This is a genomic window from Paenibacillus sp. FSL R7-0272, assembly GCF_037969905.1.
Classification (GTDB): Bacteria; Bacillota; Bacilli; order Paenibacillales; family Paenibacillaceae; genus Paenibacillus; species Paenibacillus polysaccharolyticus.
Window position 1 is genome coordinate 3977088 of the sequence record NZ_CP150221.1, and the last position, 115343, is coordinate 4092430.

At 45.9% G+C, this 115343-nt stretch carries 119 protein-coding genes, 1 pseudogene, 1 riboswitch and 1 other annotated feature (2 of these 122 cut by a window edge); of the genes and pseudogenes, 11 read left to right on the forward strand and 109 right to left on the reverse strand.

The window, feature by feature from the left end; translation table 11 throughout:
- The 13 genes from trpE to mtrB form a co-directional block, all read right to left on the reverse strand.
- A protein-coding gene (gene trpE, locus MKY23_RS17580; protein ID WP_090917209.1) for an anthranilate synthase component I crosses the window boundary here: on the reverse strand, nucleotides 1-258 show its 5' portion. It extends 1311 nt beyond the left edge of the window; 258 of the gene's 1569 nt are visible here — the first part of the coding sequence; it begins with the start codon at nucleotides 256-258; its stop codon lies off the left edge, out of view.
- A 518-nt stretch (nucleotides 259-776) separates the two neighbouring features.
- Nucleotides 777-1145, reverse strand: a complete 369-nt coding sequence (aroH, locus tag MKY23_RS17585) for a chorismate mutase (RefSeq protein ID WP_090917210.1) — start codon at nucleotides 1143-1145, stop codon at nucleotides 777-779.
- Between the two features lie 4 nt (nucleotides 1146-1149).
- Nucleotides 1150-2244, reverse strand: a complete 1095-nt coding sequence (gene aroB, locus MKY23_RS17590) for a 3-dehydroquinate synthase (protein ID WP_154983671.1) — start codon at nucleotides 2242-2244, stop codon at nucleotides 1150-1152.
- Nucleotide 2245: 1 nt separating this feature from the next.
- Nucleotides 2246-3415, reverse strand: coding sequence for a chorismate synthase (gene aroC / locus MKY23_RS17595; RefSeq protein ID WP_154957579.1), 1170 nt, complete (start codon nucleotides 3413-3415; stop codon nucleotides 2246-2248).
- A gap of 168 nt (nucleotides 3416-3583) precedes the next feature.
- Complete coding sequence (locus MKY23_RS17600) at nucleotides 3584-4375, reverse strand: protein-glutamate O-methyltransferase CheR (protein WP_154983672.1); 792 nt, start codon at nucleotides 4373-4375, stop codon at nucleotides 3584-3586.
- Between the two features lie 24 nt (nucleotides 4376-4399).
- Nucleotides 4400-4843 (reverse strand): nucleoside-diphosphate kinase, encoded by a 444-nt coding sequence (ndk, locus tag MKY23_RS17605; RefSeq protein ID WP_154983673.1) that lies wholly within the window; start codon nucleotides 4841-4843, stop codon nucleotides 4400-4402.
- A gap of 136 nt (nucleotides 4844-4979) precedes the next feature.
- A complete protein-coding gene (locus tag MKY23_RS17610) occupies nucleotides 4980-5954 on the reverse strand; it encodes a polyprenyl synthetase family protein (RefSeq protein ID WP_090917219.1) in 975 nt (324 codons plus the stop codon).
- A 351-nt stretch (nucleotides 5955-6305) separates the two neighbouring features.
- The gene (locus tag MKY23_RS17615) at nucleotides 6306-6926 is read right to left on the reverse strand and encodes a flavin prenyltransferase UbiX (RefSeq protein ID WP_090917221.1); all 621 of its coding nucleotides are present in this window, start codon (nucleotides 6924-6926) and stop codon (nucleotides 6306-6308) included.
- Nucleotides 6926-7792: a UbiA-like polyprenyltransferase gene (locus tag MKY23_RS17620; RefSeq protein WP_339831166.1), complete on the reverse strand. Its 867-nt coding sequence runs from the start codon at nucleotides 7790-7792 to the stop codon at nucleotides 6926-6928. The genes MKY23_RS17615 and MKY23_RS17620 overlap by 1 nt, the downstream gene beginning before the upstream one ends.
- Complete coding sequence (locus tag MKY23_RS17625; RefSeq protein WP_090917226.1) at nucleotides 7785-8513, reverse strand: demethylmenaquinone methyltransferase; 729 nt, start codon at nucleotides 8511-8513, stop codon at nucleotides 7785-7787. The genes MKY23_RS17620 and MKY23_RS17625 overlap by 8 nt, the downstream gene beginning before the upstream one ends.
- Before the next feature lie 15 nt (nucleotides 8514-8528).
- The gene (locus MKY23_RS17630; protein WP_339831170.1) at nucleotides 8529-9392 is read right to left on the reverse strand and encodes a heptaprenyl diphosphate synthase component 1; all 864 of its coding nucleotides are present in this window, start codon (nucleotides 9390-9392) and stop codon (nucleotides 8529-8531) included.
- 107 nt (nucleotides 9393-9499) lie between these two features.
- Entirely contained in the window at nucleotides 9500-10045 is a 546-nt protein-coding gene (locus MKY23_RS17635; RefSeq protein ID WP_339831172.1) for a hypothetical protein, read from the reverse strand.
- Between the two features lie 142 nt (nucleotides 10046-10187).
- A complete protein-coding gene (mtrB, locus tag MKY23_RS17640; RefSeq protein WP_090917232.1) occupies nucleotides 10188-10409 on the reverse strand; it encodes a trp RNA-binding attenuation protein MtrB in 222 nt (73 codons plus the stop codon).
- Nucleotides 10410-10553: 144 nt separating this feature from the next.
- Between mtrB and MKY23_RS17645 the strand changes: the two genes are divergently transcribed.
- Entirely contained in the window at nucleotides 10554-10706 is a 153-nt protein-coding gene (locus MKY23_RS17645; RefSeq protein WP_167375654.1) for a hypothetical protein, read from the forward strand.
- 92 nt (nucleotides 10707-10798) lie between these two features.
- On the opposite strand, the gene MKY23_RS17650 is transcribed toward MKY23_RS17645, so the two are convergent.
- The 22 genes from MKY23_RS17650 to MKY23_RS17755 form a co-directional block, all read right to left on the reverse strand.
- Nucleotides 10799-11071: an HU family DNA-binding protein gene (locus tag MKY23_RS17650; protein WP_090917341.1), complete on the reverse strand. Its 273-nt coding sequence runs from the start codon at nucleotides 11069-11071 to the stop codon at nucleotides 10799-10801.
- Between the two features lie 216 nt (nucleotides 11072-11287).
- Complete coding sequence (locus tag MKY23_RS17655; RefSeq protein WP_123066011.1) at nucleotides 11288-12274, reverse strand: ABC transporter permease; 987 nt, start codon at nucleotides 12272-12274, stop codon at nucleotides 11288-11290.
- Nucleotides 12271-13788, reverse strand: coding sequence for a sugar ABC transporter ATP-binding protein (locus MKY23_RS17660; RefSeq protein WP_339831176.1), 1518 nt, complete (start codon nucleotides 13786-13788; stop codon nucleotides 12271-12273). Before MKY23_RS17660 ends, MKY23_RS17655 begins: the two co-directional genes overlap by 4 nt.
- A gap of 78 nt (nucleotides 13789-13866) precedes the next feature.
- On the reverse strand, nucleotides 13867-14964 hold the full coding sequence (locus MKY23_RS17665; protein ID WP_154890625.1) for a sugar ABC transporter substrate-binding protein: 1098 nt from the start codon (nucleotides 14962-14964) through the stop codon (nucleotides 13867-13869).
- A 219-nt stretch (nucleotides 14965-15183) separates the two neighbouring features.
- On the reverse strand, nucleotides 15184-16662 hold the full coding sequence (gene spoIVA / locus MKY23_RS17670) for a stage IV sporulation protein A (protein WP_339831178.1): 1479 nt from the start codon (nucleotides 16660-16662) through the stop codon (nucleotides 15184-15186).
- Between the two features lie 470 nt (nucleotides 16663-17132).
- Complete coding sequence (locus MKY23_RS17675; RefSeq protein WP_339831180.1) at nucleotides 17133-17942, reverse strand: hypothetical protein; 810 nt, start codon at nucleotides 17940-17942, stop codon at nucleotides 17133-17135.
- Nucleotides 17943-18000: 58 nt separating this feature from the next.
- Nucleotides 18001-18354, reverse strand: coding sequence for a 2Fe-2S iron-sulfur cluster-binding protein (locus MKY23_RS17680; protein ID WP_339839523.1), 354 nt, complete (start codon nucleotides 18352-18354; stop codon nucleotides 18001-18003).
- Nucleotides 18354-18989: a hypothetical protein gene (locus MKY23_RS17685; RefSeq protein WP_339831182.1), complete on the reverse strand. Its 636-nt coding sequence runs from the start codon at nucleotides 18987-18989 to the stop codon at nucleotides 18354-18356. The genes MKY23_RS17680 and MKY23_RS17685 overlap by 1 nt, the downstream gene beginning before the upstream one ends.
- A gap of 85 nt (nucleotides 18990-19074) precedes the next feature.
- On the reverse strand, nucleotides 19075-19254 hold the full coding sequence (locus tag MKY23_RS17690) for a DUF2768 family protein (protein ID WP_090917248.1): 180 nt from the start codon (nucleotides 19252-19254) through the stop codon (nucleotides 19075-19077).
- A 170-nt stretch (nucleotides 19255-19424) separates the two neighbouring features.
- Nucleotides 19425-19700: a stage VI sporulation protein F gene (locus tag MKY23_RS17695; RefSeq protein ID WP_090917250.1), complete on the reverse strand. Its 276-nt coding sequence runs from the start codon at nucleotides 19698-19700 to the stop codon at nucleotides 19425-19427.
- A 114-nt stretch (nucleotides 19701-19814) separates the two neighbouring features.
- Complete coding sequence (locus MKY23_RS17700; protein WP_090917252.1) at nucleotides 19815-20855, reverse strand: NAD(P)H-dependent glycerol-3-phosphate dehydrogenase; 1041 nt, start codon at nucleotides 20853-20855, stop codon at nucleotides 19815-19817.
- Entirely contained in the window at nucleotides 20848-21471 is a 624-nt protein-coding gene (gene plsY, locus MKY23_RS17705) for a glycerol-3-phosphate 1-O-acyltransferase PlsY (RefSeq protein WP_090917254.1), read from the reverse strand. Before plsY ends, MKY23_RS17700 begins: the two co-directional genes overlap by 8 nt.
- A gap of 11 nt (nucleotides 21472-21482) precedes the next feature.
- Nucleotides 21483-22805, reverse strand: a complete 1323-nt coding sequence (gene der, locus MKY23_RS17710) for a ribosome biogenesis GTPase Der (RefSeq protein WP_090917256.1) — start codon at nucleotides 22803-22805, stop codon at nucleotides 21483-21485.
- Between the two features lie 194 nt (nucleotides 22806-22999).
- A complete protein-coding gene (gene rpsA / locus MKY23_RS17715) occupies nucleotides 23000-24214 on the reverse strand; it encodes a 30S ribosomal protein S1 (protein ID WP_090917258.1) in 1215 nt (404 codons plus the stop codon).
- A 136-nt stretch (nucleotides 24215-24350) separates the two neighbouring features.
- Nucleotides 24351-24938 carry a lysophospholipid acyltransferase family protein gene (locus MKY23_RS17720; RefSeq protein WP_145331754.1) on the reverse strand — a complete coding sequence of 196 codons (588 nt, stop codon included), beginning with the start codon at nucleotides 24936-24938 and terminating at the stop codon, nucleotides 24351-24353.
- Nucleotides 24935-25639: a (d)CMP kinase gene (gene cmk, locus MKY23_RS17725; protein ID WP_090917262.1), complete on the reverse strand. Its 705-nt coding sequence runs from the start codon at nucleotides 25637-25639 to the stop codon at nucleotides 24935-24937. The genes MKY23_RS17720 and cmk overlap by 4 nt, the downstream gene beginning before the upstream one ends.
- A gap of 103 nt (nucleotides 25640-25742) precedes the next feature.
- On the reverse strand, nucleotides 25743-25922 hold the full coding sequence (locus MKY23_RS17730; protein WP_339831188.1) for a hypothetical protein: 180 nt from the start codon (nucleotides 25920-25922) through the stop codon (nucleotides 25743-25745).
- A gap of 108 nt (nucleotides 25923-26030) precedes the next feature.
- On the reverse strand, nucleotides 26031-26684 hold the full coding sequence (locus tag MKY23_RS17735) for a flagellar brake domain-containing protein (RefSeq protein ID WP_339831192.1): 654 nt from the start codon (nucleotides 26682-26684) through the stop codon (nucleotides 26031-26033).
- Between the two features lie 149 nt (nucleotides 26685-26833).
- Nucleotides 26834-28180, reverse strand: coding sequence for a germination protein YpeB (gene ypeB / locus MKY23_RS17740; RefSeq protein WP_090917268.1), 1347 nt, complete (start codon nucleotides 28178-28180; stop codon nucleotides 26834-26836).
- 618 nt (nucleotides 28181-28798) lie between these two features.
- The gene (gene prsW, locus MKY23_RS17745; protein WP_090917272.1) at nucleotides 28799-29485 is read right to left on the reverse strand and encodes a glutamic-type intramembrane protease PrsW; all 687 of its coding nucleotides are present in this window, start codon (nucleotides 29483-29485) and stop codon (nucleotides 28799-28801) included.
- A gap of 42 nt (nucleotides 29486-29527) precedes the next feature.
- Nucleotides 29528-30142, reverse strand: coding sequence for a genetic competence negative regulator (locus MKY23_RS17750; RefSeq protein ID WP_090917274.1), 615 nt, complete (start codon nucleotides 30140-30142; stop codon nucleotides 29528-29530).
- A 188-nt stretch (nucleotides 30143-30330) separates the two neighbouring features.
- Nucleotides 30331-30681, reverse strand: a complete 351-nt coding sequence (locus MKY23_RS17755; RefSeq protein ID WP_090917276.1) for a hypothetical protein — start codon at nucleotides 30679-30681, stop codon at nucleotides 30331-30333.
- A gap of 93 nt (nucleotides 30682-30774) precedes the next feature.
- Between MKY23_RS17755 and MKY23_RS17760 the strand changes: the two genes are divergently transcribed.
- A complete protein-coding gene (locus MKY23_RS17760; protein ID WP_339831197.1) occupies nucleotides 30775-31686 on the forward strand; it encodes a polysaccharide deacetylase family protein in 912 nt (303 codons plus the stop codon).
- A gap of 68 nt (nucleotides 31687-31754) precedes the next feature.
- Here the strand turns inward: MKY23_RS17760 and MKY23_RS17765 are convergent, their stop codons facing one another.
- Genes MKY23_RS17765 through MKY23_RS17775 form a run of 3 tightly spaced genes read right to left on the reverse strand, consistent with a single transcriptional unit; the run spans nucleotide 31755 to nucleotide 33615 of the window.
- The gene (locus tag MKY23_RS17765; RefSeq protein ID WP_154957594.1) at nucleotides 31755-32516 is read right to left on the reverse strand and encodes a metallophosphoesterase; all 762 of its coding nucleotides are present in this window, start codon (nucleotides 32514-32516) and stop codon (nucleotides 31755-31757) included.
- A gap of 56 nt (nucleotides 32517-32572) precedes the next feature.
- Complete coding sequence (locus MKY23_RS17770) at nucleotides 32573-33025, reverse strand: hypothetical protein (protein ID WP_154957595.1); 453 nt, start codon at nucleotides 33023-33025, stop codon at nucleotides 32573-32575.
- Nucleotides 33022-33615 carry a type II CAAX endopeptidase family protein gene (locus tag MKY23_RS17775; protein ID WP_090917285.1) on the reverse strand — a complete coding sequence of 198 codons (594 nt, stop codon included), beginning with the start codon at nucleotides 33613-33615 and terminating at the stop codon, nucleotides 33022-33024. The genes MKY23_RS17770 and MKY23_RS17775 overlap by 4 nt, the downstream gene beginning before the upstream one ends.
- A gap of 329 nt (nucleotides 33616-33944) precedes the next feature.
- Nucleotides 33945-34175: a binding site (T-box leader), on the forward strand.
- A 203-nt stretch (nucleotides 34176-34378) separates the two neighbouring features.
- Between MKY23_RS17775 and serA the strand changes: the two genes are divergently transcribed.
- Complete coding sequence (gene serA / locus MKY23_RS17780; RefSeq protein ID WP_090917287.1) at nucleotides 34379-35974, forward strand: phosphoglycerate dehydrogenase; 1596 nt, start codon at nucleotides 34379-34381, stop codon at nucleotides 35972-35974.
- A gap of 77 nt (nucleotides 35975-36051) precedes the next feature.
- On the opposite strand, the gene MKY23_RS17785 is transcribed toward serA, so the two are convergent.
- From MKY23_RS17785 to MKY23_RS17910, 26 genes are all read right to left on the reverse strand, one after another.
- A complete protein-coding gene (locus MKY23_RS17785; protein ID WP_339831200.1) occupies nucleotides 36052-40779 on the reverse strand; it encodes a collagen-like repeat preface domain-containing protein in 4728 nt (1575 codons plus the stop codon).
- A gap of 194 nt (nucleotides 40780-40973) precedes the next feature.
- On the reverse strand, nucleotides 40974-42371 hold the full coding sequence (locus MKY23_RS17790) for an ATP-binding protein (RefSeq protein WP_253493306.1): 1398 nt from the start codon (nucleotides 42369-42371) through the stop codon (nucleotides 40974-40976).
- A gap of 55 nt (nucleotides 42372-42426) precedes the next feature.
- Entirely contained in the window at nucleotides 42427-43143 is a 717-nt protein-coding gene (locus tag MKY23_RS17795; protein ID WP_110894386.1) for a response regulator transcription factor, read from the reverse strand.
- A gap of 138 nt (nucleotides 43144-43281) precedes the next feature.
- Nucleotides 43282-44544 (reverse strand): cytochrome c biogenesis protein CcsA, encoded by a 1263-nt coding sequence (gene ccsA, locus MKY23_RS17800; protein ID WP_339831205.1) that lies wholly within the window; start codon nucleotides 44542-44544, stop codon nucleotides 43282-43284.
- Complete coding sequence (locus MKY23_RS17805; RefSeq protein WP_154957598.1) at nucleotides 44541-46214, reverse strand: cytochrome c biogenesis protein ResB; 1674 nt, start codon at nucleotides 46212-46214, stop codon at nucleotides 44541-44543. Before MKY23_RS17805 ends, ccsA begins: the two co-directional genes overlap by 4 nt.
- A gap of 14 nt (nucleotides 46215-46228) precedes the next feature.
- Entirely contained in the window at nucleotides 46229-46756 is a 528-nt protein-coding gene (locus MKY23_RS17810) for a redoxin family protein (protein ID WP_145413182.1), read from the reverse strand.
- Between the two features lie 134 nt (nucleotides 46757-46890).
- Nucleotides 46891-47640 carry a pseudouridine synthase gene (locus tag MKY23_RS17815; RefSeq protein ID WP_154957599.1) on the reverse strand — a complete coding sequence of 250 codons (750 nt, stop codon included), beginning with the start codon at nucleotides 47638-47640 and terminating at the stop codon, nucleotides 46891-46893.
- A 222-nt stretch (nucleotides 47641-47862) separates the two neighbouring features.
- A complete protein-coding gene (locus MKY23_RS17820) occupies nucleotides 47863-48681 on the reverse strand; it encodes a serine protease (RefSeq protein WP_339831211.1) in 819 nt (272 codons plus the stop codon).
- Nucleotides 48682-48744: 63 nt separating this feature from the next.
- A complete protein-coding gene (locus MKY23_RS17825; protein ID WP_090922318.1) occupies nucleotides 48745-49278 on the reverse strand; it encodes a spore maturation protein in 534 nt (177 codons plus the stop codon).
- A gap of 6 nt (nucleotides 49279-49284) precedes the next feature.
- Entirely contained in the window at nucleotides 49285-49911 is a 627-nt protein-coding gene (locus MKY23_RS17830; RefSeq protein WP_090922320.1) for a nucleoside recognition domain-containing protein, read from the reverse strand.
- 61 nt (nucleotides 49912-49972) lie between these two features.
- Nucleotides 49973-51160 carry a D-alanyl-D-alanine carboxypeptidase family protein gene (locus MKY23_RS17835; protein WP_339831215.1) on the reverse strand — a complete coding sequence of 396 codons (1188 nt, stop codon included), beginning with the start codon at nucleotides 51158-51160 and terminating at the stop codon, nucleotides 49973-49975.
- A gap of 138 nt (nucleotides 51161-51298) precedes the next feature.
- On the reverse strand, nucleotides 51299-51772 hold the full coding sequence (ytfJ, locus tag MKY23_RS17840) for a GerW family sporulation protein (protein WP_090922394.1): 474 nt from the start codon (nucleotides 51770-51772) through the stop codon (nucleotides 51299-51301).
- Between the two features lie 231 nt (nucleotides 51773-52003).
- On the reverse strand, nucleotides 52004-52741 hold the full coding sequence (locus MKY23_RS17845; protein WP_336120266.1) for a DUF2953 domain-containing protein: 738 nt from the start codon (nucleotides 52739-52741) through the stop codon (nucleotides 52004-52006).
- Between the two features lie 232 nt (nucleotides 52742-52973).
- Entirely contained in the window at nucleotides 52974-53666 is a 693-nt protein-coding gene (scpB, locus tag MKY23_RS17850; RefSeq protein WP_253493286.1) for an SMC-Scp complex subunit ScpB, read from the reverse strand.
- Nucleotides 53635-54435 carry a segregation/condensation protein A gene (locus MKY23_RS17855; RefSeq protein ID WP_090922401.1) on the reverse strand — a complete coding sequence of 267 codons (801 nt, stop codon included), beginning with the start codon at nucleotides 54433-54435 and terminating at the stop codon, nucleotides 53635-53637. The genes scpB and MKY23_RS17855 overlap by 32 nt, the downstream gene beginning before the upstream one ends.
- Before the next feature lie 103 nt (nucleotides 54436-54538).
- Nucleotides 54539-55006, reverse strand: coding sequence for a 6,7-dimethyl-8-ribityllumazine synthase (gene ribE, locus MKY23_RS17860; protein WP_090922403.1), 468 nt, complete (start codon nucleotides 55004-55006; stop codon nucleotides 54539-54541).
- Between the two features lie 102 nt (nucleotides 55007-55108).
- Entirely contained in the window at nucleotides 55109-56350 is a 1242-nt protein-coding gene (locus MKY23_RS17865) for a bifunctional 3,4-dihydroxy-2-butanone-4-phosphate synthase/GTP cyclohydrolase II (RefSeq protein WP_154888507.1), read from the reverse strand.
- 52 nt (nucleotides 56351-56402) lie between these two features.
- The gene (gene ribE, locus MKY23_RS17870) at nucleotides 56403-57071 is read right to left on the reverse strand and encodes a riboflavin synthase (RefSeq protein ID WP_090922407.1); all 669 of its coding nucleotides are present in this window, start codon (nucleotides 57069-57071) and stop codon (nucleotides 56403-56405) included.
- A 12-nt stretch (nucleotides 57072-57083) separates the two neighbouring features.
- On the reverse strand, nucleotides 57084-58187 hold the full coding sequence (gene ribD / locus MKY23_RS17875) for a bifunctional diaminohydroxyphosphoribosylaminopyrimidine deaminase/5-amino-6-(5-phosphoribosylamino)uracil reductase RibD (RefSeq protein ID WP_154983690.1): 1104 nt from the start codon (nucleotides 58185-58187) through the stop codon (nucleotides 57084-57086).
- Nucleotides 58188-58531: 344 nt separating this feature from the next.
- Nucleotides 58532-58695, reverse strand: a riboswitch (FMN riboswitch).
- A 153-nt stretch (nucleotides 58696-58848) separates the two neighbouring features.
- Nucleotides 58849-60174, reverse strand: a complete 1326-nt coding sequence (locus MKY23_RS17880) for a hypothetical protein (RefSeq protein ID WP_154983691.1) — start codon at nucleotides 60172-60174, stop codon at nucleotides 58849-58851.
- A 282-nt stretch (nucleotides 60175-60456) separates the two neighbouring features.
- Nucleotides 60457-60888 (reverse strand): peptidylprolyl isomerase, encoded by a 432-nt coding sequence (locus MKY23_RS17885; RefSeq protein WP_090922413.1) that lies wholly within the window; start codon nucleotides 60886-60888, stop codon nucleotides 60457-60459.
- Between the two features lie 247 nt (nucleotides 60889-61135).
- Nucleotides 61136-62467: a diaminopimelate decarboxylase gene (lysA, locus tag MKY23_RS17890; RefSeq protein WP_336120267.1), complete on the reverse strand. Its 1332-nt coding sequence runs from the start codon at nucleotides 62465-62467 to the stop codon at nucleotides 61136-61138.
- Nucleotides 62468-62570: 103 nt separating this feature from the next.
- Nucleotides 62571-64181 (reverse strand): spore germination protein, encoded by a 1611-nt coding sequence (locus MKY23_RS17895; RefSeq protein ID WP_339839528.1) that lies wholly within the window; start codon nucleotides 64179-64181, stop codon nucleotides 62571-62573.
- 91 nt (nucleotides 64182-64272) lie between these two features.
- Nucleotides 64273-64695 (reverse strand): stage V sporulation protein AB, encoded by a 423-nt coding sequence (locus tag MKY23_RS17900; protein ID WP_111269610.1) that lies wholly within the window; start codon nucleotides 64693-64695, stop codon nucleotides 64273-64275.
- Nucleotides 64682-65338, reverse strand: a complete 657-nt coding sequence (locus tag MKY23_RS17905; protein WP_090922421.1) for a stage V sporulation protein AA — start codon at nucleotides 65336-65338, stop codon at nucleotides 64682-64684. The genes MKY23_RS17900 and MKY23_RS17905 overlap by 14 nt, the downstream gene beginning before the upstream one ends.
- Nucleotides 65339-65998: 660 nt before the next feature.
- Nucleotides 65999-66919 carry an AraC family transcriptional regulator gene (locus tag MKY23_RS17910; RefSeq protein WP_339839531.1) on the reverse strand — a complete coding sequence of 307 codons (921 nt, stop codon included), beginning with the start codon at nucleotides 66917-66919 and terminating at the stop codon, nucleotides 65999-66001.
- A 117-nt stretch (nucleotides 66920-67036) separates the two neighbouring features.
- Here MKY23_RS17910 and MKY23_RS17915 point away from each other — a divergent pair, with 117 nt between their 5' ends.
- Nucleotides 67037-67951, forward strand: a complete 915-nt coding sequence (locus tag MKY23_RS17915; protein WP_339839534.1) for a DMT family transporter — start codon at nucleotides 67037-67039, stop codon at nucleotides 67949-67951.
- Nucleotides 67952-68071: 120 nt separating this feature from the next.
- Here the strand turns inward: MKY23_RS17915 and sigF are convergent, their stop codons facing one another.
- From sigF to MKY23_RS17935, 4 genes are all read right to left on the reverse strand, one after another.
- Nucleotides 68072-68827 carry an RNA polymerase sporulation sigma factor SigF gene (gene sigF / locus MKY23_RS17920; protein ID WP_090922432.1) on the reverse strand — a complete coding sequence of 252 codons (756 nt, stop codon included), beginning with the start codon at nucleotides 68825-68827 and terminating at the stop codon, nucleotides 68072-68074.
- Nucleotides 68828-68841: 14 nt separating this feature from the next.
- On the reverse strand, nucleotides 68842-69297 hold the full coding sequence (spoIIAB, locus tag MKY23_RS17925) for an anti-sigma F factor (RefSeq protein WP_090922434.1): 456 nt from the start codon (nucleotides 69295-69297) through the stop codon (nucleotides 68842-68844).
- The gene (gene spoIIAA, locus MKY23_RS17930) at nucleotides 69294-69647 is read right to left on the reverse strand and encodes an anti-sigma F factor antagonist (RefSeq protein WP_090922436.1); all 354 of its coding nucleotides are present in this window, start codon (nucleotides 69645-69647) and stop codon (nucleotides 69294-69296) included. Before spoIIAA ends, spoIIAB begins: the two co-directional genes overlap by 4 nt.
- Before the next feature lie 143 nt (nucleotides 69648-69790).
- Nucleotides 69791-70966 (reverse strand): D-alanyl-D-alanine carboxypeptidase family protein, encoded by a 1176-nt coding sequence (locus MKY23_RS17935; protein WP_339831227.1) that lies wholly within the window; start codon nucleotides 70964-70966, stop codon nucleotides 69791-69793.
- A gap of 473 nt (nucleotides 70967-71439) precedes the next feature.
- Between MKY23_RS17935 and MKY23_RS17940 the strand changes: the two genes are divergently transcribed.
- The gene (locus MKY23_RS17940) at nucleotides 71440-71991 is read left to right on the forward strand and encodes a glutathione peroxidase (protein WP_339831229.1); all 552 of its coding nucleotides are present in this window, start codon (nucleotides 71440-71442) and stop codon (nucleotides 71989-71991) included.
- A 132-nt stretch (nucleotides 71992-72123) separates the two neighbouring features.
- Here MKY23_RS17940 and MKY23_RS17945 read toward each other — a convergent pair whose 3' ends face one another.
- The 7 genes from MKY23_RS17945 to MKY23_RS17975 form a co-directional block, all read right to left on the reverse strand.
- Nucleotides 72124-72948: a purine-nucleoside phosphorylase gene (locus MKY23_RS17945; protein WP_090922442.1), complete on the reverse strand. Its 825-nt coding sequence runs from the start codon at nucleotides 72946-72948 to the stop codon at nucleotides 72124-72126.
- A 184-nt stretch (nucleotides 72949-73132) separates the two neighbouring features.
- Entirely contained in the window at nucleotides 73133-74023 is an 891-nt protein-coding gene (locus MKY23_RS17950) for a tyrosine recombinase (protein ID WP_154888486.1), read from the reverse strand.
- Between the two features lie 92 nt (nucleotides 74024-74115).
- Nucleotides 74116-74358, reverse strand: coding sequence for a DUF4227 family protein (locus MKY23_RS17955; protein ID WP_090922446.1), 243 nt, complete (start codon nucleotides 74356-74358; stop codon nucleotides 74116-74118).
- Between the two features lie 161 nt (nucleotides 74359-74519).
- Complete coding sequence (locus MKY23_RS17960) at nucleotides 74520-74987, reverse strand: Fur family transcriptional regulator (RefSeq protein ID WP_090922447.1); 468 nt, start codon at nucleotides 74985-74987, stop codon at nucleotides 74520-74522.
- 107 nt (nucleotides 74988-75094) lie between these two features.
- Entirely contained in the window at nucleotides 75095-75724 is a 630-nt protein-coding gene (spoIIM, locus tag MKY23_RS17965; protein ID WP_339831234.1) for a stage II sporulation protein M, read from the reverse strand.
- Nucleotides 75725-75884: 160 nt separating this feature from the next.
- Nucleotides 75885-77111 (reverse strand): endonuclease Q family protein, encoded by a 1227-nt coding sequence (locus tag MKY23_RS17970; protein WP_339831237.1) that lies wholly within the window; start codon nucleotides 77109-77111, stop codon nucleotides 75885-75887.
- A gap of 2 nt (nucleotides 77112-77113) precedes the next feature.
- Nucleotides 77114-77707 (reverse strand): NUDIX hydrolase, encoded by a 594-nt coding sequence (locus MKY23_RS17975; RefSeq protein ID WP_090922453.1) that lies wholly within the window; start codon nucleotides 77705-77707, stop codon nucleotides 77114-77116.
- Between the two features lie 324 nt (nucleotides 77708-78031).
- Here MKY23_RS17975 and mciZ point away from each other — a divergent pair, with 324 nt between their 5' ends.
- Complete coding sequence (gene mciZ, locus MKY23_RS17980; protein WP_090922454.1) at nucleotides 78032-78169, forward strand: Z-ring formation inhibitor MciZ; 138 nt, start codon at nucleotides 78032-78034, stop codon at nucleotides 78167-78169.
- A gap of 119 nt (nucleotides 78170-78288) precedes the next feature.
- Here mciZ and MKY23_RS17985 read toward each other — a convergent pair whose 3' ends face one another.
- Nucleotides 78289-79428 (reverse strand): M20/M25/M40 family metallo-hydrolase, encoded by a 1140-nt coding sequence (locus MKY23_RS17985; RefSeq protein WP_090922456.1) that lies wholly within the window; start codon nucleotides 79426-79428, stop codon nucleotides 78289-78291.
- A gap of 81 nt (nucleotides 79429-79509) precedes the next feature.
- Here MKY23_RS17985 and prli42 point away from each other — a divergent pair, with 81 nt between their 5' ends.
- The gene (gene prli42 / locus MKY23_RS17990) at nucleotides 79510-79611 is read left to right on the forward strand and encodes a stressosome-associated protein Prli42 (protein ID WP_090922458.1); all 102 of its coding nucleotides are present in this window, start codon (nucleotides 79510-79512) and stop codon (nucleotides 79609-79611) included.
- 33 nt (nucleotides 79612-79644) lie between these two features.
- Here prli42 and lipB read toward each other — a convergent pair whose 3' ends face one another.
- The 5 genes from lipB to lpdA all read right to left on the reverse strand — a co-directional run bounded on the left by lipB (nucleotide 79645) and on the right by lpdA (nucleotide 85565).
- Nucleotides 79645-80352: a lipoyl(octanoyl) transferase LipB gene (gene lipB, locus MKY23_RS17995; RefSeq protein WP_336120272.1), complete on the reverse strand. Its 708-nt coding sequence runs from the start codon at nucleotides 80350-80352 to the stop codon at nucleotides 79645-79647.
- A gap of 115 nt (nucleotides 80353-80467) precedes the next feature.
- A complete protein-coding gene (locus tag MKY23_RS18000; RefSeq protein WP_339831241.1) occupies nucleotides 80468-81943 on the reverse strand; it encodes a dihydrolipoamide acetyltransferase family protein in 1476 nt (491 codons plus the stop codon).
- Nucleotides 81944-81980: 37 nt separating this feature from the next.
- Nucleotides 81981-82967 (reverse strand): alpha-ketoacid dehydrogenase subunit beta, encoded by a 987-nt coding sequence (locus MKY23_RS18005; RefSeq protein WP_090922464.1) that lies wholly within the window; start codon nucleotides 82965-82967, stop codon nucleotides 81981-81983.
- A gap of 2 nt (nucleotides 82968-82969) precedes the next feature.
- Nucleotides 82970-83998 (reverse strand): thiamine pyrophosphate-dependent dehydrogenase E1 component subunit alpha, encoded by a 1029-nt coding sequence (locus tag MKY23_RS18010; protein ID WP_090922468.1) that lies wholly within the window; start codon nucleotides 83996-83998, stop codon nucleotides 82970-82972.
- A gap of 142 nt (nucleotides 83999-84140) precedes the next feature.
- Nucleotides 84141-85565 carry a dihydrolipoyl dehydrogenase gene (gene lpdA / locus MKY23_RS18015; RefSeq protein ID WP_339831243.1) on the reverse strand — a complete coding sequence of 475 codons (1425 nt, stop codon included), beginning with the start codon at nucleotides 85563-85565 and terminating at the stop codon, nucleotides 84141-84143.
- A gap of 460 nt (nucleotides 85566-86025) precedes the next feature.
- On the opposite strand from lpdA, the gene MKY23_RS18020 reads away from it, so the two are divergent.
- The gene (locus MKY23_RS18020; protein WP_339831245.1) at nucleotides 86026-86343 is read left to right on the forward strand and encodes a DUF2627 domain-containing protein; all 318 of its coding nucleotides are present in this window, start codon (nucleotides 86026-86028) and stop codon (nucleotides 86341-86343) included.
- A gap of 41 nt (nucleotides 86344-86384) precedes the next feature.
- Here the strand turns inward: MKY23_RS18020 and MKY23_RS18025 are convergent, their stop codons facing one another.
- Nucleotides 86385-86597, reverse strand: a complete 213-nt coding sequence (locus MKY23_RS18025) for a hypothetical protein (protein WP_154888469.1) — start codon at nucleotides 86595-86597, stop codon at nucleotides 86385-86387.
- A 176-nt stretch (nucleotides 86598-86773) separates the two neighbouring features.
- Between MKY23_RS18025 and MKY23_RS18030 the strand changes: the two genes are divergently transcribed.
- Complete coding sequence (locus MKY23_RS18030; protein WP_090922476.1) at nucleotides 86774-87373, forward strand: thymidine kinase; 600 nt, start codon at nucleotides 86774-86776, stop codon at nucleotides 87371-87373.
- A gap of 105 nt (nucleotides 87374-87478) precedes the next feature.
- On the opposite strand, the gene MKY23_RS18035 is transcribed toward MKY23_RS18030, so the two are convergent.
- From MKY23_RS18035 to MKY23_RS18050, 4 genes are all read right to left on the reverse strand, one after another.
- Nucleotides 87479-87955 carry a hypothetical protein gene (locus MKY23_RS18035; RefSeq protein ID WP_090922478.1) on the reverse strand — a complete coding sequence of 159 codons (477 nt, stop codon included), beginning with the start codon at nucleotides 87953-87955 and terminating at the stop codon, nucleotides 87479-87481.
- A gap of 538 nt (nucleotides 87956-88493) precedes the next feature.
- Entirely contained in the window at nucleotides 88494-89147 is a 654-nt protein-coding gene (locus MKY23_RS18040; protein ID WP_339831250.1) for a hypothetical protein, read from the reverse strand.
- Nucleotides 89148-89414: 267 nt separating this feature from the next.
- Entirely contained in the window at nucleotides 89415-90449 is a 1035-nt protein-coding gene (locus MKY23_RS18045) for an NAD(P)/FAD-dependent oxidoreductase (protein ID WP_339831252.1), read from the reverse strand.
- 152 nt (nucleotides 90450-90601) lie between these two features.
- Nucleotides 90602-92575 (reverse strand): AraC family transcriptional regulator, encoded by a 1974-nt coding sequence (locus MKY23_RS18050; RefSeq protein ID WP_339831255.1) that lies wholly within the window; start codon nucleotides 92573-92575, stop codon nucleotides 90602-90604.
- Nucleotides 92576-92782: 207 nt separating this feature from the next.
- On the opposite strand from MKY23_RS18050, the gene MKY23_RS18055 reads away from it, so the two are divergent.
- On the forward strand, nucleotides 92783-93601 hold the full coding sequence (locus MKY23_RS18055) for a hypothetical protein (RefSeq protein WP_339831257.1): 819 nt from the start codon (nucleotides 92783-92785) through the stop codon (nucleotides 93599-93601).
- Between the two features lie 322 nt (nucleotides 93602-93923).
- Here the strand turns inward: MKY23_RS18055 and MKY23_RS18060 are convergent, their stop codons facing one another.
- Both MKY23_RS18060 and MKY23_RS18065 read right to left on the reverse strand, forming a co-directional pair.
- The gene (locus tag MKY23_RS18060) at nucleotides 93924-94886 is read right to left on the reverse strand and encodes a GGDEF domain-containing protein (protein WP_339831259.1); all 963 of its coding nucleotides are present in this window, start codon (nucleotides 94884-94886) and stop codon (nucleotides 93924-93926) included.
- Nucleotides 94887-95154: 268 nt separating this feature from the next.
- Nucleotides 95155-95269 (reverse strand): annotated as a pseudogene (locus tag MKY23_RS18065) (sporulation initiation factor Spo0A C-terminal domain-containing protein); the annotation flags it as partial.
- A gap of 188 nt (nucleotides 95270-95457) precedes the next feature.
- On the opposite strand from MKY23_RS18065, the gene MKY23_RS18070 reads away from it, so the two are divergent.
- Nucleotides 95458-96210 carry a hypothetical protein gene (locus MKY23_RS18070; RefSeq protein WP_339831262.1) on the forward strand — a complete coding sequence of 251 codons (753 nt, stop codon included), beginning with the start codon at nucleotides 95458-95460 and terminating at the stop codon, nucleotides 96208-96210.
- A gap of 420 nt (nucleotides 96211-96630) precedes the next feature.
- Here MKY23_RS18070 and spo0A read toward each other — a convergent pair whose 3' ends face one another.
- The 21 genes from spo0A to spoIIIAE all read right to left on the reverse strand — a co-directional run.
- On the reverse strand, nucleotides 96631-97446 hold the full coding sequence (gene spo0A, locus MKY23_RS18075; protein WP_090922491.1) for a sporulation transcription factor Spo0A: 816 nt from the start codon (nucleotides 97444-97446) through the stop codon (nucleotides 96631-96633).
- Between the two features lie 204 nt (nucleotides 97447-97650).
- A complete protein-coding gene (spoIVB, locus tag MKY23_RS18080) occupies nucleotides 97651-98979 on the reverse strand; it encodes a SpoIVB peptidase (RefSeq protein WP_090922493.1) in 1329 nt (442 codons plus the stop codon).
- A gap of 120 nt (nucleotides 98980-99099) precedes the next feature.
- Nucleotides 99100-100818 (reverse strand): DNA repair protein RecN, encoded by a 1719-nt coding sequence (recN, locus tag MKY23_RS18085; protein ID WP_090922495.1) that lies wholly within the window; start codon nucleotides 100816-100818, stop codon nucleotides 99100-99102.
- A gap of 23 nt (nucleotides 100819-100841) precedes the next feature.
- Complete coding sequence (gene argR / locus MKY23_RS18090; protein WP_221788527.1) at nucleotides 100842-101291, reverse strand: transcriptional regulator ArgR; 450 nt, start codon at nucleotides 101289-101291, stop codon at nucleotides 100842-100844.
- A 90-nt stretch (nucleotides 101292-101381) separates the two neighbouring features.
- Complete coding sequence (locus MKY23_RS18095) at nucleotides 101382-101867, reverse strand: hypothetical protein (RefSeq protein WP_154983699.1); 486 nt, start codon at nucleotides 101865-101867, stop codon at nucleotides 101382-101384.
- Nucleotides 101868-101952: 85 nt separating this feature from the next.
- On the reverse strand, nucleotides 101953-102798 hold the full coding sequence (locus tag MKY23_RS18100) for a TlyA family RNA methyltransferase (protein WP_154957657.1): 846 nt from the start codon (nucleotides 102796-102798) through the stop codon (nucleotides 101953-101955).
- 31 nt (nucleotides 102799-102829) lie between these two features.
- Complete coding sequence (gene dxs, locus MKY23_RS18105; protein WP_154888452.1) at nucleotides 102830-104737, reverse strand: 1-deoxy-D-xylulose-5-phosphate synthase; 1908 nt, start codon at nucleotides 104735-104737, stop codon at nucleotides 102830-102832.
- Nucleotides 104738-105027: 290 nt separating this feature from the next.
- A complete protein-coding gene (locus tag MKY23_RS18110) occupies nucleotides 105028-105933 on the reverse strand; it encodes a polyprenyl synthetase family protein (protein WP_090922505.1) in 906 nt (301 codons plus the stop codon).
- Nucleotides 105926-106183, reverse strand: coding sequence for an exodeoxyribonuclease VII small subunit (gene xseB, locus MKY23_RS18115; RefSeq protein WP_090922507.1), 258 nt, complete (start codon nucleotides 106181-106183; stop codon nucleotides 105926-105928). The genes MKY23_RS18110 and xseB overlap by 8 nt, the downstream gene beginning before the upstream one ends.
- Nucleotides 106173-107537, reverse strand: a complete 1365-nt coding sequence (xseA, locus tag MKY23_RS18120; RefSeq protein ID WP_339831267.1) for an exodeoxyribonuclease VII large subunit — start codon at nucleotides 107535-107537, stop codon at nucleotides 106173-106175. Before xseA ends, xseB begins: the two co-directional genes overlap by 11 nt.
- 10 nt (nucleotides 107538-107547) lie before the next feature.
- Nucleotides 107548-108405 carry a bifunctional methylenetetrahydrofolate dehydrogenase/methenyltetrahydrofolate cyclohydrolase FolD gene (gene folD / locus MKY23_RS18125; RefSeq protein WP_090922511.1) on the reverse strand — a complete coding sequence of 286 codons (858 nt, stop codon included), beginning with the start codon at nucleotides 108403-108405 and terminating at the stop codon, nucleotides 107548-107550.
- 100 nt (nucleotides 108406-108505) lie between these two features.
- A complete protein-coding gene (gene nusB, locus MKY23_RS18130; protein ID WP_154888448.1) occupies nucleotides 108506-108958 on the reverse strand; it encodes a transcription antitermination factor NusB in 453 nt (150 codons plus the stop codon).
- Nucleotides 108959-109163: 205 nt separating this feature from the next.
- Nucleotides 109164-109397 (reverse strand): DUF2273 domain-containing protein, encoded by a 234-nt coding sequence (locus tag MKY23_RS18135; RefSeq protein ID WP_090922515.1) that lies wholly within the window; start codon nucleotides 109395-109397, stop codon nucleotides 109164-109166.
- Nucleotides 109398-109411: 14 nt separating this feature from the next.
- The gene (amaP, locus tag MKY23_RS18140) at nucleotides 109412-109951 is read right to left on the reverse strand and encodes an alkaline shock response membrane anchor protein AmaP (RefSeq protein ID WP_090922517.1); all 540 of its coding nucleotides are present in this window, start codon (nucleotides 109949-109951) and stop codon (nucleotides 109412-109414) included.
- 146 nt (nucleotides 109952-110097) lie between these two features.
- Nucleotides 110098-110508 (reverse strand): Asp23/Gls24 family envelope stress response protein, encoded by a 411-nt coding sequence (locus MKY23_RS18145; protein WP_090922519.1) that lies wholly within the window; start codon nucleotides 110506-110508, stop codon nucleotides 110098-110100.
- Nucleotides 110509-110725: 217 nt separating this feature from the next.
- Entirely contained in the window at nucleotides 110726-112069 is a 1344-nt protein-coding gene (gene accC, locus MKY23_RS18150) for an acetyl-CoA carboxylase biotin carboxylase subunit (RefSeq protein ID WP_090922521.1), read from the reverse strand.
- Between the two features lie 53 nt (nucleotides 112070-112122).
- Nucleotides 112123-112593, reverse strand: coding sequence for an acetyl-CoA carboxylase biotin carboxyl carrier protein (accB, locus tag MKY23_RS18155; RefSeq protein WP_090922713.1), 471 nt, complete (start codon nucleotides 112591-112593; stop codon nucleotides 112123-112125).
- Between the two features lie 139 nt (nucleotides 112594-112732).
- Entirely contained in the window at nucleotides 112733-113563 is an 831-nt protein-coding gene (locus tag MKY23_RS18160; RefSeq protein WP_154888443.1) for a SpoIIIAH-like family protein, read from the reverse strand.
- Nucleotides 113564-113631: 68 nt separating this feature from the next.
- Nucleotides 113632-114270 carry a stage III sporulation protein AG gene (spoIIIAG, locus tag MKY23_RS18165; protein WP_336120278.1) on the reverse strand — a complete coding sequence of 213 codons (639 nt, stop codon included), beginning with the start codon at nucleotides 114268-114270 and terminating at the stop codon, nucleotides 113632-113634.
- Nucleotides 114271-114285: 15 nt separating this feature from the next.
- A complete protein-coding gene (spoIIIAF, locus tag MKY23_RS18170) occupies nucleotides 114286-115137 on the reverse strand; it encodes a stage III sporulation protein AF (protein WP_154888441.1) in 852 nt (283 codons plus the stop codon).
- Nucleotides 115138-115169: 32 nt separating this feature from the next.
- On the reverse strand, nucleotides 115170-115343 hold the 3' end of the coding sequence (spoIIIAE, locus tag MKY23_RS18175; protein WP_221788516.1) for a stage III sporulation protein AE. The gene runs 1017 nt beyond the window's last position; 174 of the gene's 1191 nt are visible here — the last part of the coding sequence; the start codon falls outside the window, past its right edge; the stop codon is at nucleotides 115170-115172.

Consider the following 115343-nt stretch of genomic DNA (forward strand, 5'->3'; position numbering starts at 1 on the left):
AGTCTTTCCTGCCTCTTCGACCACAATTCGGCCTTTCTTCCCTGAAATCATCAAAAACGGATCCGTACCGATGAAGGAATATCTAGCCCATTGAATGCCACCCTCTACACTTTCAAGCAAAAACGCACGGTCATTGTCCGCATAACGGCGGAAGATACGAATCGGCGTCTCCATATCAGCCAAAATTCGTTTAACAACCGGAATCAGATTATATTCATTTGACATTTTCAATACTTGATTAACGTTTGGCGTTATCATCAGATCACGTCCTTTCAGATTTAGGTAGAAGAAAGTTATGACGACAAAAAACCTCTACCATCAGGTAGAGGTTTGGTTATAAGCTGTATTCAAGCATGTTGCTCCATAAATAACAAGTCCCTATACTTTTGCGAAGGGCGAGTGACAGGCAACTGATCCATGTTCATCCATGTTTCAGATATTATAAGATAACATATACTTCGTAACATTTCGTTTGCATCATCTTCATCTCTTGAGAAATCAATTCAATTCCTCGATGATAGATAATGTAAAATGTTCGTTAGATATATGGGAATAAACGATGTCCTCTGACACGCCTACTCTCTTCCTGTACTTCTCCCTTAGCAAGACGTACCGTGTATGCGTTGACCGATTTCGATTGCATCGGCTACCAAACACTGGACTCTGCTATATACTAGGCTCAACTCAGCTGCTCTCAGCTCAATCTAAACTCTACTCAACTGTTTCTCACTATACATCATATTCACCGGTTTGACAACCATGGTCATTCAAGAAACTTAACGACCTGCCAGATCGGGACGTAACGCTTGTGCACCGTTCAAGTACACGTGATGAATTTCATTTTGTGCTTTGGTTGTGTTCACATGTACCATAAAACGAATACACTTCGCCAAAGCGCCTTTTACAGGCACCTCTAGCGCACACATCAAAGGCACAAGCTCCCATCCATCTAACTGACGAATCACTTTTGCTGGAAAAGCCGCATCCAGATCTCCGGTCATCGTAATCCATACGCTACAAATATCTTCCGGTACAATCTTGTTTCGGTCAACAATTTCCTGAAGCAACACTGCTGTTTCTTTCAAAATCTCTTCTTCACTGTTCTGGGTGACCGTAGTCGCCCCGCGAATTCCCCGTGTAATCATGCTGTTATTCTCCCTTCCTAAGCAGTTCAATGACTTCACGAACAACCGTAACCGGTACATCCTTCACGATTCTGGCAGATCCAATCCGATCAGGAACGATAAAGACCATATGGCCCTCGCGGAATTTCTTATCATGCATCATCGCTTCCATCAAAGCATCCGTACTTAGATGTGCAGCTAGTGTCACGGGAAGACGAAGAGAACGCAACATACGAACAGTATCCTCATACAGCCCTGCTGGCGCTCCGAGTTTCTCACCCAGTAGTGCCGATCCAGCCATACCGATAGAAATGGCTTCTCCGTGCAGAAATTCACCGTATCCAGCAATCGCTTCAATCGCATGTCCAATCGTATGACCTAGATTCAGGAGTGCACGTTCTCCATTCTCACGTTCATCATTGGAAACAATCTCGGCTTTGATGCTGCATCCACGTTCCAGACCATATCCGAGTGTATCCGGGTCAAGCGTAAGCAGCGCTTCGGCGTTTTCTTCGCACCAATGGGCAAAAGCTTCATCACGGATCAGTCCGTGCTTCAGCATCTCGGATAAACCGGCCGATACATCTCTTGGCGGCAACGATTGAAGTGTGTCAACATCATACAGTACAAGCTCCGGTTGATGGAAAGCACCAATCATATTTTTCGCAAGAGGATGATTGACCGCCACCTTACCGCCAACGCTACTGTCATGAGCCAGAATGGTTGTTGGGATCTGCACAAACTTAACCCCGCGCATATATGTAGCTGCGACAAAACCAGCCAGATCGCCCACAACGCCTCCCCCTAGAGCAAGAATCGCCGAACTGCGGTCCAGTTTGCCTTCAATCGCTACCGTCATCATATCCTGATATACCGCAAGTGATTTCGAAGTCTCACCAGACGGCACGACTGCGGATACGACGGAATAACCCGCCGCACGCAACGTTTGCTCTAATCCATGCAAGTATATCGGGGCTACATGATCATCTGTAATGATCAGAAGTGGACTTTTTTTAGTCAATCCATATTGTTCGAAATATTGCGGAGCTTGAGCCAGCAGGCCGCTGCCAATCAATATAGGATATGAGCGCTCTTCAAGCTGTACTGTCAACTGACGCATATTAGTAATTCTCCAATTGTGCTTGGTAGCTGGCAACGTTTGCCCGAATCTCCTCCATGGAATCCCCGCCGAACTTCTCCAGGAATGCCTTGGCAATTTCCCAAGCAACGACATGTTCCATAACAACGCTAGCTGCCGGAACCGCACAAGCATCGGAACGTTCAACCTGAGCCGAAAAAGCTTCTTTCGTATCGATATCTACGCTTTGCAACGGCTTGTACAACGTTGGGATAGGTTTCATTACTCCACGTACCACAACCGGCATACCGTTAGTCATACCGCCTTCAAACCCGCCCAGACGATTCGTTGCACGGTGGTAACCACGATCCTCCGTATACAGAATCTCATCATGTACCTGAGAGCCGCGAATCGTACCCGCTTCGAAGCCGATACCGATCTCCACACCTTTGAACGCATTGATCGACATTACACCTTGAGCAATACGAGCATCCAATTTGCGATCATATTGTACATAGCTTCCCAGACCGACAGGAACGCCTTCAACGATACATTCCACGATTCCACCGATGGAATCTCCTTCTTGCTTGATCTGATCGATATAGGCTTCCATTTTCTTCTCAGTCTCCGCATCTGTCACACGAACTGAAGATGCTTCTGTCACGGCGATCAGTTCATCAATCGGAAGCTCCTGGTATGGTGCTTCAATCTCCCCGATACGAATAACCCTTCCAGCCACTTTAATACCGAATTCAGCCAGAAACTGTCGTGCAATCGCACCACATGCTACACGTACAGTTGTCTCACGCGCACTGGAGCGTTCCAGAACGTTACGCAAGTCTTTGAGATTGTACTTCAACCCACCGTTAAGGTCGGCATGCCCAGGGCGTGGGCGATGAACACGGCGTTTTTCCTCATCAGTACCTTCAATCGGCTCAATGTTCATAATATTCTGCCAATGCTTCCAGTCATTATTTTGAACAACGAGCGCTACTGGAGCACCAGTCGTATATCCGTGACGAATTCCGCCAACAAAATTAGCTTGGTCTTTCTCAATCTGCATCCGGCGTCCGCGGCCATACCCTTTCTGGCGGCGATGAAGCTGGAAGTTCAATTCTTCAAAATCAATATTCAAATTACTTGGCAGTCCTTCAATAATTGCGGTCAATTGGGGTCCGTGCGTTTCCCCTGCGGTTAAATAACGTAAACTCATAATACGTTCCCCCTTTAAACTGTTAAACTTCACATTGCTAAAATCCCATAATTTCTTTGCTTATTATAGTATAGCTGACCAGCTTTGACAAGAAAGCCTCTTTTTCTTATGCAAACAACCGCCTGAGCACATCTTCATGCACCTCAGGCGGTTGATCTATACACTGATTTATTTTTTCCGATAGAAAAACGTCTCTGCCGTCTCCAGCCCGTATTGTCCTGGGGAGAAAATCTGCTCTGTGCTGCCTACGAACAACATCCCACCTGAACGCAGACTGGCTGCGAATTTGTGATACAGCAGGTTTTTCGCTTCCTCTGTAAAATAAATCATGACATTCCGGCATACGATCAGATCGTATCCATCATCAAAACGGTCAACCAGCAAATTCTGCTTCTTGAAGTTGATCGAGCTTTTTAATTTCTCATCAATACGATACATCATACCGTCTTGCTTGAAATATCGACTCGCCGTTTCTGGAGGCACGTCTTTCAGCGAACGTTCCATATAACGGCCTTCCTTAGCCTTAGCGAGTGCACCTTCATCCAGGTCACTTGCCGTAATGGAACTTTCTTTCAAGATGCCTAGCGTATCCAAAATCATGGCAATCGTGTATGGCTCCTCACCAGTCGAACAAGCAGCGCTCCATACCTTGACCTTGCGTTTGGAACCCACCAGCTCAGGCAGAATCTCATCACGCAACACTTCCCAGCGATTCGGGTTGCGCCAAAATTCCGATACGTTAATGGTCATGCGATCCAGAAACTCGTAAAATAACGACTTCTCCTTCTGCATCGCATCAAAAAAGAGTGAAAATGTATTAAACCCGTTTTTGTTACGTAGTGTGGTCAGCCTTCTTTTCATCTGGCCTTCCTTGTACTGAGCAAGATCAATGCCTGTGCTCTCTTTAATTTTACGAATGAATCCGGCATAATCCGGGTCTAGTTGTTCTTGCTCCAGCATCGTACATCACCCTTTGGCTAATAATTACAACCAGCCTGCGATGCTCTTCTCATAGGTTACCAGCTCGTCCGGGCTAAAGAAATTGGCAGCTTCACGAGTAGCACTTTCCGGCGAATCTGCTCCGTGAATGAGATTATGCGGTGTATGGCTAGCGAAATCTCCGCGGATTGTCCCTGGAGCCGCTTCCTTCACATTCGTTTTACCAATGACAATACGTGCAAGTGTCACAATATCGTCGCCCTCCCATACCATGGCAAATACAGGGCCAGAAGTGATAAAACGAACCAGATCATCAAAGAACGGCTTGCCCTCATGTTCAGCATAATGGCGCTTCGCCTGTTCTTCCGACATCTGCACCAGTTTTCCTGCTACCAGCTTAAATCCCTTGTCTTCCAGACGGCTGATAATACGGCCGATCAAACCACGCTGCACACCATCCGGTTTCACCATCAAAAAGGTACGATCCATTACCAGTTCACTCCTCACTCACGGTTCAAAGTTAATCACTATGTAAACGCAATCCCTTTGATTGTAACATACAAGTCCAAATCCTCCCAATGAGGATTTTCACATCCGTGTAGAGCATTAAACAACACAAGCAAGCTTAATGTGTACGTTTAACGACAAAGTGAGCAATGTCTCGCAGATTTTTAGTGGTCTTGATATTAGGCAGCTGATCGAGAGCATCGAGCGCTTTCTTCATATATCGGTCAGCAAGGGCTTCTGCTTTAGCAATTCCTTGACTTTGGCGAATCATTCCAATTGCATCCGATGCACTTGCACGTCCTTCTTCATGATGCACACGCGAAATTTCCTTGAGCAACGGCTCACGTAACTGTTCTTCTTCCAGAGCATACAGCACAGGTAACGTGATGTTCCCTTGTTTCATATCACTTCCTGGAGGTTTGCCAAGTTGTTTCTCCGTACCCACCAAGTCCAGAACATCATCCTGAATCTGAAAAGCCATACCCACATTATATCCATAGGTATACAACAAAGATGAAATGTGCTCAGGTGCACGAGTAGCGAGTGCTCCAAGCTGGCAGCTCACTGCAATCAGAAGTGCAGTTTTGCGACGAATACGTAGCAGATAGTTACGCACACTCTGACCTGTATTAAAAAAGTCCCGAATCTGTTCCATCTCACCAATGGACATCTGTACCATGGCTTTGGCAAGGATGCGGTGAATAGCCGGATCAGAAAGTCCTGCCGTCATCTCTAGCGCTTTGCCATAGATATAGTCTCCTGTATACATCGCAATCCGATTGTCCCATTTAGACTTGACGGTGGGTTTGCCCCGGCGAGTCTCCGCATTATCGATGACATCATCATGAACGAGGGAAGCAGAATGAATAAGTTCCAGTGGAACGGCTACGAGCTTCAAACGCTCGATATCGTATGTACCAAATTTGCCACCTAAAAGCACAAAAACAGGCCGCAGTCGTTTTCCACCTGCCTTAAGCAGATGAAGCGAAGTTTCACTCAGTAACTTTTGTTCGCCTTTTACGCTACGATACAACTCTTTTTCAACGTAATCCATGTCCTTTTTTAACAATCCGAAAATGTCCAATAGTTTCATTCGTTCACCCGTGTCAGCGTATTGTCAATCCAAAAATCCATGCTTACCTTCCCTTCCAGCAAGCCCGAGCCTACAGGCAAAAACGTCGCCCCAGGCTCGCCGTTCCTGCTTGTGATCTTCTACAGCGTCCATCATGATGACTATTCGAATGCCAGCACCGACATTCGGGATTTAAACGCTGCGACCAAATCTGAATCAACCAAAAGTACAGAAGTTGCCGGAGCATGGGTCAAGACTGTGGACACATTTATCTGGCCATCAGCACTCACCGATACCCCGGGAGTCAGGGGATCATGTCCATGTGTCGCACTTTTCTGATCCGGTTATTCAGAAAAGCGCGACCCGGCTACATTATCCCCGTTCATCCGGTTCTCCCCATCTAGTAAACAGTTGATGCGGGATGCGCAAGCTATCCAGCACTTTACCTACTAAAAATAAAATTAAATCCTCCATGCTCTGAGGTTTGTAATAAAAGGCAGGCATCGCCGGGATCATTCGCACACCAAGACGTGAAAGCTTCAGCATGTTTTCCAGGTGAATAGCATGCAAAGGCGTCTCACGAGGCACAAGAATTAACGTCCTGCCTTCTTTCATCATAACATCTGCAGCGCGTGACATCAGATTGTCTGAAGATCCGTTTGCAATCGATGAAAGAGTGCCCATGGAGCAAGGCATGATAATCATGCCTTCCGCCAGATAAGAACCGCTGGCAATCGAAGCCCCAATATCACTAACGGGATGATAGATTAACGATCCACCGCGATGACCAAATTTTTCTTGGAGCAGGCTCTCCCGGTTCGTCACATCCCAGTCCATTTCTTCCTTTAGTACACGCCAGCCAGCATTGGAAACAACCAAATGAACGGCATATCCAAGGTCAAGCAACGTTTCAATCAATCGGATACCATATATGCTGCCACTCGCTCCGGTGATTCCGACGACAAGTCGTTTATTCTCCGGTTGCTGCATCATTATTTCACCGCCAGATCAATGAATGTAAACGTAAATACGACTAGGCTGAGTACACTATTCATCGTAAAGAATGCCGTTTGTACACGGCTCATATCATTAGGTGACACAATATAGTGCTCATAAAGCAGGATACCATACGTAATCAGCATACCTGCGCCATACCACCAGCTCAGATCGGTCATTAGTAACAGGGCAAGAAAACCAATCGCCGTAATGACATGAAAGAACTTGGCAATCTGCAATGATTTCACAAGTCCGAAGCGGGACGGAATGGAATGCAGACCTTCTCCCTGATCAAAATCCAGATCCTGACATGCATAAATAATGTCAAAACCGGCAGTCCAGAATACAATCGTAACGTACAGAACAATCGCTGTCCAATCCATAGTACCTGTCACAGCCACCCATCCTCCCAAAGGAGCAAGGCCAATGGTCATCCCCAGTACGACGTGACAAAGCCATGTGAACCGTTTGGTGTACGAATATAGCACTAACATGAAGACTGCAATCGGCAACAACTGCATGGATAATACATTAAGATTGGATGATGCCCAGAATAATAAAATAAACGAGATGATGATAAAAATAATAACCTCGCCATTCTTCAGCAAGCCTGCTGGAATAGCTCTCATCGCCGTACGTGGGTTTTTTGCGTCAATCGCCTGATCAATAATCCGGTTCAAACCGAATGCGGCACTCCGTGCACCAACCATGGCAAGTAATACCCACATAATCTGCATCCAGCTCGGGAACGTATTGTTAACAACCATCGATCCCAGGATAGCGCCCATAAAAGCAAAAGGTAAAGCAAAAAGCGTATGTTCAATCTTGATCATTTCTAAAAAGATGCGAATTTTCCTAAACATTCTGATTCTCCTTGGTTCCAATATGCAGTGCCGCGATGCCTCCGGTTAGAGGGTAGGCCTGCACCTGTTGCAATCCAGTTTCAACAAAAATGTCTGCCAGTTCCTTTCTACCCGGGAAAAGCGCCAGAGAGTCCGGCAGCCATTTATACTGCTCATAACGTTTGGCAAACAGTTTCGCCATATTGGGCAGCATGTGCTCAAAATAAAAATAATAAATGCCTTTAAACGGCTGCCACGTCGGTTTGGACAATTCCAGACAAACCACCATACCGCCGGGTTTTACAACACGTTTCATTTCAGACAAAACCTGTCTTAGATCAGGCACGTTACGTAAACCGAATCCAATCGTAACATAATCGAACGTATTGTCTTCAAAGGGCAAAGACATGGCGTTCCCTTGAACGAGCGTAATCTGTTTTGAACGGTTCACCGCATCAATTTTCGTCTGGCCCACTTCCAGCATGTTGCTACTGAAATCCAGCCCGTGCATGTGCCCCGTTTCACTTGCCTGTGCCATAGCGAGCGTCCAGTCGCATGTGCCGCAACACAAATCCAGTCCCGTATCTCCCTTGGACATATTCATCTTCTTCATCGTGAATTTACGCCAAGCTTTATGCCTGCGGAAACTCAGAATATCATTCATGACGTCATACTTGCCGGCTATACTCTGAAAAACCGAATGGACAAATTCTTCTTTCGGTTTGGTCTCTCCGCTACCCATTCGTCTGTCTCCCCCTCAATCTTCCCTTACTGCCGCATGTGAAGGCTGCACATAGGACAGGTAAGGCTCAAGAATTGCCTCGAACTCATGCATATCTTGAAGACCTTCCTCATCTTGCAGCAAAAGCTGAATGCGGTGTGTGCACTCGCGAAGCTTGTCCAGCAACACCTCGCTTATGCTGTGTTTAAGCACCATAGAGCTCCACATACGTGGTTCGAGCTCCATTTGAGTCAAATGACCGCGTTCCTCGTCATTGCCGTTCTCGTACACATACCAGAACGCATAGCTATGAAGCATACGCTTCTCGTCACGCATCCGATCCATCTCTTCTATGATGGTTTCGCAAGTGCTGAACTCCATCAGCAAGCTGTTCCATAACGGCTTATCCTCAACAGGAATCATGTCTGTAAATGAAAGAAACAGCTGCATTCTCAGCTGTACCGTTTCACGCAAATATTCATCAGCCGAAACGAGAAGTTTTTTCATCCGTTCATACAGCGTCATCTTACGTGCGTTTACTTCGGAAACAGCACCGCTAAGCTTACCGATCATTTCTATTTTGCCTGCATGAGCAAGCAACTGATAGAAACGGCTACTCAGATAATCTCCAGCGAGAACATTTAATTGGCGTGAACGCATCTCTTGTTCTCCCCGATCACCGGAGATCGTATCGATTCGATCATGCGTATCCATAGCCAACTGAACAAGCGAGGTCGCAAGAGCGTAAAGTTCCTGATGACCCTTTTCGTCTGTTCGGCCCACAAATACCTGTAACAGACGCGCCCGGCTATCCGGAAATGACGGGATTTCCGTATGTTGTCGAATCATGTCGTAATCCGTATATTTCTTTGCAAGTTGGGGTACACGATATGAATTCATTCTCATCCTCCGAGGCTTTGCTTTGTCAAACCATTTCTGCACTACAATCTTATATATTATAGCATATGTTTATTCGGCACGCACTGAATCCTGCTATTTGATTACCCCTAACTGGTCATTTCGAACTGCTTCTTCCACAGTTCCGTCTGCATCAGATTGAACCAGTCTTTTAAATCCTCCGAAAATGCCGCGCTTTTCCACGTGCGAAGCATGTCAATGGCATACATAGGCCATTCTCCTCGCCTGATATCTGCCGCAAGTAGCAGATGACGTCTATGCACCCATTCATCCTCGGCCATGACGCGAAGGAGCACCTGCTCCACGTTGTCTACACTGCGAAAACTCAGATCCACGACTGCCGCCATATTTTCATAAATTTCAGTATAACTCGTATTCGTTCCTTTGACTTTGAGGTCAAGTGTCAAAATAGACTGTTTCCACTCCACTCTAGCAATCGGCGTAGACATATGAAGTGAACTCAGTACATCAACCAGATTATCATTGGTCAACTGGATCGTTTGATGAGAAGCGGTTACAGGCTCTGCGCGGTCCCCGCCCCATGTACGTGTATGTAAGCTTTGAAAAACCACGAGCACGATGACTGCCGCAATCGTTGACAGCATGGACGCAGTCACAATCATTCCCGGTTTCATAAGCGCCTCCCTGCCTTTACCTGTTAGTGTAGTCTGTCCGGTAAAGGCTCATACCTCATTGTACAATCAAAAAAAGCAGGCTATGCCTGCAATTTTCATCTCATACAACCTTTTTAATGTACCTAGTCAAACTCTTTCAAGACTATTCCGATTCAATCTCTCCATGCTTCGTAATCAGCGTAGCTTTTCCCCGGATTTTAATGGCTGAAGTATGTGTTGTAAATTGGGCAATCATCACTTCGCCTTTGTCCAGCTTCTCCGTGTGGTGAAATCGTGTGTCCTGCCCCCGGGTCAAGCCAATCACCTGTACACCGTTTTCTTCTGCTTTAATTACGATAAAGTCATTGCCCGTAGAGTGATCCATCCCGCACGTCCCCTTTTCTGATTTCATAGCGTTAATGATGATCAAGATTGTTTCATTTGTCAACAAGCCCTGGAGGGAATATACCGCAAGAAACCATAATTCCCGGGTCATACTATAACGATCAGCCAGGAAAGGAGAGTTTGCATGAAGTACACCCCCGCTGTGCTCAAGGATGAGCATGTACACCAGTTACAGGAGATTGAGCATCATCTGTCTGCCGTTACGGGCAAAGATCTGATTCTAATCGCTTACAGTGAGCAACCGGAACTTTCGGAAAAAAGTAAAGAGGTTGAGTAACAGATTACGAAAATTTCCTGTTTACAGGCAAAAGAAAAGGCCGTGAACAAGTCACGGTCTTTTTTCGTTGACATATGGAATATGTAGAAATCTTATTTAATTCCGTCTTTGAGCGCTTTACCTGGTTTGAACGCAGGAATTTTGCTCGCAGGAATTTCGATTTCTTCACCTGTTTGCGGGTTGCGTCCTTTACGTGCAGAGCGCTCGCGAACTTCGAAGTTCCCAAAACCAACCAATTGTACTTTGTCTCCGTTTTGAAGAGCCTCAGAGATCGCTTCGAATACGGCATCAACCGCTTTCGTTACATCCTTTTTGGACAATTCAGTAGCCTCGGATACGTGTGTAATCAAGTCTGATTTGTTCATTTGTTTTTCACCTCCTGAATCAATGTCCTGAATGTTATACTGTGTTTCCGTTTTATAAGGAAATATACGTTCATTCACAAAAAAACGTTGACCATTTTGAGCGATGAACATTCATCTCCGCCTGCGGCCCACAGTCATTTCTGGTAAAAGCCGCCTGAAACCTCGCGTGTTTCTGACGCCGAACAAATTTTATACTAATACAGACAGCACACAATTTCAAGTGCGGCTACGGTTTAAAACGTAAAATGTAACTGCCAGAGCCAGCACAAGCACTCCGCCTTTGACAATATCATGTGTAAAATACTGGACATTCATCATCGTCAATCCATTGACCAGGACACCAATCAGAACGGAACCGATAAAGGTTCCGATTACATTCGGCTTCCCGGCGCCAAAAACAGAAAAACCAACAAATACAGCAGCTACGGATTCCATTAACAATGGAGATCCGGCATCAATCTGTCCCGATCCCACTTTGGACGCATAGATGATTCCTCCAATAGCCGCGAAGATTCCAGCTGCCACATAAGCAAGTGTTCGAACCTTTTTCACCTTGATCCCAGAGAGCCTTGCCGCCTCCTCATTTCCGCCTGTGATATACATTTGCCTACCATATTTGGTGTATGTCAAAAAGATATGAACACCGATTACAGCAATAAGCAGCAGGATAACAGAAATCGGCATCCCCAGCCATTTCCCTTGCCCAATCAACAGAAACGTCGGGTCCATCTCTCCAGCAGCCTTACTTCCATCCGGGAACTGCATATGGTTGTAAATTGTATATCCCTGCGCATAGGTTTTGTGGATACCTCCGATAATGTACATTGTCGCAAGCGTTGCAAGCAGATCCGGAATACGCAGTTTTACAATCAACAGCGCGTTCAGCAGACCAATGACAGCCCCGATAACGAGAGGTACGATAATAACGACAGCAAGAGGCTGTTGATACCAGATCATTAATGACGCAGTAACAACGGTTGTCAGCGAGACGGTCGCTCCCACAGAGAGATCAAATCCATCTACAATGAGAGATAATGTTACACCAATCGCCACAAAGGTTACGATCGAGATCGAACCCAAAATATCCGTCAAATTGCTATACGTGAAGAAATAGGGCAGTTTTATGCCGAAAAAAGCAATAACGCCTATAATGACTATAATCGCCCCATAACGGAACGCAAAATCGAGTGATTTATCCTTCATGCTTCCACCTCTTGTCCACCGCTTGCATAGTAAAGCAGCTGTTCTTGGTTCGTCTCGCCACGCTGGAACTCTTTTACGATAACCCCTTCACACATGACCGCAATACGGTCTCCGATCCCCATTCCTTCATCCAATTCACAAGTGAAATAGATCACCGCTTTACCAGCCAACGCCAACTCATTGATAATGCGGAAAATGTCACTTTTCGCCCCGATATCCACACCTTTTGTTGGTTCGTCAAAAATAAATACATCTGCATCCGTACGCAACCATTTTCCTATGGCTACCTTTTGCTGATTACCACCACTTAAATACTTCACTTCTTGTTTCACGGAAGAAGTCTTGATGCCGAGTTGTTCCACTAGTGAATCTGCATGATGACGCTCACGTTTGCGGTTAACAAAGCCCAGTCGACTAAGCTTGGAAAGCAAGGGCAGGCTCAGATTACGTTCCACGTTCTCCTGAATAAGAATGCCTTGTTTACGTCGTTCCTCCGGAACAGATACAATGCCTAGAGCCGCTGCATCCGCAGGTTGAGACAGACGGATGTTCCGTCCGAGTAACCTTATCTCGCCTGCCTGCAATCGATCAGCACCAATCAGCATACGAGAGCATTCCGTTTTTCCAGCACCCACGAGCCCAACCACAGCCAGCACTTCTCCGCGGCGAACCTCAAGGTCCACCCCTTTCACCTTCAACCCCCGCCGAAGACCTCGGGCTTGCAGCAGCAGCTCTCCCACAGGTGCTTCGGTCTTGGGAAACTCTTCTTCGAATGGTTTACCTAACATTTGCGTAACCAGATCATTGATCGTCAGTCCATTTGTTTCACCGGTAAACACATGACGCCCGTCCCTCATCACAGTAACCCGGTCACAGTGACTCGTTACTTCGGCAAGACGATGGGTAATGAAGATGCAGGCTACCCCGCGTTCCTTCAGCAGATGTACAATGCGAAAGAAGGCATCAGTCTCCTCTTGACTCAGAGGTGCAGTTGGCTCGTCGAAAATAATAACCTTGGCATCCTGAATCAGGATACGCGCAAGCAAAATCATCTGTTTCTCGGCCAGGGTCAGCTCGGCCACTTTACGGTGAATCGATATATGATCTGCCCCGAGCTGTTTCAATGCTTCCTTGGCACGTTGTTGCAACGTTCTTGGACTTTTCCACCATCCTCCAGCCGATGATGCCAACTGATCTAGCATAATATTCTCGAAAGCCGTCAGCTGCGGCACAAGTGCAGCATCCACTTCCTGATATACACAGTGAATTCCGCTTGCCTTGGCTTCTCTCGGAGAATGGAGGCCCAGTTTATAGCCATTTAGACGGATCGTTCCCTCATCCAGTTGGTACGCGCCTGACAGTATTTTCATCAACGTACTTTTGCCGGCCCCGTTCGCTCCAAGGAGGGCATGGATCTCTCCACCTTTTACAGAAAAATGTACGTCCCTCAGCGCAGGTATGCCTGAAAAATGCTTATGGATATGCTCCATATCCAGTGATATCGGGTCCTTCATGATGTTGCCTCCAATCAGCTGTATTGCCTGTTATCGCCTGAAAAAAAAGCACGCCTCGCGGCGTGCTTCTAACGCTGCTTACTTCGCAGTGATCCCGTACTCGCTCATCCAGTCCTTAATCCCTTGAGTACTGCCTCCCCAGCCTTTTACGTACTCAGACAGCTCAGATGTGGAGATTTGTTTATCAGGCAAAGCCTCGCGTTGTACGTACACCGGATTAAGAACAACCGCATCTTCAGTTTGGTCCCCATGCAACTTCTGGTATGCATATCGAACTTGTACACGTCCAATGTCTGTTGGGTCTACAGCCGCGGAAGCAACCCAAGGATTTTTAGGGTCCTGAATCATTTGCAGATCTTCATCACTCATGTCAATTCCATACACCTTAATCTCATCACGCCCTGCTTGCTGAATGGCACGCGCCGCACCTTTTGCAAACTCGTCCCACGCGGCCCAAACCGCTGTAATTTCACCTTTTGGATATTGTTTCAGGATGGCCTCCATTTTGGCTTGCGTGTCCAGCGCCGGGTTCTGAGCAGAACCAAATGTCGCAATTTCTTTGATCTCCGGATTGGCTTTCAAGAATGCTCCGTAAGCAATCTGGCGACGTTCCATTGGAGCAAAACCGGCCACCCAGACTTTCACGATGTTACCTTTACCATTGATATCCTTTTTCATCTGTTCCAGTGTTAGTTCAGCCATCTTCTGGTCATCTTGTGACAACACCGTAGCGCCCGGCACACTGATCGCTGCATCAAATACAACGACTGGAATCTTTTGCTCAACCGCTTTTTTCACCCCTGGTTCCAGGAGCGAGTCACCGTGATCTGTCAAAATGACATCAAATTTCTGGTTGATTGCACTGTCAAGCAACGATACCATTTTGGCTTTATCGTTATCTGCAACAAAGGTGGTGAGTTCACCGCCGAATTTGGCGATTTCCTCTTTCACTCCTTGTACATACTGCTGTGAAAATGTCCCTGTATTAAATTCCATAATTAGCGCAACCCGTTTACCGCTTAAAGGTCCTGTAACGGCTTCCGTCTTCGGTGTTTCACCTGCTGATCCTGATGCAGAAGAGGCCGCTGGTTCTTTTTTAATTCCGCAAGCTGACAACGCCAGTACCAATACGAGTAAAACGCTTAACCCAACCCATTTGAAATTTCTTTTCTTCATCTCGTTCTCCCCCTGTTTCGCTCGCTGTGACTTCAATCACAATAGTTGTTTATTAATATAACGACTAATCCCCAGTATGTAAATAGGTTTTAGTGATTTAAAGCTGAAACTTACTACATTTTTCAAAAATAAATTATTTTCACATCCATTTCATCCATATTAAAGAAATAAATCCAAAGAAAAAGACCATGAGATCAAGCCTCACGGTCTTTTGAACAATTAAAGTATGATGGCGATCAATCCGCCTGATCCTTCGTTAATGATTCTACCCAGTGTCTCTTGCAGTTTATATCTTGCATTATCCGGCATCATCGCGATTTTACCCTGAATGCCTTCACGCACAATGGAGTGTAAAGAGCGACCAAACATATCTGAATCCCATACCTTGATCGGATCGTTCTCGAAATCCTGCATCAGATATCTCACCAGTTCCTCGCTCTGTTTCTCCGTACCGATAATCGGTGCGAACTCCGACTCCACATCGACCCGAATCATATGGATGGACGGTGCCGTCGCTTTCAGGCGAACGCCGAATTTCGTGCCCTGACGAATCAGTTCCGGTTCATCCAGCGCCATCTCGGCAAGTGAAGGAGCAGCAATACCATAACCTGTTGTTTTGACCATTTCGAGCGCCTCTGCGAAGCGGTCATATTCTCTCTTCGCATGGGAGAACTCCTGCATCAGTTGCAACAGATGATCCTTGCCCCTGATTTCAATCCCCACAACTTCCACGAGAATCTGGTCATATAACTCATCCGGCGCGTAGAGATCTATCTCTGCTACACCTTGCCCCATATTCATACCACTAAGACCCGCACGGTCGATAAATTCATATTCCATGAATTGTGACACGACCCGATCCACGTCGCGCAACCTGCGAATATCTTTTACCGTATCCCGTACCGAATTCTCATAGTTTTTACGAAGCCAGTGTGTGTCATTCAGCACCATAACCCAGCTCGGGAGGTTCACATTCACTTCATGCACAGGGAACTCATATAATACTTCACGGAGTACACCAGTGACATCATCTTCCGTCATCGTCGCAGCACTTAGCGTCATGACCGGAATATCGTACTTGGCAGCCAGCTCGCTCCGAAGTTGCAACGCTTCTTCACTACGAGGCCGGGTGGAGTTGATGACCAGAACGAACGGTTTACCCACTTCTTTCAACTCTGCAATCACTCGTTCTTCTGATTCCACATAAGAACTGCGAGCGATTTCGGCAATGGTTCCGTCTGTTGTGACCACCACACCAAGCGTGGAGTGCTCCTGTATGACTTTTCGGGTACCAATCTCGGCTGCTTCCTGGAATGGAATCGGCTCCTCGAACCAAGGTGTGGAGATCATACGCGGACCATTTTCATCCTCGTATCCCTTTGCGCCTTCCACGGCGTAACCCACACAATCCACCAAACGTACATTGACATCCAGTCCTTCAGCCACTTTGATCTGAACTGCATTATTCGGTACAAATTTGGGCTCGGTTGTCATGATCGTTTTACCTGCTGCACTTTGTGGAAGTTCATCCACTGCACGGGCGCGATCAGCCTCACTTGCGATGTTCGGCAATACGATCGTTTCCATGAATCGTTTAATAAATGTTGATTTCCCCGTCCGGACTGCGCCGACAACCCCGAGATAAATATCCCCTCCGGTCCGCTCAGCTATGTCCTTAAAAATGTCCACTTTCTCCAATGAAATCCCCTCCTTAAATTACTCCGAAGGAAAAATGCTAAAGAGCATCCGCTTCGTTTTTTCAATCAGAAGACTGAAATCCCTGCAACGGTAGAGCCGCCTTTGTGAGTGCCCGGAAGTCGTCCGCCGCCGAACGTTGCATTCTGATGAAACCGGCGAGAGCGGCGTTAACTCGTACATGCAATTGGACTAGTATCATCTTATGTACCTGTATGCGGCAATATGACGTGTTTTTTTGTTTTTTTATCTCATGATGGTGACATGAAGAGCATCCTCCGATCCCGGACTGCGCGTCTTTATTTCAATCTACTTTATGAGAACCCCTCTCTGTTTATGACACCTCTCACATCTTGAACCCTATTCTTTTCACAAAAAAAAGAGACACACCACGGAACGCGGCATATCTCTTTCGGGATTCTGTAGAGCCTTGAAATTGTACTTTTATTTAATAGTATATGTCTGTTCTTCACTTACTTACTTTGGTTTTGAACGATCTGTGCGACAGGTGTATTATTCTCCAGCGTATATGGAACAGATTTTACAGGTACGAAATAGGAGTGTGTAAGCAAATGATTACGTAAATCCGGGTCATCAGAGACAGCATGCTCATCATCGGATGAACCATCTGTTTTTTCCAATGCCTGCATAATATCAAAAGCATAATCCACATACACTGTACCCTGTTCATCCATCATAAAAGGCAGTTCCTGACCCGAATACACACTTTTTAGCGTAATTGAAGGAGATCCTGCCTGTGCCGCTAAGTTCATATTCACCGCATGGAAGCCGGTATATAACTTTTCACCCGCAGGCAGTTGTTGATTATGTACAGATTTGTACTGATCCACCATGCGTTGCACATCATTTACTTTCTGCACCGTCTGGAGATCCATCACTTTCACTGTCGGTTTCACTTCCTCATTTTGTATCAAAAAGTAAGCGCTCCCACCATTCTCAAAGGCCGTCCCAGGTATATCATCAAGATAACCCAGCTGCTTCAATTTAGACAGGTCTACTCTAAACTTTTCATACTTCGGCGTATCCGCGTCCGCGTTCAGAATTGGCAGTATGCCCTCGTCCTTTTGAAACGCTTCAATCGCACTCTGAATACGGTTTACACTTTCGCGATAAGCTGTTTTGGGATCAGAATTACTCTGAGAAGGATACAAGCAACCACTCATTGTCAGCATGAGCAGAAGAAGTAAAGACAGACACTTCATCTGCTGTAACAAACCCAAAGGATGTCTTCCTTCCGCAGTTTTATTCTTCTTTTTATTCATTCGCACCCTCCTTAAACATTCAAAACATGACTTAACATTCGATTTTCACTTCTTGTTATTATGCGAACCAGTCATCATCTTGCTGCTGACGCTCAAGCTGTTTCCTTATGGCGGCTTTCAGCGGATCTTCCGGAACCTGCACGGTCAGTTGTCCGCATACTTTCGCCTGACACGAGAGTCTTGTTCCATCGTCAAGCATTAGTCCGAGCTTCCGTCTCTCCGCATCCGTAGGTGGAAGCAGTGCATGCCGCTCCTCGGGCGCCACGTTAACTTTGCACATCAGACATGCCGCTCTGCCATCGCACCGGGTTGATATTCGAACACCAGCCCGACGCGCAGCTTGTAAAAGGGTTGTGCCGGGCTGAACTTTGATGGATTTGTTCATCGGTAAAAATGTAATCATCTCTTGCATCATCGTTCCTCCCCAGCTTGATCCGACCAAGAAAACCCGACCAGTTCTTCCACTTCTGATCTGAAACGAGATTCCCATATGTTATGTTGACTTAACGCAATCATCGCAGGTCGATGAACCTTAGGCTCTAGACGAATTCGCGCTGCGATGGGGACATAACGATCTTCACGTCCGCGAAGCAGATTAAAAAGCAATTCATGCGCAAGCGGCATTAGTCGCAACCGGTATGCGTCCACCTGAGTCTCGGAAGCATAAAGAGCTAGTACATGTTCGATCTGGATACGATACCAACTTTCGCGCGCCCATACTTCAAAACCGCCTACCAGTTCCAGTGAGCATGCGCCCACCTGGTAATGACTCAGCAGGGAAGCATAAGGCCCCGTTTTGTCTATTGCAGGCTCATCAAGCTTGTTCCCGGGAGCACAGATATGCAGCTTTTTGGCATCAGCAATATCAGCATACACATCTATATCTCGAGGTGCTTGTTGCAACTCGACTCCTTGAAGCAGTAAACCGCAACTACCACCTAGTAACCAGGTATAAGGCTGACGATCCCATGCTTTTGCCGTATCCAGTAAAGCCTGGTGTAATTCCGGATATCGCGCAGTCCAATTCCCCGTTTCATGCGGTACCATAGCTACACACTCCTCCCATCCGTCTTTTCATTGTGTCCGTTCTTATGATGCGCTTATGCGGATGTTCTCTCTCCCATGAGGGAATTTAGGTCAGAGAAGCGATTCCACCAAAAAATCCGATGAGCATAATTAAAAAAGCAATAATCGAAAGAATCCCCCGCACGAATCCTTTTGTTTTGGCACGAGCAAATGTAATCAAAAATACAGATAATCCCATAATGAGGATGGCAACTAATGACAGCCACATCTTGTCCATTGCGCTCATAAACCAGCAGTCTCCCCTTCAATCCAATATTCATCACGAAATTGTGACAATTGCAATCATTATAACATGAAATCGAACGTATTTTTCCTATAAAAAGACAAAAAAGCAAGCCAGCATCTGCTGGCTTGCTTTCGTAATGCCCGATACCTGCGTGAGCAGGCAACGAACGATTATTTTTTTATCATCATCTTCATTAACGATTCCATATTGCTTGGATTCAGCCCACTTTTCTTGACTGCACTCACAATATCCTGAACCGTATCCTCAGATACCGGTATTTTCGCCATGGCGGATACTTGTTTAATCAACTGGCGCAACTGAGCCTCATTCTGCATCGTTGTTGGTTTCACTGTGCTTGCCAGCTTTTTGACAGCTCCTTCAGTGATCGTTTTGCCTGTCTTTTTGTTGATGGCTTTCAGCGCTTCTTTCGAAATGTTGTTACCCATTCGTCTCCCCTCCTCCGGCAATACTCATGTGTATAATATGAGTGTGCCAGGGAAAAGGTGATTAAGCTGCATCATTTTAAACTAGGCCATTGTAACGATATTTAGACCATCAACTCAGGAATGCCATTGCTCCCAAGTTTCCAGCTTCATTACTTCCATCTCTGTTTTCGGATCACGTCCCATCAAGGCTTCAACGGCATCACGTGGCTGCCGATTCTGAAATAACACATGGTACAATTGATCCGCAATTGGCATCTGAACACCGTATTTTTGGGATATAAAATAGGCGGCCTGAGTAGTTCGAATACCTTCAACCACCATGCCCATGGACTGCAACACATCATCCAGCTTCTGTCCCTGCCCCAGCATAGATCCGGCTCTCCAGTTCCGACTGTGCTGACTTGTAGCTGTAACAACGAGGTCACCGATTCCCGCTAGTCCAGAAAACGTTAATGGATTAGCTCCCATCTCAACACCGATTCGAGTAATCTCGGCAAGTCCGCGGGTTAACAACGCCGCCTTGGCATTATCACCAAACTGCAGACCATCCGACATGCCTGCCCCGAGCGCGATGATATTTTTGAAAGCTCCCGCTAGCTCAACTCCGAGCATATCCCGGTTTGTGTACACACGAAAATAGGCATTCATAAACAATCCCTGAACTGCCTCCGCAGATGTTTTATCCAATGAAGCTACAACCACGGTGGTTGGACAGCGCTTCACCACTTCCTCAGCATGACTTGGACCAGACAATACAACAATCTGTCCTTCTTCACATTCAAGCTCTTCAGAGATCACGGTAGACATCCGTTTCAAACTTTCCGTTTCAAAGCCCTTCGTTGCATGAATAATCAGCATATCGGGTGTATAGAAAGGTTTAAACTGATGTGTAACCGCACGCATCGCAGACGAAGGCGCTACAATTAACACAGCCGCCGCATCTGCAACCGCAGCTTCCATATCGCTGGTTGCGCGAATGCGAGGAGACAGCTCTGCACCCGGTAGATAACGTGTATTCGTGTGCTGGGTATTAATCTCCGTTGCTTGTTCTTCGCTACGTGTCCACATCACCACATCCAGTTCGTTCGCGGCGAGGACACTGGCCAAGGCAGTTCCCCAACTGCCTGCGACCAGTACGGCAACTTTTTTAGACAACGCGTTTCCCCCCTCCAGGGTTCTTTGATCCCAATTTATTTTCCTGTCCTTTGGCGAGCTTCGCAATATTCGTACGATGTCTCCAGAATGCAAACAGACAAATAATCAGACTGCCCCAAAAGATACTCATTGAATACCCAGGCAGGATCAAGATGAAAACAGGAGTCAGTGCTACAAAAATTAAAGAGCCGAGCGAAACATAACGTGTCAGAACGATGGACAGGATGGCAATGATCCCGGCATAAAGCGCAGGCAGGAAAGCCAAGCTTACCAGTACTCCAATCGCAGTAGCAATGCCTTTGCCTCCGCGAAAATTGAAATAAAGGGGCCAGTTATGACCTGCGATGGCAGCAATACCGCTGAATGCAGCAATCCATGGAGACCCGTTACTTAACCATATGCCAATCCATACTGCAGCAATACCTTTGATTACATCCAGCAACAGCACTGCAATAGCCGGCCCTTTACCCAGAATACGCAGCGTATTCGTTGCCCCGGCATTACCGCTTCCGTGTTGACGTATATCAATCCCCCGTATTGCTTTTGCAAGAAGAACACTAAAACTGATCGAACCAAGCAGGTAGCTCAGTACAATAGCTGCGATGGATAAAATCACAAACTTCTCCCCTAACCTTCGTCGGACTTCCTCCGAGTAAATATGCGAATTGGTGTGCCTTCAAAATCAAACGCTGCACGGATTTTATTCTCCAGGTAACGCTCATACGAGAAGTGCATCAATTCAGGGTCGTTAACAAAGATAACCATAGTCGGCGGTTTGACCGCAACCTGAGTCACATAGTTAATTCTCATTCTCCGCCCTTTATCGGTTGGCGGTGGATTAATGGCTACAGCATCCGATACCACATCATTAAGCAGATGTGTCTGAACACGCAAAGAATGCTGTTCTGCTACACGCTGTACCACTGGCAACAATTTTTGTAAGCGTTGTTTTGTCAGTGCGGACAAAAAGACAACCGGAGCATAGGTCATAAAGAGGAAATGATCCCGAATCTTCGTCTCGAATTCCTTCATCGTTTTATCCGTTTTCTCTACAACATCCCACTTGTTTACCACGAACAATGAAGCTTTACCCGCTTCATACGCATAACCAGCAATGTGCTTGTCCTGTTCGATAATGCCTTCTTGACCATTAATAACAATCAGAACAACGTCCGCACGCTCAATAGCACGCATCGCACGCATTACGCTGTACTTCTCCGTCGTTTCATATACTTTACCGCGCTTCCGCATACCCGCCGTATCAATCAGCACGTAACGTTGCCCGTCTTTTTCAAAAGGAGTGTCAATTGCATCACGTGTTGTACCGGCTACATCACTCACAATAACTCGTTCCTCACCCAGGATGGCGTTCACAAGTGAAGATTTACCCACATTAGGTCGGCCGATCAGAGCTACACGAATTACATCCTCATCGTATGTCTCTTCCTCAAGTTCAGGCAATTTCTCCACAATCGCATCAAGCAAGTCACCAATTCCCGTACCGTGACTGCCAGATACCCCGATCGGATCACCAAAACCGAAGCCATAAAACTCATAAATCAGCTCACTGCGCCCAATGTTATCCACTTTGTTCACGGCTACCACGATCGGTTTACCTGAGCGATAAAGCATCTCAGCAACTTCTTCGTCCGATTGCGTAATACCCGCCTTGGCATCACACATAAACACAATTACATCTGCTTCTTCAATCGCAAGCTCCGCCTGCATGCGAATGGATTTCATAATGACGTCTTCGCCGTCAATTTCGATACCACCCGTATCAATAATACTAAATGCTTTTCCGTTCCATTCACCGATTCCATAAATCCGGTCACGGGTAATGCCCGGCTTATCTTCCACAATGGCCAGTCTGTCGCCGATAATCCGATTGAAAATGGTGGATTTACCCACGTTTGGTCGGCCGACAATTGCCACAACTGGTCTTGCCATACATTCCACTCCTCCTGTCCATACTTACGTTACTCATCATAGCAAAAAAGCTATGTCTTGGCTAACGTTTCGTAACGAACCGAAACGATATTCTCGCAATAACAACAATCGGCGAACCCGCTGGGGCTCGCCGATCTTGCTTTTATTGTTCAGCAAAATATGCAGTATATAACTTAGAACCATGCATGTATAACTTATTTGAATTTGCTGAGTTTGTCACCAAACAGTTCGCCGAGCGTAGTGCTCATACCTTGATTGTTCAAGGAAACGTTCGGATTGTTGATTTCTTCACGTGGAGCGTTGTTTCTTGCTGGACGCTCTGATTTTTGTGGTTGAGCAGGAGCTTCTTCTGTTTCTTTGATGCTCAAGCTTACACGTTGTTCAGCAGGGTTCATGTCCAAGATTTTCACTTGAACTTCTTGGCCCTCTTTCAGCACTTCATGTGGAGTACCGATGTGTTTGTGGGAAATTTGTGAGATATGCACAAGACCCTCAACACCAGGAGCGATTTCAACAAATGCACCGAAATCAACCAGACGTTTTACAACACCTGTTACGATATCACTTGTGTTGAATTTGTCACCAGCTGTTTCCCAAGGACCTGGTTGAACAGCTTTCATGCTCAGGCTGATTTTACCTTTTTCAGGATCAACTTTCAGCACTTTAACATTTACTTTGTCGCCTTCGGACAATACATCGGATGGTTTGTCAACGTGAGTCCAAGCCAGCTCGGATACGTGTACCAAACCGTCAACGCCCCCTACATCAACAAAAGCACCGAATTGAGTCAAGCGTTGAACTGTACCTTCAATGACTTGACCTTCTTGCAAACCAGCCATTACTTGAACTTTGTTTGCTTCGAATTCTTGCTCCAGAACGTCTTTTTGGGAAAGGATCACTTTGTTGTTCTCACGATCGATCTCTTTCACTTTAACACGTAGTGTGCGGCCTTTGTAGTCGCTGAAGTCTTCAACGAAATGACGCTCAACCATGGAAGCCGGGATAAATCCACGAACGCCCACGTCTGCAACCAAACCGCCTTTAACTACATCACCTACAACAACTTCGAACACGTCTTGGTCTTCAAAATGCTTTTGCAATTGCTCCCAAGCGTTCTCACTGTCAATGGCACGTTTGGACAAAACGAGTTTTTCTTTCTCGTCGTCGATGCTAAGTACTTTAGCTTCAACTTCTTGTCCTACTTCTACTGCTTCAGACGCGCTGTCTACGTGAAGCGAAGACAGTTCACGAATTGGAATAACACCGTCATATTTATATCCAATGCTTACATAAGCTTGGTTATCTTCCAATTTGACGATGGTTCCTTTTACAGTATCTCCTTTTTTCAAGGAAACGAATTGATCCAACTCATCTTGGGTTGCTTCTTGATTTTTCATTTCTTCCGACATGTCAAATACCCTCCTCAATTCAAAAACCCCATTATATTCAAACCTGCCTTGGCAGAGTTCAAAACACTTTCATGCAAATGCACTTCACATAGCATTCCTCAAAAATATGGAAACATGCACTCACAGTAGACCTGCCTTACTTACTAGGCTCGCCTGTTTTCACCATTTCGTTAATTTTGGACATGATTTTCTCGGTAGCTCTTTCCAAAGCATCTCCGGAAGTGTCTTCCTTGAACTCGTCCAAATTGACCGGTGCGCCATATACTACTTTCATCTTATGAAAAAGCTTGTAGTTGCCGATAATAGCAGTAGGGATTACAGTAGCACCGCTGCGGAGAGCAAAACTCGCTGCTCCTTTTTTACCAATTCCACCATCATTGTGACGGCTTCCCGCCGGGAAAATGCCAAGCACTTCACCACCACGCAAAATATTGAGTGAGGTTTTGATGGATTCTTTGCTGACGCCTCCTCGCTTTACAGGGAAGGCACCGACAGCCTTGATGATTGGCCCTAGCACCGGAACATCAAACAGTTCGCTTTTAGCCATAAATCTCACTTGACGGCGAATTTTGATGCCAACGGTTGGCGGATCAAAGTTACTGATATGATTGGAGCATAAAAGTACACCGCCGTCTTTCGGGATATTTTCCCGTCCAACTGCCTCCAGACGAAAAAGAATGGTATACATGATCCGCAGTACAGTCTTGCAAAAGGTGTAAATCATAGACCGCTCTCTCCTCTGACCATTGTGCAATAAGATACGATTTTGTCAACCACTTCATGGATATTCATCTTCGTTGTATCCAGGACAATCGCGTCCTCTGCACAACGAAGCGGAGAGACTTCCCTGTTCTCATCCAGTTTATCACGGGTTGCAATATCTCGCTCCAGTTGCTCCAACGTCAGCCCATCGGATGGTTCCAGTTCTTTGAAGCGGCGAAGTGCGCGCTCCTGCACACTGGCAGTCATAAAAATTTTCACTTCCGCATCGGGCAATACAGTCGTTCCGATATCGCGCCCATCCATGACGACGCCCTTGCGCAAAGCCATTTGCCGCTGAGTATCCACTAATTGTGTACGCAGCCCCTCGATTTGCGCATATCGAGACACGATTCCCGTTACTTCACGGGAGCGGATTTCCGAGGTAACATCCTCGCCATTACAGAACACTTTCTGTCCACCCCGATCCGGTTGTAAATCAATAACCAAATCTTGAGCTTCCTGAAGTACCTGAGTCATATCTTCCGGAGATATATCTTTCCGAAGCATATGCAAGGATACTGCACGGTACATTGCGCCTGTATCGACATAAATGTATCCGAGTTCCTCTGCAACCAAGCGGGCCACCGTGCTTTTTCCGGCACCAGCAGGTCCGTCAATTGCAACGTTCATCTTCCCGTCTTCTGATGTGTTCTGGCTAGCCAACGGGGCATTCCTCCTCAAACGATAAACCTCAATAAAAAAACAGGCATTGCCTGCATCGTGAAAATTATACCACACTCTACACATGGATGCAAAAACAGACAAATCAGCCATTCCGGTCTTTGCTGTTACTTTGCATATGAACCGGGGTACCTTCTAGCCGGTCAATCGTTGTCATTATTTTCTTCAAATCAGGGACAAGCAGTAACAATTGACAGAGGATAACGAGGATCAGGAGCAAGCCAATGAATAGCAATGCTCTTCGTTCCGACCGTTTTGACATCATACAATAAATATGTTCAATTCTCCGTGCATCAGAGCGTTTGTTCATAGCAACATTCTCCGTTTTTGCCTTACGTTGCCCAGTACAGTACTGTTTTATGCCTGCACACGTCTACTTCATACGATAATCCAGTTGCCGTTCAAAACAAAATTTGATGACCTTCTGACGTTCTGAATCCGTAATCTGTGAAAATTTTAGCATACCTAACTCACGGCCCGTTTCCAGCTTTTTAATGCGAACTACCTCGGCTTCGAATTGAACATGGTCAATTGACCCATTGCGATAAGGAACCAATAGCCAGCATTTCAGCTTTTGTTCTTCCTGCACTTTGACATCAGGCTCGATGTATACGGACAATCCTCCGCCTCCGATGTCTTCAGTCAGCACGACCGCACGTGTAAGGTCTTCACATTGAATCGCCAATTCAAGACTGGCGTGAACGCGAAGGAAGCTACGGCGCTGAATTTTGGAAATCTCATCAGGAAGCGGTTTTCGAATGCGGACCAGACGAACGACATCTTCCTCAAACCCTGTTACGTAAGTATTAAAATAATGGCGGACTCCACTCTCGTTCATATACGATATGGACAATTCTTCTCCGAAAAAGAGTCTTTTTAAACGACTGTTCCCCTGTTGCATCGGAACTTCAATCAAAAAACTGTCATCATCGGTATCTGCGATACGCGATTTGTATTCCTTATGTTCCTCTTTTTCGTCAGCCGATGCGATCTGGATATACAACACTTCATTTATTTTAGGAAACAATCGGTTCACCGCCACTTATGTATTTATCTTTGTCTCTGCAAGGACTATTATACCATGACCTTTCTCACATGGAACAAGAAAAAACAGACCATTGAAATGGTCTGTTTTCGCATGATTAATTTTGAGAATACACATTCTGCTAAACGCTTCTAGGAGGTTGCATTCACTGGCTTAATCTCCTCAACCGCTTCTTCCATTCCTGTATCGGCATTAATGTAAATCCGGTAACGCGAACCGTTTATTCGTCCCCCGAATTCATAACAAAGCACTTCTTTGCTGTATTCATTCTCGATCAACGATTTGCGAACATAATTTTCTTTGAAATCTGAATTCAGTTTTTTGCGAGCCTGATCAGCCGTAAGCTTTGCTTTTGGAATCTGACGTTTGTCGTTATGCTCATATACATAGTCGCTTGCCTGAAAACCGGTGACTTCCCCCGTATCCAGACCTACACGTACAGACATTTTTTCTGGATAAATCAACGTATCTCCTTGCTTGTGCACATACGTGAGGTTCGCCAAATTACCGAACTCATCGTAGTTGACAGCTTTCATATCCTTATATCCTTTATTGACAAGAAACTGATCCGCTTGTTTCATTGCCTCTTGACGGGACACTTTTTTAGCTCCAACCGTTCTGGTGTCACTGTACGAGATAAGCTTCCCACCGTTGCGTGTGAAATCCATCATCAGTTTCCCGTTTCTGGCATGCTGGATGGTGGCGGTATACGATTCCCAGTCCGTCCCTTTGCCGTTCTCCTGAACCTGAATCTTACCACTTTCCACATTCGAGAATTTGGCGGCCTTCTCCTGGATCTGCTCTTTGGAAACAGGCATTCCGCCAAGCTTCTTCACAGAGCGTTTGGTGAACATATTAGAGACGGAAGGGCCCCAATCCAGCTCCGGGTAGTCTTTTACTTTTTTATTTACGGTCCGGAAACCGTCCACGATGGAATTATCGTTTGTCTGCTCCTGAGTTGCCATAACGGTTTCAGCATCCATCCAGCGCAAACGATCAGCTAATACTTTCTGTTGAACTTCTTTCAGACTATTTTTAATCTCCGAAGAATTTTGATACAGTGTCTTTAAATTACCCATTTCCTTCTTACTGAGTGGCTCATTTGTCAGGTCACGCATGGATGCCTGATACGCAAATTTCGAGATACGCGAGAGGAACTCCTCAGTCTCATTGAAGGGAAGCATGCCGAGCGGCAGTTGATTAATTTCATTCTGAGCTTCGCTAGTAAGCCTCCACACATTCATCAACCCTTTGCGATGCATCCCCTGTGAACTTGAATGTACAGCAAGCGTGTTCCCAATCTCCGAATGTAATTTATCCATATGGAATGATAGGTCGTGAAATGCACGCTGATATTGATTTTCCGCCTTGATCAGTATCGCATTCTTCTCCTGATTCTCCTGATAACCCCACACGAGTGCGCCGATCAGGAGAACTGCAAATATCGGAAACATGACTGAACTTAATCGTTTATACACGGTAGATTCTCCTTTCTTCTAGGGTGTGTCTGAAAACAATGGAGGAAGCAGATTTTGCCGAATTTTCGTTCCAAGCCAGGAAGTTTACCGCAGGCGTGCCGGGGCACGTCAAGGGAAAGTGACGCAGCAGGGAGCGAAAAGGTGGTAAAAGATGCACTTCAGTGGATTTCAAGACACGCCTTGATCACTGCCTTTATTGTGGATCGAAGAAAGTCCTCTTATGCATGCGATTTCCAGTCGGAACGAAATTTGCCTTTAACGAATGAAGCTAAGACTTTTTTGAGTAAGGCTTGTTGACTTCACTTTAATCGAACATATAGCCGACTAGTGCAACATATAGCTCGTCGCCATGCCCTCTTCTTCAATGTCAAATTGATCCTTGTTATCACAAAGGCACTGTTTAAACCCAGTATCAATGCGCCCACGTTCTTTCTTGCCTCTTAACGTGAAACGTTCACCACATTGTTTGCATCTAATTTTAATCTTGATTCTTGTCATTGGATATCCCCGTTTCATATCGTCGTACCCTTGTTTTCTAGAACACAAAAAAGACACACCAGGGTCTGCGTTTTAAACGCTTTATGTCCACCAGTGTGTCCGTATTTTTATAATTTAATCTCATCCCTCTCGTTTCACGAAGCGAAAAGGAGAACGGTTGTTAGCCCGTGTAATCTTGCCTATTGCTCCATACCACAGACCCGCCATCAGAGGCGCGATGAACCACAGCCAGTGATTCACCATCATATTCATAATAACATCATACAATGCGTGCCAGAAAAACGGAAGAATCAGAGACAGACTGAGATACCACCGTTTCTTCTTCGTATCATCAATGAATTTGGCTTTGCCCATGTAATATCCCATAATAACGGCAAACATCGCATGACCTGATACAGGCAGGAGGGCCCTTAGAAACATACCTGATACGGAGGCATTGCCTGCAAATGCGTACAGCACATTTTCCACTGTAGCGAAGCCCAATGATACCGCAACGGAATATAAAATTCCGTCATATGGCTCGTCAAATTCGGTGTGATTATAGATAATGTGGTAGATCACAAACCATTTAACAAACTCCTCAACTCCGCCCGAGATTACGATGGATTCGAGAAGGGGACTATCTCCAAGCCACAACATCATGCCTCGCTGAATAATCATCACGGGCAGAACGATCAGAATCCCCATGAGAAATACTCTCAGAACCATGTGAAGTGGTTCATAATCATACCGGTCTTTAAGATAAAAGTATGTTAACAAGGCGAGACCCGGAGCAACTGCTGCAGCTAGAAGCGAAAACAAAAGCACCGAAATTCCCTCCCCTGAATAGTGACGCGATGATAACGATGTTTAATCCTGACGTTTGAAGTGTGTGCAGATGACATCAATCGCTTGTTCAGGAATAACGACCTTTCCATACTCCTCCATAACAGCTGGAGTGACCGAAGAACCTTCTCCAAATTCAGCCAGCAAAGCAATCAATGCGGCGTGTTTGGCGGTGTCTACATCATCCGGTTCAAAATGTAAGAACCATTTATTTTTATAAGAATACAGTTTCCCCGCATCCGTAACATGTTGACGTAACATATGGGCAGCTTCAATCAGCACCTCAAAATCCTTAAATGCGTATACGATGGAGTCACTTTGCTCCAGTGTAACTTCCATTTCATATACTTCTTCAGGAAGATCATCTTCATGACCTGAACCATATTGTTGCGGATCATATTTTCCACGAGTAACAATGACAACCATCCCTTGAGCGGGAAGTGCGAATACTTCAACAGCCAGCGGACCTGTGGCATCAAAGCCAAGTTCAGAATAAGCCTGGTCCATCATTTCAGTGAACAGTTCATGTACCTTCGGTAATTCCTGCCACATATCTTCTTTTTGTATTCCGCGCTCGCTCAGATCGTCAAAGGTCAGGAAAATCCGTATCTTATCGTGACTTAGTCGTTCTATTTTCATACAGGATCTCCCCTTTATAAGCAAGTCTTATAACAGATTATGAAGCACAAAACAATATGTGCTGAAAATAAATCTATGTAGTTATGTTATCATTTTATACCTATAAATGCACGCAGTAAAATCAACAAAAAAAAGAATCAATCCACATCAAATCAAGACTGTGGATGATTCTTAATGGATGTTACGGGTTACAAACCCGGTACTGATGTATTGGTCTGACTTAAAATCTGCTCTACTTCATGTTTAACATCCGGGTTCGTCCGAATAAAATCTTTAAGCATATTCATGTTTTCTTCTTTTTCTTTTGGTGAGATCACTCTGCTGGTTTTTGATGCCGACTTGTGCGGTTCACCATGATGATCCGGTTTGCTACTGAAGCTATCCATGCCTGGAAAAGTCATTTCCATCATTTTATGTTTGGCCTGGTCAACCATGTTTCGAGATGAACCTGAAGACAACATGGGCATTCTGCCTTTAGCTAACCAAGAACTGGCTGCAACACCAACGACTATACCCCAGAAAAAGGATGACGCCTTCATTACACCAACCTCCTTTAAGTGTTAAAATCAAAAGTAGTGTTTGCTGTAGAAGACAATCTCATTCCGCATAATACAGGAAAGTGAGCTGAGAAAATGTTGAAACGCGCTTCCTCGCTGTTACTCATAACCAGCATATTGCTATCTGCATGCAGTGCACAAAATCAATCTGCATCTGATGCCAAGGATATGAAAGGCGATACTGCTGTCATTCTTACGGAGAAAAAAAACGAAGAAAACCCAAGCGCAGAATCCCAGATTGAAAATAACGAGACAGATACTGAAATTCATCCTAAAACAGACACAAATATAACCGGTACTAAGCCAAAAATTCCATCCACGGACGGAACCTCAAGGGAAGTGCTCGTTAAAAAGACGTATCATATGAATTCGAGTTATGTTATTAAACCTAATGATGAACCCAGCTCTGCTAAAGTGGTCTTGTTAACCTTTGACGACGGACCAAAGGACGAAAAGATGATTAATTCACTTTTGGATACTTTGGATAAACATCACGCCAAAGCCATATTCTTTGTAAATGGAGACCGTGTCAAACGTCAACCGAAGTTGTTGAAAATGATTTATGACCGAAAACAGATCATCGGTAACCACGCTTGGGATCATGAAGATTTGAAGAAAATGTCAAGTTCAGAAGCTAAGAAACAGGTCACCGACGTTCAACAAATTGTGAAAGACATCACCGGGGAAAAACCTCAGTTTTTCAGACCCCCTTTTGGCTCCGGAAATGATGCATTGAAAGATGCCGTCAAAGAAGAGGGAATGTTGTATATGACATGGTCCAACGGCTCACTGGACTGGGATAAGAGCACTAAAAACAGACCAGACAAAGTGATCCAGAATGTCCTGGATCAGCTTCACCCTGGAAGTAATATTCTGATGCATGAATTACCTTGGACGGTCGATGCTCTGGACGAGTTGTTAACATCGCTTGAGAAGAAGGGTTATTCCTTTGTTGATCCACGCGCGATCGAATTACAGTCCCGATAATAGATGCCAATGCTAGGGCTACTGCACCACTGCGAGAAAAATGTAATGTGCAACAAACAGCCCTGATCTCATTGATCAGGGCTGTTTGTTGCAGGAACACGTAAAGTGATGAGATGTATCTCTGCGGGACAACCTAACCTGAAGGGGAGATGGTTTGTACCAAATCCCCGACTTACAAGCAATTTTCCTGAACGAATATCTTCATCGCTCCGTTTCAAGGAAAACCAGCCGCTCTTTACAGCCCGATAAGCCTTACTTAGCAATACAGGTCCTAACAATGGAACAACGATTTGTCCTCCATGGGTATGTCCACTCAGTATCAGATCTACATCAATGTCTAACCGCAATACTTCCAAAGGATCGTGAACTAATACGATTGTGGAGCAGCCATCCTTCGTATTTCGCAACAATTTCTCTGCCTGTTTCGAACGATAATCTAATCCGACCAATCGGACGTGTTCCGTTCCTTTTTGCAAGTATACATCCTGATCTTGAAGGAGCTGCACGCTCGAATCATCCAAAAGTCTAGATAAATGAGTCACGCCTGCTTTTTTGTCATGATTTCCATAAACGGTATAGGTTGGAGCCAAAATCGACAAAAGCTTCATATTTTGTCTGACAATCGACCAGGATATTCCCTCTTCAGCTATATCGCCCCCGATGAGTACCCAATCGGCTTTCCCCTTCAACTGCTCAACTTCTTTTGTTTTCAACAATCGTGAATGGGTATCTGATAAAAAAATAATCCTCGCTCCGTTGAAAGAGGCTGGTAGATGCACAAGTTCGACTTCGTCCTCTGTAATCACAGTTGTATGAGCCTCTCGCCACATATGAAAAAGAAGTAATAAAGCTACCACTAATGTGAGAAAGGATAAACTGACTAATATTACCACGGTAATGGGAGGAAGGTGTTCAAAGGAGGAGCTCCCTTAATCCCCCACCATACCAGACCAACGGTTAACATTATGAAAATAAAAATAAGTGAATTGACAAATCTTTTGCTCAATCTCAAACGTCGTGAAGGATGAAGTTCAGTTCGAGTGGGTAAAGAACCCGCTTCGGAAACTGAGCTTTCCTTCTGGTTTGCCGTTTTCTTAGAGCGACTAGGCGCTCGTTCCGGTAATACCGGACTTTCCAGTGCGGATGCACTCGACCCACGTTGTGATCTTGGTAAAGAAATTGAAGTAATTGGTGGAAGCCCCACTGTTTCGGCAGCAACTGCCGTTTCAGCAACGAAACTTGTCTGTGAAGCTGAGTTCCGCCCGGTTTTCTCTTTATTGTCCGAGCGACGCTGACGTTGGCTGCCATATGTTTTCACCCTGCTTAATGGCTGACTCATGATCCCCTCCGAAAACGTATCGCTAATCCAGATACTAGGTCAATGATAAAATGACACAGAATCGGTGCCCATAATGTGCCTGATTGCAAATAAATATAGCCCAATCCATAGCTCGACACAAACACCCATCCTGTAGGAATCCAGTGGCGCAGATAACGAATATGAATAACTGCAAATAAGATACTTGTCCAGTATGGACCAATTGCGTGTTGAATTGCGCCGCGGAAAAGCAACTCCTCACATACAGCCACCAAGGCTGCTATACATACAATATGCCAGATTGGACGTCCGCGAAACAACAGCTCGTTAATGCCACCATCATCCATACTTTCCTGAGGTATGACATAGGACAGTACCAAATCCATGACTAGCATAATCGCAGCGAGCCCAAGACCCCACCATAAAAACTGAAGATGATCAGGCAAGGCCAGAACTTCGAATAGATCCCTTTTCTGCAACAAAATCCATACGATCCCTACGATCAAAGTTAGCCCTTGGGTAAAGTAAAGGTTGATCAAGAGCAGACGTTCTGTTAATTGCTGCGGCTCGGCCTTCTGAATTTTAAACTTCGGAAATTTCTTTTTTTTCATTGCATGCGTCTGTCCTCTTAAGTTATTTGATAAAAATTTCATTGACCAATCCGATAGTATACTAAATGATAGCCAAAAAACCAATCCGGTTCAAGACCTGTCCCAAGTCCCGGTTGATCACATCAAAACGTTACTTCATTAATGCAGTGAACTTTCTTTCACGAAACAGTATGTTTAAAGCATTTAAATCTCAATAAAAATAATTCTAAGTAGATAGATTACACTCTCTAAAGGTCTGGAAATTACAGCCTTCAACGTCAGGAATTAAAACATTTAAGCCTATTGACATGCTCATGTAAGCCATGATACATTATGAAAAATTAGTTACGTCAAACACGATGATGGAAAAAAGACGTTGCTTTGTCTTTCAGAGAGCCGATGGTTGGTGTAAATCGGTGGCAGGCAGATGATCTTGAGCGCTCCTGAGTTATTGCATTGAAATTGGAGTAGGTGCAATCGGTTTAGACCCGTTATCCTCTTCGGTCTTCATTGACCGCTAAGACTGTCGTTGCGAAACGGCGGTGAATTAGGGTGGTACCACGACAACTCTCGTCCCTTATTGCGCAAGCAGTATGTGGATTGAGAGTTTTTTTGATTGTTTTTGATAAAAGAATCCTGTGGAATCACCCTGTTAGTTTACCCTACTCCTCTGCTACGACACCGCGTTGTTGGAGGGAAGAATCACTTTGGTTTTAAGGAACGTCTCCTGCCGGAGAACAAACCTTGACGATTATAGATATACAAACCTAAGGAGGAAGAAACCATGTACAAAGTGTTAGTGTCAGATCCAATCAGTGATCTGGGAATTCAGCAGCTGGTCGATGCAAGTGATGTCGTTGTCGAGAAGAAAACCGGACTTAGTGAAGATGAGCTCGTTGCCATTATCGGAGATTATGATGCCCTACTCGTTCGTAGCCAGACCCGTGTTACTGAACGTATTATGACGGCTGGCACCAATCTTAAAGTGATTGGACGCGCAGGAGTTGGCGTAGATAATATTGAACTGGAACCTGCTACACAACGCGGTATCATTGTCATTAATGCACCTGACGGTAATACCATTACGACTTGTGAGCACACTTTTGCCATGATGATGGCACTGGCACGACACATTCCGCAGGCATATGCCAAAACGATTCAAGGTACATGGGATCGTAAAACGTTCCTCGGTGTGGAGTTAAGAAATAAAACACTCGGTGTACTCGGTATGGGAAGAATCGGTAGCGAAGTAGCCAAACGTGCAAAAGCATTCGGAATGGACATTCTCGCTTATGACCCGTTCCTCACAGAGGAGCGTGCCGAAAAACTGCAAGTCAAGCTGGCAAGTGTTGATGATATTATCCGTAATGCGGATTTTATGACTGTGCACACTCCACTCACACCAGAAACACGTCATATGATTTCCCGTCCGCAATTCGAAGTCATGAAAAAAGGCATGCGTATTATTAACTGTGCACGCGGCGGTGTAGTTGACGAAATGGCGCTTGTAGAAGCGATTGATGAAGGAATTGTTGCTGGAGCAGCATTCGACGTATTTGAAAGTGAACCACCTGCAGCAGATCATCCATTCCTGAATCATCCAAGCATTATCGTTACACCTCACTTGGGTGCATCAACCGTAGAGGCTCAGGAGAACGTAGCGATTGACGTATCTGAACAAGTTCTTCACATACTTCGCAATGAACCATTTAAAAATGCGGTTAATATGCCAGCTGTCGCACCAACCGTTATGAACAAACTGCAACCATACTTTAAATTGGGTGAAACGCTAGGTAGTTTTGCAGCACAAATCACTCAAAATGCAGTACAAGAGATTCGCATTGACTATGCGGGTGATCTGTCAGAAGTAGATACATCACCGCTCACTCGTTATATTGTGAAAGGCATTCTGGCAAGACATCTGGGCGGAGAAGCCAATATTGTTAACTCCATGCACTTGGCCAAAATTCGTGATCTCAATGTTGTTGTGAGCCAAACCTCTGCTACAAAGGGATTCACAAACCTAATTACCGTAACACTCGTAACAACACAAGATGCTGAAGAACGCCGCGTGGCAGGTACGCTTCTTGCAGGATACGGCGAACGGATTGTTCGTCTTGATAAATTCCCTGTAGATATTGCACCGGAAAGCCATCAAATTTTGATCTCGCACAACGATAAACCGGGTATCATTGGACGTGTAGGTACTTTGCTTGGTCAAAATGACGTAAACATCGCATCCATGCAGGTTGGACGTAAAATTATTGGTGGTGCTGCGATCATGATCCTCACCGTTGATAAAGAAGTGCCAAAAGATGTGCTGGTTCAGCTTACATCTCTTCCTGAATTAAATACAGCTGTTGAGATTGTGCTCGGTTAAACGGCATCATCAATACTTTGAAAAAGACGAGACCCACTAAGGATCTCGTCTTTTTTTGCACAAATGCATATTCGGATTTAACTTAATTGAATAATGGTCAGTGTTGCACCTGGAGGCGAGAGGACAGCTGCGCCGGCGAGACCAAACAATTGGAGCTGGATTGAAGATCCCGCTGTTACAGTAACAATAAACTCCGACTGTAATTGATTAAGTGAGAGTGTTGGCGACACCACGCTCGCCGAAATAGCTGTCCCGTTAAGCAACACGCGAGATTGTATTGCCAACGCAGCAGTCAGATTGATTCGATAAGAGATAAAATAGCGACCGGCATTAGCCAGTGTAAAGGTATCACTTGTACCGTTGACAGTTATACCCGTGCCAAAATTCTGGTTGCTTGGTAACGCTATAAGAGTACCGCCCAAAATAACAACAATTGTACCGTTAATGTTCTCAGCAAATGCTGAGTTAGCAGTTACTGAAGTTCCCGTTGCTCCAGTGGCTCCTGTTGCACCTGTAATACTTGTGCCGGTGGCTCCTGTTGCACCCGTAATACTTGCACCAGTTGCTCCAGTGACTCCAGATATACCCGTTGCACCAGTCACCCCGGTTTCACCCGTCGTTCCCGTTACTCCCGTGGCTCCTGTTGCACCCGTAATGTTTGCACCGGTGGCCCCGGTTACTCCGGCTATACCCGTTGCACCAGTCACCCCGGTTTCACCAGTCGTTCCCGTCACTCCCGTGGCTCCTGTTGCACCCGTAATGCTTGCACCGGTGGCCCCGGTTATTCCGGCTATACCCGTCGCTCCGGTCACCCCGGTTTCACCAGTTGTTCCCGTTACTCCTGTGGCTCCTGTTGCACCCGTAATACTTGCGCCGGTTGCTCCAGTCACTCCGACGATACCCGTTGCACCAGTCACCCCGGTTTCACCAGTCGTTCCCGTCACTCCCGTGGCTCCTGTTGCACCTGTAATGCTTGTGCCGGTGGCCCCGGTTATTCCGGCTATACCCGTCGCTCCGGTCACCCCGGTTTCACCAGTTGTTCCCGTTACACCCGTGGCCCCCGTTGCACCCGTTATTCCCGTTTCTCCAGTTACACCTGTCGCCCCAGCAATTGCTAATAACGTATAATCCGGCGAAGTGCCCGGTGTACCTGTTGGCGAGGCCACATTCGTGATGTACGTACTACCGTTAAACGTCACCACTTGACCGGCTGGATACGTCGGAGCTACTGCTGGATCAAACGCCACGATTCCGCTTAATCCTACACCCGTGGCTCCCGTTACTCCCGTGGTTCCCGTCAGTCCAGCAATACCGGTCGCACCTGTTATTCCTGTTTCCCCAGTTACACCCGTTATACCAGTCGCCCCTGCACTTGCAATCAAGGTATAATCCGACGAGGTGCCCGGCGTGCCTGTAGGCGAGGCCACATTGGTGATATACGTACTGCCATTGAACGTCACCACTTGACCGGCTGGATACGTCGGCGCTACTGCTGGATCAAACGCCACAATGCCACTTAACCCTACGCCGGTGGCCCCCGTTGCACCCGTAATGCTTGCGCCAGTTGCTCCGGTCACTCCAGCAATACCGGTCGCGCCCGTTATTCCCATTCCCCCAGTTACACCTGTCGCCCCGGCACTTGCAATCAAGTTATAATCCGGCGAGGTGCCCGGCGTGCCCGTTGGCGAGGCCACATTCGTGATATACGTGCTGCCATTGAACGTCACCACTTGACCGGCTGGATACGTCGGCGCTACTGCTGGATCAAACGCCACGATGCCACTTAACCCTGCGCCTGTCGCTCCTGTTGCACCCGTAATACTTGCGCCAGTGGCTCCGGTCAACCCGGCGGTACCCGTTGCACCCGTTATTCCCGTTTCCCCAGTTACACCTGTCACCCCGGCACTTGCAATCAAGGTATAATCCGGAGAGGCGCCTGGCGTGCCCGTTGGCGAGGCCACATTCGTGATATACGTACTGCCATTGAATGTCACCACTTGACCGGCTGGATACGTCGGCGCTACTGCTGGGTCGAATGCCACAATGCCACTTAACCCTACGCCGGTGGCCCCCGTTGCACCCGTAATGCTTGCGCCAGTTGCTCCGGTTACTCCGGCTATACCCGTTTCACCAGTCGTTCCCGTTCCCCCAGTTACACCTGTCGCCCCTGCACTTGCAATCAAGGTATAATCAGGCGAGGTGCCCGGCGTGCCCGTTGGGGAAGCCACATTCGTGATATACGTACTGCCATTGAATGTCACCACTTGACCGGCTGGATACGTCGGGGCTACTGCTGGATCAAACGCCACGATTCCGCTTAATCCTACACCCGTGGCCCCCGTTGCGCCCGTAATGCTTGCGCCGGCTGCTCCAGTCTCTCCGGCAATACCGGTCGCACCAGTTACACCAGTGCCTCCTGTGACTCCTGCACTTGCTAGTAACGTATAGTCTGGCGAGGTGCCCGGCGTGCCTGTGGGCGAAGCCACATTCGTGATATACGTGCTGCCCTCAAACGTCACCACTTGACCGGCTGGATACGTTGGCGCTACTGCTGGGTCAAATGCCACAATGCCACTTAACCCTACACCCGTGGCTCCTGTTGCACCTGTAATGCTTGCACCAGTTGCTCCAGTCTCTCCTGCTGTACCCGTTGTGCCAGTCACCCCGGTTTCACCCGTCGCTCCCGTTACTCCCGTGGTTCCCGTCAGTCCAGCAATACCGGTCGCGCCTGTTATTCCTGTTTCCCCAGTTACACCCGTTACACCAGTAGCCCCTGCACTTGCTAGTAACGTATAGTCTGGCGAGGTGCCTGGCGTACCCGTTGGCGAGGCCACATTGGTGACGTACGTGCTACCATTGAACGTCACCACTTGACCGGCTGGATACGTTGGGGCTACTGCTGGGTCAAACGCCACGATTCCACTTAATCCTACACCCGTCGCCCCCGTGGTCCCTGTTACTCCCGTACTACCGGTTACACCCGCCCCAGTAGCACCTGTTCCTCCTGTTCCTCCTGTGACTCCTGCACTTGCTAATAACGTATAATCCGGCGAGGTGCCCGGCGTGCCCGTTGGCGAGGCCACATTGGTGACATACGTACTACCATTGAATGTCACTACTTGACCGGCTGGATACGTCGGAGCTACTGCTGGGTCAAACGCGACGATTCCACTCAACCCTACACCCGTCGCTCCAGTTGTACCAGTAGCTCCTGTCGATCCTGTAGCTCCTGTTGGTCCTGCTCCAGCAAGTAATGTATAATCTGGTGAACTTCCAGGTGTACCCGTTGGTGAAGCCAAATTGGTGATATACGTACTACCATTGAATGTGACCACTTGACCTGCTGAATACGTCGGGGCAACAGCCGGATCAAATGGTATAACTCCCTCTAAACCTATACCTGTTGCTCCGGTTGCTCCAGTTGAGCCTGCTCCAGCAAGCAACGAATAGTCTGGTGAACTTCCAGGTGTACCCGTTGGCGCGGCGACATTCGTAATATATGTGCTACCATTAGACGTTACAATCTGACCTGCTGGATATGTTGGCGCTTGAGCAGGATCGAACGGTACAATCCCAGTGAGCCCCACACCTGTAGCGCCGGTAGCCCCCGTCGGTCCTGCACCAGCGATTAATGCATAATCAGGTGAACTTCCAGGCGTGCCTGTCGGTGAAGCGACATTGGTAATATACGTACTACCATTGAACGTCACCACTTGGCCTGCTGAATACGTTGGCGCTTGAGCCGGGTCAAAGGTGATAGCACCGTTAAGGCCCACCCCAGTAGCTCCTGTCACTCCTGATGCAGCGATCAATGTATAGTCCGAAGATGTACCCGGTGTCCCTGTCGGACCTGCTACACTGGCAATATAAGTACTGCCATTATAAGTAACCACTTGACCTGCAGCATATCCCGGCGCAAGAGCAGCATCAAAAGGAATAGCTCCAGAAAGTCCTACACCCGTTGCCCCGGTTGCACCTGTAGAACCAGCTGCAAGCAAAAGCGTGTAATCAGGTGAACTTCCAGGTAAACCTACCGGGCCATTTACTTTAGCCACAAAAAGACTTCCATCATAACTAACTACCTGGCCTTGCGCATAAGTTGATCCAGCTGCAGGATTAAACGTTGTAATATTGTTTAACCCTACACCTGGAATTCCTGTCGCTCCTTGTGGTCCTTGTGGACCCTGCGGGCCTATAGGGCCGACAGCACCCGCAGCACCCACAGAACCAGTTGGCCCTGTTGCACCTGTTGGACCAGTAGCTCCTCTTAATCCAGGAACTCCAGGGACCCCTGGTACGCCTGGAACACCGGGAGGACCTGCAGCACCTGTAATCCCCCCCGTACCGAAAGTCGTTGTGGCTCTGCTTAACGAGATAGATATGGAACGAATTAATCCGACTAACCGATCTTTTACTTCGGGAGGTACCTCCAAAAGCAATGTTAAACTTAACAAGTCATCCAACAGATTTTGCAAATTCCCTGCGAGATTAATTAAAGCAACAGGAATGACTTCAGAAGAAGCAATGGTCAGTTCTAATACAGCTTGAAGCTCCGCTTTTACCCCAGCTCGGAACTCAGATTCATTAACAAAAGTAAGTAATTGACGTAATCCGTTCTGCAACGCAAGTATATTTGATGCACTCGGCTGACTAATTGCACCGGGAATGGTTACAGCAAGAGAACGAAGAATCGACTCATATTGCTCAAGTTCACTAGCTGTTATGGGTATAAACGGCGAACCTGCCCGGAATGATCTCCCTTCCAAAAACGCTTTAATATTTACTCTTTTACGTCCATCGGACATACTTTAATCAATCCTCCTTAGACATCTTACTTTTCAATCTTATGAAGGAGGAGTTCAAAAATTATCTTGGACATTTTTTTGCGGACAAAAAAGGATACGACCTTGTTCCACGTTGAACAAGATTAAACGGAATACTTCAACAAAAAAACACCCTCTATCAGAGGGTGTTTCGGCACATTTTGTTTAAAATCAACCTATTTCGAAGATTCTACCGGAAATTGTAATATAAACTCCGTTCCTTCACCAAGCACACTATTGACATGAATCGTGCCCTGATGAGCATCTACGATGTTTTTTACGATCGCCAAGCCAAGCCCGGTTCCAACACTTTCTCCCCGAACGCGAGCTTTATCCGCTTTATAAAAACGTTCAAAAATAAAAGGCAGGTCTGATGTAGGAATACCCACACCCTGATCTTTTACACTCACTCTGGCAAAAGGAGCACGCAAGTTAGTGACAAGCTCAGCAGAAATTTTCACACTTTTACCAACAGGTGTATGTCTGAATGCATTATCCAGTAAATTCGTGAATACTTGCTCCAGCCTGTCTTCATCTGCTTGTTGAAGTGAGATCATCTGCTGTTTGCATTCGAATTGAAGTTGAATCCCCTGTTCCTTCGAGCGCACCATAAATTTGCGATAAATACGTTCGAGAAGTTCACCGAGTTCAACTTCCTTCATGTTCATGTCAGTATGCCCTGCATCCATACGGGCCAGATCAAGTAAATCCTTGACCAGTCTACCCATCCGCAATGACTCATCGTGAATGACCTGAATCAGTTCTTCACTCTCTTCGGGCGATGTTGCCATCCCGTCAAGTAAAGCCTCGCTGTATCCCTGCATCATTGATAACGGTGTACGAATTTCATGAGATACATTAGCAACGAAGTCCCGGCGCATCTTCTCCATCTTCACTTCTTCGGTAACATCTCTCAAGACAGCCACCGCACCCCGTACCACACTATCTGCATACAAAGGGGCCATTTGAACAGACCATACTCCTTGTTGCACATGAACATTGGAACTCTGGTCCCCACCTTGCTCCATCACCAGTCTGAATAAGGGTACAAGCGGTTCAGGAACATCACGGGATGGGTTTGCAGAAGGATGACCATCCAAACCCTCATCCTCCTGAGCCCAGTCTAGAGCATACCAGGCCTGCATAATTTTCTCACCAGGCGGATTCGTCAAAATGATCTTGCCTTCACCATCAAAAGTAATCACGGCATCCGTCATGCTTCGCAGCACGCTCGCCAAATGTTCCTTCTCATGATTCAAATTTCGAATGGTATCTTCCAGTTGAACAGCCATGTGATTAAATGTATTTGCAAGTTCACCAATTTCATCATTGGTACGAAGAGAAAGTCTCGTTCCATAGTTCCCTTTACGGATGGCATTAGCTGCCTGAATTAATTGTTGCATAGGCTGTGTAATTTTGGTGAACAGAAATAATGCAAAAAACGTTGTTAGACTGAATCCGACAATGCAAATATAAGTAAACAGCCTTTTGATATCCCTAGATTCAGACTCAGCAAAGTTGGTATCGATATAGGGTAGCAGAAAGAGCCCCAGCGCAATCAGCACACAGCCCACAAGGCATATAATTGTAATCCATAACTTTCCAACCAGTGATCTCCAGAAAGCAAAGTTATTTCGGTACTTCCAGTTTATAACCGACACCCCACACGGTTGTTATCATCGCAGCCGATTCAGGTGATACCTTGTTCAGCTTCTCGCGAAGACGCTTCACATGGGTATCCACGGTACGAAGATCACCGAAAAATTCATAGTTCCATACATCCTTAAGCAATTCTTCTCTGGAGAAAACCTTATCTGGCGATGTTGCAAGGTAATGCAACAACTCATATTCTTTAGGTGTCAAACTGATCTCTTCACCACCCGCAGTTACGCGGTGTGCATCATGCTCAATAACAAGATGTGGGAAAACAATATTGTTGCTTGAATTGCTTTCCTTGGAAAGATACGCCGTTGCCGAAGAGCGACGCAGAATAGCCTTCACCCGGTAAATCACTTCACGCGGACTGAATGGCTTTACCACATAATCATCTGCCCCTACTTCAAAACCTTGTACACGGTTAATCTCTTCCCCTTTTGCGGTAAGCATTAATACAGGGGTAGATTTCACCTGACGAAGTCGGGTACACACTTCAACACCATCCATGCCCGGGAGCATAACATCCAGCAAAATCAGACCGTAATCTCCGGCCGTTGCTTTACGAAGTGCTGTTTCGCCATCTTCCGCTTCATCAATTTCATAACCTTCTTTTTCAAGATACATTTTAAGCAGTCTGCGGATTCTTTCTTCATCATCCACGACCAATATACGATTCTCATGTTCTGACATGCCCACTCAAGCCCCTTTACAATACTCCTCATCACTTCTATTATGTTCGATCTTGCGAACAATATTTGAATACCTGTTTTATTGAAACGGGTATATCATGAATTACCGTTGTTTTGCCACTACTTTTAACTGACTTTACTAGTCTGCTCCAGCATAGGAATGCAATCCTGCAATGATCAGATTTACACCAACCAGTGTAAACATGACAACCAGGAAACCGAGCACAGCAAGCCAAGCGGACTTCTGTCCCTGCCATCCTTTGGATAAACGCAAGTGCAAATACACACTATAATACAGCCAAGTGATCAGTGCCCACACTTCTTTAGGGTCCCAGCCCCAGAAACGACTCCAGGCAATTTGTGCCCAGATCATAGCAAAGATCAGAGCTCCCAGCGTAAAAATAGGGAATCCAATCGCAATAGCGCGATAACTGATCTCATCAAGGTCATCCGCGTCAATTCCGTTCATCATCGGCTGTAACGCTTGTCCAAGCGGTCTGCGTACAATTAAACGAATGATTCCATATAAAATCAGACCCGTAATGATTGACCAGATGACTGTATTCAGCTTACGTCCTGCATTCACGCCATTCATCCATGAAGGCGTCTCAAGCAACGGTTCCTTTATTCCAAGGAACGGTTTCAAGCTCTCCACTTCACTATTATATGGAGCAAAAATAGGAGGCATGCGATAAATCACTTTCTCTATTGTACTATTTTCTTCTCCCTTTGTGTCAATGGTGACTGTTTTCTGTACAAAAACGGCCTCATAACCGGATGCACGGAAGGCAAACACGGTTCCAATAAATCCGATCACCACAACGATGGTAATGAGCGTAAACTCCACCCAGCCGCGCTGACGACAAGAAGATTTGTCTTTTCCACTAAAATCAACGGTACGAAGCAGATACATAAATCCCGCAGCAAAACCTACTGCAAAAAACGCTTCACCCAAAGCAGCCAGCGTAACGTGGATCTTCAACCAAATCGATTGTAATGCGGGAATCAATGGCTGAACTTCCTGTGGAAATACGGCTGCATATGCCATAATGATAATCGTGAGTGGAAGTGCAAACAAGCCCAGCAGAGATTTGCGGTAAATTGCATACACAACGATAAAGGCTACCATGATCATCATGGATAAAAAGGACATAAATTCGTACATATTACTTACCGGAATATGGCCTGCACCAATCCAGCGGGTTACAAAGAAAACCAAATGTGCTACCAACGCGACCGTAGATGCGATAAACGCCCGTTTACCCCAACGATTCAAATGATCGATCGGATCGCGGTTACTCCATTTCTTGCCCATGACGGCCACTGCATATAATAAAAACGCAGCACAATACAGAAAAAAAGATACGATAAATGCGTCGCTGCTGAAATCCAGTATATTCACGCTTGGTTCCCCCCGTTATCCAACGACTTCTCATCCACTTCCAGATTCATCTGTTTCAAAATGCCAGCAACTTCTCGTCTGAAGCCGAACCAGTTTTTGTTGGTATGCCCGCCAAGCGTAATACGCTCATCGTCAAACCGAATCCAAATGCGGCGATGATGCCAGTAAAAGCCCATGACAAGACCCAGCATTACAATGCCTGCCCCTACCCATACAAAAGGCATCGCTTTGTCCACACGTATATTCAGGTAGCTTACCGATTGAATAAGATCTACCTTGTCCATACTGTCGACCTCCAGTTGTAATGGAAGTTCCCCTCCTACAAGCTGGCGGTTGATTGCATCCTGTTGAAAACGTTGCTTGTCAATTTGTTTGGCAAAATATAAGTATTGAATCCCCTTCTCTGGTAGATCCGGACCTTTAATATGAAAAAGAAATGCAGGTGCATTGGGTGAAGGTGATTTTGATTTTGGTTCTCCCTTATCATCTAGAGCAAAATCCATAAATTTTTCTTTCACCGTCAATGTATATGGTCCTGCCTCAAAGGTGCGTTGTGTGTCCATCATGTCAATCTTCAAAGAACCGTACACTTCACCCGTTTTCACATTGACCAGATCCGGTGTCACCGAGCGAATCGTCGGGGTTAGATCATAATCAAACTGGTATGCCTTAAGACCTTGGTAATTCAGTGGCTGGTTCACCCGTACGTCATGTCTTGCAACCTCTGCAAGCTGAGGTTTTTTGGAGAGATCCGAACAATCGGCCGTGCATTCGTACAAAACAACCTTGGTTTCAAACAACTTGGGAACTGTTTTATTCAAATTTTTGAACTGCTCAGGAACCTCGTCGTCACTATAAAACTCCACATTAAACTTCTCATTTTTCAGATACATGGACGTGTTTGGAATTTTTTTAATTTCCCCTTCGGGAAAAGCAACATGTTCGTCCAGATTCAGACCTGGAAGTCCGCGAGCGAGTACAGCGAGCAGAAAAATAATAAGTCCGATATGAATCACATAAGGACCCCAACGGCTAAAACGTTGCTTCTCCGCAAGCAAAGCATCCCCTTGTGTGTGAACACGATATCCTTTCTTACGAAGCGGCGTAACCGCTTTCTTAATCCACTCTTCAGGTGCCTCTTCAATAGAACCTTGATACACAAGTCGCTGCCGCGTCAGGAATTGCAGATGTTTCCGTATCCGCTGCTTGTTCAGCGCTTTGTACAGTGGAAGCACACGATCCAGACTACAGATCACAAGCGATGCTCCGATCATCACCAGCAGTAGAATAAACCACCAGGATTCATATGTATGAGACAGTCCGAGAAGATAATAAATATGGCCTAACTGACCATAGGTTTCTTTGTAATAAACCGAAGGATCAATATTCAGAAATGTACTTTCTTGCGGGTAGATCGTACCTAGCATGGAACCAACGAGCGTGAGCACAATCATATAAACTGCAATTTTGACAGATGAAAAGAAATTCCATATGCGATCAATAATACTGGGATTACTTCGCTGTGAACGCCGAGCCATCCCATCATAACGCATCTCTAACACTTCATTCGATTGAGCGGTTTCCTCCAGAAGCGGCTTACCACACGCCTCGCACAAAACGGTTCCTACCGGATTCTGATGACCACACTCACATTTCGTATTTTGGAACACAAGTAGACCTCCTGTCAGGGCTGCTTCGCCAGCTGTGAGATTTGAGCGTCAAGTGTGTCCAAATCCAATTGCCCGATATGAATCGTGGAGATTTTTCCCGTTTCAGATACGAAAAACGTTGTTGGCATCGGAGAGATCCCATAGTCTCGAACGGAGTTTTTATCCCGGTCTAACATAATCGGAAATGTAACACCCACCTGCCTTACAAAATTATCTACCGTCATCTGATCTTCTCCAACGTTGATTCCAACAAATTGCACACCTTTATCTTTCCATTTGTCAGCCTGCGCTTGAAGAGCAGGCATCTCTTTCACACAAGGCTCACACCATGTGCCCCAAAAATTGATAACCATCGCTTTTCCTTGATACTCATCAGACGTATGAACTTGACCATCCAGGCCCAGCAGTTCAAAAGAAGGGGCTCGATCCCCTTCCTTTGGCTTGCCATTCGAGCCGGATACCGATGTTGTAATCGCGTATCCACCCAACACCAGGATCAAGCACAAAATAACGATTTGCACCGTTCTTCTTGATTTTCCCATGTGCTGCTCCCCTTTAAAGTGACGATATTATTGATTTGCCTTCTTGTTATAGAAAGTGTGAACACTCTATGAACAATTATAGCGAATTTCGTCACAAATCTGCGGCGGTTTTATGAAAATTATGTGTCCTCACATTACCTTTTTTTCATTTTTTTGGCGGGTTCCGATTTTGCGAGCGTAATCAGATTGTTAACTTCCTCTTTGGTCAGATTACGTGTCAGCCCTCTTTTCAGATTTTGCAGCAAAATGCCTCCAAACGAAATCCGCTTCAGACGTGTTACCGGATGATTGATTGCCTCAAACATACGTCTTACCTGACGGTTTCGTCCCTCATAAATCGTAATCGAAATAACAGCCTCATTGTTTGCTGTGTCCACATCTTTGTACTCGACCTCTGCTGGCGCTGTCATACCGTCTTCAAGCATAATTCCAGTTTTGAGCTTTTCCAATTCCGTACCATGTGGTACCCCTTTAACTGTTGCCAGATACGTTTTGGGTACGTGATGTTTAGGATGCGTCAGCAAGTGCGCAAATTCGCCATCATTGGTCAGAATAAGCAGCCCTTCGGTATCATAATCAAGACGTCCTACCGGATAAACACGTTCCTTAACGCCTTTCAGATAATCCGATACGATTTTCCGGCCTTCCGGGTCTGATGCGCTTGTAATAACCCCTTTAGGTTTATTCAGCATCAAATACACTTTTTTCTCACTGCGGATCGGTTTTCCATTGACCGTAATGATATCCTCTTCGGGGTTTGCTTTCGTACCCAGTTCGGTTACGACCTCCCCGTTAACTTCTACTTTGCCGGACAGGATCAGTTCCTCACTCTTGCGGCGGGATGCAATGCCTGCCTGCGCGATAATTTTTTGTAATCTTTCCATGTTTGTCATGTCACCTCACACTAATGATACCCATCCAACCGGGAAATCACAAGGATTATCCAATGTTTTTGTGAACGTTCGAGCTTTATCGCTAATTTGTGCGTTGTAGAACAGATATTTTATAGTCTCGATATACAAAAAAAGCTTACCCTCGCCACGGCTGATTTCGTTCAGACCACGCAAAGGTAAACCCTTATCATCTATTTAATTCGTAGTTCATTTCTAATTCGCAACTTTGCCTGCCACCACAACCGGCTTTTTCGCTGGAACAGCTGCTTCTTTCACAAATGTCTGCAATGTCTTTGAAGAAATAAAATAAGTCCGTCCACCATATACAAACGTCATCATGCCAATGACCTGTTTATTCTGATCAAGCACTGGTCCACCTGAATTGCCTTGAGCCATTGCTTTGACGATGCTTCCAATGCCTACTTTTCCCGGTACTTCACTCGCCAGAGCACTAAATACCCGACTCTTCGCTATCGTGTTGTATGTCGAAGGAAAATCATCATCTAATATGACAAGATCTCCCGATGGGTTTTTAGGAAATCCAATAGTATAAACAACCTGATTGTCCCTCGCATCAGCAAACTTCACCGGTTCAGCGTCAATCGGTTTGTCCAGCTTGAGTAAAGCCATATCCGTTACAGAATCAGTTTTAACAATTTTAGCTTTAACCGCCTGATTGAGCGCACCTGGGCTCGCAACCGTCAAAGTCCCTTTATCTCCGCCAGACAGCTCAGCGAATTCCTGAACAACATGGTAATTGGTTAATACTTCATCTTTCGATATTAGAATCGAAGTTCCCACGTCATAATAAACCATATCCGGTTCATTTGCTTTAACCAAACGCACATTAACAACTGGAAAAGAATCGGCCGTAGTCGCCATTTGAGCACGTAATGATTTGTCAAAATAACCTGTAAAATGAATCGTCTGTTCAGCTTGAGCACCTGCTAACCCTGTCGAACCTGCAAGCATCGTTATAGCGAGCATACTTGTCAACCCGTAACGGAGCATTCGTTTCCAACTCTTCTGCATGTCTCACTCTCCTCCGTTATTATTCTAGCATAACTAGTATATCGGTAGGAAAGGAGTAATAGTTTAACCAAAAACGATCAAACAAATGGCAAGTGCAGCTATGAATCCAACGACATCCGAAAACAATCCAACCTTAAGCGCGTACCGTCCGTTCCGAATACCAACTGCTCCGAAATACACAGTTAGCACATATAACGTCGTATCCGTACTGCCTTGAATGGTAGAGGCCATCCGGCCAATCATGGAGTCAGGGCCATACGTTTTGATCAAATCCGTTGTAAATGCAAGCGAGCCTGTCCCTGTTAATGGTCGTAATATCCCTAGCGGAAGGACTTCTCCAGGCACACCCATCCACGAGACGAGAGGAGTGAAGAACTGAATCACAAAATCCAGTGCTCCCGAGGCACGAAAAACACTAATGGCAACCATCATTCCCACCAGATGTGGGATGATGCTGATTGCAGTCGAGAAGCCGTCCTTGGCCCCATCAACAAAGGATTCATAGACCGGGACCTTTTTGGTAAACGCATATAATGGAACAAACGCGATAATAACCGGAATGGCCCAGACAGATATCCAGTTAATGAAGGTTAACAAGGTAGCTCATCCTTTCATGCCGGGATTACCGCTCTTGGATATACGCGGCGATCTGCGGAGAGTTCTATTTCGATACCAGCGATCAGCCATAATGGCAGCAAGTGTAGCTATAATGGTAGCCATTAAAGTTGTGCCTACAATCTCCGTGGCGTTCGCAGAATGATAGTTCAACCTGATCGCTATCAGCGTTGTTGGAATAATCGTAATACTCGCGGTATTCAGCGCCAGCAGTGTACACATAGCAGGGGATGCGGTCTGCTTGTCAGGATTCAGTTCCTGCAATTGTTGCATCGCCTTGATTCCCATGGGCGTAGCCGCATTCCCTAGTCCAAGCAAATTTGCACTCATGTTGGATAAGATGTAACCCATAGCCGGGTGGTTTTTGGGTACATCGGGAAATAGAAATCCGACCACCGGGCCAAGAAGTTTTGCAATCCGTCCAAGAAGGCCGGCATCTTCGGCCATTTTCATCATTCCCATCCAGAATACGAGTACACTGATCAGACCGAAACATACCGTCACACCGGTTGCCGCACCATCAAATGCTGCCTGGGTGACCACTTCAATCTTCCCGTTCACTGCTGCAAAAACAAAGCCGATCAAGATCATCATTAACCAGATCAGATTGATCATTGGAATCATTCCTCCCAGTAACAGCAAGCACAAGAGCGATCTTTCTATCCTTAAATCAAAATCAAGGTGATAACAGTCGACTTAGCACTGCCTTCCACGCGGAAACCCAAGTCGTGACCTCTCCTATTCCACCTATAGTAGCATCTGCGATGGGTGGCTCTGGCGGAATATAGCTACCTTTGTAATACACAGGTATCGAGCCGATTGGTTCGCCTTTCAACTGCATTTCAATTCGCCCGGCTAGTCCAAACGAAGGATCTGTTGATTGTTTATTATCTGTCACAGCGTCCTGTGTACGTTTATCCAGCAGAACCAATGTCTTGGTTATGTCTTCCTGTTCTCCTTTGGCGAGCGGGTATTTAAAACCACGCCCTGTTACGAGTTCCATGTTCTGAACAGGCTGTTCCTGTTTGGCAATCTCGATTAGTGGGAAATGTTCAAAGCCGAAATCCAGCATCTTCGCATGATCGTTCCAGTCATCGCCATCGTTAAGTGTCACCGCGGCCAGCTGTTGCCCGTCACGAGTCGCTGAGCTGACCAGGCATCTGAATGCCTTTTTGGTGTATCCAGTTTTCACCCCATCCGCACCTTCATACAAGCGAAGCATTTTGTTTTTGTTATGCCAGGAGTACTCCCAGCTTTCATTCGGATTGGGGGCGGATTTATTTTCTGTTGCCACGATGCGTTTGAATACCGGGTTATGGAGCGCGTAAGCCGTTAACCTCGCCAGATCGTTTGCGGTAGAGTAATGACCTTCGGCATCCAGACCATGTGGGTTCATAAAATGAGAACGAGTCAAACCGATCTGCTCTGCCTTCTTATTCATAAGCAAAACAAAACCTTCTTCTGAACCACCGACATGCTCAGCAATTGCCGAAGCCGCATCATTACCTGATCGAAGCATAAGACCGTATAACATATTTTCTAGTGTCATCTCCTCGCCCAGTTTAAGGTATAGCGAAGATCCTTCTTTGGCAAAAGAAGATGGCGTAACCTTGACCTTTGCATCTAACTTACCTTCTTCAATCGCAACGATGGCAGTCATGATTTTAGTCAAACTTGCGATGCGCGACTCTTTGTCCCCATCTTTACTATACAGAATTCGCCCTGATGTCACATCGATGAGCGCTGCACTTTGCGCATGAGTAGACGGTCCAGCAATGGTCGCCTGAACTGACGATGCACCCATAGTTGAAAGTAACAGTACAGGCAAGAGCGTACCTACAATAACCTTCATTAATTTTCGCATCCACATTCCTCCGGGTCGCTTGGAATCTTGTACTATCCTATGTCTGGACAACCCGGAGTATGTCCCGCACAGGAAAAAACAGCAAAAATCCCCCTTGCACCTTAAAGTGCCAGAGGGATTACGAATTAATCATATGACTCAGCTATACGTTGTATGATCCGTTGTCACTCGCACATCATGTTCTGTTGTGCCATGATTACGGTGGCGGAACATTTCCTGAATGCGATCGAGTACATATGGTGTTGAATCAATCAATTTTTCAAACAAGTGCGTCGAATTATCAAGCGGCACGATGTGCACACCTTGCTTGCCAACAACCAGAAAAGCGATTGGACGGATGGATACACCGCCACCACTACCACCGCCAAATGGGGAAGCAACCTTTGCGGAATGAGCATGTTCCGTTGTGCTCGATGCGTTATTACCTTTTCCATCACTTACATTAAAATCACTTCCGCCTGCCGCGAAGCCAAATCCAACTTTACTAATCGGCAGAATAACCGTACCATCCGGTGTTTCTACAGGATCGCCAACGATTGTATTGACATCCACCATGCCTTTGATATTTTCCATTGCAGTTTCCATTAATCCTTGAATTGGATGATCTGACATGTGACTTCCCTCCAGTTTCAATAATAAACTATATCCGTTGAGCTTAAGCAGATTAACACAAACAAGTTGTGTCAATGATTAATCAACTTATATAGGTTTTTGATCTAACCATATCATCCCCAAACTTGCAGGACTTATGTAATCAATACAGGGAATCGTTATCGCATGTTCTCGTCGCAGAACCTTAACACCAATACAGTGGATTCAATCTCAGGCTAGTTAAGTTCTGCTTTAACGAGCTTCCTTTTCCGCAATGTGCCTATGCTTCTTCTTTTGCTTTGATTTGCGGCGTTGCTCCCGAAGGAGTTTAATCCACATTCGCCAGCCACCCTCGACCTGCAGCACGCGGGTAAGCAGTCTCATTCCAGCAATTAAGATGGCCGTCATGCGGATTCGCAGTTTGAAATCCAGTTCTGTTCGAAATTCCATCTCGTCGGACCATACCGGAAGAACCTCAAGGTCAGGCACCGTTTTGAAACGCATTTGGTACGTTAAGAAGCCAACAATCATGGACTTAATACTCCATAACCAACCTGTTAGCATTGCTGTGTAAGCAGCATCACCTACACCAACCGCAGTAGACCAAAACAGATTCGTTATATATACTCGTCTGAGCGTCTGTCTGACCCATACTTTCAGAGCCTCTGTTGCTCGAAGCATCACCTTGACTTCTTTTGCCCAGTTTTTTACTTTTCGTTTGTTCACCTGCTCGCTACCCAAAACTTCTCCTCGGGAATGGTTCATGGACTGTTCTGTTTTAAGCAAGAAGCCTTCTTTCATATTTCGGAAAACAATGCTCGGAATTTCGTAATTCATCCGCACGAAGCCATACAGCAGTCGAACATTGATATTTGCGTAGTCATCGCTCTTATGTTTGCGAAATATAACATGAACATGAACATTTGAGATGAGGACTGCGGCAATCAGCAGTGCGATGAACAAACCGATTCCTCCAAGCCAGATCCACACAGGCCTTACCTCCAAGCCCTCAATTCTTATCATGTCTAGTATGGCATTCCTTGCTGGAAAAAATTCACGAATGCCATGAAATCCCCCAATTTTTGCCGAAATGCACCATCGAAATGCCCGATATCGTATACATCATTCCAGACAACTTCACCGCTGTTCTGGAGAAAATACAAAAAGACAACGTGGATCGATCTCCACATTGTCCTTATATGGCTTTAACTATTAGCATTTATTAGGAGGAGGAACCCGAAGAATCATCCTCTGGATCTACAGCGACATCTTCTTCCGGGAATGCTGCTTCCTCTTCAAAATCAAAAACGCTTTGTACGTCAGTATCCGAGACATCCGGCTGATTCATGTCCAACTTGTTGAATAACAACTGCGTTTCTTCCTCCAAGTTTTCCGAATCTTCAAACAAACCCGGTTCGGGAAGATCTTTAATCGAAGCTAGTCCGAAATAATCAAGAAATGACTTCGTTGTTCCGTACAATATCGGGCGTCCAATCGCTTCCGCTCTCCCCACTTCAACAATGAGATCCTTGTTCACGAGTGTATGGATAGCACGCTCCGATTTTACGCCACGAATCTCCTCAATCTCCACCCGTGTAATGGGCTGACGATAAGCTACAATGGCCAAAGTTTCAAGCGCCGCTTGGGATAACGATGTACGTGCAGGAGAGTAAGCTAGCTTCTCAAAATAGGCCGCATGTTCCGGCAATGTTCCGAGTTGCACGACACCTGCAATCTTCAGAATCTGCACACCTCGCCCTTGCCTTGCAAAATCGCCGATCATGTCCTCAATGGCATCCGTAACCAGTTCTACCCGCTGGTCCACAATTTCAGCAATCTGTTTGACACTTAGACCTTCTTCTCCGGACAAAAACAAAAGGCCCTCAATAATCGACTTCAATTTCGGAAAATCCATGATTCGTTGTTTCCCCTCTCCACTCCATAACGATATCCTCAAACAACCGTTCCTGGTAACAAACAATCTGCTTCATCTTCATCAGCTCCAGCACGGCTAGAAACGTAACCACGATCTCATGGCGATATATCTGATCATCCATAAGCTTAGAAAATAACAACCGCCCCCCAGGACCTAAATGCTCCAAGGCACCAATAACTTCACGTATGCGATCCTTGACCGAAATTTCGTCCCTTTTGATGCGGGTGACCGTTGTACGCTTCTCAGCCTTTCGAAGTGCTTTCTGAAACGCCGCGATGAGATCAGAAGTATGCAGACCTTGCACCGGATTCGTTTGTTCCTCCATAGGCATATAAGGTCGCAAATCTTCGGGCTCTTTGGAAAAAATAAGACTGCGTTCCCATTCCCGTTCATGCAGATGCCGCGCTATTCCTTTATATTTGCGATATTCGATAAGGCGTGCAATCAGTTCGGCACGCGGATCATAATCCTCATCTTCCATATAATCATAATCCTCGAAATCCTCGATTACCGGTGGTTTGGGCAGTAAAAGTTTGCTCTTGATGGACAGCAGCGTAGCTGCCATCACCAGAAATTCACTTGTTATATCCAGTTCCAGCTCCTGCATGGAATGCAGATACGCCATGTACTGATCGGTAATATCGCTGATGGGAATATCCTGGATGTCGATCTCAGCCTTATCAATCAGATGCAACAACAGATCCAAAGGCCCTTCAAAAGTCTCCAGTTTGTATGTAACTACCGTCACTAGACGAATCCTCCCGCCAGAAAAATACAAAACCCTGCCAGCCGTCCGAAACCGGTATCCCGATTTCGTCTGCGCAAAGCAGGGCACTACTATTAAATAAGCACTATTTTAGCTGTTTCGTCAAGTTCGCCATTTCAATTGCAGCTGTAGCAGCATCCCAACCTTTATTGCCGGCCTTCGTTCCTGCACGCTCAATCGCCTGTTCAATGTTCTCCGTAGTAACCAATCCAAAGATGGTCGGCACCCCTGTTTTCAGATTAATTGCCGCTACCCCTTTAGCCATCTCGTTGCAGACATAATCATAATGTGTTGTTGACCCACGGATAACCGTTCCGAGTGTGATGACTGCATCGTATTTGCCGCTTTCGGCCATTTTCTGAGCGATAAGCGGGATTTCGAAAGCTCCCGGTACCCAAGCTACATCTACTTCATTATCTTGCACACCGTGACGTTTGAACGCATCCAGCGCCCCGCTAAGCAACTTGCTCGTAATAAATTCATTAAAACGTCCAACTACCACGCCATATTTTAAACCTTCCGATACCAAATGTCCTTCAAAATAGTTAGGCATTATCGTCATCTCCCTGTCGATATATAATGTTATAGGTGCTGCAATTGAACATGTGAAATCTCCAATATTTACATATCACAAAATTATCGTGAGTAGCTGAAATCACTGTTCATTCTGCTCGATATCATCAAACTTGAGCATATGGCCCAATTTGGCTTGCTTGGTGTGAAGGTAAGCTGTATTATCTTCATTCTCCTGCATCTGAATCGGTACACGCTCTACCACTTCCAGACCATATCCTTCCAAGCCTTTAATTTTCCGTGGATTATTCGTTAATAATCGAATCTGACGAACGCCAAGATCCTTCAAAATTTGTGCACCAATCCCATAATCGCGCAGATCAGCAGCAAAACCAAGCTTCAGATTGGCATCCACTGTATCCAGACCTTCTTCTTGCAGCTTGTAAGCCTTGAGTTTGTTGATTAAACCGATCCCACGGCCTTCTTGTCTCATATAGAGCAGTACGCCATTACCTTCATCATGAATCTGCTTCAGCGCCGCATCAAACTGCGGGCCACAGTCACAACGGTGAGAGTGGAACACGTCGCCAGTCAAACATTCGGAGTGAACACGAACCAATACAGGTTTGGAACCGTCAATATCCCCTTTGACCAAGGCAACATGTTCTTTATTATCCACTGCATTCGTATACGCCACTGCCTGGAATTCGCCAAAGTCCGTCGGCATACGCACGGAAACTTCACGTTGCACCAGCTTCTCCTTCTCATTCCGGTAACGAATCATGTCCTGGATACTAATCAGTTTCAGATCATGCTTACGTGCAATCTCCTGCAGATCAGGAAGTCTGGCCATCGTACCATCTTCCTTGATCACTTCACAGATGACACCTGCGGGGTAAGAGCCGCACATGATCGCCAGATCAACTGCTGCTTCCGTGTGTCCGGCACGACGCAACACACCGCCGTCTTTGGCAATGAGCGGAAACATGTGACCCGGCTTGCGAAAATCACTGCTTTTCGCATTCGGATCAATCAAACCTTTAACGGTAATGGAACGCTCATGCGCCGAGATTCCCGTCGTTGTATCTTTGTGATCCACAGAGACCGTAAAAGCTGTGCCATGGAAATCTGTATTCTGCTGAACCATCGGTTTCAAATTTAATTCATCTGCCCGTTGCTGCGTAATGGGAACACAGACGAGTCCTCGACCTTCGGTAATCATGAAATTGATGACCTCAGGGGTTGCTTTTTCAGCCAAAGCAATAAAATCCCCTTCATTTTCCCGATCTTCGTCATCGACCACAATTACGGGTTTACCACGCATCAAATCATAAATAGCTGCCTCAATTGAGTCCAGAATGGATGGCTCGGATTGTTCTGACATCAGCTGCACCTCCTGTTTCCAGTTCTATGTTTTATCCCTGTCTTTCCTATGTTTATGCAAACCCGTGATTGGAGAGAAACTCTTCACTAAGACTGCTTGGCTTGCCTGTTCTCGTTTCCGCATGGCTCTTGCCGTATTGCAACAGATGATCTACATATTTCCCCAAAATATCACATTCAATGTTGACGGTATCTCCTGTCTTTTTGACATTCAAAACCGTTTCCCCAATCGTATGGGGAATAATCGAAACCGTGAAGGAACTTTGAGTCGTCTGTACCACTGTCAAGCTAATCCCATCCAAAGTGACCGAACCTTTTGGAATTAGAAATTTGAAAAGTTCATGGTCACCCGGTCTGATCTCAAAAACAACTGCATTCTGATCCCGAGTAATACTACCGATTACCCCAGTCCCATCCACATGTCCCTGCACGATATGACCGCCGAATCGTCCACCGGACAACATGGCCCGCTCCAGATTAACCTTACTGCCGGACTGAAGCTGATTGAGATTGGTGTGTCGATACGTTTCCGGCATGACGTCTGCGGTAAAACCTCCGCCTTCCAGCGTGGTCGCGGTAAGACAAACCCCGTTAACCGCAACACTGTCACCAATTTTTAGATCGTCCATAATGACAGATGCAGCGATGTTCAGAACCAGGGCCTCACCTTTACGGCCAATGCGCCGGATCTGACCGACTTCTTCCACCAAACCCGTAAACATGCTATCTTCCTCCTATTCTGGCCAAATCGGAATACCGCCAATGCTAATATTATCTCCAACTTGCTCAATTTCCAGCTGATGCAATTGGATTGCCTGACTCATGCGCTCTACGCCTTCAAAACGGAAACTTCCCGGAGTATCATATCCACCCACAATCTTGGGAGCGATAAACATCAGTAAACGATCTACGAGCCGTGCTTCCAGCATTGCACCATTTAGTGTACCGCCGCCTTCTAGCAGAATCGAGCCAATATCCCGCTCTCCCAGTTTGCTCAGCCCATGTAGCAAATCTACGCGTGGTCCAGGCCCACAGCGAATAACTTCAACACCGTAAGCCTCGAGTCGCTCAGCCGCTTCCTGGCTAGCCTCATCGGTTGTAAGCACCCAAGTTGGCGCAAGTCCGTCCTTGACCATTTTGGAGCCTACAGGCAACCTCAGCTTGGAATCCACAACGATCCGTACCGGACTGATGCCTTCTACCTGCAAACGAGTCGTCAGCTCTGGATTATCGGCGATTACCGTATCCACGCCAACCATAATGCCTTGATGACGATGACGAAGCGCATGCACGATCTCACGCGCCAGTTCGTTGGAGATCCATTTGCTGTCCCCGCTACGCGTAGCAATTTTTCCATCCAGCGTAGAAGCTGTTTTGAGGGTAACAAAAGGAAGGCCTGTTGTAATAAACTTGATAAACTTTTCATTCATACGTCTTCCGCGTTCGCGCAAAACACCCACTTCAACTTCGATGCCTTGTTGACGCAACATACTAATGCCTGTACCAGAAACCTGCGGATTCGGATCTTCACAACAAACCACCACCCGTTTAACCTTCTCATGGATCAAACGTTCGCTACAGGGTGGCGTTTTGCCATAGTGACTGCAAGGTTCAAGCGTTACGTAAACGGTACTACCCTCCGCGTCGCTTCCAGCCATATTCAAGGCATGCACCTCTGCATGGCCTGTACCTCGTTTCAGATGGCTTCCTAGACCAACAACACGTCCTTCTTTAACAACGACACATCCCACGACAGGATTAATTCCAGTCTGTCCTTGTGCCCGTTCTGCCATATCCAGTGCTAACGCCATATAAAATTCATCATTGATCATTTCCATATCCGTTCACCCCACGGTTATAATCTTGAACTAAAAAATCCCCACCGAACAATCTGTTCAGGTAGGGATGATGGAAGACTACTGTCATCAGCAGGAGAGATGAAACACACCAATACCGACACTTCACCAAAACCAGTTAACAGGTAAGTGAAAACAAACACATACCTTATTGCATACCCATTCGAGCTATAGAATGATATACAAAAAATCAGGTGAAGAGTTTCTATATAACGGTATTATGTACCAGAAAACTCATTATAAACAAGCCTTCCACACATATCATCCAAACGAGCTGAATGCTATGCGACATCACTCCTGCGGAGTGTAACCACACCGGCTTACACCCACTCCTTCTCCCATCCAGACTATACTGTCGGTTCTGGAATTACACCAGATCAGCCATCTGCTATAAGCAGACAGGTCACGGACTTTGCCATATCGGTGGAAAATAATATCCCCAACACGCATCACCGCCGGTAGGGAATTACACCCTGCCCTGAAGGATCGCTTTCGTTATTAATTGGATGTTAGCACTTTAATGTCAAAAAATCAATTCATTTTTGTTTCTTTTTGTCACATACTAACTTTTAATAAGCATTTATATTACAAAATCCGCATCTCATACAAGACACGGACGTCATCTACTATTGAAAAACTAAATCTAAAGGTTTGGAAAACACCAGCTTGCCATGTGCCTCAAATCCTTCGCAGCGTGGAACGGAACACTCTCAGGTTTGGGCTGGGAAGCATTAGGTGCTGGCATATCGCGGGCTACTCTTCTAACCCAACTGGTCGAGTCGATTCCAATGGCCGAACACTGCCAGCGCTCATCCGGCCTTGGACGAACGGTCAGAATAAGGTCTTCTTTTCCCGGCATATCGGGGAACACGCCATCCAGATATTCAACAATGGTACGTTTGTCCTTCACTTCATGACAATATACAGTAACCCAAGAACCACTAAGTACTTTCACTGCATATACGTCTCCAGGCTGCACTTCACCTGTACCGGCATCCGGAGATTTTTTCGGCACCTTCGCCTTGGCACCTACACCTCGTCTACTTTCAAATAAACCAATAACGGTCTCACTCGCCAGTGGATTCGGTTCAGGCTTGTTCTCTAACGATACATCACTGCAATCGAATTCACCAAAGATCAGGTTCAAATTGTGCTCGTTGATTCCTACAGATGAATCCCACCATGCCAAGGGAGCTTGTACCTCAACCCGGGTATTAGGTCTCTTGTCGCGTTCTGCATATGAGGTGAAGGCTGTAATCATTCCTGGCTGTTCTGGCGTGTCCAGGATGCCGATCAGCGCCAGCGTTTCAAGCAAATCGCGGTAAACATATACTTTTTTCGTAGGCAGGAGTTGTTCTTTTTTGAGCGCATCCGCAGCCTTGCTGTACCGAGTTTTAGGTGGCAGATTACGCAGCACCGTTAACACCGCGCGCAACGTCCAGCGATCATACTCATTAGGAACAGGAGGCTCCTGCGAAGCAGCCATCTCTCTCAGAGCGAGTACATGTCCAAAGATATCTCCATCAAGCGGTGTACCGTTGGTCATTCGCCAGTACCACTGAAGCGAAGTATCTACTCCGTCATTCACATCCAAACCACAGATCTGGCACTTACGACTGGAAGGATATGGACTATATTCATGGTCAGGTATGCTGGTTGCAATCAGTTTTCCTGCAAGAAGTGAACGCCAGATCATTGGCGCTGACCATAGAGAAGCCACAAAAGCCTGAGCAGCCTCCTGAAGTGTCCAACGCTCAGCCAATGTTCTCAGTTCTCGGATCGTATCCTCATGCTGCGGTCTTTCAAAGTGATTAGGCTCATGTCCAGTAGCCTCTAGTGCCTGTAATTGTTCCGCCGATACGTCCTCTGGTACATTGTGTCTTGAAGCACGCAACTCCTCGTCCCAAATCGTGCTCTCACTATAAATATGTTGAAGTAATTTCAGTTGCTGTACAACATCTAAAGTCAAAGTAACAACATCCTTTCACAGTAGTTCTGAAAACATGTAAGTTTGTAAGCTCAGTATATCCAGTGCGCTGCCAAACCTCATGTATTCGGTTTCAACAGTCTGTACCTAGCTAGAATAACCCACGAACTACTTGTCCCGCCAGTTCCTTTAAGCTTATTTTTAGTAACACTACGCAAGGCAATGATGCATTTGGTTGTAAAAACACAAAACCCCTGGTACTTCCGTAATAGGAATATACCAGGGGTTCACTCAATTGATGTGAATCATGCGTTGCAGTTTAAATTAAACTTCTACAACTTCAACAGTTTCCATTTTGTCGCGGCCTTCGAATGCATCAACAAACTCCATACCTTTGCTTACTTTACCAAATACAGTATGTTGTCCGTCCAAATGTGGCTGTGGTTGGTAGCAGATGTAGAACTGGCTTCCGCCTGTGTTGCGGCCAGCATGTGCCATCGCAAGTGTTCCACGCTCATGTTTGTTCGGGTTGATCTCACAGTTGATTGTGTAACCAGGACCGCCAGTACCGGAACCGCTAGGGCATCCACCTTGAGCTACGAAGCCCGGAATTACACGGTGGAAAACGAGTCCGTTATAGAAACCGGAGTTTGCCAATTTTTCAAAGTTTGCTACGGTGTTTGGAGCTTCTTGATCGAACAGGTCAATCAGAACTTCTCCGCCGTTTGCCAATTTAATTTTCGCTTGTTTCGCCATATGTAAATGACTCCTTTCAATTTTGAGCAAAAGTAATTGTGATGCAATACCAAACTTGTGGTCAAGCATTACAGCACTTTTCTTAGTGTACACCGAAAAGGGCCGAATCGCAAAAGAAAGAGCTATATTTTTGATTTTCTACTCTCAAATACAAGCCTTCAAGCGTGCCAAACAGCTACAATGTCCATGACAAAGGACGGAAGGGGCAAGCCCATTCCGTCCTCATCTAGCGCTATAGGAACTTGAATTAACGAGTAACTGGCTGTTTGCCAATACGCGCTGGCACGAGGTCGTTTTGGATAATGTCCTGATATGACTCACGACGTACAACCACATCACCTTGACCATCTTTGACAAACACAACCGCCGGACGACGAATCCGGTTGTAGTTACTTGCCATGGAGTAGTTATATGCCCCTGTGCAAGCTACGGCAAGCAGATCACCGCTCTCCACTTTTGGCAGATCCAGATCCCATATCAACATGTCACCGCTCTCGCAGCATTTCCCCGCTACAGATACCGTTTCTGTTGCCGCTTCGTTTGCACGATTTGCCAGTACGGCCTCATACTTGGACTCATACAATGCAGGGCGTGGGTTATCCGTCATCCCGCCATCTACTGCTACATATTTACGCACGCCGGGGATGTCTTTGCTCGTTCCAACGGTGTACAGCGTTGTGCCTGCTTCACCTACGATGCTACGGCCTGGCTCGACCCAAATTTCAGGCACTGCATAGCCGATTTGCGCAAAATGATTTTTTACCGCATCGGTAATGGCCTTCACATACTGAGCCACTTCAAGCGGCGTGTCACCGTCAATATAACGGATTCCGAATCCGCCGCCCAGGTTTACGACTTTGAATGCCACATTCAGGCGCTCGTATACACTTGCTGCAAATTCAGCAACACGTTGAACCGCCATCTGGAATCCTTCAACCTCAAAGATCTGGGAGCCGATGTGAGAATGTACACCAAGCAATACCAGATTGGACTGTTTGGATGCGAGTTCAATAGCTTCGAATGCTGTACCGTTGCCGATATCAAAACCGAACTTGGAGTCCGTTTGTCCTGTCGAAATATATTCATGCGTATGCGCCTCAACACCTGGCGTTACACGTAGTAGGATGTTAACTTTACGGTTTTTGTCCGTTGCGACAGCTTGGAGCAGATGCAACTCGTTAAAGTTGTCAACCACGAAGCATCCAATTTCAGCGTCAAGCGCCATTTCGATCTCTTCGAGCGTTTTGTTATTGCCGTGGAAATGAATGCGTTCTGCTGGGAACCCTGCTTGCAATGCAGTGAACAGTTCGCCGTCAGAGACAACGTCCAGAGAAAGACCTTCCTCTGCTGCCAGAGCACACATCGCCATAACACAAAATGCTTTGCTTGCATATGCAACTTGGAAGCCCAAACCTGAAGCGCGGAATGCTTCCATGTACTCTCTGCAGCGCTCGCGAACCAATTGCTCGTCCACAACATAGAGCGGTGTTCCAAATTGCTCTTTCATATCCGTAACGTCTACTCCACCAATCTCCAGGTGACCTTGCTCATTTATTCTACTTGTACCGTGTAAATACATCGTTTGCATTCCTCACTTTTTGTATACTGGAACAGTTACTATTCCATTGATTTTACACCAGTATATCAAATTAAGCCGGGAGATGAATGGATTTTTCGGCACATCATTTGTGTTTTTTACCTTTTCGCAATTCACCGTCGGGATCTTCGGACATCTTGGTGTTGTCACGTGTTTTGTTGAATGATGGACGTTTCTTGCTGACAAGCAATGGAACTCTGAACAAGAAGTTGCCAAATGCCTTTGCATTAAAAGGTATAAATGGCCAAAGATAAGACGAGTTATATGAACGGTGAATGGTCAACGCCACAACCAGCAACGTAGTTCCAACGACCAGACCCGGCACCTTAAATATCGCAACTGCAATGAGCAGTAGCAGCCTGACCAGTCGATTCGCGAGTCCTAACTCGTAACTCGGTGTAGCAAACATTCCGATTGCCGCAATAGCCATGTAGAGCACAACCTCATTGACAAAATAGCCCGTTTTCACCGCGATATCTCCGACCAGTATTGCCGCAATTAGACCCATGGCGGAAGCCAGCGGCGTAGGCGTATGAACCGCAGCCATCCGTAATAAGTCTACGCCCAGCTCAATGAGCAGAAATTGCAAAATAATCGGTAATTTCACATTTTCTTGTGGGCCGATGAAATCCAAACCAATCGGTTTGAGCGAAGGTTCGATAACCATCAACATCCATAGTGGCAGTAGAAACAGAGAGATCAAGATGCCTGCAAAACGCACCCAGCGCAGATAGGTTCCCATAAGGGCAGTTTGTCTGTTCTCCTCTGCATGCTCGCATAGATCAAAAAAAGTCGTCGGCAAGATCATTACACTGGGGGATGTATCTACAAAAATAACGACTCGTCCTTCCAGCAAGTGGGATGCGGTAACGTCAGGACGTTCCGAATAACGAACAAGGGGAAATGGATTCCATCCTTTGTTGATGATCGCTTCCTCCAACTGTTTATCGGCAGCCGGAATACCGTCGATATCGATCCGTTGTATTTTTTCCTTTACCGAATCCACCTGCACCTTATCCACTATATCGTCAATATAAACCACACAAACATCGGTTTGGGTTCTCCGTCCTACCTGCATAAGTTCAAACTTTAGTCCGGGGTCCCGTATTCTACGGCGCACCAGCGCTACATTGGTCAGTAATGTCTCGGTAAAACCATCCCGTGAACCACGAACCACGCGTTCAAGCGAAGGCTCTTCGGGGGATCGAACCGGATAACTCCGAGTGTCCATAATAAGCACAGACCGGTCTCCCTCTACAAACATGGCACTCATGCCCATGAGCACCTTGCTAATGACAGCACTCATCTTCTCCACTCGTTCTACCTGTATATGAGGAATATAACATTCGAAATAGGACTTGAGTGCGTGCTCTGATACTTGATCCGGCGTCAGATAGGTTAATCTTTTCAATACTTCGAGCAAAATCTCATCTTTGGCAAAACCCGTGAGTAACAGTAATCCCACATGTTTGCCGCCAAGTACCATTTCCCTCATATCCACATCAAACGACTCGCCAAGACCGATCACTTGTTTTAACGTGTTTTTGTTATCACTCATACGCGGGGAGATGTTATCGTTATGTTGCCAATAAAGAACAGATTCTTCAATACTGTCGGACATCTCGTTTTGCTTTTTTTTCTGGTACGCCTTCTTTTCTTCTTCCTGCCGGATCTCGTAAGCAGACTTGTGCAACATGTCTTCCGTTATACCATCACCTTGTTCATGACCCGTTTGATTCGTATGTTCGTCCATGTCCATTCCATCCTCCTTTAACCTGTCACGCTGCTTACCGTTGGTATATAAAAAAGTCAAACAATGAACCTGTCATTTTCCCTAGAATCATCGCGAGCAACAGTCCAAACAAATACGACCTCATACCCAGCCTTTTAGCCAGAACGGGTAGTACGTTTAATACTTCTGTCAGAGCGGCAGCCAGCAGACCAATAAAAACGCCGCAGAACAGTCCGACGATCGGGCTAAGCAACATAACGCCATGCATTTTCCAATGCCAGAAATCGGCTACCGTGCCAAGTAGCGAACCTCCAATGAGAGCACCCTCGTACCAATGCGTTTTGTCATAGGACTGTGTCACTTGAGCCAGTCTCGGAATCATGTCGAGTACAAGAATAAGCGCAATAACACCACTCCCCACAGCGATTCCCCCGGCAATGCCAAGCACAATGCTGATCGCTCCGTTAAGCACGCTCATCGTCGTTCAACTCCCGTTGATTCTGCTTATGCATACGTTCGGTTTCTTCAATGACGACAAATTGGTCTACATTTTGCTGGTAAAGGAACATTTCCACTTCGAGCGGTGTTGGCTCTTCATTCCACTTTTTCTTAAATAGATGGTTGAAAAATACCGCCATGCCGAAGCCGATCCCAAGGGAATAGGCGAGCTGAAATAAGTACGGATGCTCATCCCGGTGTCCTGTCAGCATCTCTACGATGCGAATCTGTACTTCCTGCATATTTACGTCTGCGTGAAAATTCATAATGGTCAGTGCTGAACCGAAGAACAGCAGCAACCATACCAGAATAAACAAAGATTTCGAAGCCTTACCACTACCTGCCATTACTTCAACTAACGTATGCCCGGACCCCATCAACTCCACATTCACATCCGGCAGAAGTTGCCGAATCCGGGGAATAATCTGCAAGATGTCAATAAGGATCAGGTTGCCGTCCTCCGGTCCGGGCTGCAGCAGTTCAAGTTCCAGTAACCTGTTTTCCTGTTCCTCGGATGAGGCCAGGACGTGGGCAATATCCCGCAGTTTGACCGCTCGCCCTCTCTGAATGCGAATCCGGCTGCGCATGCGGACGTAGACCGTGGGAGTGGGTGTCTGGGACATCCACAGCACTCCTTTACTGCGTAATTTAGGTTAGTATTTGAAGAATGTGCAAATTTATTACATTTAAGTTGGAAAAGAGTGTGGAGGGAGCGCTGGACGCTCCGGGATGGATCAGTATCGGGCGCTGGTTATCCCCGGATTTCTCGTTTTCTCCTTTTCAAGGAGGAAATCCCGTGATAAACGCGCTCGCTTCGCTCCTTTTACCGATTCCTTCCCTCCGCTGGCTTGCCTCCCTCTTGTTCCAAACGAAATGTAAGAATCTTGCGGGGGGTGGGCAGGGGGAAGAATGTAAGCTAGTGCATCGAAGAAAAAAACATAGGGGCACTGGACGCTCCGGGATGGATCGGTATCGGGCGCTGGTTATCCCCGGATTTCTCGTTTTCTCCTTTTCAAGGAGGAAATCCCGTGATAAACGCGCTCGCTTCGCTCCTTTTACCGATTCCTTTCCTCCGCTGGCTTGCCTCCCTCTTGTTCCAAACGAAATGTAAGAATCTTGCGGGGGTGCGCAGGGGGATAAAAGCTGGAGATCTTTTCGTGGATGAAAAGAGTGTGGAGGGCGGTGGGCGCTCTAGATGGGGTCGGCTTTGGAAGAAATTAAAAAGGCAAGCCGATATAGTTCAGCTCGCCCTCTTCTAAGTGACAATTCATGAACCCTAACCATTAACTACGTATCTCTTTCTTCTCATCTTGCCTCCCCTTCTGTTCCTCCCTTCGATACTGTAAAGGCGTTCTTTTCATCATTTTTCGGAACTGTTCGATGAAGTAGCTGCTACTGTTGAACCCAACCTCGTAAGCGATTTCGGTGACACTGCGCTGTGAGAAACGTAGCAGCTCTGTACTTTTTCGAATTCGATAATCCAGCACATATTGCATCGGTGTCGTACGCAGTATTTGCTTAAAGGTTCTGCATGTCTCTGCACGACTTAACTGACCTACCTTTGCGATATCCTCCAGCCTGAGCTGTTCAGTATAGTTTTGATGAATCCACATCAGCATCTGTTTTATACGCCGATCTCGGATCATCTCTGTTTCGTTATGTTCCAGAAAGTAACCATTCTTGATTAGGCCTTTCCAGATCTCCAGCACAGCTGCTGCAACGTTCAATTCATAATAAGGAGCCTGCTTTTCAATCTCCTGTCTCACAGCCGAGATGTTTCCAAGTACCTGCTCTCCCCATGAGTTAGATTTCTCAATCATTAGAAATGGTAAATTCGTTGCAGTTACATATGGATGTACGTATTTCATGTAAAGCTCGGCAGATACCAGTGATTGCGGAGCCACATTCAAACAAAGATACATACCCTGCTCCTCCGCACTAAAATTCTCTGCCATGTGCATCATCCCGCTGTTGATAAACAGCCCATTTCCTTGTGAGACCGCTACTTGCTGTTCATTAATATGAAATAACACCTTACCTTGAATAACAGCTACAAACTGCAATTCATCATGCCAGTGCAAAGGAATATACCCTTGTACATGCTCGGATATAGTTGTCTTGTAACAAGCGATAGACAGATCATCAGTACGATGTTCTGTCATTTCCTTTAGCTGTGGATTGATGCCAAATTTTATTTTCCTCATCATTCTCATCTCAATATTGTTATATTTTTTGTGTAATTCTTGATATTAATCAAATCAATTCTGTCTTACTATATCACTATTCTTATATTTAAGGCGAGGCGAATAAACATGAAATCAATAGTGTCAACACCCAAGTTCAAAGGTATACTTCTGGTTTTGACAGGAGCTACTTGTTGGGGTATCGGAGGAACGGTGGCTCAAAATCTATTTCAAATGCACCATATCGATGTTAATTGGTATGTAACCGTGCGATTGTTATGTGCCGGCATCCTTCTCCTTTTACTGCAATTATTTACACCTAGCCGTTCACAGATTCTTGAAGTTTGGAAATCGAAACAAACAGCCCTGCCATTTATTATCTTTGGCTTGGTCGGCATGTTGGCTGTACAGTACACTTACATGGCTTCCATTGATCACGGCAATGCGGCTGTCGCCACACTTTTGCAATATCTTTCTCCTGTCATGATCATGGTATATATGGTATTGCGCAAACAATCCACACTTACAGCCAAACTTATAATCTGCGCTGCTCTGGCGCTTTTGGGATGTTTTCTTCTGCTTACAAATGGCTCTCTGCATCAGTTATCCGTCTCGCAGCCAGCAGTGATCTGGGGATTGTTATCTGGTGTATCTGCTGCATTTTATACATTGTATGCGGTCAGATTACTTAACGAATTTGATTCTCTCGTGGTCGTTGGTTGGGCCATGGTGATTGGTGGAGTGGGTATGAGCTTTGTTCATGCGCCATGGAAGATCCACCTTACACTGCTGACATCAGAGACCTATAGTTATTTGTTGTTTTCCATATTGATTGGAACGTTACTCGCATTCTGGTTCTACATTGCCAGCCTGAAATACCTCACGCCTCAGGAGACCAGCTTGTTAGGGAGCGCCGAACCTTTGGCGGCAGTGGGTACCACAGTTCTTTGGCTGAATGAGCCCTTCGGTATCTATCAATGGTTAGGTACTGGCTGTATTATCTTTTTAATTGTCATTTTACAGTTCAAACGTTCGTCCTCCGTGTCCGCATAAAATATTAAAACGACAAATAACCTCATCGCTAAATAACGCGAATTGAGGTTGTTAGTTGTCGTATCATGATGAATCCATACCCATACCGGCGGATGGAATCATCCCTGAATCAATCCTGAATCACTGCGCGATTTGATCGCGAATAGATTGCAGTATTTTTTTCTCCAACCGTGAGACCTGCACTTGGGATATCCCCAGCCTGCTTGCCACTTCGGATTGAGTCTGATCCCTGTAATACCGAAGGTATACGATAAGTCGCTCCCGTTCACTCAGGCCGCCGATTGCTTCATTCAGCGCCAGCTTGTCGAACCACTTCTCCTGAGACTCATCCGCGATCTGATCCATCAGTGTAATCGGATCACCATCATTCTCGAATACCGTCTCATGAATGGAGGTTGGCGGTTTATTAGCCTCCTGGGCGAATACCACTTCCTCCGGGGTAACCCCGAGTTCAGCGGCAACTTCCTTAATTGTGGGCAATCGATCCAGATGTTTGGACAGCTCATCCCTCTTTTTGCGGACTTTATTGGCCATCTCTTTCAGCGAACGACTGACCTTCAAGGTTCCGTCATCCCGCAGGAAACGCTGAATCTCACCAATAATCATCGGTACCGCATACGTCGAGAACTTCACGTCATAACTGAGATCGAACTTGTCCACTGACTTGAGCAGGCCGATACAACCAATCTGGAACAGATCCTCCGGTTCATATCCCCTGTTCATAAAACGCTGCACGACGGACCAGACGAGTCTGATGTTGCAGTTCACCAGCGTATCCCGTGATTCATGGTCACCCGACTGACTGAGCGCAATCAGCCGTTTGACCTCGGCATCGTCCAAATAGGTCTGTGAAGATGGTTTCACTTCAGCATCCATAAGAACACCAACCCCTAATTATACAATGCTTTCTTGGATTCAATCCTTTTTTTCATCTTGATGGAGGTGCCTCTGCCGGGCTCACTGCTGACTTCGAATTCATCCATAAAATTTTCCATGATCGTAAATCCCATGCCCGACCGCTCAAGTTCGGGTTTGGACGTATACAGCGGCTGTTTGGCCAGTTCAAGATCCTCGATGCCTTCACCGCGGTCCTCTACAATGATCGTGATCATATCGTCACGAATCTCGGCCTGAATCGTCACAACACCTTCGGGATTGTTATTGTATCCGTGGATGATGCTATTGGTCACCGCTTCCGAGACAACCGTTTTGAGATCACTAAGCTCGTCCATCGTGGGATCAAGCTGAGAGATAAAAGCCGCAACGGTAACCCGTGCAAACGATTCGTTCTCCGACTTGGCCGCAAATTGCAGATTCATGAAATTTGCCCCTGTTCCTTCATTCATGAGACGACCTCCAGACCTGAGAGAGCAGTGCCCTCATTTTCGTAAATCGGCATGATCTTGAACAATCCCGACATTTCCAGCAAACGGTATACCGGCGGATTTACATCACAGACGACCATTTTGCCGCCTTTATTTTTGATCAACTTGTATCTTCCCAAAATAACACCTAGGCCTGAACTGTCCATAAATTCGAGGTCTTTCAAACTCAGCACCAGATGTTCACATTGTCTGCGCTGTATCGCTTCATCCATCTGCATACGTACCATGTCAGCTGTATGGTGATCCAGCTCCCCGGATAATCGCACAATCAAAATCCCGCGGTGATGCTCCATGTCCACATTCAAATTCACGTTTGCCCACTCTCCTCCCTGTCTTAGAACAAGGTTTTCTACGTTGCCAAAGGCTTTTCCTGCCCCCCGACAAAACTAGAAGAAAACCCCTATTTAACTACAAAAACCGTTCCAGCCCCAAGGAGAATGGCGCTTCCTGCCGCTTAATCAAACAAGTTCGAGGTTGTGCGCTTGAACAGCTTCCACCAGCCTGCCTTACCCACGTCTTGCGGAGCCTGAATATCAAACTCTTTAATTACCTCGTTGCCTTGATATACGACGAGTTTACCTACACTCTGACCCGCCTTAATCGGAGCCTTCACTTCTTTGGCTACAATCAGCTCATGCCGGATATCTGTCGACTTGGCTCCTTTGCGCATCAGAACACTGTAGTTTTGCGCAGCATTCAGCTGCATCTCCGCGACATCACCTTTTTCAATCTTCAGACTGCCCAGAAGATCACCTGCTTTGTAAAGTGCCTTCATCGTGTATTGAGCAAATGCATAATCAAACATAGAGGAAACTTCACTGTTCCGAGTCTTTGTATTCGGCTCACCAAGGACTACCGCAACGACACGCAGCCCATCTTTAGAAGCTGTAGCCGACAGACAGAATTTCGCTTCGGAAGTGTACCCCGTTTTCAAACCATCTGCCCCTTGATAGAAACGCACCAGTTTGTTGGTATTCACGAGCCAGAACGGCTTTTCGGAATCTTTACGCAAGTAGTCCTGATATGCACCCGTGTACTTCGTAATGCCCTGATGTTTTAGCAGTTCGCGACTCATCACCGCGATATCGTGCGCAGAGGAATAATGATTATCCACCGGCAGTCCGTTCGCATTGGCAAAACGTGTATCCTTCATGCCCAGCTCCTGCGCACGCTCGTTCATCATCTGTACAAAAGCCTCTTCCGAGCCAGCAAGCTTCTCGGCCATTGCTACAGATGCATCATTGCCGGAGGCCATGGCAATACCTTTTAACATATCATCCACGCTCATCTCTTCCCCAGGCTCCAGAAAGATCTGTGAGCCCCCCATAGACGCCGCATATTCACTCGTTCTTACCTTATCCGTTAACTTCAGTTTGCCTGAACTAATCGCTTCCATGGTAAGCAACATGGTCATAATTTTCGTTATACTCGCCGGAGGCAGCTGATCATGACTGTTTTTCTCATAAATAACAGTTCCCGTATCTGCATCCATCAGAATGGCTGAACGTGCTGATGGAGCCAAATCCGCCCCGCCAGCAGCCTTGGGTGTTTCCTCAGCCAAAGCAGAAGATGCCATTACAGGTAGCAGCATACAAAGGGTCATGAACGATGCCATTATTCTTTTTTTCACTAGGTTCCCTCCTCAAATGAATAGCGTGGTGGTAAGTCCTCGCATGTACTGCTATCCATTGTCGGCGGGTTTGAAGTAAATTATTCCAATCTCAGCAGGTTTTCCCTAACTTTTTTTTACTATATAAGTTGAACTAAAAACTTTACACGGTCCACTCCGATGACAGAATAACCTGGAGAGTAGCGGTTATCCCCAGATTTTTTGGATTCCCTTTTCCAAAGGGGAAAATCCGGTGATAAAGGCGAAGCCTATGCTTCCGATGTAGCTTTCTTTCAGAAAACTTTCAGCTCCGCTTTTTCAGGTTTTTTCTGTCCTCTCCGTTATTGTGTAAAAGAATAGTTCAACTTATATAAGAAGAAAATTATTTATAGAATTTACCTATGTTATTTATCATTTATATATATTTCCCCTATGAGTGATATCAGATTATGATGTGTATGTCACAATTGAAATAACTTAGGAGGATGATTCCAATGTCTTTTTATAATAAAAAAGTCCATTTCATAGATGGCAGGCTAGCTGATCTAACTATATACCGAGGAAAGATACTGCTTGTTGTAAACACGGCCAGTAAGTGTAGCTACGCTCGTCAATTTGAGACCCTTCAACAGTTGTACGAAAAGTACCAGCGTTACGGTTTCGAGATTCTAGCGTTTCCGTGTAATCAGTTTAATGAAAAAGAGCCAGGGGACAATTCGGAAGTGAAAGCTCATTGTGAAAAGCAATTGAAGTTAACGTTCCCGTTATTTGAAAAAATTGATGTCAGGGGCGTGAACGCTCATCCGATCTTTCAGTTTTTAACCAATCAAGCACCATTTCTAGGCTATGACACCGAAACGGCTAGCGGAGAATGGATGCACCATTTTCTAAACGAAAAATTCCCTGATATCTACAAGGGTGATGGGATCAAGTGGAACTTCACTAAATTTTTAATTGATCAGAACGGTCAGGTACGAGGAAGATTTGAGACAACGACGGAACCATTTGACATTGAACCAAGCATTCAATCATTGCTCTCCATCTAAAGTGAATATCATCATTCTCATATTTCATATTATAAAAAAAGGAACAGCTCATTGAGCAAACATCATTCAATGAATTGTTCCTTATTAGGTCCTTCAAACTAAAGATCGTTTTTGTTCATCTTCAGTTCAACATTACATCTTAGGAATAACCGCCAGCACGAGCGCCAAGAAAGCTTCACGTACACGCTCCGTCGTTTCCATTACCTCATCATGTGACAAAGGTTGATCCAAGATCCCCGCTGCCATGTTACTGATGCAAGAAATGCCGAGCACTTCAATGCCCGCATGACGCGCTACGATCACTTCGGAAACGGTGGACATGCCTACTGCATCGGCACCGAGGGTACGAAGCATTCTGATCTCTGCTGGAGTTTCGTAATTAGGGCCAAGCAGACCTGCATACACACCTTCTTGCACATTAAAACCTTGAGTTGCGGCTGTATCTTTAGCAAGTGCACGCAAACGACGGCTGTAGGCTTCGGATAAATCCGGGAAGCGTACGCCAAGCGCAGCATCATTCGGACCAATTAGCGGGTTTTTGCCAGTCATATTCAAATGATCGGAAATGAGCATCAAGTCGCCTGCTTGATAAGAAGTATTTACGCCACCAGCTGCATTCGTTACTAGCAGACTACTCACGCCCAGCTCTTTCATGACACGTACCGGGAATGCCGTTAATTCCGGGCCGTATCCTTCGTACATATGAAAGCGGCCTTTCATCATCACAACCGGACGGCCTTGAATCGTACCAAGCAACAGTTCGCCTTCGTGTCCTTCTACAGTGGACACCGGAAAATGCGGAATATCCTGGTACGCAATGTTAACGCCATCCTCAATTAGTTCAGCCAGAACGCCGAGCCCTGACCCGAGAATCAAACCGACTTCCGGTTTGATGGAGCTTTTGCTTTGAATGTAGGCTGCCGCCTCTGCAATCATCTGTTGGTTTAGTGTTGTCATAAGATGTTGTTCCTCCTTGATTAGTAACGAACCGTTTAAGATTCAGCAAGGTTGTCATGTCTACGCCTGTGTTGGCGTAAGAAATCAGAAATTTAACATGCAACCCGCGTATGTATAACGGCGTTGGTTGGTTTCAAATATAAGTTAACTTAAAACGCTAAAGATGCAAACCATGCGTTAAGCTTTATTTTGCACGTGGATGATGGGTCTCATAAATTTCTTTCATCGTCTTGCGCCCATGCTGACTGTATTGCTGTCCGGGCTGTTCGACATGACCAAGCATGTCCTGAACCGCACGAGTGTCAGCTCCGTTTGCAATGAGATGAGCTGCAAATGAATGGCGAAGTGTGTGCGGTGTAATCTCACCCGAGATCCCCGCGTCCACAGCAGATTTTTTCAGCAACTTCCAGAATCCCTGACGGGTTAATCGTCTGCCGGATACATTCACAAATAATGCCTGCTCGTCCGTTCCTGCTTTAAGCAATTGTTCACGGAACTCGTCTATATATACGCTCGCCCAGTGGGCAGCCGGTGCACCAATCGGAAGAATGCGCTCTTTCCCCGCTCCGCCGCAACGAATGAAGCGCATCCCAGGCTGTACATCCCGTACATCCAGCGCAATCAGTTCCGATACCCGAATGCCCGTAGCGTATAACAACTCCAGCATGGCTCGATCTCGAACGCCTTGGGGCGAGCTGACATCTGGAGAAGCAAGCAACAGTTCGATCTCCGGAATCGTAAGAACTTGGGGAGGTGTCTTGTCAGCCTTGGGTGCTTCCACATCAAACGTAGGATCCTGTACAATCTCGCCGCGCCGCATCAGAAAATGGAAATACGATCGCAAAGACACGATGCTACGAGCAATCGTTGCATTCGCACGGCCGTCCTGTTTGAGCTGACCCACAAATAACACAACATGTGTTCGTCTAACCTCACTCGCCTCGCGGATTCCATATTCCTTTTTCACAAATTCAACGAACTTGTCCACATCTCGAAGATAGGATTCCAGCGTACTGCTCGACATCCCTTTATCTTCTTCCAGGTATAAAGCATAGGCGTGTATGGTCTGATTCATGTACAACACTCCTCATCTGACAGCAATGCCAAACGGCAGGCTGCTTCCGTATTTGCATCCCTGACTGTCGGAGCTACTCTTCACGCCTTCAGCTACTCACCGTACCAATAGAAGAGACGAAGCCGCTCCGCCATCGTAGGACGTGCTTCTCCAGTGCCTGGCCAATCCGTTTCCTGAAATACCTTAACCGCATTGCCCGTTGGCATCTGATACTGATCCACAGGTGAAATCCAGCCGTTAAACAGATCGAGTACGTGGTAGAAAAGATACACCAGCGCAGCAAAAAACACTATAAATCGTATAAAACGGAGCCCTCTCCGCACAGATATAATCATTGGAACTGTCCCCTCCCGTATTTCAAGTCCAGTATCGTTCTTGAAACAGGGTATGTCCAAATGTCCGGGAATATGCCTTGACGAGCGAACCATAAGCCAGGTTCGTGACCAAAAAAGCTCCCCCGTCAAAACCGCCGGTGAGAGCTTGAAGATAGGCTATGTTATTCTTCATCTTTGGGCTTTTGTTCATTTTTAGCTTTGCAACGATAACAAATTCCATGAAAGTCCAGTCGGTGATCTACTACCGAAAAGTTAAATTCCCGCTCCAGTCGTTCTTCAAGCGGTCCAAGCCAGTCCTCACGTATTTCATCCATACTTCCGCATTGCACGCAGATTAAGTGATGATGGTGATGCTTGGATGTATCTCCGCGCAGATCATAACGCGCTACACCGTCGCCGAAGTTGATTTTCTCTACAACATGCAACTCACTCAATAGTTCGAGGGTACGGTACACGGTTGCCAGACCGATTTCGGGAGCCTTTTCTTTAACGAGCATGAATACATCCTCTGCACTCAGATGATCTTCTTCATTCTCTAAAAGTACTCTTACGGTGGCTTCCCGCTGGGGCGTTAATTTATAACCTTGGGACTGTAGTTGCTGCTTAATTTTATCGATCCGTGCTTCCATTTTCTCCCTCCCCCTAGGAAATCATTGCACACTGCAACTTAACCCACTCTTTTCATTATAGGGGGAGTTCAATATCAAAGTCAACATTTTAGGACATGTAGTACAAGCTAGACAGGAAGTAGCATCGGCGTGACCCAGCGCATCATTGCGGGGGTTATCCAGGTTTCAAAAGAGGCCACCCCAAGCAGCAATACCGCCATAACCACCGTCAAAATAACATAGGAAGCAAACGGTCTTTGGCGGCCTGGTGTGCGTTGCATCAAAACGCGATTACGTATGATATATAACGAGAACGTCATCGCAGCCACACTGCAGATCAGCAGGATTGGAATGACGAACAGATTATGCGGCGCTACGGATACAAGTGCAAACAGCAGCCCTTTCCACGAATACTGTCCGACGAGATAACCTACGGTAAAACCGATTAATACCCCTTTTAAAAAATCCAGAACCAGTATGCCTGGTAAACCTACAACAGACAAACCGAGAATAAAGATTAAACCGACCCATTTTAGATGAAGCATGGCAATATCCCAATAAGCGGTGTGCTCTGTCCCTTGCGAACTATGTTGCACCGTCATGAAAAAATTGCCCAAATAGGCTTCGAGATCCTGGCGCTGTTCCAAGGAAAGAGCGTTGACCATCAATGCGCCAAAGATGACACCGACCAGAAATAAGACAGCGACGAATACATATAACGAGGTTTGCCCTTTGAACGTAAAATAAGAAGAACGCATACAGGTACGAGTCCCCTTTCCGGTTATCCTGCTGCAAGGAGATATAAGACATATCAAACGTTAGACTTAATCATCCTTATGATTCAGCTTATGAACCTGGGCTCATCTGTATGACTTCTTGTCCGAATTATAACAACCCGCTCTACACATCATGCTCGTTCTACATTTTCTGAGATGTCTGCTCTTTGGTTGCGACCTTACCGTATGTGCCCCCACCGCCAGAGGACAATGTCAGCCCACCATTTCGAGCCGCTACGATCAATTCGGCGAGCACCGGACCAACGACCTCGGCTAGTTGAGTTTCATCTGTACGATGCAGGACAGCCATCTCTGTTCCAAAACGATCCAGCAGTTGACGCAACTTGGCTTTACCAAGCCCTGGAATGAACTCAAGCGGAACCTGATAATAGTATGGCGGCCTCTCTGCAGGAAGCTCCGGTTGCTTACGATCAGCAATAGCCAGAATACGATCCAGCACCCCTTGAACCAGCTTGGGGCTACCACAAAGAGGACAACGTTCAGCAGACAGATCCTTTTCATCCATGACGCTACCACATGCTGCACAATAGGTCCGGTGATACTTACCGAGTCTTGGATTCAAACCATAATTGGCCGCAATCCTTCTTCCCTCTTTCCCTAGCAATGCCATACGGAATTCGTCAAAAGAAGGCGATGCAATCTGTAACTCATTGTATTCCCGCCCGATTTTACCTAGCGAATGCGCATCCGAATTCGTTAGAAACGGAACCTGATCCAGTTCCCGAATGTAACTCGCCATAGAGGAATCAGAGCTTAGACCCAGTTCAACCGCATCCACAAGGCTCGTGTCCAGCACATCCCCCATACGTGGCGCTGTGCTACCATAAATGCCCTTGTGCGGTGTAAACACGTGAGCGGGTACAATCAACCCGTCGCGTGCCTTAATCTCCGCTTGCATCTCAAGAGCAGGTACATATACCCGCTGGGAGCTGAGATTTACATTTTTCATATAACGTGCCATCCAGGTTGTAAAAGACTTCATGGTACCCAGATCCCGGAAGTAGGCGAGCATGTGGAACTCACGCATCTCAGGCTCGCGAAGCTCGATTTCGGTTCCGAGCAGAATGGTGGTGTCCTGATACGCAATACCGCCGCCCTCAACCTCAGACATCGTACCGTTCTCCAGCAGCTCCTCAATATCTCTCTGCACAACCGGAGAATGGCAATCAATGACCCCAAGCAAATGAATTCCTTTACGAGTGGAGGCCTCCCTGGCTATATTCTCAAAAGTTAAGTCACGGCTGCCGCTGATTTTAACTGCCTCACCACGGGACGTGCGTCCGATGTGGATATGCAGATCCGCATAACATGGCTCCCACAGCGGTAGCGTTCCCTTTTGATTTTGCATGATTAAAACCGTCCTGTCGTTTTGTAAATATCCCAGGCATACACAGCCATCATCGTTTTGGCATCACTGATTCGATTTTCGTCCATCAGCTTGTACGCTTCCTCTAGCGTGATCTCCGATACTTCAAGAAACTCATCTTCGTCCAGAGCCATCTCTCCAGCTTCCAGCTCTTCGGCGATATACAGGTGAATGATCTCATCCGCGAAGCCTGGTGAGGTGTAGAAAGACCGCAGATGACGGAGCGACTTGGCTTCATATCCCGTTTCTTCCTTCAGTTCACGCGCTGCTGCCACCTCCGGCTCTTCACCCGGATCAAGCTTGCCCGCAGGAATTTCCACTTCGGTACGTCCCATCGCCTGACGATATTGATCCACGACCAGCATACGATCTCCCCTCAATGCCAGTACCGCTACTGCTCCCGGGTGTTTGATAATCTCTCGGGTCGCCGTCTGTCCGTTCGGTAGCTTCACTGTGTCTACCTGAAGTGAAATCACTTTGCCTTCAAAGATTGGCTTGGTGGATACCGTCACTTCGTCAAGCTTGGGATTCGCAGGTTGAGGTGCATAGATGGATGCAGCAGATGTTTTGGATTTCATGTGTGCTTCAGCTCCGTTTCTATTTGTGATGGTTCAATTGAGCCGAGTTGATTTACACGGACACTCCGATGACAGAAGAAACTTCCAATCGCTGTTATCCCCAGATTTTTTGATTCTCTTGTTGCAAAGGTAGAAAATCCGGTGATAAAGGCGACCGCTTCGCTTTTCCAGTTTTTTTCTGTCCTCTCCGTTGATGTGTAAAAAATTCGTTCAATTGAACTGAGATGTATAAATTGGTGATTTCAGGCATATGGTGAGCCTATAAGAATTTAATCGTGTGTACAAGTCTAATGCGTACAGCGAGAACCAAGGGGGATTCACTAAATGAAAAGTTATCTCACACCTCAGTCTGCGCATGTGGTCGGACAAGCCAGACAAGTACAGCTTATCCTTAGACAGTGGATGCGTGAATGGGGCCCTGAAACCAAACTCAGCGACATGCTTGCGGGACGCAAAGGCTAGAAGCTTCACCATTGTTTAAAAAGTCCGAACCCGGTCTGCACCGAATTCGGACTTTCATTTCTTTTTTCAACTAACGCTCCAATTATATCATCTCATAGACTATCAAATATCCCAATCACTTATTTGCCTTTTGCCGTTTCCTGCACAATCGCGATAACGACCTGGGACAGTTTCACAATGTCTGCTGCGCGAATGCGTTCTTTGGTCGTGTGGATATCTTCATACCCTACAGCCAGATTCGCCGTCGGAATGCCGAACCCGTTAAAAATGTTCGCATCACTGCCACCGCCAGAAGCAAACGTGCTTGTTTCCAGACCCAGGCTTCGAATCGCACGCTGGGCAAGTTGCACTACCTCATGGTCATCATGGAAGCCAAATGCAGGATATTTAATCTCACTGCGGAACTCTGCGGTTGCGCCATATTTGCGACATGTCGTCTCCAATGCTTCACGCATTTGGGCAATTTGCTGTTCAATTTTCTCCTGCACAATACTGCGAGCCTCCGCATCGATCTGAACAAAGTCACATACCACGTTCAGTGCAGAGCCACCTTGAAATTTGCCAATATTCGCTGTCGTTTCGTCGTCAATGCGTCCAAGCTTCATAGCCGCAATCGCTTTGGCTGCAACCTGAATGGCACTGATTCCATCTTCTGGATTCACTCCGGCATGCGCCGACTTGCCATAGATTTTCATCTCGATCTCTGCTCTTGCTGGAGCAGCCACACAGATCGTACCCACCGCTCCGTTAGAATCCAGCGCATAACCAAAGGAAGCATCGATATCTTTCGGATTCATTGCTCGTGCACCGACAAGACCCGACTCCTCTCCGACCGTAATCACAAACTGAATTTTGCCATGCGGAATGTTGTTCTCCTGAATAACACGAATGGCTTCAAACAGAGCTGCAATGCCCGCCTTGTCATCCGCTCCCAGAATTGTTGTGCCATCACTGCGAATCCATCCGTCCTCACCAAGCTCCGGTTTGATTCCCTGTCCGGGGGTTACGGTGTCCATGTGACATGTGAAGAGCATCGGCTCTACACCTTCTACACCTGCCACACCTTCAGCTTCCAGTGTAACGACCAGATTGCCTGCTCCATGCCCTGTCTCGTTCATTGTATCGTCCTCATAGACATGAAGACCAAGACCCGCGAATTGTTCTTTTAACACCTTGGATATATTCTGCTCATTTTTTGTTTCGCTATCAATCTGCACCAGATCCATAAAATGCTGAATCACACGCTGTTCATTAATCATTAGACTTTCCTCCCTATCGTAGATACGGTACAATACAGGTACTATGGCTTGTTCAAAAGTTCTGAAAGGAGTTCTCTCTTCATGCAAAATAAGAAATGGTTCAAAATTGTGATCTATCTCATGCTGGCAGCTATGGTTGGCTCCACTCTTTTCATCGCACTGGAACCGTTGCTGTTCGGATAGTCACCCTGATCTGAAGCTCTTCTAACGCGCTGTCTACAGACGCTGGAGGGCTTCTTTTTCTGTACTCCATATCAAATCATATGGGAATATACGCTGAAAATAAGGTGCAATATCCCGGGCTACCTGCTCAACCGTGTATGAATTCCCCGTGATATCCTCCAAAGAAGTCACACCATACTGTTCAATTCCACATGGAATGATACCCTGAAACCCGGCATGTTGAATGCCTGAGGTAATGTTAAAAGCAAACCCGTGACTCGTCACAAATCCACGTCGATGCTTACACCGGTTAAACTTAATGCCGATGGCCGCAATCTTCAGATCACCGATCCATACGCCCGTATATCCTTCTTTGCGCTCGGATTCAACGCCCTGATCGGCGAGATAATCGATCATCACCTGCTCCAGCTTACGCAAGTAAGCATGCAGGTCCAGCTCCTCATCCCGACCAAGTACTAACAAAGGGTAACCTACCAATTGACCCGGTCCATGATAAGTAATATCACCGCCGCGATCAATTTGAAACAAGGAGATGCCCTGTGCTTTCAACTCTTCCTCACTCCAAAGCAGATGCTCCGGATGGTTCTGTGAACCAATGGTATAGGTTGGTGGATGCTGTAAAAGCAACATCTGTTCCGGACCTTCGCCTTCGTCCAGTTGCTGCACAATTGATTTCTGAAGATTCCATGCCGCCTCATAATCCAGCATCGGTATGTATGCCACATTCAGCGGTTTACCCATGTTTCCTCACATCCTTCTGCCCATGGTTTAATATATGAAAATAAGTCTGTCTCTAGACAGCCAGAAAAGTGCACGGCCTGAGGCACATACACTTTCCTGTCATTCTATCATAAACTTAATACACTTTTGTTTCCATGTTGTAGCCTTCCAGGTTCTCCTTAACACGTTGCAGGAACCGTCCACAGATGACGCCATCCAGAATCCGATGATCCAGAGAAAGACACAAGTTAGCCATGGACCGCACCGCGATCATATCATTAATGACCACCGGTTTCTTCACAATGGATTCAAAGGTAAGAATAGCGGCCTGTGGATAGTTGATAATGGGCTGGGACAAGATCGAACCAAATGAACCTGTATTGTTCACTGTAAATGTACCGCCTTGCATGTGATCCAGCTTCAGCGTACCTTCACGGGTCTTGCGAGCCAGATCATCAATCTCGCGAGCGAGACCCGCGATATTACGCTGGTCAGCCTGTTTGATGACCGGTGTAAGCACCGAATCCTCTGTACCTACAGCCATGGACAAGTTAATATCCCGCTTCACAATAATTTTATCAACAGCCCATACTGAGTTCATAATCGGGTAATCTTTAATCGCATTGACGACACCCTTCATCATAAACGAAAGATAGGTCAGGTTAATGCCCTCTTTCCGTTTGAACTCATCCTTCAATTTGTTGCGCAACATGACGAGGTTGGTTACATCCACTTCAATCATGGTCCACGCATGAGGGATTTCAGATACACTTTGACGCATGTTACGCGCTATGGCATTACGCACAGGGGTAACATCGATAAAATATTCTGATCTTCCTTGTCCGCCGCCTTCCACTTCAATCTGTGGAATTTTCGGACTTTCGGTCAGGTGGATTCCGGAATGACGCACAGGAACGCCCGCATCGGATGCAGGAACTGTCTGTCCAGTTACACCGTTCATAGATATCGATGACGTAGTTGCACCGGTATCTCTGATTCCACTGAACGGAGAAGACGATGAAGCCTGTGCAGCCTGAGTACCAACATTAGATGTTTGTACAGACGCTGATTCTGTGTTTGCCTGGCCGCCCTGTGCAACATAAGAAAGCACATCTTTACGTGTAATCCGGCCGCCTGCCCCTGTTCCCAGAACATGCTGCAGATTCAATCCATGTTCTGCTGCCAAGGACTGCACCGCAGGAGAATAGCGATGGCGCATCGGCTGATTCGGATCAAACGCAGCTGCGTGTGTACCCGTAGTTGCAGATTGACTTGCATTACGCTGTACTTGAGTTTGCTGCGATTGTTGCTGCTCGCTCGCGACAGGTGTAACTTGTTCCGCCGTATCTTCATCCGTAGCAACGACTTGCATACGGCAGATGGCCTCACCCACCGCAATGGTCGTTCCTTCTTCCACCAATAGATCACCCATAATGCCATCCACCGTAGACGGTATCTCGGCATTCACTTTATCCGTAATGACTTCGCAGATCGGCTCGTACTGCTCCACACGGTCACCCGGTTTTTTCAACCATTTGGCTATGGTAGCCGAGACCAGAGATTCCGCGAGCTGCGGCATAATGACCTCGATCCATTTCATACGTTCAGCCATTGATTTATCACTCCAAACTTTGTTCTATCTTTATCGATTAATACGCTGCAAGTTCACGCATGGCTGTTTTGGCTTTATCCTTGCTCAGCATATAAAATTTCTCCAGCGTAGGACTGATTGGCATAGCTGGTACATCTGGACCGCACAAACGCTGAATAGGGGCGTCCAGATCAAACAGACATTCCTCACTGATGATCGCCGCCACTTCTGCGCCTACACCACCGGTTTTGTTATCTTCGTGCACGATCAGCACCTTGCCTGTCAACCGGGCAGAATCGATAATCGCTTCACGGTCGAGCGGTTGCAGTGTACGCAGATCCAGTACGTGTGCCGTGATACCTTCTTCCCGTTCCAGCTCCTCAGCGGCCTGCATAACAAAATGCAATGGCTGACTGTACCCGATAACTGTAATATCGGCACCTTCACGAAGCACATTGGCCTTACCGATTGGAACGATGTAATCATCTTCAGGCACATCTTCCTTGATCAGCTTGTAACATTTTTTATTTTCGAAAAAGAGTACCGGGTCCGGGTCGCGGACAGCCGCTTTCAGCAAACCTTTCGCGTCATACGCCGAGTAAGGAGCAATGATTTTGAGTCCCGGTGTACCAAAGAAGATGGATTCCGGACATTGGGAGTGGTACAAGCCGCCGAAGATCCCGCCACCAATTGGCGCTCGAATCACAATTGGACAGCTCCAATCATTGTTGGAGCGATAGCGGATTTTGGCCGCCTCACTAATAATCTGATTTGTTGCCGGCAACATAAAGTCCGAATATTGCATTTCCGCAATCGGCTTCATACCGTACATTGCTGCACCGATAGCCACACCGGCAATCGCCGATTCAGATAATGGCGTATCCATGACACGCATCTCGCCAAATTGATCCTGCAACCCTTTGGTTGTCGTGAACACGCCACCTTTTACACCGACGTCCTCGCCAAGAACAAAAACATTCTCGTCCCGTTCCATCTCTTCTTTCATTGCGAGACGGATTGCATCAATATATTCCATCATAGCCATGATTACCGTCCCCCTTCTTCGCTGTCTGCATAGACATGCGTCAGCGTGTCCTCAGGTTTAGGATATGGCGCATTGTCTGCATATTCAGTTGCTTCTTTCATTTCCAGCGCAAGCTGGGAAGCCAGATCTGCATCCCGGGCTTCGTCCCAGATGCCGCATTCAATCAAATAATTTTTCATCCGAAGCACGCCGTCTTTCTTCCAGTTCTCCTCAACTTCTTCCTTCGTCCGGTAGGCCAAGTCATTATCCGAAGTCGAGTGTGGAGACAAACGATACATCATCGCTTCAATCAATGTCGGACCTTCGCCGGCGATAGCGCGCTGGCGCGCTTCCTTTACAGCCGCGTATACTTCGAGTGCATCGTTGCCATCTACGCGAAGTCCCGGGAAACCATATCCCAGTGCACGATCAGAGATTTTGCCGCTGAGCTGTTTGTGAATTGGAACCGAGATTGCATATTGATTGTTCTCACACATAATGATGACAGGCAACTTATGCACACCTGCAAAGTTTGCGCCTTCGTGGAAATCCCCCTGGTTGCTTGAACCTTCCCCAAAGGTAACAAAAGAAACAAACTCTTTCTTCTGCATTTTGGCAGCAAGAGCAAATCCGACCGCATGAGGAACTTGTGTAGTCACCGGGCTGGACCCGGTAACGATACGCAGTTTCTTATGACCAAAGTGGCCTGGCATCTGCCGGCCGCCACTGTTTGGATCTTCGGCCTTGGCAAAGGCAGACAGCATCAGCTCACGCGGTGTCATACCTACGGCCATAACGAAACCGTAATCCCGGTAATAAGGCAAAAAGTAATCATGATCACGGTCCAAACCAAAAGCCGCCCCGACTTGCGCTGCCTCCTGGCCTACACCGGATACGTGAAAGTTAATTTTGCCCGCCCGCTGCAAGAGCAAGCAACGTTCGTCAAACTTGCGTGCAAGCAGCATGTATTTGTACATATCTAAAACTTCTCCATCAGTAAGTCCCAGTTGTTGATGTCGATGAACCGCATCTGCAGTACCTTGTGAACTCATATGAGGTACCTCCTTTTAATCAAAGCCTTTTGCAAGTCCTACTACCCGATCTTATAACCTGGTACTAAGACTTGGCTTAACCTTATTATAATCCCTTTTGCCCAAAAAAGGAAAGTACCTTTCTCACTCAGGGTTGTCTGACTTACATTCCAATCGCTTTTCCATCCACGGCTAACATCGCTTCGCCCATAATTTCCGACAATGAAGGATGCGGATGTATGGTCTGTCCGACTTCCCATGGCGTTGCATCCAGCATTTGTGCCAATGCAGCCTCAGCGATCAATTCCGTAACATGGGTGCCAATCATATGTACCCCTAAAATATCATTCGTTTTGGCATCCGCAATAACCTTCACAAATCCATCGCGACTTCCGTGAATCAAAGACTTGCCGATGGCCTGGAATGGGAACTTGCCGGTTTTGATCTCGTATCCGCGTTCCTTAGCTTCTTTCTCGGTGAATCCAATGCTGGCAGCTTCCGGGCGTGTATACACGCAGCGCGGAATCCGATGTGCTTCAACCGGATGCACGCTCTCGCCAGCAAGATGATTCACTGCAAGGATGCCTTCGTGACTTGCGGCATGAGCAAGCTGTAACCCGCCGATACAATCACCAATCGCATAGATATGGCCTTCTCCAGTCTGCAGGTGTTTGTTAACCGCAATAAAACCTCGTTCCACTTTGATATCGGTATTCTCAAGTCCGATATTTTCAACATTAGCTTGACGCCCAACAGACACCAGCATTTTTTCAGCCGTCAGCGTTTCTACCTTATCTCCCGCAAGCTGCACGTCAATGTTCACGTTCTGATCATCGGTGTGGTAACTGTCGGTCATCAGCTTAGCGCCAGTCAAGAAACGCACGCCTCGTTTACCAAGTAAACGTTGCATTTCTTTTGCTATATCCTCGTCTTCTGCAGGAAGCACATGAGCCGCTGTCTCAACCACCGTAACACTCACGCCAAAGTCATTCAGCATAGAGGCCCATTCCAGACCGATGACACCACCGCCCACAATGAGGATTGAAGCTGGCAATTCGTCCATGCGGAGCGCTTCATCACTGCTCATGATATATCGTCCATCCGGTTCAAGACCCGGTAGCACACGTGGACGTGAGCCCGTAGCAATAATCAGGTTCGTTGGAACAACCGTGTCCATCTCGCCGTCCTCATACTCCACCGCTACAGCCCCGCTCTGTGGTGAGAAGATCGACGGCCCGATCACACGTCCTTTGGCTTGCACGACTTCGATTTTATTTTTTTTCATCAAATATTGAACGCCCTGATGAAGTTGCTCCACAATAGCATCTTTACGCGCCTGGACCTTCGGGAACACAAGCGTTGTTCCTGTTGTCTCGATGCCGTAGCTCTCGCTATCCTGAATCTCAGCGTACATCTCGGCACTTTTTAGCAGCGCCTTGCTTGGGATACATCCACGATGCAGGCACGTTCCACCTAGCTTGTCCTTTTCTATAATAACGACCTTTTTGCCTAGCTGGGCAGCACGGATCGCCGCAACATATCCGCCCGTTCCTCCACCTAATACAGCAACATCACATGGTATTGGCATCTCTATGTTCTCCTCTATATGCTCATTTTTTTGAATGATATAAGTTGAACTAGGGCTTTACACAGTCCACTACGATGACAGAATAACCTTTCAATCGCTGTTATCCCCAGATTTTTTCACATCCGTTTTTCAAAAGGAGAAAATCCGGTGATAAGCGTATGCTTTCGAAGTAGCTTTCTTGCAGAAAGCTTTTAGGCGAGCACTTCGTTTTTACAGGTTTTTTCTGTCCTCTCCGTTAATGTGTAAAAAATAGTTCAACTTATATAAAAAATAATAAAATGACCGACGGTACTTTATTTATTACATATCCTCTATACATCATTGTACTCTCCTTGCGCGGTCAACTCAAAATTTGACCCATTCTCGCATGGACAGTCTGTACATTCCAAGCTATGATATAAGCAGGGATTCCCTGTAAGCGTAACCTTTATTTTATGTCTACACTGGCAGAAAGGGTATAATGCTCATGAATACAAAAATAGTCTTTGCGCGCTTTCTCGCAATTGTTATACTCGTTATCCCAGGTTTAATGGCCATGAAGGGCTTCCTCATGATGAAAGATGCCTTATTTCTATATTACGCGGAGCACGGAAACGACCTGATCGCTCCCGGATTCCAGTGGCTTTCCTTCTTGGGTGGGCTCGTGCTTTTTGCGGCAGGCATGAGTTTTCTCGGCGGCTGGATTCTGTTTCGCGACCGCAAACGCAATTATGTAGGACCACGTTTTCGCTCCAAAAAACAGTCAGAACAGATGGAAACACCCGGAAGCAATTCATGATTCCGGGCTTTTTTTGTTTTCTGCGCATGATTAGAGATGCTTCATTCATACAAGGCATCTCGAAGTTTAGTGGACATGCGTGACTCTTTCGAAGATGATTTCAGAATCGTTCTGCGCAATGTCAGATTGCTGGCTTGTAGCCGTTCTGCTTCTGTCAGTAGTTCTGTAAATAATGCCTGCGCAGCTTCATCCAGCTTGCCTTGTTTATTCAGCTCCTCATATCGTTGCTTCAGTGAGGTTAATGCTTCGTTCATTGGTAACACCTCTTTTCAGATAACTCTAGTGGCTCCAGCTTTCGGAACCAACATCGTAACCATCCATATAGTAACACAAACCGATTTATATTAGTTCTGGCTCTTTCCAAAGAATATGTGGTAATCTGTAATGGTCGCTTTTTTTGAATTCCGTATGCGAGAGGGGTAGCAGCACCGTGCAAACTGGACGTATTACCGTAATTACTGGACCCATGTTCAGTGAAAAATCTGGTGAACTTATTCGCCGTTGTCAGAAACTTATTCAATTTGGCCGTAAAAAGGTCGTTGCCTACAAACCAGCCGAGGATGATCGATTCGCTCAGGACGAGATCGTAAGCCGAATCGGCTACAGACTTCCTGCCCATTCCATTCCCCGGCAACTAACGCCGGAATCCGTTGAGACCATTCTGAATCAAACCATAGATGCCGATGTTGTTGCCTTTGATGAAGTTCAGTTTTTCAGCAGCGCCATCATGGAACTCGTTTCCGAACTGGCTTACTGTGGCAAACATGTGATTGTGGATGGACTGAACATGGATTATCGCGGAAAAGAATTCGGATATATCGGTGGCCTGCTTGCCATGGCTGATGATATTGAGAAACTTTCTGCATTCTGCGCGGTATGCGGCAGCCCGGATGCTGCCTTTACACAGCGAATTGTCAACGGAGAACCTGTTACATTGGGTCCAGTTGTCATGATCGGCGATTCGGAGGCTTATGAGCCCCGCTGTCGTTGCTGCTTTATTCCTCCTCATAAAGTGGAATGCCCGTCCTAAGATACACTCAGAACCAAAGCCCAATTGGGCTTTTTTTTTATTGTCAGCAACAGAACAGGCACAAAAAAGCACCGCTGTGTGCGATGCTCTCCAAATCACTTCCCGCTAGTCACGGGAAACAAAATATTTGTTGGTCATGTAATATGCGTCGCCACGTGACGTTTCTACCATTCCTTTTTTGGCATCCAGGAATACAATCTCTTTACATTTCGTGCAATACCATTTGGTACGTTTATAAGGAGATTCTGTGACGTAGGCCGTGCCGCATTTACAATCAATTTTCATCAATAGCTCGGTGGATTTATAAGCACTGGACAGACGTTCCAGGTTATCCTGCTGCTGTGTTGGCATGATCGTCTGCTGATAATCGGATAAATGATTTTGAACCTTAAAGTCTGCGACCAAACCTGCATTTAACCCAAAAAACTCTTTGCCGATCTCCGTTACGAAGCGTCTCTCATTTCTATAACAATCGAGCCATTCAACAATCTGCTTATTAGACAGTGGAACCGTACCCTTGATACCGCTATTTAAGGTGTAGGTCATGATGTATAAAGTATCGTCTTGTCTTCCTGAGTACATTAGAATCCTCCTTCGAATACATTTGCTAATGTACTACAAAAACGCGCATAAATCAAAAAAATATTGTTTCCTGAGCGCATTTCTTCTTATTAAATGGGAAACATACCTCTCTCATCTGCTATTGTCTTACAAGAACTGCATACACCTGTAACATTTCCCTGTGGAGCAGCATAATACACGACCCTTTTCACATGTTTCCTGCAAATGGAACAGTAGTTCCTCCTTTCCTTTTTTGGAGTGTAGTCCGATAGCTTCACTACGTTTTGCTGCCGCCGAAACCTCCGTAAAAAACCTAGCCAATTCATATTCGCTTCACTCTTTCTTATGCGCTAGCCTTGTCGTCGTTTTTTCCTTGGCCTGCAAAATCGCGCCACCTGTTATGTATACGATTCCAAGTTGTGCGTGCCGATCTCATATTTTATTCGACGTTTCGGGTGTTTTTCCTGTTTTAATCTCAGTACATATTAAAAAAACCGTAGACACCTGTATTCTCTACACCCGAGAAACAGCGGCCTAATCGGTTTTTTCAGTCATCGTTTTATTTATAAAATGTGCCCAGTACGTCGAGATCCGATGAACGCTCTATGCGAAAAGGATAGATGAACCCCTGTTTCAGTTTAGCGAACTTTCGTCCCCACAGATCCAGTCCGGATGTAAACTTATAAGCCTGATATATGAATTTGGAACAATAATTTCGCTCGACACTTAGAAGGTTCGTTTGCAAGCGGTAGAACTTCACCTGCTTGTAATGTTCTTGAACCCATTCTGCTGCCCGCATACCCACCTGATGGAGCTTGGAACGGAATACAATAAAGCGATCCCCTTCATAAAAGCGAGTGAGATACCAGTCCAATGTATCCGCAAAAACCGGCCCGTAAGGATGCACATGATACACCTTTCCATCCAGACCAATAATGCCCATATGCCCGGCATAATAAGTTGATTCCGAGCTTGGCGTATAGACGATGTCCCCTGGCTCAAGCTTCAACGATTTTAATTCACTGAGAGGCATATCCTGCTGTTGCCTTTTTACAGCGGCACGTTTACGTCGTCCCTCGACCAATAAATGATGCAGTGCTCCAGCTGTAGCAAGATAAACTTCGGACCATTTCACTCGTTTCATATTCACGCGTTGAAGCAATCGCTTAATGAAAGTCGCATTTTGTTGTCCGGATGATGAACCTTTTTTCATTGTTGTACTCCACCCTTGTCGAAATGTAATCCGGTTTTGAGTCCCTAAGCTAGCATACAAGACGTGAAAACCTGTTATTATTCGCGCAAGCCTCTTGTAGATTTTGATTATAGACGGTTTAGAGCTGATCTTCAATCCAAAACGTGTTCAAAGACTGTTCTATCTTGTGCAATTCTAACTACTTCATACGCGCATGATACAAAAAAATAACCTCGGAAAATTTCCGAAGTTATTTTAAGTTCAAGTCTTGTTTCGACTTAATATTAACTACTCCACAACACCAAGCGCTTTGTTTTTTTCTTTGAAGCGACTGTTATGAGAAGAGACATAAGCTACTTTTTCGGCTTCCGGATCCATGTATAACTTCGCACTGTTAACGGCCAGAGCTGCATCTGTAAATGTACCCGCGATCAGATACAACTTGCTTGCATAATCGACGAAATCACCCGCGGCAAAAACGCCAGGTATGTTCGTTTGCAATCTTTCGGTCGTGCTCACATGCCATTCACCCAAGTCTAATCCCCACTCACGAATGGGACCAAAATCACTCTTCATGCCATGATTGACAATCACCGCATCCACTTCAAGCATCTCCGTCTCTCCGCTTTCCATATGTGTAACGGTTACCTGTTCAATCATATCCCCGCTTATGCTGTGTAACTTCTCAATTGCGTAGGGTGTGCGCACGTCAACTGAGGATTCTTTCATACGCGACACGTTCCGCTCCAGTCCTCCGAAGTGATCACGTCGATGTACGACCGTTACCTGCTGAGCCAAGCTCTCTAGCTCATTCGCCCAATCCACAGCGGAGTCTCCCCCACCCGAGATTAACACTCGTTTACCGCGGAAAGGCTCGAGCTCTTGCACCGTATAATGTAGATTGGATACTTCATAGCGGTCTGCCCCTTCAAGCTCCAGTTTCGCCATTTTGTATATCCCGTATCCTATTGCCAAAATGACAGTGCGTGTCCAGTGTTGCTCACCTGTAGCAGAAGTTAGCAGAATGGTGCCATCCGCTTTACGTTCAAATCCTTCAATCTGTTGTTCAAACACGAGTGTCGGTTCAAATGTGCGCGCCTGCTGCTCCAACTGTTTAATCAGATCTTCACACAGGATGGGTGTTACCCCTCCAACATCCCAGATCATCTTTTCCGGATAAAACAGCATCCGTCCACCCAATCTGTCGCGTGCCTCAATTAATTTCGTTTTCATATCTCGCATACCGCTATAAAAAGCAGAGTACATGCCTGCCGGGCCGCCTCCGATAATCGTCACATCATAAAGCTCTAATTCTTGATTCATCTCTACAGGACCTCCATCCACTCGACTATGGTAATTAATTATATGATATTGATTCTCATTATCGTTTAAGTCTAATGGAAATGGGTTCAAATTACAATCCCAATATCATTTTTGCCTCCTGCGTAACTTTATGTGCACGATTTCCTCTTCATTTATTGTGCTCTTGGAGCAGACAAAAGTTTATCTACAACAAAATCGAGTTGTTTATTGATGGAATAGATGTCTGAATAATAAAAGAAATCAAAATCAATCTCGATTAACCGACCTTCTTTGACCGCCTTGATGTTACGCCATATCGGATTATCCGTTAGAACATCTGCCCCTTCATACACAGAGCGGAACACATAGTCACCTATGTATTCTGGAAGAACTTCCATTGAGATTGTAGAGCCATCTTCGTCTGATACGACATCGATTTTGTCTTGTACTACTTTAGGAGCTTTCATCTCCAAATACTCATAGACTGCCTGAGAACCCCGACCAAATTGCTTGCTCTCCACAACGACCATACCTTTTAGTCCGCCTTCAATAATGGAAATGGTTTTATCCAATATACCAGCGTCTGCAAGAGTTTTTTTACTATCTTCCACTTTGCTGTTAAGGTTGTTAATCAAGACTTCAGCTTCCTTCTCTTTGCCAAAAATGCTGGCTATGCTGTGAAGTCGTTCTTCCGTTGTCATTTTCTCGTACGGAATATACACCGTAGGTGCGATATTTTTCAACGTGTTATATGTTTCTTCCGACGGAACAATAATCAGGTCTGGATCAAGGTCAATGACCGCTTCAGGGTTCGGTTCGAACCAGGTACCGAGTGAATTTACACCTTCAAGCTCACTCTTGTAAGCAGCCCCGTCGTATACATCTGATGTAGCGATTGGCTTGACTCCAAGTGCAACAACATCACCTTGAAGATACAGCACAACAACTCTTTTCGGATTAGCCGGAACGATAACATCACCTTTTATGGTCGAGACCGTGCGTGTTTCTTTATCTTTGTTTACTTGACTTCCCGTCTCTGATGTTACTGATGAACTACTGTTAGTCGAATTAGCACCCGTTCCTTCTCCAGCTGAAAGTGTATTGGCGGTACCTGAAGAACAGGCCGTAAGGAGCATCGTTAGACTTAATATAGCAATCATGATCATGCTGGAACTTGAATTTTTTCTTTTCATTGGTGTGGACCCTCCGTTTATATATCGATAATGATTATCATAATCAATATATCTTGACTTCAATGCCCAGCCAATGGACGATTCGGATACGTGCAATGGACGATCTTCTATTCGGCCCAATTCCTTCATCTTCTTTTGATACAGGGTTGGAGACATGCCCACATGTTTCTTGAAGATTCGGCTAAAATAATATACATCTGAATAACCAACCTCTGCAGCGATATCACCAAGCTTTGCATCTGAACGTACAAGTAAATCCTGAGCCTTGCCGATTCGCGTCTGAATTAAGTAATCGATGGGACTGTAACCCGTCTTTCGTTTGAATCGCATAGATAAATGACGCGAGCTAAAATTGAATTGTTCTGCTAGAAAATCAAGTGTAACCTGTTCTCTATAATGCTGATGAATGTATTCAAGCGTCTGTTTCACCGGATCAACAACTTCGGTTTGAACCTCTTGTGCAGCTAGCTGAACCATCAGTTCATGAATGAATTGATAAAACAGACTTTTCGTATAAAGCAGGTCCAAATTGGTTGGTTGCGTCCATACTTTCTCCATCTCATTCAGATACCTTAACAAGTTCAATGGATTCCTCGGTGTAAATCCATATTGTAAAGAAAACGGAGTACCTAGAGCTTGTCCTTGTAGCCACCTTTTACGATAATTTGGAAATGCTCGAAATGCTCTGTAATACAACATAATATATTCGAAATCTTCATGGGCCTGTATATTTAATAATGATCCTTTGGCTCCATGAAGTATAAAAAATGGCTCTGATCTATACTTATGTCCATTCAATTGAATGTCGGCTGACCCTCGAATTGAATATATAAAACAAGCAGCAGGCAGTGTATATGATCCATGTTGTATTTCGTTCTTTAAGATGATGCGGCGTATATCCAGCACCTTCACGGCCGCATAATTCCAATATTGCATCTGTTCATTTAATTGCATTATTTCTCTCCAATCTCCGTTTCTCCTGAAACAATAACCGCTAAAAACCACACACTCATTGATAACCATTATCAATTATCCTGATAAAGTTCGCAATACTTTACATAAAGTATATTTTTAGTGAGCAGGTAGAACCTTCATTCTTCTCCCTCATCAACCGATATATGGATAAAAGACCGTTACCATACTAAAGAGGGAGAAGGTAAAATGAATTCAATTTCACCTGCAACCAAAAGCAGCTTCACACCACCGGCCAGCCCGACCTCAAACCGAGATAAAGAAATTCAAGGGTTGATGCAGCAGAAAGTAAAATTAAATGAACAAATCCACGTTGTTAAATCCAATGATGAGCTTGATATCAAAACTAAGGCAGAACGCATAAAATCCTTAACCGGTTCCATTGCGCAGATTGATAGTCACATCGCGCAGATCAAAGCAGAAGAGATGGAAGAGAAGAACAAGTTACAACAGATGAATCAGACGAAGCAACCACAATCGAAGCCTGAAGAGCCACAACAGACTCCGTCAATGAATCATCTTATCAAGCATAGTCAGACGTATGATCAGATGGGAAAGCTGGTTGGTTTGCGGGACAAAATGCAAACTTCTATTCATACCATTGAGGGGGAAACCCGGTTTGACCGGATTGTGCTGGAGAACGACACGCACAGCGATATTGGCAAAACGCAGATGCTTGAAAACGCGGAACGCACGGTTTTTCAGAAAAAAAGAGAAGTAGTGCAGGATCTAGAGTCCAACATACGAAAAGCGAATCATAAGCTCGGTGAGTTGGCAGACGAAATTCGTAAACCTGAACGTCACGATTCGGGACAGCTTCCCTCATCTGTAGGTTCGCCCAAAGAAGAATCTCAAGAGATTGACCGAGGAAACTCGGCTGTATCTAAGACCAAAGACAGTGCTCCCGATGAAGAACAATCAGAACAAGGACGCGTAAGCAGCTCTGTACCAAACCAAGCAAGTGCATCGGCTACTTCGGCTTATTCTTCTGTAGACATTCGTGCCTAAGGGAGAAAATACGGTTAGACCTAAACGGATGTGGGACTGTAAAGAAAATATACATATTGTTAGACAGTTTTAATATTACCTTTTATATCACCTAACGATCCTTCATTGCTTCACATCTTGTGATTCTTTTGTATCGATCGATCTAATCAGACAACCGCTGTTTTGGGAGACGTGTTCTCCAAATCTCAGCGTTTTTTGTCATTCGCCATTGACAGTGACTCAGGCTCATTTGGTTTGTACGTATTTAAGCTTCAATTCAATATGAGTACTTGTCTTCTAAACGATTAACATTAACCTATGTAGTATCTAAGTTTAGGTACAACTAGGCCCGCACAGCCTCCCCTTCCATGTCATTCGAACATATGATGCTGCCATTGATGGATTTGCAGCTTTTTTTCACACGTGTAGCTTCATCAATAATCTGATTAATATTTTCATATCGTTGATATAGATTGGTTACAACTGCGATGGATACCGATACTAAAGGAATGGGTCGATTCAATCCCGAGCGTCCCTCACCCATCACATACTGATTGTTCCAGTCCTGTTCGTTGTAGAAATTTTTCTTCAACTCTTCAAACTGGGAAATGACTTCTTCACAGACCCGCTTATACTGATGGTGGTTCAGGATTGCGATAAAATCATCCCCGCCGATATGTCCAAGAAAAGCCTCTGCTACCCCAAAATGCTCACGGAGTAAAGTAGCCGTTGCTTGGATAAGCTCGTCCCCCAATTTGAAACCATAACTATCGTTATACGATTTGAACTGATCCAGATCAATGTATAGAACACTGAACTGATCCTGTTTAAGCACCTGAACTAATCGATCATCTATGATTCGATTGCCGGGAAGCCCTGTTAACGGATTCATAAATATAGCCATTTCCGCTCGAACATCCGCAACCGCCAGCAATAATCGCCGAATACTCACTGCCCCATGGAATCGATCTCCAGATGTTACCAGAACTAGATCATACAGATCCGCTTCTTCACGCTTCATCGCCGCCACGCTGACATCTGTAATCTGTTCCGAATAATCTACGACCAGTGCGTTTACGTTCGTAAGCAGCTTCACAGGACGCCCCATGTAGAGATTGTAACCATATTGTGAGCCGATCTGTTGAAAAAAACGTGTTCGCATCATCAATGAAATTCCTTTTTTCCCTTCAACCGCTACACCCTCCAAATTTGGATTGGATTTAAACAGTTGATATAAGGTATCACACTTGGTTTCTGGCAGTACGACTGGAATCGGTTCAGCAATTTCACCTATTTGAGTAAACACATAAATCAACCCCTCGCCATATCATCAACCATGTCACTTTTGATCTATCCGTGGTCACATCGTACCACTTTTTACCTAAAAAAGCGTTAAATTCAGGTAAATTTTTTCGAAAAACACCAATGCTTTGCTTAAATCTGTAAACTTTTTAGGTAATAAGTCACATTTACACTTTTTCGTGTTGTTCAAATTGTTAGTTTGTAATGTCTATTAAATCAAATATAGAAACACACTAAAAATTCGGATATTTATTGGGCTTTAGCAAAATATCCAGGTGGCTAATGCTGTCACTGATGCCCTCGAGTCCATGCCAGTTCAATGGCGTGACGGATCGCAAGTTCGATGTGAACTGCATCATTTTGAATTTTTTCGGCAATAGCTGGGTAGCAGTTTATACACTTCTATATAACTTAACGTTAGTCAATATATTCATGTGGAAAAAATCATTTTAATGAAACTTAATAGGTTGACACTTATTACTTCCAAAAGATTAATTATATTTACAAATATATGTTGAATATACCATTCCAATTGGATATTATTAGTACATAATATTAAAAGGAGGACTAAAAAATTGAAGAAGAAATTATCTCTGGTCCTCGCTTCTTCAGTCTTGGCTTTATCTGCTACTTTTTATAGTCTAGCCAGTGCTTCCGAAAAAGAGTTGATCCCCGTAAATTCGGGTGAAATTTCTGGCTATGTTTACCTAAATGGGGAACCAATTAAAGAAAACACCACTGTTTACGCTACAGAAAATAATCAGGAAGAACTTATTGAGAAATACGGACTTGAAAAGCCTTCCGAAAGCGCAAAGTTGGTTTCAATTCAAATAGTAAACAATGAATCTGATTACCCTCGAGATCCTGTAAAAGAGCAAGATGACTCTATTAGTCCACAGAACATTTGGGGTTTCAAACTTGTAAAAAGTCCAACCCAAAGTATTGATGGTTGGACTGAAATTGCGAGAGGCAAATACTTTTGCAATAAACCGAAAACTCAGTCATGCAATGGTGTAGAAATTTCGATAGCTGCAAACGAAAGTGTATCAGTAGAGGTACAAACTTCTCTCAGCATCGGAGTTAAAGAGTTTGTTGCGGCTGAGTTTGGTCGTAGCCTTAATGAACAAATTGGCGTATCCACATCCGTAATGGTTCCTATGAATGTCCCCGGAGGTAAAACAGGTATAGGAGTTGGCTATCCAATTTATAAATCAACGTATGGTCAAGTTTATCAAAAAGGGCTCTTCGGTGATACGCTTTTGGGTGGAGCAACATATCTTGAACCAAAGCCATCATCCATTGCTGTTACATCATGGATACAAGGATAAAAAGAAAAGAACATCTCATTGAATTCTGATTTTAATATCTCAATTCAAAACATTGTAAAACATTTATGTCTCGAACTGACGTCGTTAATCTTACGGTGTCAGTTTTATTTAATTTACGTTGAGAATTTTCTCTTTTTTGAAATAAATATAAACTTGATTTGGCTTGACCTTCGCCAGATTTCGTAAATCATACGCCAAACAAAGGAAGCCGTGTCTTGCGGAAAAGATTTTTCGAACTGATACAAAGCATAAATTTGTCGATAAGAAATACCACTTGTTTATGTGATTGTAGAAATCCCATAAACAAGTGGTTTTTGTTGTATTATTTATTCGATATTATCGGCTCAAAACGTCCTTATTTTTTTTAGCCGCAACTAAACTGTAATCCTTAATACCCTCAAAATCTTACAGCTCATCACTTCAGCTAACCTTATGCTCAATTCTCAGCTTGTCAGCGACCATCGCGATGAACTCGCTATTCGTCGGTTTCGACTTGCTGATGTTGATTGTGTAGCCGAACAGGTGGCTGATGCTGTCGATGTTGCCGCGTGTCCATGCCACTTCAATGGCGTGACGGATGGCACGTTCGACGCGGGACGGCGTCGTTTTGAACTTTTCGGCAATGGCCGGGTACAACGTTTTGGTGATGGCGCCCAAAATTTCGATATTGTTGTATACCATCGTGATGGCTTCCCGCAAATACTGATATCCTTTAATATGCGCAGGAACTCCGATTTCATGTATGATTGACGTGATGCTGGCATCCAGATTTTTGTGTTTGCCCATCGGTACAACATTAGATTTATTGATATACATGGAGGAAGAAGAACCGCTGCTTGTAGACATTGTCGTTTGCGTGCCCACAAGCTGACGTACCCGATTCGCCAGTACTTCCATGTCAAATGGCTTGAGAATGTAATAGGAAGCTCCGAGTTGCACAGCACGCTGTGTGATGTTTTCCTGGCCGAATGCGGTGAGCATAATTACTTTGGGCTGCGGAGACAGATTCAAGCCGCGCAGGCGTTCCAACACTCCGAGTCCATCCAGATGAGGCATGATAATATCCAGAATTAACACATCCGGTACATCCCGGGTTTGTTCCAGCAATTGCAATACTTCTTCACCGTTGTATGCAATACCGGTCACTTCCATATCTTCCTGTTCGGATATATATTCGGCGAGCAAATTCGTAAATTCACGGTTATCATCGGCCAGCAATACCTCAATTTTTTGCAAAACGGTATCCTCCTTTTATTTAAAACCTCGTATTTTACAATTTCGTACATTTCCTTACACGTTAAATTTTCGACACGCCAAGTGAAATTCCTTCTGTCGAAAATTATTTTTCTTTATTTTTTTTTCTCGATCCTTTATAATAAATATTTTATTTCAGCATACGATATAATATGTTTACTTTCGACAAAAAAACCTTAAAGCTGTTTAACCAGCCTTAAGGTTTTTCGCTTGACCTTTTTTCATCATTACACCAGCATCTTGGAGCATCCATTCAATGAAGCATCCATAACCCGATTTCGGATCATTCACAAAGACATGAGTCACTGCGCCAATAAGCTTGCCATCTTGAACGATCGGGCTACCACTCATTCCTTGAACAATGCCACCTGTCTTATCAATCAGTTTAGGGTCTGTAATACGCAATACCAACCCTTTTGTCGCTGGCTCTGATTGATCGGCAACATGTACAATATCAATGGTGAATCGCTCAACCTGTTGCCCATCGACCACAGTCAAAATTTCAGCAGGTCCCTCCTTCACTTCATGTGAAAAAGCGACAGGTATTCCTTGCGAGTATAAGCTATGTTCCGGATTCTGAGACATCTTACCGAAGATACCAAAAGCCGTATTACGCTCGATGTTTCCTAAAATTTTGCTTTCTTTAAGAAAATGGGCTCTTTTCTCACCAGGATCACCAGTTTCACTTTTGGAGATGGACGTAACATTAGATTGTACAATTTGTCCACTGCCTACAACGATGGAGGTTTGAGTATTCATGTCCGTGATGACATGACCTAACGCCCCATAAACGCCTTGATCAGGTGCATAAAAGGTAAGCGTTCCTACACCCGCTGCCGAGTCTCGAATGTACAATCCCAGTCTCCATGCTTTATCTTCTGCATCATACGCCGGGGTTAACTTGGTTTTAATGGTTTCATTCCCCCGTTTTAGCACAACATCAATACCTTGATTACGTTTACCAGCAAGTTCTACGGCCTCGGATACACCCGATACACCATCCAGACGTTTGCCATCCATATGTGTAATCAAGTCACCTAATTTGATCCCGGCCGCTTCACCTGGTGATTTTTGTTCATCCGGATTAGAACGAACGAGATGATGCCCAACAACCAGGATACCTGCAGATTTAACTTTGACGCCAATCGTTTGACCCCCTGGAACAACACGCAGATCAGGAATTACGTTTACATTAACCGTTTTAACGGGAATTTTCCCCCATAGCTTCAAGGTTAGTTTAGCATGTCCCGTCTGCTGAGGATGAAGATGTAAAGGTTCCTGACGAGTAACCTTAAGCGCAGACTGATGATCCAGTCCAACGATATCCGGCCGATCTACGACAGCGCTTGAAGCGGCTGGTACTGCCAGCCTGACGTCTGCTTGCCTGCCCGCAAAGACCTGCACTTCATCAGGCAGAGAAGCATAACTCTGCATCGGCTGTACAACCTGGCTAAGTACACATAGAAAGAAGGCAAATAAAAGACCTAGCAATTTTTTCCTGAGGGGGGAATTCAATGGCTGTCACACTCCCTTTGCTTCTTTCGCTTGACGAAAGGTGGTCGCCAATTGCGTACCTATAAGATAACCCCGCCCCCAGGCTTTTATTACTGTCAAACATTACGCCAGCCGTCCGTTTCACCCTTTTTTGGCTTCCGCCAGATTCAGCATTTCTTGTGCGTGATGCAGTGTTTTTTCTGTAATTTCCACACCACCGAGCATACGTGCCAATTCTTTCACTCGGCCTTCCTCGGACAGCGATTCCACTTGAGTCATCGTGCGTCCGTCGTAAACATGTTTCTCGATCAAATACTGATGATCCGCCATACAAGCTACTTGTGGCAAGTGTGTTATTGAGAATACTTGACACGTCGAAGACAGACGATGAAGCTTCTCCGCAATGGATTGTGCCGCCCGGCCGCTAACCCCTGTATCCACCTCGTCAAAAATCAATACCGGAATGCGGTCATGACGAGCAAATATGCTCTTCATCGCCAGCATGATTCTGGATAATTCTCCGCCTGAAGCGATTTTACCTAGTGGCCGAAGAGGCTCACCCGGGTTAGGAGAGATCAGAAATTCCGCATTGTCGGCACCTTGGCGGCTGAACCTGATACGGCGTCCATTCCATTCAATGCCCTTTGGATCTTCAGCAGGCACGATCTGAACACGTAGTGACGTTCGTTCCATCTGCAGATCCTTGAGCTCACTTTCGACCTGAGCAGCCAGTTCCTCCGCACATTGTTTACGCACTTTGCTTAGCTCCTCAGCCGATTCCATCACAAGCACAAGCAGTTTGTCACGCTCCGTACGAAGCTTCTCCAAGCGCTCATCTTTGTTCTCCAGCTGGTCGGTCTCATGACTGATCTGTTCATAATAATTCAAAATGAGTTCTACACTATCTCCATATTTGCGTCTTAGTCCAGAGATCAGATTTAATCGTTGCTCAACTTCTTCCAGTCTGCCGGGATTAAATTCGATTCGTTCCCGATAATCCCGCAGTTGAAAGGTGACGTCTTCCAATTGGTAAAAAGCCGACTGCAGTTGCTCCACAATCGGCTGCAATCTTTTGCTGTCATATCCAGAGATATCTTCAATTTGGGATAAAGCAATGCTTATCGCTTCTAATCCGCGTTGTCCACTCAGTAAATCGTATGCACCCGAAACACTGTCCATCATTTTCTCGCTATGGGATAGTTTGACCCGTTCTTCGCCAAGTAATTCATCTTCCCCTTGGGTAAGACCAGCCGCAGCGATTTCTTCCAGTTGAAAACGGTACATATCAAGCAGTTGGTAAGCCCGCTGGCTTGACTCTTGTAGCGCCCGCAATTCCTTCTCAGCTGCTATAAATTTGCTGTAGCGCTCCTGGTATTTAGCTTTGACGGGGCCGATTATATCGGAGCCATACGTATCCAGCAACCCGAGATGACTTTCTGCACGAAGCAGACTCTGATGCTCATGTTGACCGTGAATATTGATCAGTTTCTCGCCCACTTCGCGTAGCATTGTCAAATTCACAAGCTGTCCGTTAATCCGTGATGTACTTTTACCCTGCGTGTTCAATTCACGCCGAATCACCAGATGTTCCTCGGGCTCACAGTGAATACCCAGCTGCTCCAGCGTATTCCACACCGGATGACTAGGCTCCATCTCAAACAGCGCTTCCATCTCTGCTTTGTCACATCCGTACCGAATCAGATCTGCTGAACTCCGTCCTCCCGCGATTAAGCCGAGAGCATCGATGATAATGGATTTACCTGCACCGGTTTCCCCAGACAACACATGAAATCCCGGATGAAAGACCACATCGACTTCTTCCACCACGGCGAGATTGCGAATTGATAATGTAACTAACATCTGCAAAAACACCTCCGGCTGATTTAAGCAATATATCCCATGATGCGCTCAATGACAGTGACGCTGTTGTCTTCTGTACGGCAAATAATAAGGATCGTATCATCTCCACAGATCGTGCCCATCACTTCAGTCCACTCGATATTGTCAAGCAATGCTGCAATGGAGTTCGCTGTTCCCGGCAAACATTTCATCACTACAAGATTGTTGGCGTGATCAATGTGCAGGAAATTATCCACGAGCGCGCGCTTAAGCTTTTGAATCGGATTATAGCGCTGATCGGTTGGCAATGAATATTTATATCGTCCATCATCCATTGGAATTTTGATTAAAAGAAGCTCTTTGATGTCCCGCGATACCGTTGCCTGTGTCACTTGAAAACCCGCTTGTCGCAATGCTTCAACCAGATCATCCTGGGTCTCTATTTCATTTTGGCTAATTATTTCACGAATCTTGATATGTCGTTGTCCTTTCATACATGCCTCCAATTAAAAATGTATTGCAAAGATGCAGTCCTGACCTTTAATGCAATGCTGTATCATGCCATATTTCAAACTTATTATATATTAATCCAGATCCTCTCCATCATACACGTCTTCTTGATAATCCATAAGCCTGATTACCATTATATCGGAATCATCCAGATCTACATAAAGCAATCCTTCACATCCGGGGTACAATAATAAATAGGGAAGAAAGCGATCCCTTATAGCAGGTCCGCTTCGTTCAAGCGGTTGCCTGCGACGGGAAGTTTTGACTAGATACCTTGCATCCTGCCGCTCAGCAACATAATCAATAAACAACCTGCTGTATAAAACGGAATTATCGGCCTCAAAGGCTAAAGGTACTTTCATTTTCCCGCCAATCACGTCGTATCCATTGTCCTCAAGTAAAGTCAGAGCAGGAGAATCTTGAATGTTTTCATTAAGTCTCAACTCGGCAAAGCTTACCGGAATCGGACGATTCAGCCAGCTACGCAGTCCGAGAAACAACCATACGATTAAACAGACAGCAAACACACCAATAACGATTGTGTCATATTGACCCTCCATTACCGCTCACCTCAGTGATATATTCGAGATCGAACACCCGTTTTCCTTTGTCCCAAAATATCTTTCCAGCGAAAAGAAACCCATCCTATGATGAGTTTCCCGTAAAAGTATGAGCGGCTTCTTTGGCGACCTGCTCTGCAAGTGCATCAAGTGAAGCCTCGTCGTTCTCTGGTTGTGCGGCCTCTGGTGCTTCCAGACGCCAGTGTGCGAGAAATTCGATATTCCCCTCCCCACCCGTAATCGGTGAGAAGGTCAGGCCTTTTAGGTTTAATCCAAGTTGACTGGCAAAATGAAGCATGGTCTGCAATACATCCTTGTGCACCTTCGGGTCTCGGACAACACCTGATTTACCCACTTTATCTCGTCCCGCCTCAAACTGTGGTTTAATCAGAGCCACAATATCCGCAGGCCGCTGCAACAGAGCCAGAAGCGGCGGAAGTATAATTCGCAAGGAAATAAAGGATACGTCAATGCTTGCAAAGTTTGGCACAGGTCCACTCAGATCTTCAGGCGTGACGTAACGGAAATTCGTACGTTCCATCACGGTGACCCGCTCATCATTACGCAGTGACCAGTCCAGTTGATTATACCCCACATCAATGGCGTATACATGGGATGCGCCATGTTGAAGAGCACAATCCGTAAAACCACCAGTGGATGAACCGATATCCAACATGACAAGATCATTCATATTCAGGTTGAAATGACGAATCGCTTTTTCAAGCTTTAGTCCACCTCTGCCTACATAAGGATGCACTGAACCTTTTACCTTCAGTTGAGCATCCCTTGGAATTTTCATGCCTGCTTTTTCAATCGGTTCATTATTGGCATACACAAGTCCAGCCATAATCGCAGCTTTTGCCTTCTCACGGCTTTCGTAATAGCCCTGTTCCACCAGCAGCACATCGATTCGTTCTTTCGGGAGTGACATGTCTTTCTCCTATCCGCTAATCATTCTAATGTTAGGAAGGGAAACGTGTTTTGGACATTCCGTATGAAGATTGAACGGCCATTTTACGCAATTCGGCACTTACATTCTCCACCGTAAGACCAACCTCTTCACGTTGTTCCTTGATGCTGCCATGTTCGATAAATCGATCAGGAATGCCCATCAGATGCACATGAACATCATGTATACCTTGTTCAGCATAGAATTCCAACACCGCACTTCCCATGCTGCCTGCCTGCGAGGTTTCTTCGAGCACAATCAGCTTTGTTCCACGGACAGCCAGATCACGAAGCATCTGTTCATCCAATGGTTTGAGGAAACGAGCATTGATAACTCCAGTATTTATCCCTTCCCGTTTCACCGTATCTGCTACTTCTTCAGCCAGCTGAACCATAGAACCCGAGGCGATAATCGCGTATCCTTCACCTGGACGTAGCTGTTCCCAGGAACCAATTGGAATCGGAACTAACACATCGTCCATTGGTACGCCAACCACATTGTTACGCGGGTAACGATACGCAATCGGACCTTCGTTATAATCTAGCGCCGTTTTCATCATATGGCGCAGTTCATTCTCATCTTTTGGCATCATAAGTACGATATTCGGAATGTGACGCATAAACGCAACATCGTATACTCCCTGATGTGTCTCACCGTCAGGTCCAACAAATCCAGCACGGTCAATTGCAAATATAACATTTGCATTGTGACGACAGATGTCGTGAACGATCTGATCATATGCACGTTGCATGAACGTAGAGTATACCGCATAAACCGGTTTTAACCCTTCCATGGCCAGTGCCGCACACATCGTAGCTGCATGCTGTTCTGCGATCCCCACATCAATCATGCGATCCGGAAACTCTTTGCTGAAAGGAATTAGACCTGAACCTGTAGGCATTGCAGGGGTAACCGCAACGATACGTTTATCCTCTTTCGCTAGTTCAACGAGCGTCTGACCGAATACTTCGGTGTACATCGGTTTTCCAACGGCTTTGAGCACTTGACCTGATTCAATTTTATATGGCGAAATTCCGTGCCACTTATGCGAATCCGCCTCGGCAGGCTGATAACCTTTGCCTTTGGTTGTAAGCACATGGACCATTACAGGACCATCCACATTGTCAGCCTGTTTGAAAGCCTCAATCAGTTGCGGGATGTCATGCCCGTCAATCGGGCCCAAATAAGTGAAACCCAGTTCTTCAAAAAGAACACCAGGAACCATCATATATTTGACACTATCCTTAATCCAGCTCGCCGATTTCGCCAGACGATCACCAATGGCCGGAATTTTTTTGAGAATACCTTCCACATCATCTTTAGCTTTCAAGTAATGACGATCTGAACGAATTTTACTCAAGTATTTATGCATGGCTCCCACATTGGGTGCGATAGACATCTCATTATCATTGAGAATAACCATCAGCTTACGCTGTTCATGTCCGATATGGTTCAGTGCTTCAAACGCCATACCGCCTGTAAGCGCTCCGTCTCCAATGATGGCGATAACCTGATTATCCTCACCTTTCAGATCACGAGCCATAGCCATACCCATGGCAGCAGACAATGAAGTACTACTGTGTCCGGCTTCCCATACATCGTGTTCACTTTCGTTCCGTTTGACAAATCCGCATAATCCGTTCTGTTGACGCAACGTATCAAAGCGATCCATCCGCCCCGTCAAAACTTTATGCACATAAGCCTGGTGTCCCACATCAAAAATCATTTTATCCGTTGGACTGTTGTAGCAGTAGTGCAGGGCCACGGTGAGCTCAACCACTCCTAAGTTCGGTGCAAGATGCCCGCCTGTAGCAGACAGCTTCTCAATCAGAAACTGGCGGATCTCTGCCGACAAAAGGACAAGATCATCCTGGGACATCACCTTTAGATCACTGGGTTGTTTAATTTGTGGAAGCAGCACGAGAATCTCCCCGCTTTCCTAGAATGTTGTTGTTTATTAGATATATATCATTTATTGAGTGTAATGGATTGAATAACATTGAATCATTATACCATAAATGAACAAAAATCATAATTTACAGCCCGCTTCAGCCGATCAAGAGTCGTTCGCTTACGATTCATATCCGAAGCTCTATAATTATGTATTCTCCAATCATTGAAAGAAGCTTTCGTTTCGTTTATTGGCATAAAGAAGCCATTACTATCATTACACTGTTCATTTCACATTGAATCAGCTGCCTAAGTTAAATGTTAATGGTCACGGCTCATCAGATAATCGGCAATCTCCATTAACCTTGAAGCATCCGGCAATTGCGCTCGTTCAAGTGCATCTTTAGCGGATTGTGTGAGGGATTTCACTTCTGCAACGGAAGCTTCCATTCCGATAAAGTACGGATAAGTTACCTTCTGCTGATTCACGTCACTTTGCGTTTTTTTTCCCATCTTCTGCTCGTCACCCGTCAGGTCTAAAATGTCATCCTGAATCTGGAATGCGAGTCCTAAATCCCGCCCAAATACACTCAGCGCCTCCAACTGTCCTTCTGTAGCCCCGCCGATGCGAGCACCTGCAAGGAGGGAGAAGACAATCAGATCACCTGTTTTATGCAGATGAATATATTGAAGCTGAGATAAATCAGTCAACCCTTGCTCGCCTTCCATATCAGCAACCTGGCCACCAACCATGCCTCTGGCTCCTGCAAGTTCAGCTAAATCCTGAACAATAGCTAACAGAGCATCAGCATTCACTCCGCTTTGACGTCCTGTCTGAACAATGCTGTAGAAAGCGTGGGTCAGCAGTGCATCTCCCGCAAGAATGGCTGTCGCTTCGCCATATACTTTGTGATTCGTTAATTTTCCCCTACGATAATCATCATTATCCATCGCAGGCAAGTCGTCGTGGATCAACGAATACGTATGAACCATCTCCACGGCGCAGGCTACCGGCATCGCAGCTGTACGCTCCGCGCCGAAGGCTTCCGCCGCAGCAACGACCAGAAGTGGACGAAGGCGTTTCCCTCCAGCCATTAATGAATACTGCATCGATTCCGTGAGCGAACGAGGTACATCCCAATGCTCGGGAAGGGTGTGTTTCAGCGCTTCCGTAACATCTCCAGTTACTTCCTGAAGATACGCTTCGAATGAAAGACGGTTACTCATTGATCTCACCGCTCTCCTCGTCAGCCGTGCCAAAAGGCTTCTTGCGAAGCTCCCCATCTTCTTCTACGATCATCTCGATCTTACGTTCCACTTGTTCCAGCTTCAGGCCACATAACTGGGAAAGTTTCATTCCGCGCTGAAACAAATCAATCGCTTGCTCCAGAGGAACATCCCCATGCTCCAGCTGACCTACGATGTCTTCTAATGCCGCCATTGCCTCTTCAAAATTCAGTTCCGGTTCATTCGCCATGGATGTTGTTGTCCTCCTTCATTCCCCAGACCTGACAGTCCAGCTGTCCGTCCGCTAATTTGATCTTCACCGAGTCGCCCGGCTGTACATCATTTATGGATTTAATCAATTGCTGTTCCTGCTCATCGTAGACAAGACTATAACCACGTGACATTACCTTCAGCGGACTGAGTGCATCCAGATGCCTTACCAGTGACTTCCACTCTTGTTGCTTGCTACGTGTAATTGATCTCATCGCAAGTTCAAGTTGCTTACGAGCGGCTGCATTATCCCGGCGTGCTGTATTCACTTGTTCCCGAGGATTAAACCGCTGTAAAGCTGTCCGCAACCGTTCTTGTTTTTCTCCCGTCCATTTCATTCGTGTATCCACACTTCGTTGCAAGCGTTGATGTAACATATCCAGACGTTCTGTATGCTGCATCAACGTTCTGCGCGGATGCACCAGTACGGGGGAGCGCTGAAGACGAGTTAGGCGTTCACGATGATATACGGCACGTTGCTTCAGACTGTTCTGTAACTGGCGCTGTCTTCGTGCAATCTGTTCCATCAGCTCTGCACGATTCGGCACAGCAAGTTCCGCTGCCGCTGTTGGTGTCGCAGCACGTAAATCGGAAGCAAAGTCTGCAATCGTAAAGTCCGTTTCATGACCAACCGCAGAGATCACTGGAATGGTTGAAGCTGCTATGGCTCGAGCTACAATTTCTTCATTAAAAGCCCACAGTTCTTCGAGTGATCCACCGCCCCGTCCTACAATAAGCACATCTGCTTCAGCCATATGGTTAAAGTTGTTTATTGCCTTGACGATGGATGGTGCAGCCCCTTTGCCTTGAACAAGCACCGGGTACAATACAACTTTAGCCGATGGATACCTTCGTTGCAGTGTGATTATAATGTCACGAACAGCCGCTCCTGTAGGAGATGTTACAACACCAATCGTTTGTGGATAACTTGGGATGGGTCTTTTGCGAGCAGGAGAGAACAATCCTTCGTCCTCCAGTTTCTTTTTCAGCTGCTCATAAGCCAGATATAGACTGCCTATACCATCTGGCTGCATATGTGTCGCATAAAATTGATACTGCCCGTCGCGTTCATATACCGAAACGTTACCACGCGCAATAACCCTTGCACCCTCCTTCGGTACAAAGGGTAAACGCTGATTATGCGATGCAAACATGATGGATTTAATCCGACTGTCCTTGTCCTTTAACGTAAAATACATGTGGCCGCTGGAGTGATGCGTGAAATTGGATATCTCTCCGCGCAGCCAGACGTCCGACAGAACCTGATCCGATTCCAGTTTCATCCGGATATATCTGTTCAGGTCTTTAATAGAGTAAATTTTTTGCTCTGCCACAGACAGTTACCTAGGCCAATCCGTGAGCGCGTTTTGCCGCGATCAGAGTGTTCTGCATCAGCATGGTGATCGTCATTGGACCCACGCCGCCGGGAACAGGTGTAATTGGGCCAGAGACTTCTTTTACACTTTCAAAATCTACATCCCCTGCGAGTTTTCCGTTATCCAAACGATTCATGCCGACATCGATCACAACAGCGCCTGGTTTAACATAATCGGCATCCACAAAATTGGCACGACCGATCGCTACGACCAGAATATCCGCTTGACGTGTAATTTCTTTCATATTAGCCGTACGGGAATGACACATCGTTACGGTTGCATTTTCACGTTGCAATAACAAGGACACCGGTTTACCTACAATGTTACTACGACCGATAACGACAGCGTGTTTACCGGACATTTCCAGACCCGTGCGTTTAATTAATTCAATGACACCTGCAGGTGTACATGGCAGCAAGCTGTCATCACCGATAACCAGATTCCCCACATTCACTGGGTGGAATCCATCTACGTCTTTATCTACAGCAATCGCATCGATTACCGCTTTCTCTTCAATGTGGCTCGGCAGTGGAAGCTGCACAAGAATACCATTGATGGACTTCTGATTGTTCAGCTTGTCCACGAGAGCTAGCAAATCCGCTTGCGATGTACTTGCATCCAACCGATGTACTTCAGAGTAAAAGCCGAGGTCATGACATGCTTTTTCCTTATTACGCACATAAACTTGAGAAGCCGGATCTTCCCCCACGAGCACAACAGCCAGACCCGGTACTACTCCCTGTTCGCTTAGTTGTTTTACTTCTGCGGTCATGCTTGCGCGGAGCTCTTGGGATACTTCTTTACCGTTAATAATAGATGCTGTCATTGTACTCTCTCCCTTATATGAACATATATTAGATAAAACGATCTAGATACATCCTTACAGAAAAGCTGGCTTGTCTAATCTACTCCATCAGAATGTTCCCTCAGGATAATTTTTGCTTGATGCTATCCACTTCCTGAATCATGCGGCCAAGAACACCATTGACGAACTTGCCTGATTCATCTGTACCAAAGTACTTCGACAGTTCAATCGCTTCGTTGACAGAAACTTTTGCTGGTACATCATCACGGAATACCATCTCATAGGTGGACAAGCGCAAAATTTGGCGGTCTACACGAGACAATCGGCTTAGTTGCCAGCCTTTCAAATAATCCACAAGCAAACCATCAATCGCTTCCTTATGCCCCCACGCACCTTGAACCATTTCGGTAACATAGCTGCGCATTTTTTCTTCATCACGGATTTCAACTTCCGTTTCATTTTCCTCAGCCGCTTCGTTAATCAGCATATTCACCGCTTCAGACGCGCTTACTTCATTCATTTCCATTTGATACAGACTCTGTACTGCAATTTCCCTTGCCAAACGTCTTTTCATGTCCTGCCTCCTGCAGCGCTCGATCCCGAGCGTCATCATGCTTATTTTAAAATTCAAGAAACCACTTCATTACCCTATACAGGATACCCATGGATATTGCGATCTCTTTTCACAAAAAAACCTGCGACACGTTTCCTCCAAAAATCGGGCAACTCAAACTACAGTTCTATTTTCGGAAGAAACATATTGCAGGGTTCTGATAGGCTTATTTGAACGGACGCCAGCGATCTCCAAGCCATTGTCGTAACTCTCCCCAAGGGATGAACGAGCCTAGCTTCTCATCGCTTCGTCTGCCAAATGTATACCCGATGAACACCAAAAGTGCAAAGAACAACATATCCCAAAAACCGATCCAAACATAAAGAAATCCTAATAAAATACCAAAGGCAACGCCTAGAATACGTCCCTTGTAGCTATCCCAAAGCTCTTTCCACAACATCAGTGAAACTCACCTCATTCCACGCGACTCTTGTAGTTAGGCGACTGGGTCACATTAGCGATATATACGGTTACAAAAGAAACAGGAATTCCTGTAATCTCTTGCACATGATCATGTATCGCCTTTTGCAGATCCGTAGTCAGCGCCGGAATAGGTGTCTCCCCATCCACAACAGCCCGAATCTTAATCTCCAGTCCTGACTCCACCACACGGATGCGCGCTTTGACGTCACGTACTCCACGAAAACGGGAAGTAGCCTTCAAACAGAGATTTTCAATTGTCTCCATTGAAATCTGAACATCCCCGAACTCGGTACGTTGATCCACAGAAGGTAACGAGCCACGCTCGCGGCGAATCGAGATGTAGAAAAAACGTAAACTCAGGACAAACAAAATCGCTGCCGCGACAATTGACGCAACAATAACATTTTGTTCCTGCTGGTAATTCAATTCGTATGGCAGCACACCGCTAATCAGTAAGATGACCGCTGCCGATATTGCTCCTACGCTTATGCTGTATATAAACAACAGAAGCCGATCCAGTATTTTAGCCACGAACTGCACAGCCTCCCTTGCTCACTCACATTGCTTAACTGCTGAAAAGCTTAACGTTGATCACCTTGTCCGTCTCAAGTGCATAACGAAAGACCCGTCCAAGACGGGATAACCCCCGACAGAAGTGCCGGGGGAAATCTGTCTTATTATTTTACACGTTGCGTGTTCAGGTCGATCTCTTCCACCTTTTCAGCACTCTTGAACTGAACGTCATGAATATGAACATTCACTTCATTTACGTTCAATCCTGTCATGTTTTCAATAGAGCGCTTCACGTTTTGTTGGATTTCAGTAGCAACCTGCGGCAAACGGTATCCATATTCAATAATAACGGAAACATCCACTGCAGCTTCGCGTTGACCTACTTCAACCTTAACTCCTTTTGAAAGGTTTTTGCGGCCGAGCAATTCCGCGAATCCACCTGCGAATCCACCGCTCATCCCAGCTACTCCTTTAACTTCCACAGTTGCAAGTCCAGCAATCACTTCGATAACTTCAGGTGCGATCTGGATTTCACCGATATCCGTGCGTTCAAATTCTGTCGGTAGTGTACTCATAAATGTTCAACACACCTTTCGCGAGATAAGTTTGCGGCCATCCGTCAGGGTGCCGGTTCATTTTCACAACACTCAGAACCCTTCCGGTCCGGCTTTACCGGAGCTCCTGCAACCATCCGCTAGAAGGCGGGCTTATCCGATGCAGGAGACATGCGCTCTTATTATTACATACTATATCATTTGGGCTAGATTATGACAAACAAGTCCAATATGACTGTTAAATCTCGTTTTCCTCGAGAAATTTAATATCAAAATCTCCGCGAATAAACGTTGGATGCTCCAGAAGTTTCTGATGGAAAGGAATCGTTGTTGAGATGCCTTCAATCGCGAATTCTGCCAAAGCACGCTTCATTTTGGCGATCGCTTCATCACGAGTTGCGCCCCAAACGATCAATTTTGCAATCATGGAGTCATAGAATGGTGAGATTGTGTAACCAGGATACGCTGCGCTGTCCACCCGAACTCCAGGGCCACCCGGTGCAAGGTAAAAACCAATCTTGCCTGGTGCAGGCATAAAGTTACGGTCAGGATCTTCAGCGTTGATTCGGCATTCAATGGACCATCCGTTAATAACCACATCTTCCTGACGGAAAGATAACGGATTACCTTCGGCAACAGAGATCATTTCACGGATCAGATCGACACCCGTTACCATCTCGGTAACCGGATGTTCAACCTGAATACGAGTATTCATCTCCATAAAGTAGAACTCCCCGTTTGGACTTAGAAGGAATTCCAGTGTACCGGCTCCGGAGTAATTCACCGCAAGTGCAGCTCGCACAGCAGCTTCTCCCATGAGCGTACGGACTTCCTCGTTGATCACAGGACACGGTGCTTCCTCAACAAGCTTCTGACGACGGCGCTGAACCGAACAATCACGCTCGCCAAGATGCACGGCATTGCCGTGTTTGTCAGCCATAATCTGAATTTCAACGTGCTTCATGCCTGTCAGGAATTTCTCCAGATACACACCGGCGTTCCCGAATGCTTTCTGAGCTTCCTGCTGTGCAGCCGTGATTTGTTTTACCAATTGCTCTTCGTTTTCAGCGATCCGAATCCCTTTACCCCCACCACCAGCGGTAGCTTTGATAATGACAGGATACCCGATATCACGTCCAATCATAATCGCTTCTTCGGTAGTTTCTACAAGGCCGTCTGATCCAGGAATAACAGGTACGCCTGCATCCTTCATCGTCTGTTTCGCTACAGCCTTGTCACCCATCTTGGTAATAGCTTCCGGTGAAGGACCAATGAATGTAATGTTGCAGGAATCACAGATTTCCGCAAAATCAGCATTCTCGGCCAAGAAACCGTATCCAGGGTGGATGGCGTCACATTCCGTCAAAGTAGCTACACTCATCAGGTTAGTAAAGTTAAGATAACTGTCTTTAGACAGTGTTGGTCCGATACAGTAGGCCTCGTCTGCAAGACGGACATGCAAGGAATCTTTGTCCGCTTCCGAGTAAACAGCCACTGTCGAAATGCCAAGCTCGCGGCAGGCACGAATAATGCGCACAGCAATCTCACCACGATTGGCAATCAATATTTTATGGAATTTCATTTCGTCTTTGTCCTCCTTCGAAGCTCATGCGGCTGCTATAAACCTGTAAACCGTTATTCCGGTTTTACCAGGAACAGAGGCTGTCCGTATTCGACAAGCTGTCCATTTTCAACCAGCACTTCAACGATTTCTCCCTTGATGTCCGCATCAAGCTCGTTCATCAGTTTCATGGCTTCGATGATGCATACCGTTGTTTTCTCAACAACTTTATCACCCACACTCACAAAAGAACCAGCTTCCGGTGAGGAAGCTCTGTAAAATGTACCTACCATCGGAGATACAATTTTATGTAAATGACTTGTTGTATCGGCTTGCGGGGCAGCCTCGCTAACCACTGCGGTAGCAGCAGGTTGCACCTGAGGAGCAGCAATCACTTGCGGTTGTACGGCAGCAGCCTGTACGAACTCCGTTTTACCTGGTTTGCGAATCGACAAACGTGATCCTTCATTTTCAATTTCCAATTCCTGAACAGAACTTTCATCAACCAATTTGATCAGTTCTTTAATTTCGCTCAATTTAAACATTTCCATTATTCACTCCTTCGGCATCATGCCAGTCTCACGAGGACGGTCATATGGCTTTTAGTATTATATCATAATCATTAAAAATGGAAAGAGCCCGAGAGTCGAACAGGCTCCCGGGGCTTCCTTATCACATTTCCGATTACTGTTCTGTGACATATTGCACGCTGATTTTGTTCTGTGATACAGACAATTCTTTCATAACCAGATCAACAATAGAAACCGCCTGTTTAACGTCAAGTTTGTCACTCAGAACCACCACTTTATACTTGTCAGCCTCTTCTTGAACGACTGCATTTGCGAATTGCTGGGAAAGTGTCTCTTCAATGCCTGTAATTTTGGCTTCTTTATCTTCAAGTACCCGGAGCTGTTCTGTTGCTTTTGCATTTTCTTCCGGTGTTTTACTAAGATCTCCTGCAATGGTCATCAATTCCTCGTACTTACGGTTGTTACTCTCTTCACGCTGCCACTGGTAATTCTGGAACTGACTGCTTGCCGACACAGCCGTATTTTGCTGTTCCATCTCTTTTAGCACTTCTTCATCCGTTTTAGCAGCAGTCCCCTCTGTTTTCCCTTCAGTTTCCGGGGTAGTCGCCGCTCCTTTTTCCGCACTACTTTCTGACTTTTGATCCGTTTCTCCTTCTTTGCTGCCCGGTTCAGTAGCAGGTGTTTTTTCTGCGCTTCCCGCTTCCTTACCTTCTGCGCCAGTTGTGTTTTCGGCCGGGCTCGCCGCACCGGAATCACCCTTAATCTCTCCGCTGTTCACGACCTCGTTGATCACCAGACCTTCTGTTGGATCAAGAATACCGGCAGTTTCCTTTGCCTCGCCTTGTTTCATCGCATCTACTTGCTGACTGTCAGCCACAGGGGGATTAACGGGCCCGGAATCTTCAGTAAAGAGATAATAGGCGGACAAGATAACCATTAGACTCAGCATGGAAACGAGCCATATTGTTTGACGTTTGTTATTCATTTAGAAGTTCCTCCTCAAAAATAGGGTTGATTCTGACAACACATCTCTTCTTATCGTCATTCAAAGCTTTAATCCTGTTTGCGCGGAACAACCGAGATCCGGTAAGCCGCTACGTTCAAACCTTTTTCAACGGCATCTGTAATGAGGTCTTTCACAACCTTGTTCTCTGCACCTTTTGCCACCACCAGCACTCCGCGGATTTGAGGTTTCAGCTTTTTCGTGACAATGGGTGTCTGATCCCCTGATAATTCATACGTAATGATCTCACCGTCACGGGTATATTGCGTCATATGCCGTTTACCGCCATTGGCATCCGTCTCTTCGGTAAGCTGCTGTGAATCTTTGACGTTCCGCTGCACCACGAGTTCTTCCGTAGAATCCACGGTAACCATCACATCCACAGTGCCTACACCAACGATATTTTCCAACACGCCTTTGATCTTGTCTTCGAATGCCACTTCAATCGCCTGAAAAGGGTTTTCTTCCAACAAACCACTTTGCATCGTCGACATGGAAGTAGCTTGTTCTGGTGGTTCACGACCGATGTTTTCAGAATCGATCTTTTTGACGTTGACAAAGGAATTAAAGAGCATGATGCCCACACCGATCAGTCCCAAAATGATTAACCACCGTAAGGTTTGACTGCGCTTCGCACCACCTTCACCGCCACCCATCCAGCTTTCCAGCTTTTTGAACCAGTGTTTCATCGGACCGCCTCCTTTTCAGAGCACTTCTGCATTTTCTCTCTCCGTCACTCGCACCTGGCTCGCATCAACTTCCCACTTCTCCTTGAGCAATGTGATAATTTGTACTGCGTGTTCAGACCGTGAAACACTAGTTTGCTTAACGTTTGAATCTTCACTATCATTCCGGGTAACGGAGGGTTCGGATGCTTGATTAGAAGCTACCTGATCTCTCTTTGGTTGCTCGGATCGCTGCCCGTTTGACTCAATCTGTATATTCTTAATTTCAACTGGATCAATCTGCACAGGTTGAGTACTCGAATAATTTTCATCATGTTCTAACGAATCTTTGGTTTCTGTCATCGGGTTGCTACTCACAGGTTCGGCCGCATCCCCATCCGTTTTTGAATCACCCTTTCCACTTGCTAGTTGCACCTCCACATGCTGAATGACAGGCAGTTCAACAGAAGTGGTTGCTTGGGTATCCGAATTTGATTTCTTCATCGCCAGTTGTACCTCAACCGACTGAACCTTTGCTCCAGTTGTCTCTTCAATCTGACCTTTCATAACGTTAGCGAGTTCCTTCGCCGTCCACTTTAGGGACTGTTGTTGTTCACTCGCCTGCATTCGCTTCCCTTGAGCCAGAATCTGCTCCAGTGTGGCTTGCCCGTCAGGAGGTGCATCCATTGCGGTCATGGCGCGTTTTAGTTCCCCTACCGGATCACTTTTCAACAGTTTCGTGATGGGGGATAACAAGGTCAGTAGGATGAGAAGGCTCAGCACAAGCTTGACATACCGTTCCATGGAACGATTCGGGAGTAGCATATCTACAAACGTTGCCAGTAAAACGATCATGATCAGATCCTGCAGCCAGTTGCTCAGCCACCCCATCCTCTCCAGCCCCTTTCCCTGCAGACAGGTAGTTAACGCATCATCACTGTCAGATTCCCTGCGGTCAGCAGAATCGTAATTGCCAGGAAAAACATGAGTCCAACGGCGGCCAGTGCCGCGAACACATAAATCATGCTTTTACCAATCGCTTGCAAGCAATCTACGATCGGCGTCTCTCCCAAAGGTTGCATGATCGCTCCGGTCAC

What these genes read in the sequence shown, in the direction of transcription:
- MKY23_RS17975 (WP_090922453.1), bottom strand. Translation starts at nt 77,707, where the DNA reads ATGAAATCCAAAACATCTGCTGCATCCATCTATGCACCTCAACCTGCG.
- MKY23_RS17970 (WP_339831237.1), bottom strand. Translation starts at nt 77,111, where the DNA reads ATGCAAAATCAAAAGGGAACGCTACCGCTGTGGGAGCCATGTTATGCG.
- MKY23_RS18020 (WP_339831245.1), top strand. Translation starts at nt 86,026, where the DNA reads ATGCTCATGAATACAAAAATAGTCTTTGCGCGCTTTCTCGCAATTGTT.
- MKY23_RS17765 (WP_154957594.1), bottom strand. Translation starts at nt 32,516, where the DNA reads ATGTGGCGAGAGGCTCATACAACTGTGATTACAGAGGACGAAGTCGAA.
- sigF (WP_090922432.1), bottom strand. Translation starts at nt 68,827, where the DNA reads ATGGATGCTGAAGTGAAACCATCTTCACAGACCTATTTGGACGATGCC.
- MKY23_RS17650 (WP_090917341.1), bottom strand. Translation starts at nt 11,071, where the DNA reads ATGAACAAATCAGACTTGATTACACACGTATCCGAGGCTACTGAATTG.
- aroB (WP_154983671.1), bottom strand. Translation starts at nt 2,244, where the DNA reads ATGCGTCAGTTGACAGTACAGCTTGAAGAGCGCTCATATCCTATATTG.
- ribE (WP_090922403.1), bottom strand. Translation starts at nt 55,006, where the DNA reads ATGCCTAACTATTTTGAAGGACATTTGGTATCGGAAGGTTTAAAATAT.
- lysA (WP_336120267.1), bottom strand. Translation starts at nt 62,467, where the DNA reads ATGTATTTACACGGTACAAGTAGAATAAATGAGCAAGGTCACCTGGAG.
- MKY23_RS18095 (WP_154983699.1), bottom strand. Translation starts at nt 101,867, where the DNA reads ATGGAGGGTCAATATGACACAATCGTTATTGGTGTGTTTGCTGTCTGT.
- MKY23_RS17610 (WP_090917219.1), bottom strand. Translation starts at nt 5,954, where the DNA reads ATGAAACTATTGGACATTTTCGGATTGTTAAAAAAGGACATGGATTAC.
- scpB (WP_253493286.1), bottom strand. Translation starts at nt 53,666, where the DNA reads ATGGATTTTCCGAAATTGAAGTCGATTATTGAGGGCCTTTTGTTTTTG.
- MKY23_RS17760 (WP_339831197.1), top strand. Translation starts at nt 30,775, where the DNA reads ATGTTGAAACGCGCTTCCTCGCTGTTACTCATAACCAGCATATTGCTA.
- MKY23_RS17950 (WP_154888486.1), bottom strand. Translation starts at nt 74,023, where the DNA reads ATGAATCAGACCATACACGCCTATGCTTTATACCTGGAAGAAGATAAA.
- folD (WP_090922511.1), bottom strand. Translation starts at nt 108,405, where the DNA reads ATGACAGCATCTATTATTAACGGTAAAGAAGTATCCCAAGAGCTCCGC.
- MKY23_RS18100 (WP_154957657.1), bottom strand. Translation starts at nt 102,798, where the DNA reads ATGTCACTCCCGAAAGAACGAATCGATGTGCTGCTGGTGGAACAGGGC.
- aroH (WP_090917210.1), bottom strand. Translation starts at nt 1,145, where the DNA reads ATGATTACACGGGGAATTCGCGGGGCGACTACGGTCACCCAGAACAGT.
- MKY23_RS17820 (WP_339831211.1), bottom strand. Translation starts at nt 48,681, where the DNA reads ATGCAGAAGAGTTGGAAACGAATGCTCCGTTACGGGTTGACAAGTATG.
- MKY23_RS17695 (WP_090917250.1), bottom strand. Translation starts at nt 19,700, where the DNA reads ATGGGTAACAACATTTCGAAAGAAGCGCTGAAAGCCATCAACAAAAAG.
- ribD (WP_154983690.1), bottom strand. Translation starts at nt 58,187, where the DNA reads ATGGAAATGATCAATGATGAATTTTATATGGCGTTAGCACTGGATATG.
- MKY23_RS18010 (WP_090922468.1), bottom strand. Translation starts at nt 83,998, where the DNA reads ATGAGTTCACAAGGTACTGCAGATGCGGTTCATCGACATCAACAACTG.
- ytfJ (WP_090922394.1), bottom strand. Translation starts at nt 51,772, where the DNA reads ATGTCAGATCATCCAATTCAAGGATTAATGGAAACTGCAATGGAAAAT.
- lipB (WP_336120272.1), bottom strand. Translation starts at nt 80,352, where the DNA reads ATGGGTAAACCGCTGAATGTGGCATACATACCGATGCTGGATTATGAG.
- argR (WP_221788527.1), bottom strand. Translation starts at nt 101,291, where the DNA reads ATGAAAGGACAACGACATATCAAGATTCGTGAAATAATTAGCCAAAAT.
- MKY23_RS17720 (WP_145331754.1), bottom strand. Translation starts at nt 24,938, where the DNA reads ATGATTTACACCTTTTGCAAGACTGTACTGCGGATCATGTATACCATT.
- aroC (WP_154957579.1), bottom strand. Translation starts at nt 3,415, where the DNA reads ATGAGTTTACGTTATTTAACCGCAGGGGAAACGCACGGACCCCAATTG.
- nusB (WP_154888448.1), bottom strand. Translation starts at nt 108,958, where the DNA reads ATGAAAAGACGTTTGGCAAGGGAAATTGCAGTACAGAGTCTGTATCAA.
- mtrB (WP_090917232.1), bottom strand. Translation starts at nt 10,409, where the DNA reads ATGGATCACTCTACGGGCAATGACTTTATCGTAATTAAAGCAGAAGAA.
- MKY23_RS17940 (WP_339831229.1), top strand. Translation starts at nt 71,440, where the DNA reads ATGTCTTTTTATAATAAAAAAGTCCATTTCATAGATGGCAGGCTAGCT.
- recN (WP_090922495.1), bottom strand. Translation starts at nt 100,818, where the DNA reads ATGTTAGTTACATTATCAATTCGCAATCTCGCCGTGGTGGAAGAAGTC.
- MKY23_RS17910 (WP_339839531.1), bottom strand. Translation starts at nt 66,919, where the DNA reads ATGAGGAAAATAAAATTTGGCATCAATCCACAGCTAAAGGAAATGACA.
- MKY23_RS17675 (WP_339831180.1), bottom strand. Translation starts at nt 17,942, where the DNA reads ATGAATAAAAAGAAGAATAAAACTGCGGAAGGAAGACATCCTTTGGGT.
- MKY23_RS17660 (WP_339831176.1), bottom strand. Translation starts at nt 13,788, where the DNA reads ATGAAGGACCCGATATCACTGGATATGGAGCATATCCATAAGCATTTT.
- MKY23_RS17600 (WP_154983672.1), bottom strand. Translation starts at nt 4,375, where the DNA reads ATGCTGGAGCAAGAACAACTAGACCCGGATTATGCCGGATTCATTCGT.
- accC (WP_090922521.1), bottom strand. Translation starts at nt 112,069, where the DNA reads ATGAAATTCCATAAAATATTGATTGCCAATCGTGGTGAGATTGCTGTG.
- MKY23_RS17955 (WP_090922446.1), bottom strand. Translation starts at nt 74,358, where the DNA reads ATGATTATATCTGTGCGGAGAGGGCTCCGTTTTATACGATTTATAGTG.
- MKY23_RS18135 (WP_090922515.1), bottom strand. Translation starts at nt 109,397, where the DNA reads ATGTTGTGGAAAGAGCTTTGGGATAGCTACAAGGGACGTATTCTAGGC.
- MKY23_RS18000 (WP_339831241.1), bottom strand. Translation starts at nt 81,943, where the DNA reads ATGGCTGAACGTATGAAATGGATCGAGGTCATTATGCCGCAGCTCGCG.
- MKY23_RS18110 (WP_090922505.1), bottom strand. Translation starts at nt 105,933, where the DNA reads ATGAGTAACCGTCTTTCATTCGAAGCGTATCTTCAGGAAGTAACTGGA.
- spoIIM (WP_339831234.1), bottom strand. Translation starts at nt 75,724, where the DNA reads ATGCGTTCTTCTTATTTTACGTTCAAAGGGCAAACCTCGTTATATGTA.
- MKY23_RS18025 (WP_154888469.1), bottom strand. Translation starts at nt 86,597, where the DNA reads ATGAACGAAGCATTAACCTCACTGAAGCAACGATATGAGGAGCTGAAT.
- MKY23_RS18005 (WP_090922464.1), bottom strand. Translation starts at nt 82,967, where the DNA reads ATGGCTATGATGGAATATATTGATGCAATCCGTCTCGCAATGAAAGAA.
- MKY23_RS17945 (WP_090922442.1), bottom strand. Translation starts at nt 72,948, where the DNA reads ATGACAACACTAAACCAACAGATGATTGCAGAGGCGGCAGCCTACATT.
- spoIIIAG (WP_336120278.1), bottom strand. Translation starts at nt 114,270, where the DNA reads ATGAAACACTGGTTCAAAAAGCTGGAAAGCTGGATGGGTGGCGGTGAA.
- ribE (WP_090922407.1), bottom strand. Translation starts at nt 57,071, where the DNA reads ATGTTTACGGGTTTGGTGGAAGAAGTCGGTCAGATCCGGCGCATTGGC.
- MKY23_RS17755 (WP_090917276.1), bottom strand. Translation starts at nt 30,681, where the DNA reads ATGAAGGCGTCATCCTTTTTCTGGGGTATAGTCGTTGGTGTTGCAGCC.
- xseB (WP_090922507.1), bottom strand. Translation starts at nt 106,183, where the DNA reads ATGGCGAATGAACCGGAACTGAATTTTGAAGAGGCAATGGCGGCATTA.
- MKY23_RS18145 (WP_090922519.1), bottom strand. Translation starts at nt 110,508, where the DNA reads ATGAGTACACTACCGACAGAATTTGAACGCACGGATATCGGTGAAATC.
- prli42 (WP_090922458.1), top strand. Translation starts at nt 79,510, where the DNA reads ATGCAAAATAAGAAATGGTTCAAAATTGTGATCTATCTCATGCTGGCA.
- MKY23_RS18050 (WP_339831255.1), bottom strand. Translation starts at nt 92,575, where the DNA reads ATGCAATTAAATGAACAGATGCAATATTGGAATTATGCGGCCGTGAAG.
- MKY23_RS17815 (WP_154957599.1), bottom strand. Translation starts at nt 47,640, where the DNA reads ATGGAAAGATTACAAAAAATTATCGCGCAGGCAGGCATTGCATCCCGC.
- lpdA (WP_339831243.1), bottom strand. Translation starts at nt 85,565, where the DNA reads ATGCCAATACCATGTGATGTTGCTGTATTAGGTGGAGGAACGGGCGGA.
- MKY23_RS17785 (WP_339831200.1), bottom strand. Translation starts at nt 40,779, where the DNA reads ATGTCCGATGGACGTAAAAGAGTAAATATTAAAGCGTTTTTGGAAGGG.
- MKY23_RS17900 (WP_111269610.1), bottom strand. Translation starts at nt 64,695, where the DNA reads ATGAGCGTGCTTAACGGAGCGATCAGCATTGTGCTTGGCATTGCCGGG.
- serA (WP_090917287.1), top strand. Translation starts at nt 34,379, where the DNA reads ATGTACAAAGTGTTAGTGTCAGATCCAATCAGTGATCTGGGAATTCAG.
- spoIIAB (WP_090922434.1), bottom strand. Translation starts at nt 69,297, where the DNA reads ATGAATGAAGGAACAGGGGCAAATTTCATGAATCTGCAATTTGCGGCC.
- MKY23_RS18055 (WP_339831257.1), top strand. Translation starts at nt 92,783, where the DNA reads ATGAATTCAATTTCACCTGCAACCAAAAGCAGCTTCACACCACCGGCC.
- spoIIIAF (WP_154888441.1), bottom strand. Translation starts at nt 115,137, where the DNA reads ATGGGGTGGCTGAGCAACTGGCTGCAGGATCTGATCATGATCGTTTTA.
- MKY23_RS17795 (WP_110894386.1), bottom strand. Translation starts at nt 43,143, where the DNA reads ATGTCAGAACATGAGAATCGTATATTGGTCGTGGATGATGAAGAAAGA.
- MKY23_RS17620 (WP_339831166.1), bottom strand. Translation starts at nt 7,792, where the DNA reads ATGTTTAGGAAAATTCGCATCTTTTTAGAAATGATCAAGATTGAACAT.
- MKY23_RS17895 (WP_339839528.1), bottom strand. Translation starts at nt 64,181, where the DNA reads ATGTTGCACAAGTCTGCTTACGAGATCCGGCAGGAAGAAGAAAAGAAG.
- MKY23_RS17615 (WP_090917221.1), bottom strand. Translation starts at nt 6,926, where the DNA reads ATGATGCAGCAACCGGAGAATAAACGACTTGTCGTCGGAATCACCGGA.
- MKY23_RS17775 (WP_090917285.1), bottom strand. Translation starts at nt 33,615, where the DNA reads ATGAAAAAAAAGAAATTTCCGAAGTTTAAAATTCAGAAGGCCGAGCCG.
- MKY23_RS17905 (WP_090922421.1), bottom strand. Translation starts at nt 65,338, where the DNA reads ATGTCCCAGACACCCACTCCCACGGTCTACGTCCGCATGCGCAGCCGG.
- MKY23_RS17635 (WP_339831172.1), bottom strand. Translation starts at nt 10,045, where the DNA reads ATGAAACCGGGAATGATTGTGACTGCGTCCATGCTGTCAACGATTGCG.
- MKY23_RS17690 (WP_090917248.1), bottom strand. Translation starts at nt 19,254, where the DNA reads ATGAGCGCAATGGACAAGATGTGGCTGTCATTAGTTGCCATCCTCATT.
- MKY23_RS18035 (WP_090922478.1), bottom strand. Translation starts at nt 87,955, where the DNA reads ATGTACTCAGGAAGACAAGACGATACTTTATACATCATGACCTACACC.
- MKY23_RS18045 (WP_339831252.1), bottom strand. Translation starts at nt 90,449, where the DNA reads ATGAATCAAGAATTAGAGCTTTATGATGTGACGATTATCGGAGGCGGC.
- mciZ (WP_090922454.1), top strand. Translation starts at nt 78,032, where the DNA reads ATGAAAAGTTATCTCACACCTCAGTCTGCGCATGTGGTCGGACAAGCC.
- MKY23_RS17770 (WP_154957595.1), bottom strand. Translation starts at nt 33,025, where the DNA reads ATGAGTCAGCCATTAAGCAGGGTGAAAACATATGGCAGCCAACGTCAG.
- rpsA (WP_090917258.1), bottom strand. Translation starts at nt 24,214, where the DNA reads ATGTCGGAAGAAATGAAAAATCAAGAAGCAACCCAAGATGAGTTGGAT.
- MKY23_RS17625 (WP_090917226.1), bottom strand. Translation starts at nt 8,513, where the DNA reads ATGGGTAGCGGAGAGACCAAACCGAAAGAAGAATTTGTCCATTCGGTT.
- MKY23_RS17830 (WP_090922320.1), bottom strand. Translation starts at nt 49,911, where the DNA reads ATGATCAATCTGATCTGGTTAATGATGATCTTGATCGGCTTTGTTTTT.
- MKY23_RS17885 (WP_090922413.1), bottom strand. Translation starts at nt 60,888, where the DNA reads ATGGCGAAACAAGCGAAAATTAAATTGGCAAACGGCGGAGAAGTTCTG.
- MKY23_RS18160 (WP_154888443.1), bottom strand. Translation starts at nt 113,563, where the DNA reads ATGAATAACAAACGTCAAACAATATGGCTCGTTTCCATGCTGAGTCTA.
- MKY23_RS17810 (WP_145413182.1), bottom strand. Translation starts at nt 46,756, where the DNA reads ATGGGAAAATCAAGAAGAACGGTGCAAATCGTTATTTTGTGCTTGATC.
- MKY23_RS17665 (WP_154890625.1), bottom strand. Translation starts at nt 14,964, where the DNA reads ATGAAGAAAAGAAATTTCAAATGGGTTGGGTTAAGCGTTTTACTCGTA.
- MKY23_RS17655 (WP_123066011.1), bottom strand. Translation starts at nt 12,274, where the DNA reads ATGAAGGATAAATCACTCGATTTTGCGTTCCGTTATGGGGCGATTATA.
- MKY23_RS17960 (WP_090922447.1), bottom strand. Translation starts at nt 74,987, where the DNA reads ATGGAAGCACGGATCGATAAAATTAAGCAGCAACTACAGTCCCAAGGT.
- MKY23_RS17750 (WP_090917274.1), bottom strand. Translation starts at nt 30,142, where the DNA reads ATGAAAATAGAACGACTAAGTCACGATAAGATACGGATTTTCCTGACC.
- MKY23_RS17685 (WP_339831182.1), bottom strand. Translation starts at nt 18,989, where the DNA reads ATGGTACCGCATGAAACGGGGAATTGGACTGCGCGATATCCGGAATTA.
- MKY23_RS17730 (WP_339831188.1), bottom strand. Translation starts at nt 25,922, where the DNA reads ATGATGTCAAAACGGTCGGAACGAAGAGCATTGCTATTCATTGGCTTG.
- der (WP_090917256.1), bottom strand. Translation starts at nt 22,805, where the DNA reads ATGGCAAGACCAGTTGTGGCAATTGTCGGCCGACCAAACGTGGGTAAA.
- MKY23_RS17645 (WP_167375654.1), top strand. Translation starts at nt 10,554, where the DNA reads ATGAAGTACACCCCCGCTGTGCTCAAGGATGAGCATGTACACCAGTTA.
- MKY23_RS17680 (WP_339839523.1), bottom strand. Translation starts at nt 18,354, where the DNA reads ATGCAAGAGATGATTACATTTTTACCGATGAACAAATCCATCAAAGTT.
- MKY23_RS18040 (WP_339831250.1), bottom strand. Translation starts at nt 89,147, where the DNA reads ATGAAAAAAGGTTCATCATCCGGACAACAAAATGCGACTTTCATTAAG.
- accB (WP_090922713.1), bottom strand. Translation starts at nt 112,593, where the DNA reads ATGTTTAAATTGAGCGAAATTAAAGAACTGATCAAATTGGTTGATGAA.
- MKY23_RS17630 (WP_339831170.1), bottom strand. Translation starts at nt 9,392, where the DNA reads ATGAATTCATATCGTGTACCCCAACTTGCAAAGAAATATACGGATTAC.
- ndk (WP_154983673.1), bottom strand. Translation starts at nt 4,843, where the DNA reads ATGGATCGTACCTTTTTGATGGTGAAACCGGATGGTGTGCAGCGTGGT.
- MKY23_RS17865 (WP_154888507.1), bottom strand. Translation starts at nt 56,350, where the DNA reads ATGTCAGAACAATCCGAGCCATCCATTCTGGACTCAATTGAGGCAGCT.
- MKY23_RS17985 (WP_090922456.1), bottom strand. Translation starts at nt 79,428, where the DNA reads ATGATTAATGAACAGCGTGTGATTCAGCATTTTATGGATCTGGTGCAG.
- MKY23_RS17835 (WP_339831215.1), bottom strand. Translation starts at nt 51,160, where the DNA reads ATGCGAAAATTAATGAAGGTTATTGTAGGTACGCTCTTGCCTGTACTG.